We start from the raw sequence: 81,661 nt of genomic DNA, 5'->3' as shown, positions 1-81,661 counted from the left end.
CAGATGCAGCTGCCGTTCGTCCTGCAGTCGGCCGAGGTGATGAAGACGGCGGTCGCCTTCCTGGAACCGCACATGGAGAAGACGGACGCGGAGGGCAAGGGCACGATCGTCCTGGCGACCGTGCGTGGGGATGTTCACGACATCGGCAAGAACCTGGTCGACATCATCCTCACCAACAACGGCTACAACGTGGTGAACATCGGTATCAAGCAGCCGGTCTCCGCGATCCTGGAGGCCGCGCAGGAGCACAAGGCCGACGTCATCGGCATGTCGGGTCTCCTGGTCAAGTCGACCGTGATCATGAAGGAGAACCTGGAGGAGCTGAACCAGCGCAAGCTGGCGGCCGACTACCCGGTCATCCTCGGCGGTGCGGCCCTGACCCGCGCCTACGTGGAGCAGGATCTGCACGAGATCTACGAGGGCGAGGTCCGCTACGCGCGCGACGCGTTCGAGGGCCTGCGGCTGATGGACGCGCTCATCGCCGTCAAGCGCGGAGTCCCCGGCGCCACCCTGCCCGAGCTCAAGCAGCGCCGCGTCGCCAAGCGGGACACTCCGGTCCTCCAGGTGGAGGAGCCGGAGCAGCCGGGCGGCCGGTCCGACGTGTCCGTCGACAACCCGGTGCCCGCCCCGCCCTTCTGGGGGACCCGCGTGGTCAAGGGCATCCCGCTCAAGGACTACGCCTCCTGGCTGGACGAGGGCGCGCTGTTCAAGGGCCAGTGGGGCCTCAAGCAGGCCCGCGCCGGCGGGGCCACCTACGAGGAGCTCGTCGAGCACGAGGGCCGTCCGCGCCTGCGCGGCCTGCTGGAGAAGCTGCACACGGAGAACCTCCTGGAAGCCGCCGTGGTCTACGGCTACTTCCCCTGCGTCTCCAAGGGCGACGACCTGATCATCCTGGACGAGCAGGGCAACGAGCGGACCCGCTTCAGCTTCCCGCGCCAGCGCCGGGGCCGCCGTCTGTGCCTCGCGGACTTCTTCCGCCCGGAGGAGTCCGGCGAGACCGACGTCATCGGCCTCCAGGTGGTCACCGTCGGCTCGAAGATCGGCGAGGCCACGGCCAAGCTGTTCGAGTCCGACTCCTACCGCGACTACCTGGAGCTGCACGGCCTCTCCGTCCAGCTCGCCGAGGCCCTCGCCGAGTACTGGCACGCCCGCGTCCGCGCCGAGCTCGGCTTCGGCGGCGAGGACCCGGCCGCCATCGAGGACATGTTCGACCTGAAGTACCGGGGCGCCCGCTTCTCCCTGGGCTACGGGGCCTGCCCCGACCTGGAGGACCGGGCGAAGATCGCGAACCTCCTGGAGCCGGAGCGGATCGGGGTCCACCTCTCGGAGGAGTTCCAGCTCCACCCGGAGCAGTCCACCGACGCTCTGGTCATCCACCACCCCGAAGCGAAGTATTTCAACGCACGCTGACACGGACCGGCGTACACTGGTCGGTCCCAAACAGGCCGGTCACCTGTTCCCGAGGGGATGCCCCACGGGGTCACGAGGTGGCCGGCCTTGTCGTCCCCGGAGAGAGGCGTACGCATGACCAGCACCGTTCCCGCCCCCGTCGTCCGCACGGCCGACGGACACGCCCTGCAGGCGGTGCTGCTCGACATGGACGGCACCCTCGTCGACACCGAGGGGTTCTGGTGGGAGATCGAGGCCCAGATCTTCCTCGAACTGGGCCACCGCCTCGACGAGTCCTGGCGCGACGTGGTCGTCGGCGGACCCATGAGCCGCAGCGCCTCCTTCCTGATCGAGGCGACCGGCGCCGCCATCGGCCTCGCCGAACTGAGCGTCCTGCTCAACGAGCGGTTCGAGGCCCGCATCGCCGAGCAGGTCCCCCTGATGCCGGGCGCCGAGCGGCTGCTGAGCGAGCTGGCCCGGCACAACGTGCCCACCGCCCTCGTCTCGGCCTCCCACCGCCGGGTCATCGACCAGGTCCTGCTCACCCTCGGCCGCGACCGGTTCCACCTGACCGTCGCCGGCGACGAGGTCCCGCGCACCAAGCCCCACCCCGACCCCTACCTGTTCGCCGCGAGCAGCCTCGGCGCGCACCCCTCGCGGTGCGCCGTCATCGAGGACACGGCCACCGGGGTGGCGGCCGCCGAGGCCGCCGGCTGCCGGGTCGTGGCCGTGCCCTCCGTGGGCGTCATCGAGCCCGCGCCCGGGCGGACCGTCGTGCGCTCGCTGGAGGAAGTGGACCTGACCTTCCTGCGCTCCCTCATCACTCCGATGAACTGAGCGCACACCGTCAGTACCGAACGGAACGGGGGCCGGTCCCCGTTCCAGCGGAAGGATCTTCCGCCCCTGGCCCCGGAGGCCGAAATTCCATGCTGCCGATGAGGGCTGTAGCGGGTGACTTTGGTCACCCGCGCAGCCTTCGCCGGACCTGCCCCGAGCCTCCAGGGGCTTCCCTTGTGTCCGGATTGATCATCTCCTGACACCATCTGCGAAGACTCCGGCATGAGCGGTCAGTCCGCGCCCATCACAGTGCGATTACGCCCCAACTCCTGCTGGTTCCAGCCACCCCGTCCCGGGCCACTAATGTCGACGCGGGCACTCCGCACGCACCTCTGCCGTACCGGCCGCACACCCTTGCGCCGGCACGCGCGTGGACCGATCGTCAAACACCGGCCCGATCGTTCCGCCCTGAACGGGCGACCGCCGCGCAGTGCCCTCTACGCCGCTTAACAAGTGCCGGGTGAGGGAGTACTTCCAGCATGAACCGCAAGACCATGGTGCTGACGGCCGCGATCGGCCTGCTCACCCCCGCGCTGTCCGCATGCGGCAGCGCGAGTGGAACGGGAGCAGGGTCCGGGGCGATCGTCGTCGGCACCACCGACCGGTTCGAGGCAGCCGACTACGCCCCCGCCCCGTTCGACCCGGCGTACGCCTACGACGCCTCCTCCTGGAACGTCCTGCGCCAGACCGTCCAGACGCTGATGCACACCCCGCGCGGCGGCGGCCAGCCCGTCCCCGAGGCGGCGTCCGACTGCCGCTTCACCGACAACGACAACGAGAGCTACCGCTGCACCCTGCGGCCGGGCCTGAAGTTCGCGAACGGCGACCCGCTCACCGCCAAGGACGTCAAGTTCTCCATCGACCGGGTCCGCGCCATCAAGGACGAGAACGGTCCCTCCTCGCTGCTCTCCACCCTCGACACCGTCGAGGTCAAGGGCGCCGACACCGTCGTCTTCCACCTGAAGACCCCGGACGCGACCTTCCCGTACAAGCTCTCCACCCCCGCCGCCGGCATCGTCAGCGAGAAGAACTACGAGGCCAAGAAGCTCCGCACCGGCTTCGCCGTCGACGGCTCCGGCCCGTACACGATGAAGGCCGAGGTCAAGGACAACCACCTGGTCCGGGCCGTCTTCACCAAGAACCCGCACTACAAGGGCGACATCAAGCTGCAGAACGACAAGGTCGAACTGCGCACCTTCGCCGACTCGGCCGCCGCCACCAAGGCGCTGTCCGACGGCTCCGTCAGCATGGTGTCCCGCACCCTCTCCCCGGCCCAGATCACCGAGCTCTCGGCCAAGCCGCCCAAGGGAGTCAAGCTCGTCCCCATGCCGGGTCTGGAGATCCGCTACATCGGCTTCAACACCGACGCCCCGGCCGTCAAGGACAAGGCCGTGCGCCAGGCCCTCGCCGCCGCCGTCGACCGCAACAACGTCATCTCCAAGGTCTACGGCAAGTCCGCGCAGCCCCTGTACTCGCTGGTCCCCACCACGGTCACCGGCCACGTCAACTCCTTCTTCAACAAGTACGGCGAGGCCAACACCGCCAAGGCCGCCGACCTGCTGAAGGCCGCCGGCATCAAGACCCCCGTCAAGCTGACGCTGAACTACACCAGCGACCACTACGGCGACGGCACCGCGGCCGAGTTCGCGGCCCTCAAGGCCCAGCTGAACTCCACCCAGCTCTTCGACATCACCGTCCAGGGCAACGAATGGGGCGACTTCCGCCCCGCCCAGAAGAAGGGCGACTACGCCGCCTACGGGCTCGGCTGGTTCCCCGACTACCCGGACGCCGACAACTTCCTCGCCCCGTTCCTGGAGCAGGACAACTTCCTGGGCACGCCGTACGCCAACAACACGGTGCGCACCAAGCTCATCCCCGAGTCCCGCAAGGCCGCCGACCGCAACGTCGCCGTCCCCGCGATCACGGAGATGCAGGACATCGTCGCCGATGACGTGCCCGTCCTGCCCCTGTGGCAGGGCAAGCAGTACGTCGCCGCACGCGACGGGATCACCGGAGTGGAATGGTCGGTCAACGCCATCTCCGACCTCCAGCTGTGGGAGCTCGGCCGCGGGGTCAGCGGCTGAGACCGGCGGCAACCGGCGGCGGACGTCGCAGGCCGGCGCAACGACCAGACGAGAACTGTGAAGGACATCGCGTGAAGAGACGTAACCAGTGGCTGGTGGCCCCGCTCGGGGCGGCCACCGCCGCCGCGCTGCTCAGCGGCTGCGGCTCGCAGGACGGCTCGGCCGCCGGCGACGGCAAGGGCGTGGTCATGGGCATATCCGACAAGGTGAAGTCCACCGACCCGGCGTCCGGCTACGACCCGGGCTCCTGGCTGCTCTTCAACAACGTCTTCCAGTCGCTGCTGAGCTTCCCCAAGGGCGGCACCACGCCCGAGCCCGACGCCGCCCAGGCCTGCAACTTCGAGGGCGCCGACAGCAGGGTGTACAAGTGCACCCTGCGCTCCGGCCTGAAGTTCAGCAACGGCCACAGCCTCACCTCGAAGGACGTCAAGTTCTCCTTCGAACGCACGCTGAAGATCAACGACCCCAGCGGTCCCGCCGTCATGCTCGGCTCCATCGCGAGCATCGACGCCCCCGACGAGAAGACCGTCGTCTTCAAGCTGAAGACGCCCGACGCGACCTTCCCGAGCAAGATCGCATCGGGTGCGGGCGCCATCGTCGACCACAGCGAGTACCCGGCCGACAAGCTGCGCACCGACAACAAGGCGATCGGCTCCGGCGTCTACAAGCTGGACTCCTTCAGCGAGAAGAGCGCCAACTTCTCGGTCAACGACTCCTACAGCGGCAAGGCGAAGGCCAAGAACACCGGCGTCACGCTGAAGTTCTTCAACGGCGACCAGGCCGGCCTCAAGACCGTCCTGGAGAGCGGCGACGTCGACTTCGCCTTCCGCGGCCTCGCCGCCAAGGACATCGCCGGCCTCGCCGCGACCAAGACCGGCGACAACAAGGTCGACGTCGTCCAGGGCACCGGCGCCGAGGTCCAGCACATGGTCTTCAACGTCAGCGACCCGGTCGTCGGCAAGCTCCCCGTCCGCAAGGCCATCGCGTACCTCATCGACCGCGAGGCGCTCGTCAAGGACGTGTACTCCGGCACCGCCGTCCCGCTGTACTCGATCGTCCCGGCCGGCATCGCGGGCCACACCACCCCCTTCTTCGACCGCTACGGCGGCAGCCCCCAGCCGGAGAAGGCCAAGGCCGTCCTCAAGGCCGCCAACATCACCGGCAAGATCAAGCTGACGCTGTACTCGACGCCGACCCGCTACGGCCCCTCCACCGACCAGCAGTTCCAGGTCATCGCCAAGCAGCTCAACGAGAGCGGCCTGTTCGACGCGGACGTGAAGTCGGTCGAGTTCGAGCAGTACGAGAAGGACATCAAGGCCGGCAAGTACGGGGTCTACGTCAAGGGCTGGGTGCCCGACTACCCGGACGCCGACAACTTCACGCAGCCGTTCTTCGGGCCGGACAACGTCCTGATGAACAACTACGACAACAAGGAGATCAGCGGGACCATCATCCCGTCGACCTCCACCAAGTCCGACCGCACCGCGGCCAACCCGGACTACACCCGCCTCCAGGACATCGTCGCCGACGAGGTGCCGCTCCTCCCGCTCTGGCAGAGCAAGCAGTACGCCGTCGCCCGCCAGAACGTCACCGGTCTCCAGTGGTCCCTGGACGCCTCCACGGTCTTCCGCTTCTGGGAGATCAGCAAGGGCTGACACCCCCGCTGCGACGGCTCCGCCCCGGCACCCGAAAGGGTGCCGGGGCGGAGCCGTGTCCGGAGCAGGGGACGACTACTGCGCGCCCGGCCGCACCAGGCCGCTCTCGTACGCGTACACCGCCGCCTGCACCCGGTCGCGCAGGCCCAGCTTCGTCAGCACGTGGCCCACGTGGGTCTTGACCGTCGTCTCGCTCACGAACAGGTCCGCCGCGATCTCCGCGTTCGACAGCCCCCGCGCCACCAGCTTCAGCACCTCGACCTCACGCTCCGTCAGCGTCCCCAGCACGTCCGGGACGCTCTCCTCGCCCGACGGCAGATGACCGGCGTACTTGTCCAGCAGCCGGCGCGTGATGCTCGGCGCGAGCATCGCCTCGCCCGCCGCCACCACCCGGATCGCCTGCACCAGCTCATGAGCCGGCGCGTCCTTCAGCAGGAAGCCGCTCGCCCCCGCCCGCAGCGCCTCCACCACGTACTCGTCCAGATCGAACGTGGTCAGCACCAGCACCTTGGCCGGCCCGTTCCGCTCCGGACCCGTGATCTGCCGGGTCGCCTCCACCCCGTCCATCCGCGGCATCCGGATGTCCATCAGCACCACGTCCGGCTGCAGCGCCCGCACCTGCTCCAGCGCCTGCAGACCGTCCCCGGCCTCACCCACCACCACCAGTTCCTGCTCCGCCTCCAGGATCATCCGGAAGCCGGTGCGCAGCAGTGGCTGGTCGTCGACCAGCAGGATGCGGATCGCCACGGGAACTACCTCGTATTCGTCGGACGGCTTCGACGCCGCCCATTCTGCCCTGGCCGCCCGGTCAGGAATCCGTCGGGAGGGCGGGCCTCGGCACGATCGCCAGCGGGTACACCGGGGGAGTGCCGCCGAACTCCGGGCACACCGACTGGTGATCACACCAGCCGCACAGCTTCGTCGGCCGCGGCCGCCAGTCACCCGTCTCGGTGGCCTCCCGGATCGCGTCCCACAGCGCGTGCAGCTTGCGCTCCACCCGCTCCAGGTCCGCCACCACCGGGTCGTACGTCAGCACGTCCCCGCTCCCCAGGTACACCAGCTGGAGCCGCCGCGGCACCACGCCCTTCAGCCGCCACACCACCAGCGCGTAGAACTTCATCTGGAACAGCGCGCCCTCGGCGTACTGCGGCCGCGGCGCCTTGCCCGTCTTGTAGTCGACGATCCGCACCTCGCCCGTCGGCGCCACGTCCACCCGGTCGATGATCCCGCGCAGCCGCAGCCCCGACTCCAGCTCCGTCTCCACGAAGAACTCCCGCTCCACCGGCTCCAGCCGCGTCGGGTCCTCCAGCGTGAACCAGCGCTCCACCAGCGCCTCCGCCTCGGCCAGCCACCCCGCCAGCCCGGCGCCCCCGTCCCCTTCCGGGAACAGCTCCGCCAGCTCCGGCTTCGCCTCCAGCAGCCGCTCCCACTGCCCCGGCAGCAGCGCCTTCGCCCGCGGAGCCGTCCTCTCCTCTGCCGGGTGGTCGAAGAGACGTTCGAGCACGGCGTGCACCAGCGTCCCCCGCGTCGCCGCCGCACTCGGCTTCTCCGGCAGCCGGTCGATCACCCGGAACCGGTACAGCAGCGGGCACTGCATGAAATCGCCCGCCCGCGAAGGCGACAGCGAGGCGGGCCGGGCGGCACCCGGGGAAGCGTCGGCGGAACCGGCGCCGGGGATCGTCGTCATGCCTAAAACCCTACGACCCGGGACGGACAGCACGCGCATACCATCGACTCCGGGACCATCGCCCTGCATGATCGGAGCATCACACCGCGCGACAGCGCCCCCACGCCGCCCCACCCACGACGTGGACCACACTGGAAGCAAACGCACCGAACGAAGGAAAGCCGTGGCAGACACCGACGAAACCGGCGAGCGCTCCGCCAAGCGCTCCGACCCGGGCGGCGGCATCCTCATGGGCCGCCCCTTCGGCGTACCCGTCTACGTCTCGCCCAGCTGGTTCCTCGTCGCCGCCCTCATCACCTGGGTCTTCGGCGACCAGCTCGACCGGGTCCTGCCCGAGCTCGGCCCGGCCCGCTACCTCGTCTCCCTCTTCTTCGCCGTCGCCTTCTACGCCTCCGTCCTCGTCCACGAACTCGCGCACACGATCGCCGCACTCCGCTTCAGGCTCCCCGTGCGCCGCATCCAGCTCCAGTTCTTCGGCGGGGTCTCCGAGATCGAGAAGGAGTCCGAGACCCCCGGCCGCGAGTTCGTCCTCGCCTTCGTCGGCCCCCTGCTCTCCCTCGCCCTCGCCGGGATCTTCTACCTCGGCATGAAGGCCGTCGACCCCGCCACCGTCCCCGGCGTCCTCCTCGCCGGCCTGATGATCTCCAACCTCCTCGTCGCCGCCTTCAACCTGCTGCCCGGCCTGCCCCTCGACGGCGGCCGCATGCTCCGCGCCGTGATCTGGGGCATCACCGGCAAACCCATGGCCGGCACCGTCGCCGCCGCCTGGGTCGGCCGCGCCCTCGCCGTCACCGTCCTCATCGGCCTCCCCCTGGTCACCCAGACCGGAGTCCTCGGCACCCCCGCCCGGGACATCGGCGGCATGGACACCGTCATGGACGCCCTCCTCGCCGCCATCCTCGCCGCGATCATCTGGACCGGCGCCGGCAACAGCCTGCGCATGGCCCGCCTGCGCGAACACCTCCCCGAACTGCGCGCCCGCGCCCTCACCCGGCGCGCCGTCCCCGTCCAGAGCGCCACCCCCCTCTCCGAGGCCCTGCGCCGCGCCAACGAAGCCGGAGCCCGCGCCCTCGTCGTCGTCGACGGCCAGGGCGACCCCACCGCCATCGTCCGCGAGACCGCCATCGCCTCCGTCCCCGAACACCGCCGCCCCTGGGTCGCCGTCAGCACCCTCGCCCAGGACCTCACCGACGGCATGAAGGTTTCGGCGGAACTCACCGGGGAAGCCCTCCTCGACCACCTCCGCACCACCCCCGCCACCGAATACCTCGTCCTGGAGACCGGCGGCGAGATCTACGGCGTCCTGTCCGCCCTCGACGTCGAGAAGGCCTTCGTGAAGGCCATGGCGCGGCCCCAGTCCTGAAGCCAATACACTGGTCACATGTCCGAACCGACCGGTGCCGCCCGCCGACGCGGGCCCTTCGAGGTCGGGGACCAGGTACAGCTGACCGACCCCAAGGGCCGCCACTACACGTTCACGCTCGAAGCCGGGAAGAACTTCCACACCCACAAGGGTTCCTTCCCGCACGACGAGCTGATCGGCGCTCCCGAGGGCAGCGTTGTCCGCACCACCGGCAACGTCGCCTACCTCGCGCTGCGCCCCCTGCTCCCCGACTATGTCCTGTCCATGCCCCGCGGCGCCGCCGTGGTCTACCCCAAGGACGCGGGCCAGATCCTGGCCTTCGCCGACATCTTCCCCGGCGCCCGCGTCGTGGAGGCGGGAGTGGGCTCCGGCTCCCTGAGCAGCTTCCTGCTGCGCGCCATCGGCGACCAGGGCATGCTCCACAGCTACGAGCGCCGCGCGGACTTCGCCGAGATCGCCACGGCCAACGTCGAGCGCTACTTCGGCGGCCCCCACCCCGCGTGGAAGCTGACCGTGGGCGACCTCCAGGACAACCTGGACGAGACCGACGTCGACCGCGTCATCCTCGACATGCTCGCCCCCTGGGAGTGCCTGGAGGCGGTCAAGAAGGCCCTCGTCCCCGGCGGCATCCTCTGCTGCTACGTGGCCACCACCACCCAGCTGTCCAAGACCGTCGAGTCCATCCGCGAGATCGGCTGCTTCGCCGAGCCGCAGCCCTGGGAATCGATGATCCGCAACTGGCACGTGGAAGGCCTCGCCGTCCGCCCGGACCACCGCATGATCGGCCACACCGGCTTCCTCGTCACCGCCCGCCGCCTCGCGGACGGCGTCGAGCCCCCCATGCGCCGCCGCCGCCCCGCCAAGGGCGCCTACGGCGAGGACTACGACGGCCCCGGCAGCGACCGCTCCGCGTAGCAGCCGCCCCCCCGTCAACACGAAAGCGCTGTGGCGCAGTTCCCGGACCGATCCGGGAACTGCGCCACAGCGCCTTTTCGTTGCGCCCCCACGCACGCGGACCCGGCCGTTCCACCCCGGTGTGAGGTATGGCACGATGCTGGCTCACCGTCACCCTTCGTACAGGAGACACCCCGCGTGACGCACAGCCCCACCGACCCCGCCCCGTCGTTGGAAGACCTGTCGCCCGAGCACCTCGCCCACCGCAGGGCCAAGCCCGTCCACTGGGTCGCCACGGCCACCGCCATGGCCGCCGTCATAGCCGGCGTGGGCCTGCTCCAGCCCGGCCGGGCCACCGGGGCCACCCCCGCCCCCGGGGCCGCGAGCGGCCCGCCGGCCGCCGCACCCGACGCGCACGGCGTCGCGTACCCCCTCGACTGCAAGGGCGCCGGGCAGACCGTCACCGCCGCCGCCCAGGGCGACCTCGACGGCGACGGCCGCCCCGAGACCGTGGCGGCCGTACGCTGCGACGCCGGCTCCGGCACCCCGCCCCACGCGATCTACGTACTGGCCCAGGAGGCCGCCCCCGGGGCCCGGCCCCGCGTCGTCGCCACCCTGCTCGCCCCCGCCACGCGCCGCACGGCCACCGATCTGACCGTCCGCGACCGCACCGTCACCGCGAGCCTGCTCGGCTACTCCTCGCCCTCGGTGCCCCGCTACAGCCCCGACGTCAAGCAGCTCGCCAAGTGGCGCTGGACCGGCGGGAAATTCCGCCAGGAGCTTACGGACTCGACCGCCGGGCGTGTTTGAACCGTCACTCGGCGTCGGGGCCGTACACCTCTACCCTGTCCGAAACGCGCCTTACGTGAATGCAGTCACCCGGGCATTCCTTCGCCGAGTCGACCACGTCCCGCAGCAGCGGGAGGGGAACCGGAGTCGTCGCCCCGGGCTCCACGAGGAGCTCGTCCTCGGGGCTCTTCACGTACGCCAGACCGTCGATGTCCAGCTCGAACACCTCGGGGGCGTACTGGACGCAGATCCCGTCGCCGGTGCAGAGGTCCTGGTCGATCCAGACCTCCAGGGCCTCCGCGGCTCCGCCCGGACCGCCCGTCGGGGCCTCCTGCTGCACGGTCATATCTCCTGCCGTTCCCTGCGCTGATTGATCCGTACCGGAAGCGGCTCTCGGCAAGTCGCGCGGGCCCGGACGGGTGTTGAACACTTCGACCTTACAACCGGCTGCTTTCCGATGTTGAAGGGTGGGTATTTCCCTGGCGTGAGGGAGTACGCAAGGGTGAAGATCGGACACACCCCTACCGTCTTTGTGATCTAGGGGTTTCAATCACCACCAGCCCAGGTAGGGTCAGGAAGCGTCCAGCTCCCCTTGGAGGAGGTGAGGACCGTGGCAGCCCACGACGACGACATCAACCGCGGCATCCGGCCCGGGCGAGGGTCTGAGGACCCCGCTGGCCAGGTTGCCTATCTCGAGCAGGAAATCGCCGTCCTGCGACGCAAGCTCGCCGACTCTCCGCGTCACACGAGGATTCTCGAAGAGCGGATCGTCGAGCTCCAGACGAATCTGGCAGGCGTCTCCGCGCAGAACGAACGACTGGCGAATACCCTCCGTGAGGCCCGGGACCAGATCGTGGCCCTCAAGGAGGAAGTCGACCGGCTCGCGCAGCCGCCGGCCGGCTTCGGTGTCTTCCTTCAGGCGAACGAGGACGGCACCGTCGACATCTTCACCGGCGGCCGCAAGCTCCGTGTGAACGTCAGCCCCAGCGTCGACCCGGAAGACCTCCGGCGCGGCCAGGAGGTCATGCTCAACGAAGCGCTCAACGTGGTCGAGGCCATGGAATTCGAGCGCGCCGGGGACATCGTCACCCTCAAGGAGATCCTGGAGGACGGCGAGCGGGCCCTGGTGGTCGGGCACACCGACGAGGAGAGGGTGGTGAGGCTCGCCGAGCCGCTCCTGGACATCACCATCCGCCCCGGCGACGCCCTGCTGCTCGAACCGCGCTCCGGCTACGTGTACGAGGTGGTCCCGAAGAGCGAGGTCGAGGACCTCGTCCTCGAAGAGGTCCCGGACATCGACTACGAGAAGATCGGCGGCCTGGGCGACCAGATCGAGCTGATCCGCGACGCGGTCGAGCTCCCCTACCTCTACCCGGACCTCTTCAAGGAGCACGAACTGCGGCCCCCGAAGGGCATCCTGCTCTACGGTCCGCCCGGCTGCGGCAAGACGCTCATCGCCAAGGCCGTCGCCAACTCCCTTGCCAAGAAGGTCGCCGAGGTGACCGGACAGGCCGCGGGGAAGTCCTACTTCCTGAACATCAAGGGCCCCGAGCTCCTCAACAAGTACGTCGGCGAGACCGAGCGGCACATCCGCCTCGTCTTCCAGCGTGCGCGGGAGAAGGCCAGCGAGGGCACCCCCGTCATCGTCTTCTTCGACGAGATGGAGTCCCTCTTCCGCACCCGCGGATCCGGTGTCAGCTCGGACGTGGAGAACACCATCGTCCCCCAGCTGCTCGCCGAGATCGACGGTGTGGAGGGCCTGGAGAACGTCATCGTCATCGGCGCCTCCAACCGCGAGGACATGATCGACCCGGCGATCCTGCGGCCCGGCCGCCTCGACGTGAAGATCAAGATCGAGCGCCCGGACGCCGAGGCCGCGAAGGACATCTTCGCGAAGTACCTCAAGGCCTCGCTGCCGCTGCACACGGACGACCTGAGCGAACACTCGGGCTCGCCCCAGGTGGCCGTCCACAGCATGATCCAGACCGTCGTCGAGCAGATGTACGCGGAAACCGAGGAAAACCGCTTCCTCGAGGTCACGTACGCCAACGGCGACAAGGAAGTCCTGTACTTCAAGGACTTCAACTCCGGAGCGATGATCCAGAACATCGTCGACCGGGCGAAGAAGATGGCCATCAAGGCATTCCTCGAACACAACCAGAAGGGCCTCAGGGTCTCCCACCTCCTCCAGGCCTGCGTGGACGAGTTCAAGGAGAACGAGGACCTGCCGAACACCACCAACCCGGACGACTGGGCCCGTATCTCCGGAAAGAAGGGCGAGCGGATCGTATTCATCCGTACGCTCGTCACCGGAAAGCAGGGCGCGGACACCGGACGCTCCATCGACACGGTGGCGAATACCGGTCAGTACCTCTGACGGTGCGAGGCGGCTGCGGGTGCCTCTCACGGCACCCGCGGCCGTCTGCTTTACCTCCCGCCTTTTCCGGCCGTGACAAGGCGAAGTCAATGACTGAAATGATCTCCCCAGCAGCGCGGAGTGGTTCTAGGCTCTTCCGTACCGCCGCATCCGCAGTGCGGGACGGGCACCGCACATGACGCACCGGAGCAACAGCGGTACTTGAGCGCCGCCCCGAACGGGAGCGCCGCCGGGCAAGGAGGGCCGCATGACCGTACGGCGAGTAATGGGGATCGAGACGGAATACGGGATCTCCGTCCCGGGGCACCCGAACGCCAATGCCATGCTCACCTCGTCCCAGATCGTCAACGCCTACGCGGCGGCGATGCACCGGGCGCGCCGCGCCCGCTGGGACTTCGAGGAGGAGAACCCGCTGCGGGACGCCCGCGGCTTCGACCTCGCCCGCGAGGTGGCGGACAGCAGCCAGCTGACCGACGAGGACATCGGCCTCGCCAACGTCATCCTGACCAACGGGGCGCGGCTCTACGTCGACCACGCGCACCCCGAGTACAGCTCGCCGGAGATCACCAACCCCCTCGACGCGGTGCTCTGGGACAAGGCCGGCGAGCGGATCATGGCCGAGGCCGCCGAGCGGGCCGCCCAGCTCCCCGGTGCCCAGCCGATCCACCTCTACAAGAACAACACCGACAACAAGGGCGCCTCCTACGGGACGCACGAGAACTACCTGATGAAGCGGGAGACCCCCTTCTCGGACATCGTGCGCCACCTGACGCCCTTCTTCGTCTCCCGCCAGGTCGTCACCGGCGCCGGCCGGGTCGGCATCGGGCAGGACGGGCGCGAGCACGGCTTCCAGATCAGCCAGCGCGCGGACTACTTCGAGGTCGAGGTCGGGCTGGAGACCACCCTCAAGCGCCCCATCATCAACACCCGCGACGAGCCCCACTCGGACGCGGAGAAGTACCGCCGGCTCCACGTGATCATCGGGGACGCGAACCTCTCCGAGATCTCCACCTACCTCAAGCTGGGCACGACCGCCCTGGTCCTGTCCATGATCGAGGACGGGTTCATCAGCGTCGACCTGGCCGTGGACCAGCCGGTGCGCACCCTGCACCAGGTCTCCCACGACCCGGACCTCCAGCACCTGATCACGCTCCGCAGCGGGCGCACCCTGACCGCCGTACAACTCCAGATGGAGTACTTCGAGCTGGCCAGGAAGTACGTGGACGAACGGTTCGGCTCCGACGCCGACGAGCAGACCAAGGACGTCCTGAGCCGCTGGGAGGACGTGCTGGGCCGGCTGGAGACCGACCCGATGAGCCTGGCGGGGGAGCTGGACTGGATCGCCAAGCGGGAGATCCTGGAGGGCTACCGCAGGCGCGACGGACTCGGCTGGGACGCGGCGCGGCTGCACCTGGTGGACCTCCAGTACTCGGACGTACGGCCCGAGAAGGGGCTGTACAACCGGCTGGTGGCCCGGGGCAAGATCAAGCGGCTGCTGGAGGAACCGGCCGTGGAGCGGGCCGAGAGCAAGCCGCCGGAGGACACCCGGGCGTACTTCCGGGGGCGCTGTCTGGAGCAGTACGCGGACGACGTGGCGGCGGCCTCCTGGGACTCGGTGATCTTCGACCTCCCGGGCCGCGACTCCCTCCAGCGGGTCCCGACCCTGGAACCCCTCAGGGGGACCCGCAAGCACGTCAAGGAGCTCCTGGACCGCTGCCGTACGGCGGAGGACCTGGTGCGGGTGCTTTCGGGGCAGTGAGCGGGCCTGAAAGGGCGCCCGTCAGGGAATCATGAAGTCAGACGGACGTTGTGAAAGTACGGGGACGAATGTCGGACCCTCCTTGTAGGGTCCGGCGTAGGGTCTGATCTTGAGAGGTCCCGAATCCCGGGGTCTCTCCGTGTGAGCGCGCGAACCGAGCGGGGTGAGGTAGACATGGCGACCAAGGACACCGGCGGCGGACAGCAGAAGGCCACTCGCTCGACCGAGGAGGTCGAGGAGCAGGCCGCGGAAGCGCAGACCGACCTCAAGGAGCGGCAGGAGAAGCTCTCCGACGACGTCGACTCCGTGCTGGACGAGATCGACGACGTACTCGAGGAGAATGCCGAGGACTTCGTGCGGTCCTTCGTTCAAAAGGGTGGTCAGTAACACTCTTCGACCTTCGAATCGAAGGTCACTCGCTGGGGTGGGGGCATGTCCACGAGAACGGTCGGTCTTGTGCCGGCGTCGTGGGGGCGGCCGGGTTCCACCCCGAAGCGGGCCCCGGTCCGGATGGCGTGACCGCGTGGCGGCGTACGGCGGCGAGGACCGCCGGCGCCGCCGGGCGGAAGGGTTGGTCACGATCATCGGACGGGTAGGGTCCGGGGCGTAGTTCAAGATCGGCCGGACGTCACAGGGCGTGCAGCCGCTTACGTGGAAGGAAACCTGTGGAACCCAACACTCGTGGCACAGGGCGTCTACCGGCAGCCTTCCTGACGCCGGGGTCGTCGTCCTTCATGGACTTCCTGGGCGCGCACGCGCCCGAGATGCTGCCGGGGAACCGGAAGCTTCCCGAGGGCATCGTCGAGGCCCCGCACGGGACGACCATCGTCGCCGCCACCTTCCCCGGCGGGGTCGTCCTCGCCGGTGACCGGCGGGCGACGATGGGGAACATGATCGCGCAGCGGGACATCGAGAAGGTGTTCCCGGCGGACGAGTACTCCGCGGTGGGCATCGCGGGTACGGCCGGCCTCGCCGTGGAGATGGTCAAGCTGTTCCAGCTGGAGCTGGAGCACTTCGAGAAGGTCGAAGGGGCGACGCTGTCGCTCGAGGGCAAGGCGAACCGGCTCTCGACCATGATCCGGAGCAATCTGGGGATGGCCATGCAGGGCCTGGCCGTCGTGCCGCTGTTCGCGGGCTACGACGAGGCCAAGGAGAAGGGCCGGATCTTCTCCTACGACGTGACCGGCGGCCGCTCCGAGGAGCACGGCTACGCCGCCACCGGTTCCGGCTCCATCTTCGCCCGGGGCTCCATGAAGAAGCTCTACCGCCCCGATCTGACGGAGGACCAGGCCACCACGCTGGTCGTGCAGGCGCTGTACGACGCCGCCGACGACGACTCGGCGACCGGCGGACCGGACCTGTACCGCCACATCTACCCCATCGTCACCGTCATCACCGACGAGGGCTTCCGCAGGCTGGACGAGGACGAGTCGCAGGCGCTCGCCCGCAAGGTGACGGACCGCCGGCTCCAGGAGCCCGACGGCCCGCGCGCCGCCCTGCTCTGACCAGTCCTCTCGTCGCCCAGAAGAAAGGGACGGAAAGCCGGTGTCGACTCCGTTCTATGTGTCACCCCAGCAGGCCATGGCCGACCGGGCGGAATACGCCCGCAAGGGCATCGCCCGCGGCCGCAGCCTCGTCGTGCTGCAGTACGCCGACGGCATCGTGTTCGTCGGCGAGAACCCGTCCCGCGCGCTGCACAAGTTCAGCGAGATCTACGACCGGATCGGCTTCGCGGCCGCCGGCAAGTACAACGAGTACGAGAACCTGCGCATCGGCGGCGTCCGCTACGCCGACCTGCGCGGCTACACCTACGACCGTGACGACGTGACGGCGCGCGGTCTGGCCAACGTCTACGCGCAGACCCTCGGCACCATCTTCTCCTCGGCCGGCGAGAAGCCGTACGAGGTGGAGCTGGTGGTGGCGGAGGTCGGCGCGACGGCCGCCGGGGACCAGATCTACCGGCTCCCGCACGACGGCTCGATCGTGGACGAGCACGGCTCCGTCGCGGTCGGCGGCAACGCCGAGCAGATCAGCAACTACCTCGACCAGCGGCACCAGGACGGGATGACCCTGTCCGAGGCGCTGAAGCTGGCGGTGCAGGCGCTGTCCAGCCAGGCCAACGGGACGGACAAGGCCATCCCGGCCGAGCGGCTGGAGGTCGCGGTGCTGGACCGTACGCGGTCGCAGCAGCGCAAGTTCAAGCGGATCCGGGGCCGGCAGCTGTCGCGGCTCCTGGAGGCCGAGGTCCCGGCCGCGGCCCAGGCGGACGCCGTGTCGAACGACGAGGCGCCGGAGGACGACGCCGAGTAGTCCGGGTGTGCCGGCGGGCCCCGGTCCGTCCCTTCGGGGGCGGGCCGGGGCCCGCGTGCGTCAGGGGGCGGGGGTGGGGGCGGGGCCGGTGGAGTCGCGGACGACCAGTTCGACGGGGATGTCGGGGGCGGTCCAGGCGGTGCCCTCCAGGACGGCGAGGAGGGCGTTCATGCCCTGTTCGCCGACCTGCTCGGCGGGCAGCCGGACGGTGGTGAGCTCGGGTTCGACGGCGGTGGCCAGGCCCAGGTCGTCGATGCCGGTGACCGAGAGGTCCTCGGGGACGCGCAGGCCCAGGCGCCGGGCGGCCTTGCAGGCGCCGGCGGCCAGGACGTCGTCGTCGCAGAGGACGGCGGTGGGCCGGGACCCGGGGTCCGCGAGGGCGGCCTCGGCGGCCGTGCGGGCGGCGTCGACGGTGAGGGCGGCCCGTACGGTGCGCAGCTCGGCGGCGGGGGCGAGGAGCCCGGCGAGGGCGCGGGCGCGGATGTGGAAGGTCCAGGTGTCCACGTCGGCGGCGAGGTGGAGGAAGCGCCGGTGGCCTAGGTCCAGCAGGTGTTCGGCGGCCTGGCGGACCCCGTCGGCCATGGCGAGGTTGACGTGGGCGGCGGCGCGGCCGGCGGCGGGGTCGCTGTCGAGCATGACGAGGGGGAGGTCGTCGCCGCCGATGGCGTCGAGGGCGCCGGCGGCCATGGAGGAGGCGATGACCCCGTCGAGGGCGGCGCGGGCCGAGGCGAAGGGGTCGCGGGCGGGGCCGGTGCCGTCGGGGGAGGGGTAGAGGACGACGCCGAAGCCGTGGGCGGCGGCCACGCGGGCGGCGCCGGTGTAGACGCGGGCGAAGAACTCGTTGGTGAGGGCGGGGACGACGAGGAGGGCGGTGCGGGTGCTGCCGAGGCGCAGGTTGCGGGCGGCGAGGTTGGGGCGGTAGCCGAGGGCGGACGCGGCCTCGCGGACGAGGCCGGCGGTGCGTTCGGAGACGCGGCCGCGCCATTTGTCGCCGAGGACGAGGGAGACGGTGGCCTGGGAGACCCCGGCGGCGGTGGCGACGTCGCGGCTGGTGGGTCTCGTCACAGGAAACTCCTGAAGTGCCAGGTGGGACGGGTGGGTCTGGTCCGCAGAGTGGACCCCGGGTCTGCGGCCATGGTACGTATGACGCGTTAGGTTATACGTATTACCCCGGGGTGACTCCGGGCAGAAGGGGGCACTCATGGCCGCGGGATACGCGGAGCTGCTCAGGACGCGTTACGCCGCGAGGCTGCTGGCGGGCACGCTGCTGGGCCGGCTGCCGAACGGCACCGCCGCCATCGCGATCGTCCTCTTCATCCGCTCCGAGGGCGGCAGCTACAGCCTCGCGGGCGCGCTGGCGGCCGCCTACGGGCTGGCCAACGCCGTGGGGCAGCCGCTGCTGGGCCGGGCGGTGGACTTGTACGGGCAGCCCCGGGTGCAGCTCCCGTCGGCGCTGGTCTCGGCGCTGGGCATGGTGTGGCTGGCGCTCGCCGGTACGGAGTCGATGCCGGCCGCGTACGCGGCGGTGCTGGTCTCCGGCCTGTTCACGCCGCCGCTGGAGGGCGGCCTGCGCGCCCTGTGGCCGTCGGTGCTCGGCGGCCGCGAGGAGCGGGTGCACGCCGCGTACGCGATGGACGCCGTGGCCCAGGAGGTCATGTACACGGTCGGCCCGCTGCTGGTGACGCTGTGCGTCGCCCTGTGGTCCCCGGCCGCCGCGCTGCTGGTCCTCAACGGCGTCGGCCTGGTGGGCGTGCTGATGGTGGTGCTCTCCGAGCCCTCCCGCGCCTGGCGCTCGGAGCCGCGCGAGGCGCACTGGCTGGGCGCGCTGCGCTCGCGGGGGCTGCTGGCCCTGCTGGGCGCGTTCTTCTTCGTCGGCATGGCGCTGGGCTCGATCGCGGTGGCGGCGATGGCCTACGCCGACGGGCACGGCGGGCAGGCGGTGTACGGCTGGCTGATGGCGGCGCTGGGCCTGGGCGCGCTGGTCGGCGGCGTGGTCTACGGCGCCCGGCAGTGGGCCGGGTCCGCGGAGCGGCGGCTGCGGCTGCTGGTGGGCCTGCTGGCGGTGGGCTACCTGCCGCTGATGCTGAGCGTCGGCCCGGTGGCGATGACGGCGCTGGCCGCGCTGTCGGGCGTGTTCCTGGCGCCCTCGCTGGCCTGTGCGTTCATCGTGGTGGACCGGCACGCCCCGGCGGGCACGGTGACCGAGGCCTTCTCCTGGCTGGTGACCTTCTTCGGCGTGGGCGCGGCCATCGGCACGGCGGCGGCCGGCCCGGCCGTGGAGGCGGGCGGCGCGACGGCCGGTTTCGCGGTGGCGGGCGGCGCCGGCGTGGCGGCCCTGCTGGTGCTGACGGTCACTCAGACGGTCCTGTCCGGCGGCGGCCGCACCCGGTCCGTGACGGGCTCGGCGGGGGCCCCTTCGGAGCAGTTGATCAAAAACTGATCGGAACGCCGTTCTCGAACCCGGTTTCAGAAGAGGGCAGAAGGCGTAATGTTCAGTCATGGACCGCCGCATTTTCGGGCTGGAGAACGAGTACGGCGTCACGTGCACGTTCAGGGGACAGCGCCGACTGTCTCCTGACGAAGTGGCGCGCTACCTCTTCCGCCGTGTCGTGTCATGGGGCCGCAGCAGCAATGTCTTCCTGCGGAACGGCGCCCGCCTGTACCTCGACGTGGGTTCGCATCCGGAATATGCAACACCCGAATGCGACAACCTGACCGAACTGGTCACTCACGACAAGGCCGGCGAGCGCATTCTCGAAGGTCTGCTCGTCGACGCCGAACGCCGCCTGCACGAGGAGGGAATCGCGGGCGACGTCTACCTGTTCAAGAACAACACCGACTCGGCGGGCAATTCGTACGGCTGCCACGAGAACTACCTCGTGGCCCGGCACGGTGAATTCTCCCGTCTGGCGGACATCCTCATTCCCTTCCTCGTCACGCGCCAGCTCATCTGCGGCGCGGGCAAGGTGCTCCAGACCCCCCGGGGCGCGGTCTACTGCGTCAGCCAGCGGGCCGAGCACATCTGGGAGGGCGTCAGCTCCGCCACCACCCGGTCCCGGCCGATCATCAACACCCGCGACGAGCCGCACGCGGACGCGGAGCGCTACCGGCGCCTGCACGTGATCGTCGGGGACTCCAACATGTCCGAGACGACCATGCTCCTCAAGGTCGGCGCCACGGACCTCGTGCTGCGCATGATCGAGGCGGGCACGGTGATGCGGGACCTGACCCTGGAGAACCCGATCCGGGCCATCCGCGAGGTCAGCCACGACATCACCGGCCAGCGCAAGGTGCGCCTGGCCAGCGGCCGCGAGGCCTCCGCCCTGGAGATCCAGCGCGAGTACTACGAGAAGGCCCTGGACTTCGCCGAGCGGCGCGGGATCCGCACCGGGGTCGTGGAGCAGGTCCTGGAGCTGTGGGGCCGCACCCTGGAGGCCATCGAGGCCGAGGACCTCGACCGGATCGGCCGCGAGATCGACTGGGTCATGAAGTACCAGCTGATCGAGCGCTACCGGGCCAAGCACAACATGACGATGTCCAACCCGCGGGTCGCCCAGATAGACCTCGCGTACCACGACATCCACCGTCGGCGCGGCCTGTACTACCTGCTGGAGCGCAAGGGGCAGGCCGAGCGGATCTGCAACGACCTGAAGATCTTCGAGGGCAAGTCGGTGCCCCCGCAGACCACCAGGGCGAGGCTGCGCGGCGACTTCATCCGCCGGGCGCAGGAACAGCGGCGGGACTTCACCGTCGACTGGGTCCACCTCAAGCTCAACGACCAGGCGCAGCGCACCGTGCTGTGCAAGGACCCGTTCCGGTCGGTGGACGACCGGGTGGAGAAGCTCATCGCCGGTATGTGACCGGTCCGGCAGGGGGCCCCGTACGCGTCCGCGTGCGGGGTCCTCGCATGCCAGAGCCTTGTGGCGCAGGGGCCAGCCCGTAGAGTGGGCCGCTACGACGGACCATTCCACCGACCCTGAGGACCACTGTGCGACGCCGACTTGCTGCCGCGCTCATCGTGCCGGCTCTGATGCTCACCGCGGCCTGCGGAGGGGGCGACGACTCCGGCAAGAAGAAGGACGCCTCTCCGTCGGCCTCCGCCTCCAAGCCCGCCGAAGTGCCGAAGCCGGTGGCGTCCGCGGACCCGATGCCGACCGTGGCCGGTGAGGCGGGCAAGAAGGCCGAGATCACCGTCCCCAAGGGCGAGCCGAGCGGCAAGTTCGTGGTGAACGTCCTCAAGGAGGGCACCGGGCCGGAGATCAAGAAGGACGATCTCGTGGTCACCAAGTACACGGGCAAGATCTGGAAGAGCGGCAAGGAGCTCCAGGGCTCCTACGACAAGGACGGCCAGCCGCTGGTCGTGCCGGCCGGCTCGCAGCAGATCCTGCCGCTGTTCAGCGACTCGGTGCTCGGCAAGAAGGTCGGCAGCCGTCTGCTGGTCGTGGCCCCGCCGGCCGCCGCCTTCGGCGACCAGGGCCAGCCGCAGCTGGGCGTGGGCGCGAAGGACAACCTCGTCTTCGTGATCGACGTCGACCAGGTGATGCCGAAGAAGGCCGAGGGCACCCAGGCCCCCATCCCGTCGGACCTGCCGCAGGTCAAGGCCGACGAGGACAAGGAGGCCACGATCACGATCCCGAAGAACGACCCGCCGAAGGAGCTGGTCGACAAGGTCCTGATCGAGGGCAAGGGCGCCGAGGTCCAGAAGGGCCAGACCGTCTACATGCAGTACAGCGGCGCGGCCTGGGCCCCGAACCAGGGCAAGGACGCCGCCAAGCTCTTCGACACCTCCTGGAAGACCGGTCAGCCGTTCTCGACGAAGATCGGCGAGGGCCAGGTCATCGAGGGCTGGGACAAGGGCCTCGTGGGCAAGAAGGTCGGCAGCCGCGTCCTGCTGGTGATCCCGCCGGAGCAGGCGTACAAGGACCAGGCCAAGGGCGACGACCTGCCGGCCAACTCCACCCTCGTCTTCGTCGTGGACATCGTCGGAGCAATGTAAGACTGGTCGGGTTGCCCTTTTCCGCCTCCGTGGTGAGGGCCCGCCTTCGTACGCATGAGGAGCAGTTCCGTGAGCGACAAGCTCGAGAAGCCCGAGATCGACTTCCCCGACTTCGAGGTCCCGGCCGACCTGGTCATCGAGGACATCTGGGAGGGTGACGGCGCCGAGGCCAAGGCCGGCTCCGTGGTCTCCGTCCACTACGTGGGCGTGGCCTACTCCACCGGCGAGGAGTTCGACGCCTCCTGGAACCGCGGCTCCGCGCTGCAGTTCAAGCTGGGTGTCGGCCAGGTCATCACCGGCTGGGACAAGGGTGTCGAGGGCATGAAGGTCGGCGGCCGGCGCAAGCTGGTCATCCCGCCGCACCTCGGCTACGGCGACCGCGGCGCCGGCGGCGCCATCAAGCCGGGCGAGACGCTGATCTTCGTCTGCGACCTGATGGCCGCCTGATCCACGGGCAGTCACCGCGCAGGGCCCCCGCCGTGAGGCGGGGGCCCTCGCTTTTGTCCGGGACCGCCTTGGCGGTACGGTCAACGGTCACGAGTGTGTGTGTCGAGGAGCGGGGGAAGGGCGTCGATGGCGATCGCCAAGGCCGAGCGGCTGATGAATCTGGCGCTGTGTCTGCTGGGGACCCGACGTCCCCTCAGCAAGCGTGAGCTGCGCGGGTCGATCGAGGCGTACCTGGAGGCGGGCAACGACGACTCCTTCAACCGCATGTTCGAGCGGGACAAGGACGACCTCCGCGAACTCGGCCTGGTGATCGAGACGGTGGAGAACCTGGAGGGCGAGACCGGCTACCTGGCCCGCCGCGACAGCAACCGGCTGCCGCCCGTCTCCCTGGACGCCGAGGAGGCCGCCGCCCTCGGGCTGGCCGCCAAGGTCTGGCAGCAGGCCCGCCTCGCGGGCGCCGCCAGCGGGGCCCTGCAGAAGCTGCGCGCCGGCGGGATGCCGGAGACCGGCGACCCGTACGAGGGCCAGCACAGCGCGATCGAGCCGCGCATCCCCGTCCACGAGGCGGCCTTCGAGCCGCTCATGCTGGCCTGCCGCGACCGGCGGCCCGTGGTCTTCGACTACCGCAAGTCCAACGCCGCCCGGCCCGAGCCGCGCCAGGTCGAGCCGTGGGCCCTGGAGTGCTGGCGCGGCCACTGGTACCTCGCCGGCCACGACCGCGACCGCGGGGCGGAGCGGGTGTTCCGGCTCTCCCGGATCACCGGCAAGGTCCGCTCGCGGGCGGGCAAGTACACCGCCGAGGTCCCGGACGTGGTGACCGTACGGGAGACCGTGGCGGCCTGGGCCGGCGAGGGCGCCCAGCGCTCGGCGCTGATCCGGCTGCGCGCCGGGTCCGGCTACCCGCTGCGGTCCAAGGCCACCGGGGTCCGCGAGGGCGCCGACGGCTGGGACGAGCTGGAGATCCCCTACGGGCACGGGCTGGACGCCTGGCTCGTGGAGTTCGGCCCGGACGTCGTGGTGGTGGAACCCGCGGACCTGCGGGCCGACGTGGTGGACCGGCTGCGGGCCGTCGCCCGGGGCTGACCCGGACTTTCCTAGCAACGCCCTGAGGGGGAGACGTACCAGCATGGCCGCGAACGCCATCGACCAGACCCGCCGGATGCTGTCCTTGGTGACCTACCTGCGCGAGCGCCCCGGGGCGCACGTCGCGGACGTCGCCCGGGCCTTCGGGATCACCGAGGACGAGCTGATCTCGGACCTCGACGTCCTGCCCATGTGCGGCACCAGCTTCCGCGGCGGGGACCTGCTCGACATCGACACCGACGGCGACCGCATCTGGTGGCACAACGCCGACGCCTCGGGGGAGTCCACCGCCGAGCCGCTGCGCCTGGCCGCCGACGAGGCCACCTCCCTGCTCGTCGCCGCCCGCGCGGTGGCGACCCTGCCGGGGCTGCGCGAGAGCGACCGGGACGCGCTGCTGCGGGCCACCGCCAAGCTGGAGGCCGCCGCCGGCGAGGCCGCCGGGGCCAGCTCCCGGCTGTCGGTGACCTTCGAGTCCGAGGGCGGGGTCTTCGCCGACGTCGACCGGGCCATCTCCGAGCGGCGCCGGCTGTGGCTGCGCTACTACTCGCCCGCCCGCGACGAGCTCACCGAGCGCACCGTCGACCCGATCCGGCTCTTCGCGGTGGGGCACACCTACCTGGAGGGCTGGTGCCACCTCTCCGAGGCGCGGCGCACCTTCCGCCTCGACCGGGTCGCCGAGATCCGGCTCCTCGACGAGCGGGCCGAACCGCCCGCCATCGAACCCCGTGACCTGTCCGAGGGCCTGGTCCAGCCGGCCGCCGAGGACCCCGAGGTGGTCGTCGAGGTCGGCCCCGGCGGACGCTGGGTCGCCGAGTACTACCCGCACGACAGCGCCGAGGAGCTGCCCGGCGGGGGCCTGCGGATCGTCCTGCGCAGCCCCGACCCGGCCTCCCTGCGCCGGCTCGCCCTGCGCCTGGGCCGCGACGGGCGGATCGTCTCGCCGCCCGAGCTGGCGCACAGCGCGCGCAAGGCCGCCACAGAAGCGCTCGCGGGGTACGGGGAACAGGTCTAGAGGGAGCACGGAGAGATGTCGCCATCTTCCGGTGCGGAACCGGTCACCTTCAAGGCCGCCTGTCCCGAGTGCCGGGCGCGCTTCGAGCTCGCGGCGGGCGCCCTGCGGCTGGCGATCGGCGGCAGCCGGCGGGCCACCTTCTACTCCTTCACCTGCCCGGAGTGCGCCGCCCAGGTCCGCAAACCCGCCGGTGAGCGCATCGTGGAGCTGCTGACCGGCGGGGGAGTGAGCACCCTGCGCAGCCTCTGAGACGGGGGCGCTAGGCTCGTCCCATGCTGTGGCCGATGCTTGCGATTGCCCTGGGCTTCCTCGGGGTCGCCGTCCTGTCCGTGCTGGCCCTGCGGGTCTTCCTGGAGGTCCGGCGGCTGTCGGGGCAGGTGGCCCTGGCCAGCCGCCGGATCACCGAGGCCTCCGCGGACCTGGAGCGGGCCGCGACCGACCTGGCCGGGTCGGCCCGCCGCGAGGACGCGCTCCGGCCCTAGGCCGTCTCTTCCGCCCAGCCCGTCTCCCGCGGTGCGCAGGCGTTCACGTACCGGTTATGGAAACCGCGCGGCCGGACCCGTACCGTCGGAGCCGCAGGCAAGCGCTGACACCCCTGGGGATTGCCGGGCGTTCACCCCCGGGGGTTACGATCCATGTCAGAGAGGTACCGGACGAGGTCCGCCCGGTATCGCGAGGCCACCACAAACCAGCCGTTTCGGTGAGTAAGGAAGACACACATGATCGGCAATCTGAAGCCCCTCGAGATCCTTCTGATCATCGCTGTCATCGTGCTGCTGTTCGGTGCCAAGAAGCTCCCCGAGATGGCCCGCTCGCTCGGCAAGTCGGCCCGGATCCTCAAGAGCGAGGCCAAGGCCATGAAGAAGGACGGCGAGGCCGACGACGCGCCCGCCGCCGCCCCGGCCGCCGACACCCAGCAGCCCGTCGCCCCGCGCACCATCCAGGCCGCGCCCGGTGACGTCACCAGCTCCCGTCCGGTCGGCGAGCCGGGCCGTACCGCCCAGGGCTGACACCCGGGGGGCCCGCCCCCCAGCACGCCGGTCATTTGCAACGAGACAAGGGACGTGGGTTGCTCAAGTCTGCCCGCAAGCAGGGGAAACGAGATCGGGGTCCGAAGGACGCCGAAGGGCGGATGCCGCTCGTCGAGCACCTGCGTGAGCTGAGAAACCGCCTGCTGAAGTCGGTCCTGGCGATCGGTCTGATCACGATCGTCTGCGCCTACTTCTTCCGGCCGATCATCGACTTCCTGCTGGAGCCGATGCTCTCCTCCGTCGGCTGCGTGAACGGGGCCACCCACCAGCGCAACGGCGCGCCCTGCGCCGAGATGACGGCCAACGGTCTGACCGGGCCCTTCTCCATCGCCCTCAAGGTCGGCCTCTCCGCGGGCATGGTGCTGTCCGCCCCGGTCTGGCTGTACCAGCTGTGGGCGTTCGCCGCTCCCGGCCTGCACAAGAACGAGAAGCGGTACACGCTGAGCTTCGTGGCCGTCGGCGCCCCGCTGTTCCTGGCCGGCGCGGTCCTCGCGTACAAGATCCTCCCGCAGACCGCGGAGATCCTCCTCGGCTTCACCCCCGACCACGTCAAGAACCTGCTCCCGGTCGACGACTACCTCGACCTGGTCACGCGCATGGTCGTGGTCTTCGGCCTGGCCTTCGAGCTGCCGCTGATCCTGGTGCTGCTGAACTTCACCGGGATCCTCAGCGCCAAGCGGCTGGCCGGCTGGTGGCGCGGCATGGTCCTCGGCATCACGATCTTCTCGGCCTTCGCCACGCCCACCGGCGACCCGGTCACCATGCTGACCCTGGCCTCCCCGATCGTGGCCCTGTACTTCCTCGCCCTCGGCGTCTGCCTCCTCAACGACCGCCGCCGGCAGCGCGCCAACCCGGACGCCGACCTCGACGACGACGAGGCCTCGGACCTGGACCTGACCCCCGCCCCGATCGGCACGGCGGACTCGGCCCCGGCCCCCTCCGCCCTGCCCGAGCAGGCCGACGGCGGCCGACGCCAGATCAACGGTTACGACGACGCCACCTGAGATGTAGATTCCCCGGGATGAGCGCAGAGATCACCCTCTTCGTCAATCCCACCGCAGGACGCGGCCGGGGCGCGCACGCCGCGCAGCCGGCCGCTTCCGCGCTCCGGGACGCCGGTTTCTCGGTGCGGACCGTCGTCGGCACCGACGCCTCCGACGCCCTGGCCCGGCTGCGGGCCGCCGTCCGCGAGGGCACCGGCGCGGTGATCGCGGTCGGCGGCGACGGGATGGTCTCCCTGGCCCTCCAGGCCCTGGCCGGGACCCTGGTGCCGCTCGGCGTGGTCGCGGCCGGCACCGGCAACGACTTCGCGCGCTCCCTGGGACTGCCCGTACGCGAGCCGGCCCGGGCGGGACGGCTGGCCGCCGAGGCCCTCAAGGAGGGCCGGATCCGGGAGATCGACCTGGGCCGGGTCCGGGACACCTGGTACGGGACCGTGCTCTGCTCCGGCTTCGACTCGCGGGTCAACGACCGGGGCAACCGGATGCGGCTGCCGCCGGGCCGCTTCAAGTACGACCTGGCCATCCTCGCCGAGCTCGCCGCCTTCCGGCCCCGGCCCTACCGGATCACCCTCGACGACGGGCCCGTCATCGAGACCGAGGCCACGCTGGTGGCCGTCGGCAACGGCACCTCGTACGGCGGCGGGATGCGCATCTGCGCGGACGCCGAGCCCGACGACGGGCTCTTCGACGTCACCGTCGTCGGCGACTGCTCCCGCACCACCCTCCTGAAGGTGTTCCCGCAGGTCTACCGGGGGACGCACCTGACGCACCCGGCGGTCACCGTCCACCGGGCCGCGAAGGTGGTCCTGGAGGCGCCGGAGCTGACCGCCTACGCGGACGGGGAGCCGCTGGGCCCGCTCCCGGTGACCGCCGAGTGCGTTCCCGGCGCCCTCCGCCTGATCAGATAAATGGTCGAGACTGTTGTCAGAGGCGGCGGGTAGGCTCGATGACAAGATGACCGAAGAACTCTCACCCGCCGAGCGGTACGCCGCTGCCCGGATCCGCGCCGCCGAAGAGGCCTCCGCCCTGGCCCCCTTCCGCGAGATGTACGAATTCGACCTGGACCCGTACCAGGTCGAGGCCTGCAAGGCACTGGAGGCCGGCAAAGGCGTCCTGGTGGCCGCCCCGACCGGCTCGGGCAAGACCATCGTGGGCGAGTTCGCCGTGCACCTCGCCCTCCAGCAGGGCCGCAAGTGCTTCTACACGACGCCCATCAAGGCGCTGTCGAACCAGAAGTTCGCCGACCTCGTCAAGCGCTACGGCGCCGACAAGGTCGGTCTGCTGACCGGCGACAACAGCGTCAACGGCGACGCGCCCGTGGTCGTGATGACCACCGAGGTGCTCCGCAACATGCTCTACGCGGGCTCCCAGGCCCTCAGCGGCCTCGGCTACGTCGTGATGGACGAGGTGCACTACCTCTCCGACCGCTTCCGCGGCGCCGTCTGGGAGGAGGTGATCATCCACCTCCCCGAGTCGGTGACCCTGGTCTCCCTCTCCGCGACCGTCTCCAACGCCGAGGAGTTCGGCGACTGGCTCGACACCGTGCGCGGCGACACCGAGGTGATCGTCTCCGAGGAGCGGCCCGTACCGCTGTGGCAGCACGTCATGGCCGGACGGCGGATCTACGACCTCTTCGAGGAGGAGTCCGACCACGGAGGCCGCGGCTCCGCCCGCCGGGAGGTCAACCCCGACCTGCTGCGGATGGCCCGCGAGGAGAACACCCGCACCTACAGCCCCAAGGACCGGCGGCGCGGCAAGATGGTCCGCGAGGCCGACCGCGAGCGCGAGCGCCGCTCCCGCAGCCGGATCTGGACCCCCGGCCGCCCCGAGGTCATCGCCCGGCTCGACAACGACGACCTGCTGCCCGCGATCAACTTCATCTTCAGCCGGGCCGGCTGCGAGGCCGCCGTCCAGCAGTGCCTCTACGCGGGCCTGCGGCTCAACGACGACACCGCCCGCCTCAAGGTGCGCGAGCTCGTCGAGCAGCGCACCGCCTCCATCCCGGCCGAGGATCTGCACGTCCTGGGCTACTACGAGTGGCTCGAAGGCCTGGAGCGCGGCATCGCCGCCCACCACGCGGGCATGCTGCCCACCTTCAAGGAGGTCGTGGAGGAGCTGTTCGTCCGCGGTCTCGTCAAGGCCGTCTTCGCCACGGAGACCCTCGCCCTGGGCATCAACATGCCCGCGCGCACGGTCATCCTGGAGAAGCTCGTCAAGTGGAACGGCGAGCAGCACGCCGACATCACCCCCGGCGAGTACACCCAGCTCACCGGCCGGGCCGGCCGCCGCGGCATCGACGTCGAGGGCCACGCCGTGGTGCTCTGGCAGCGCGGCATGGACCCGGTGCAGCTCGCCGGGCTCGCCGGCACCCGCACCTATCCGCTGCGCTCCAGCTTCAAGCCCTCGTACAACATGGCCGTCAACCTGGTCCAGCAGTTCGGGCGGCACCGCTCCCGCGAGCTCCTGGAGACCTCCTTCGCGCAGTTCCAGGCCGACCGCTCGGTCGTCGGGATCTCCCGCCAGGTCCAGCGCAACGAGGAGGGCCTCGACGGCTACCGCGAGGGCATGACCTGCCACCTCGGCGACTTCGAGGAGTACGCGCGGCTGCGCCGCGACCTCAAGGACCGCGAGACCGACCTGGCCAAGCAGGGGGCGGCCCAGCGCCGCGCCCAGGCGGCCAGTTCGCTGGAGAAGCTCAAGCCGGGCGACGTCATCCACGTGCCGACGGGCAAGTTCGCCGGGCTCGCGCTGGTCCTGGACCCGGGCGTGCCGGGCGGCCGGAGCAACGGGCACCGCGGGTACGAGTACCAGGAGGGCCCGCGCCCGCTGGTGCTCACCGCCGAGCGGCAGGTCAAGCGGCTCGCCGCGATCGACTTCCCGGTCCCCGTCGAGGCCATCGACCGGATGCGGATCCCCAAGACCTTCAACCCCCGCTCCCCGCAGTCCCGCAGGGACCTGGCGACCGCCCTGCGCAACAAGGCCGGGAACATCAGGCCCGAGCGGCACCGCCCGGGCCGGGCCGCGGCGGCCGACGACCGCGAGATCGCCCGGCTGCGCGCCGAGCTGCGGGCGCACCCCTGCCACGGCTGCGACGAGCGCGAGGACCACGCCCGCTGGGCGGAGCGCTACCACCGGCTCAAGCGCGACACCCTCCAGCTGGAGCGCCGCATCGAGGGCCGGACGAACACCATCGCCCGCACCTTCGACCGCATCCACGCGCTCCTCACCGAGCTGGACTACCTGCGCGAGGACGAGGTCACCGTGCACGGCAGGCGGCTGGCCCGGCTCTACGGAGAGCTGGACCTGCTGGCCTCGGAGTGCCTGCGCGAGGGGGTCTGGGAGGGGCTGAACCCGGCCGAACTGGCCGCCTGCGTCTCAGCGCTGGTCTTCGAGGCCCGACAGTCCGACGACGCGGCCCCGCCGAAGGTGCCGAACGGCCCGGCGAAGGCGGCGCTCGGCGAGATGGTCCGCATCTGGGGCCGGCTCGACGCCCTGGAGGAGGAGCACCGCATCAACCAGGCGGAGGGCGTGGGCCAGCGCGAGCCGGACCTCGGCTTCGCGTGGGCGGCCTACCAGTGGGCCTCCGACAAGAGCCTGGACGAGGTGCTGCGCGAGGCCGAGATGCCGGCCGGTGACTTCGTGCGCTGGTGCAAGCAGGTCATCGACGTCCTCGGGCAGATCGCGGCGGCGGCCCCCGCCTCCACCGCCCCGGCGTCCTCGGCCGGCGGGAGCACGGTGGCGAAGAACGCCCGGAAGGCCGTCGACGCCCTGTTGCGGGGTGTCGTGGCCTACAGCTCGGTCGGGTAGCCCCTTTCGGTGCTTCCTCCGAGTCCGGGGACGGCCGGATCTCATCTCTTGCCATGATCGGTTCGCCGCGCCCTGTGCGACGATCGGACGTATGAGTGGGGGAACGGGTGAAGGGCCGAGACGGGTCGGTCGGCCGCGTGCCGATCAGCTGAGAACGCCGAGCGGCCGGCCGCCGCGCGAGGAACTCCTCTGCGCGGCGGCCGAGCTGTTCTCGGTCCGGGGATACGCGGCCACCACCACGCGGGCGGTGGCCGAACGGGCCGGGATGCGCCAGGCCACGATGTACCACTACTTCAGCGGCAAGGAGGAACTCCTCGCCGAACTCCTGGAGTCCACCGTCGCCCCCTCGCTGGCGCTCTCCCGCCGCCTGCTGGCCGAGACCGGCCGGCCCGCCGAGCGGCGGCTGTGGGAGCTGTGCCGCTCGGACGTGCTCCTGCTGTGCGGGGGACCCTACGACCTGGGCGCCCTCTACCTGTTGCCCGAGCTGGACCGGCCGAGGCTGGCGCGGTTCCGGCGGATGCGCGAGGAACTGCGCGACAACTACCGGGCGTTGCTCGACGCCACCCCCCTCGGGGCCCGGCTGGCCGGGGACGGGGCCGCGCTGGCCCTGCGCAACGACCTGGTGTTCGGGCTGATCGAGGGGGTCATGCTGATCCGCCGCTCCGACCCCGGCCGCCCGGTGGCGGCCTTCGCGGAGGCCGCCGCCGACGCGGCGCTGCGGATCGCGGGCCTGGCGGCCTAGCCGGCCTCGACGGCCGCCGGACCGGGCGGGGGGCCGGCCGCCCAGCCCTCGGGGTCGTCCCAGGCCTGGAGGGTCAGGCCCGTCTCCAGGCGGTGGGCGCGGCCCGTCACCGGGTCGGTGAAGGACAGGGTCCTGGCCAGCAGCTGGAGCGGACGCCGGTAGTCCGCCGGGTCCGCCGGCTCGGCCACCACCGGGTAGACCGGGTCGCCGAGGATGGGCAGGCCCAGGGCGTTCATGTGCACCCGCAGCTGGTGGGTGCGCCCGGTGTGCGGGGTCAGCCGGTAGCGGGCCAGGGGGCCCCGGGAGGCGATGAGTTCGACCAGGCTCTCGGCGTTGGGCTCGGCGTCCGGGAGTTCGACCGCCGCCATCACCCCGCGCACCTTCTCGATGTGGCTGCGCACGGTGCGGGGCAGCTCCACCCCGGGGTCGTGGGCGGCGAGCGCCTCGTACTCCTTGCGGACCCGCCGCTGCTGGAAGAGGAGCTGGTAGGCGCCCCGGTCCTCGGGGCGGATGCTGAACATCACCAGCCCGGCCGTCATCCGGTCCAGGCGGTGGGCCGGGCTGAGCGCGGGCAGGTCCAGCTCCCGGCGGAGCCGGGCCAGGGCGGTCTCGGTGACGTGGCTGCCGCGCGGGATGGTCGCCAGGAAGTGCGGCTTGTCCACCACCAGGAGGTGCCGGTCGCGGTGGACGACCCGGATCGGGAAGGGCACCGGCGGCTCGGCGGGCATGTCGCGGTGGAACCAGAGCCAGCCGCCGGGCTCGTACGGGTCCTGCGGCCGCAGCACCCGCCCGCCCTCGCCCAGCACCCGGCCGTCGGCGAGCAGCCGGGCCATCGACTCGGCGCCGCGCGTGCCGGCGTAGCGCTCGGTCAGGTAGTCGCCCAGGTGAGGCCAGTGCCCCTCGGGGTCGGGGGGAAGGCGCATCCGGACCGGGTCGATGCCGTCCCGCTGGGGGAGGGGCGGGGGCGGGATGTGGGATCTGCGGCTCATCGGGACCAGGGTAGGCGGCCCGCCTACTTCCGGGTGAAGGTGCCCAGGTGCTCCGCGTCCAGGTACTCGACGCGCACCTTGCCGTCGGAGAAGGTCACCCCGGTGCGGCCGACGGCGTTCTCGCCGGCGGTCTCGAAGCTGAACGTGTCACCGTCGTAGGGGCTGAGCGGGAAGCGGAGCGGCTTCGGGCCGAGGGCGAGGGTCAGGGCCCCCTTGGCGTCGGCGGTGACGGTGAGCGGGCCGTAGAAGGGGTTCTCGTAGGTCCCGGTGTAGGCGCTCGCCGCGCGGGCGGGCCTGGCGCCGGCGGGCGGGTGCGCGTAGTCGGTGGCGGAGCGGTGGCCCTCGTTGAGCTGCTGCGCGTACAGGGCGCCGGTCAGGGCCAGCCAGTCGGCGGTCGGCGCGCCGTGCTCGGCGGTGTCGAAGAAGTCCAGGGCGATCGCGTCGGCCTGGCCGACCGGGGCGGCGTTGGTCAGGACGACGATGCCGAGCTGTTCGAGGGGGAGCAGGGTGACGTTGGTGTTGGCGCCGAGTTCGAAGCCGCCCGAGTGGCCCAGGCGCAGCCGGCCGGCGTCGTCGTAGCTGACGTTCCAGCCGAGCCCGTAGAACTGCGGCACTCCCCGGAAGGTCTGGGCCTGGGAGACGATCTCGGGCAGGCGGGTGCGGTTCAGGGCGTCGGCGGGGATGATCCGCTTTCCGTCGAGGACCCCGTCGCCGAGCTGGAGGCGCAGCCAGCGGGACATGTCCCGGGCGGTGGAACTGGCTCCGCCGGCCGGGGACTGGGCGTCGGCGTCCCGCACGAAGCGCGGGCTCCACACGGCGGTTCCGTTCTTGCCGGTGCCGCTCTTCACATGGCCGTAGGCGCGGTCGGGGGCCTTGGCGAAGGCGGAGAACTCGGTGCTGGTGTGAGTCATCCCGGCGGGCTTGAACAGGGTTTCGTCGCTGAGCTTCTGCCAGGTGGTGCCGCGGGCGCGGGCGACGGCCTCGGCGCCGGCCGTGAGGCCGAAGTTGGTGTAGGCGTAGCTCGCGCGGAAGGGGGTGAGGGGCTCCTCGCGGAGGTGGCCGAGGATGTACGACTGGTCGTAGCCGAGGTCCTCCAGGAGGTCGCCGGCGTGGTCGGGCAGGCCGGTGCGGTGGGAGAACAGGTCGGCGGGGGTGACGTGGGAGGTCACCCAGGGGTCCTTGAGGGCGAAGCCGGGGAGGGAGGAGCCGAGGGGCTCGTCCCAGGCGCCGGGGTCCTTGAGGGCGGCGGCGACGACGGTGGAGGAGACCGGCTTCGAGACGGAGGCCAGCTGGAAGACGGTGTCCGGGTCGACCTTGGCGGACTCGCCGGTGCGGCGGAGGCCGAAGCCCTTGAGGTAGAGCACCTCGTCGTGGTGGACGACGGCCACGGCGACGCCGGGTATCCCGGTGCGGCGCATGACGTCCTCGACGGTGGCGTCGAGGCGGGTCACCGCCTTGGCGACGGCGGCGTCGCTGATGCGGGGCTCGGGGGGCGGGGGCGGAGTCGGCTCCGCCGCCGTGGCCGTCCCGGCGGTGAGCAGGATCGCCGCCCCGGCGAATGCGGCGGCGCGGTGCGTGCGCATGTCGCCATTGTGCCGTTCGGGTGGCTCCGGCGCGCGGCGTGGACCGCTGCGCGGGGCTCCTGGGGCTCCGCCCCAGACCCCGCGCCTCAAACGCCGGCGGGGCTGGGTTTCGCGGAGCCCCCGGGAAGTCAGGCGGCCGCTCGGGCCGGGAGGTCCTGTTCGGCTTCCACCGTGGCGTTCCAGTCCCGCTTGATCGCGCGCCAGCCCTCGTCCGTCTCGCCGTGGCGCCAGTAGCCGGAGATGGAGAGCCGCTCGCGCGAGACCCCCCGCTCCAGGCGCAGGTGGCGGCGGAGTTCCTTCACGAAGCCGGCCTCGCCGTGGACGAAGGCGTGGACGTCCGCCGAGGGGAAGTCCAGGGAGGTGACGGCCTCCAGCAGGGCCGCGCCCACCGGGCGGTCGCCGCGGTGGAGCCAGACGGGGGTGACGCCGTCCGGGGTGGCGACGTCCTGCTCGTCCTCGGGGCCGGCGATCTCCACGAAGGCGTACACCCGCGCCCCGCGCGGCATCCGCTCCATCGAGGCGGCGATCGCCGGCAGGGCGCTCTCGTCGCCCGCGAGGAGGTGCCATTCGGCGGCGGGGTCCGGGGCGTAGCAGCCGCCCGGGCCGAGGAAGTGGACCGTTTCGCCGGGCTGGACGCGGGCCGCCCACGGGCCCGCGAGGCCCTCGTCGCCGTGGACGACGAAGTCCAGGGTCAGCTCCAGCAGCTCCGGGTCCCAGGCGCGGACCGTGTACGCGCGCTGGCGGGGCCAGGCCTCGCGGCGGTGCGTCGCACGGATCACGTCGAGGTCCCAGGGCTCCGGGTAGCGCACGCCCTCCGGCTCGAAGAGGAGCTTGACGTAGTGGTCGGTGTACGCGCCCGCGCCGAATCCGGCCAGTCCGTCCCCGCCCAGCACGATCCGCACCATGTGCGGTGTCAGCCGTTCGGTGCGGACGACGACTGCGGTGCCGACGGTACGGGTGCGTCCTTCTGCCACGGTCTCTCCCCTGGTGCTTACGAAGCTTAGGATTACCTAAGTTAGCACCTCATGGGCGCAGCGCGCTGCTCAGGCGTGACATCGCTCCTCCCAGACCCCACCGATGGGCGAGCGCTTCGACCATTTCGGGCACGGCGGGGGCGTGGGGGAGGGTGGGGTCGAAGGGGGGCAGGGGGACGTCGGAGGCCACCTGGACCACCTTCGGGGCCACCGCCAGATAGGGGCGGGATTCGTCCAGGCGCTTGCGCTGGGTGGGGGTCAGCTTCGACTTCGGGTCGTCGACGGCCGCGATGATCCCGGCCAGGTCCCCGTACGCGTCCAGCAGCTTGGCGGCGGTCTTCTCGCCGATGCCGGGGACGCCCGGCAGGCCGTCGCTCGGGTCGCCGCGCAGCAGCGCCAGGTCCGCGTAGCCGGGCCCGTCCACCCCGTACTTCTCGCGCAGCCAGGCCTCGTCGGTGACCTGGAGGGTGCCCACGCCCTTGAGCGGGTACAGGACGCGGCGCGCCCGGGCGTCGTCCACCAGCTGGTAGAGGTCCCGGTCACCGGTGACGATGTCCACCGGGCCGGTGGCGCGGGCCGTCAGGGTGCCGATCACGTCGTCCGCCTCGTACCCGGCGACCCCCACCCGGGCGATGCCGAACGCGTCCAGGGCCGCCTCGATGATCGGGACCTGCGGGGCGAGGGTGTCCGGGGTCTCCTCCAGGTCCGGGCCCGTCTCCGTGAGCTCCGCGACCCGGTGCGCCTTGTACGAGGGGATCAGCTCCACCCGCCAGTGCGGCCGCCAGTCCGCGTCCATGCAGGCCACCAGCTCGTCGGGGCGGTGGTCCTGCACCAGCCGGCCGATGAAGTCGAGCAGTCCGCGCACGGCGTTGACCGGGGTCCCGTCCGGGGCCTTCACGGAGTCCGGGACGCCGAAGTAGGCCCGGTAGTAGAGGGACGCGGTGTCCAGGAGCATCAGCCGTCGTGTGGTCGTCGTCATGCAGGCGATGATGCCGTAACCCCGCCCGGCGGCGGGCCGTCACCCCTGGTGGGCGAATGATCACTCAAACAGTTGCTCCGGCGCGCGCCCCCGCCCTTCCTCCCCGAGGGTGTTGATCACAGGCGGGCCGCACGGCCGCGCCCGGTCCCCGCGCGAGGAGCTCCGTACGCCCCCGCCCGCACGCGCCGCCGGCGCGCGGCGCGGCCGGTGCGGCGCGGCCCCGCCCCAGCCTCCAGGAGCCCCGATGGATGCCGCCCAGTCCACCGCCCCCGCCCGCAGGACCGTGATCAGGGCCGGAGCGGTGGCCGCCGCCGCACTGACCGTGTGCCCCCGCACCGCGGCCGCGGCGGCGACGGCCCCACCGGTGGCGGCCGCCGCGCCCCCGCCGGCCGCCGCCGGTGCGGCGGACCTGCCCCTGCGCTCCGACCGCGGCAGCCAGGGCGACATCCTGGCCGGCTCCCGCAAGGACCACGCCTGCCTGCTGTTCCTGCGCTTCCGCGAGCCGGTCCTGGCCCGGCGCTGGCTGCGCCGGCTGCTGCCGGAGATCTCCACCACCGAGGAGATGGCCAGGTTCAACGCCGCCTTCAGCGCCGCCCGCGTCAAGGCGGGCGGAACCGACCCGGCCTCCCTGTCCGCCCAGTGGACCGGGCTCTCCCTCACCCACGCGGGCCTGGCCTTCCTCGCGGGCCGTGACCCCTTCCCCGCGCTGCCCGCCGGCAGCACCGCCGAGGCCTTCGCCCAGGGGCCCGCCGAGCGGGCCGAGGCGCTCGGGGACACCGGCGACAGCTCCCCCGACTCCTGGCTGTTCGGCGGCGAGGGACCGCACCGGGCCGTCCACGCGATCCTCAACCTCGCGGCGGACGATCCCAGGAAGCTCGCCCAGGCCGTCGACCGCCACCAGCAGGCCCTGGGGCCCGCCCAGGGCGTGCTGGTCTTCCGGCAGGACGCGGGCACCCTGGCCGGCGCCCTGCGCGGGCACGAGCACTTCGGCTTCACCGACGGCATCAGCCAGCCGGGCGTGCGCGGGTTCCACGCCCCCGACCCGGCGACCGGGAACACCGTCCTGGGCAAGCCCGGCGCCCGGCTGGTCCCGGCCGGGGAGTTCATCGTCGGACAGGAGAAGGCCGGGAACCGGCCTGCGGGGCTGCCCGCCTGGGCCACCGGGGGCTCCTTCCAGGTGGTCCGCCGGCTCGCCCAGGACGTACCCGGCTGGTGGGCCCAGGCCCGCGAGCGGCTGGCCGACCTCAAGCGGGCCGGGGCCGCGCCCGCCGACGCGACCGACACCTGGCTCGCCGCCCGGCTGGTGGGCCGCTGGCCGGGCGGCACCCCCGTCGCGGGCTGCCCGCTCGCCGAACAGCCCTGCCCCGCCGGCACCGGCCCGACCGCCGTCTCCTACCGCGACGACCCGCAGGGCTGGCACACCCCCCTCTTCGCGCACATCCGCAAGGGCAACCCGCGCGACGGCCTCGTCCCCGCCCTCGGCCGGCCCCCGCTGGACCCCGCCGTGACCGACGGCCACCGCATCATCCGGCGCGGCATCCCGTACGGGCCCGCCTACGACCCGGCCCAGGAGTCCGGCCGGGGCACGAACGGGGCCTCGCGCGGGCTGGTGTTCATCGGCTACCAGGCCGACCTGGTCCAGCAGTTCGAGTTCGTGGCCAAGCAGTGGATCAACGAGCCCGACTTCCCGGCCGGCCGCAACCCGCGCACCGGCGCCGACCCCGTCCTCGGCCCCGGCTCACCCGTCACCTTCGAGAGCGAGTCCGGGAGCGGCGGCCGCGCCACCACCCTGCGCTTCGGCCGGTTCATCCGCACCGAGGGCGCCCTCTACGCCTTCACCCCCTCGATCCCCGCCCTGCGGGAGCTGGCCGAGGGCAGGCTCGACGTCTCCGTGGAGGTCCACGCCGGCACGGTGCTGCGCGCCGGCGACGTCCTCGACGCGGGCGACGCCCGGCTGACCCTCGGGGCCGACGGGGACCTCGTCCTCCTCGACCCCTCCGGCGCCCACCGCTGGAGCGCGGGCACCGCGGGCAAGGGGAGCGAGGCCGCCTTCTCCCGCGACGGCGAGCTCACCGTGCGCGACGCCGACGGCAAGGCCGTCTGGAGCAGCGGCACCACCGGCCACCCCGGCGCCCGGCTGCTGGTCCGCCCCGGCGGGGACGTCGTGATCCTCGACGGCGACCGTGTGCTGTGGCGGGCCGGCGAAGGCCACGCAGGGTAACAGGACGGGTACGGGAATCGGCCGTGGAACGGCCCGGAGGTCCCTTGCGCGCGAATCCGGGGGCGGTTGCTGCGTAAGGTGCTTACAGCACACCGATGTGCGACCACGGGTAGGGGAGGGCAGCCCCGACATGAACGGCAAGGAAGACGGGAACATCGCGGACGCCACGGACGGCACGGAGTACGGCCTCGCCCGGGCGGGCGGCGGCCTCGACGTGAACGACAAGGAGAAGGACGCCAAGGAGCAGCCGCTGCGGGTGGGCGTCGCCGTGCGCAAGCGGCGCCGGGCGCTCCACCTGACGCTGGCCGCGGTGTCGGCGCGCAGCGGACTCTCCGTGCCCTTCCTGAGCCAGATAGAGAACGAGCGCGCCCGCCCCAGCATGCGCTCGCTGGAGCGGGTCGCCGACGCCCTGGAGACCACGGCGGTCGACCTGCTCGCCGCCTCCGACACGGCCCGCACGGTGGACCTGGTGCGGGCCGGGGACGACTCCGGGCTGGGACCGGTGGGCGGCGTGCGTCCCCTCGTACGCGGCCACCACCAGCTGCACGCGCTGGAGTTCAACGGCGACCAGGACGCCGGCCGCGAGTACCAGCACCGCAACGACGAGCTGATGTACGTGGTCGCCGGGGCCTGCCAGGTGGAGGCCGAGGGGCGGGCGTACCGGCTGGAGGAGGGGGACGCGCTGTTCCTGTCCGGCGGGGTGCGCCACCGCTGGAGGGCCACCAGCGAGGACACCAGGCTCCTCGTCGTGGCGGTCGGCGACCACATCCACGCCACCTCCGAGCCGCCGTCCCCGGGGCACTGAGCCGGTGCGCGTCGTCTCGCTCGTGCCCTCCCTGACCGAAGCGGTCGCGGTGAGCGCGCCGGGCCTGCTCGCCGGGGTGACCGACTGGTGCACGCATCCGGCGGACCTGCGGGACGCGGTGCGGATCGGGGGCACGAAGAACCCGGACGTACGGGCCGTCGTCGAGTTGCGCCCCGACCTGGTGATCGCCAACGAGGAGGAGAACCGGGCCCCCGACCTGGCGGAGCTGCGCGCGGCCGGCCTGGAGGTGCTGGTCACCGAGGTCCGCGACCTGCCGCAGGCCTTCTCCGAGCTGGACCGGCTGCTGGTGGGGGCGCTGGGGCTGGAGCGGCCCGAGTGGCTGGACCGGGCCGAGGAGGCCTGGGCGGCGGTGGAACCCGTCGGGGAGCTGACGGCCTTCGTGCCGATCTGGCGGCGGCCGTGGATGGTGCTGGGCCGGGACACCTTCGCGGGCGACCTCCTGGCCCGGCTGGGGGTACGCAACGCCTACGCCGGGCACCCCGAGCGGTATCCGAGGGTGCCGCTCGCCGAACTGTCGGCGAGCGGCTGTGACCTCGTGGTGCTCCCGGACGAGCCGTACGCCTTCACGGCCGGGGACGGCCCGGAGGCCTTCCCCGGCCTGCGGGCCGCCCTGGTCAGCGGCCGCCACCTCACCTGGTACGGGCCCTCGCTGGCCGAGGCCCCGGCGGTGCTGGCGGCGGCGCTCAGGCGGTCTTCGGCAGCAGCCGGCCGCTGAACAGCCCGCGCAGGGTGTGGACGGCGGCCAGCAGCCAGGCGGTGACCAGGCCCAGGAACAGGGCGGCGGCCAGCCAGGCGAAGGCGTCCAGCCCGGTGTGGCGGGCCAGCCCGGCGGCGCCGGTGACGCAGGTGCCGACGGGGAAGGTCAGCGCCCACCAGGTCATCGCGAAGCCCATGCCGCCCCGGGCGGCCCGGACCAGCATCGAGGCGGCCAGGGCCAGCCACAGCAGGGCGAAGCCCATGACGGGCACCCCGTAGACGACGGCGAAGGCGCCGAGGGCCTGGGCGTAGGGGGCGTCGATGGCGCCGGGGGCCACGTCGGCGAGCTGGTTCACGGCGGTGGTGGACTGCCCCAGGGGGCCCAGGACCAGGAAGAGGGCGGGGGTCAGCGCCAGGGGCAGGGGGCCGCTCACGATCAGCCGGCCGAAGACCAGGGGGAGCAGCAGCAGGGTGGCCATGAGGCTCACGCCGAACATGGCGTAGCAGGCCATCAGCAGGGCCTCGCGGGGCTGCCCGGCGGGCAGGTGGGGGACCAGCAGGGGGCCGACGGCGGCGGAGACCATGGGGGAGACCACGGGCAGCAGCCAGACGGGGCTGGCCTGCGAGGCCTCCACCTTGTGCCGGACCACCATCAGGTAGGGCACCACGACGGCCATGACCAGGCCGATCACGGTGCCGGCGGTGAACAGCACGGTGTCGACGGCGAGGGCGGCGGGGGTCCCGATCAGGTCCTTGCCGACGATGAGGGTGCCGCCGCCGACGGCCAGCAGGGCCATCGCCAGGCACCCGTAGAAGGGGGCCACGGCGGGGTCGAGGAGGTGGGCGCGGGCCTGGTCGCGGTGGTGCAGCCAGTGCCCGGCGCGGGCGGTCAGCAGGACGGCGAGGGCCACGGCGGACAGCGCCCAGACGAGCTGGCAGGCCACGCGCTGGCCCGGGAGCTGGTAGGGGAGGGTGGCCCCGGCGTTCGCGATGATCGCCGTACCCATGACGGAGGCGTACCAGTTGGGGCCGAGGTGGCGCAGCGCGGGGGCCTTGTGGGCCCGGGGCGCGATTTCTGTGACGGTGCGGGGTCGCACGAGGGTGGTGGCCATGGGTCCAGCGTCCCGTCGGGCAGGGCCGTACGGCAGAGGCCGCACGTCTATAAGGCCATAAACTGATGTTATGGGTAACGAGGAGACGGTTCCGCTCGCACACCGCGTGCCGGACCTGGGCGCGCTGGAGCTGCTGCTCGCGGTGGCCCGGGTCGGCAGCCTGAGCGGCGCGGCCCGCCGCCTGGGCATCACGCAGCCGGCGGCGAGCAGCCGGATCCGGGCCATGGAGAGCCGCCTCGGCGTCGCCCTGGTGGACCGCTCCCCGCGCGGCTCGACGCTGACGGCCGAGGGCGCGCTGGTCACGGACTGGGCCCGGCGGGTGGTGGAGGCGGCCGAGGCCTTCGACGCGGGCGCGCAGGCCCTGCGCGGGCGGCGGGACTCGCGGCTGCGGGTGGCGGCCAGCATGACCATCGCCGAGTACCTGCTGCCGGGCTGGCTGATCGCCCTGCGCGGGGAGCGGCCCGACACGGCGGTCTCCCTGCACGCCGGGAACTCCGCCGACGTGGCCCAGCGGGTGCTCGCGCACGAGGCCGACCTCGGCTTCGTGGAGGGCATGGGCGTCCCGGACGGGCTGGACTCGGCCGTCATCGCCCAGGACCGCCTGGTGGTGGCGGTGGCCCCGCACCACCCCTGGGCGCGGCGCTCGAAGGGGGTGGAACCGGCGGAGCTGGCCGGGGCGCCGCTGATCCTGCGCGAGCGGGGCTCGGGGACCCGGCAGGTGCTCGACGCCGCGCTGGCCCCGTCCGGCGGGCTGGCCCGGCCGCTGCTGGAGCTGGCCTCGACCACCGCCGTCAAGGCGGCGGCGCTCAGCGGGGCCGGGCCGTGCGTCCTGTCGGAGCTGGCCCTGGGCGAGGAGCTGGCGGCGCGCCGGCTGGTGGAGGTCCCGGTGCCGGGCGCCCCGCTCGGCCGTGCCCTGAGGGCGGTCTGGCCGGCGGGCGCCCGCCCGGCGGGGCCGGCGCGGGACCTGCTGTCGCTGACCCGGCGGTAGCGCCGTCGCCGAGGGCGGGGGCCGTTCCGCGCGGCGGGGCCGTTGGGGTGAGGGCGGATCGTTTCGGCGCGGGCCGTCACGTGACCGCGACGGCGGGCGTCGGAAAGGTGACTCCCGCAGCTTTCCGCTCTCCGATGGGATCCCCCGATGCGTCTTCGCCATGCCGCCCTCGCCGCTTTCGGCGCCTTCACGCTCCTGCTGACCGTTCCGACGTCCGCCTCGGCGGCGACCGGGGTGTTCGAGTACGCCTACCACGGCCCGAACGGCGGCACGCAGCATGCGGACCTGATCGACCCTGCGGGCGCGGAGTGCCACAACATCCCCGAGGCGGCCGACCCCAGCGCCAGCGAGCCCGCGCACTCGCCGCGCAACCGGACCACCGCGACCGCGACGGTGTTCACCGAACCGGACTGCGAGGGCGACTACTTCTCGCTGCGCCCGCTGACGGGCCGCGGCTCGGAACGGCTGAAGTTCCGGTCGGTGGTCTTCAGCAGCTGACCCGCAGGGCTCCCGCCGGACCCGGCCCGGGTCCGGCGGCGGCCGTTCAGGATCCTTCCGGTCCGCCGGCCGCGGCTTGGCCCTCGGACCGCCCGAGGGCCTTCGTCAGCAGTCCGCCCGCCACGATCAGGGCCACCCCCAGCCACCACACGTTCCCGTCGAACACCAGCACCGCGATCCCGATCGGCACCAGCAGCCCCGCCAGCGGCAGCAGCAGCGAGGCCCGCCCCGGTCCGGGCTCGCCCCGGGCGCGGGCCCGGACGACCCCCGGGTACCAGGCGGTGAAGCGCAGGGCGGCGACGATCGCCAGGATCTGGATGATCCAGCCGGTCCAGATGTTGTCGGGGTTGCGCAGGACCAGGTCCCCGAAGCCGCCCGCCAGGGCCGCCACCAGGAAGGCCAGCCCCCACACCCCGGTGATCACGTAGTTGGTGCGCAGGAAGGCGGGCGCGTGCCACAGCGAGGGGTCGGTCTGCTCGCGGGCGTACTGGAGGGTGAAGGGCATCCGGACGGCCATCGAGCCGAAGGCGATCGCCGTCAGGGCCAGGTTGGAGACCTCGCCCGCGTACGTCTCCAGCCAGCGCAGGGTGCCCTCGCCCGCCAGGGCGCCGATGACGGCCAGAGCGGCGAAGAACACCACGTCGGCCACCTCCAGCAGCTTCCACGAGCTGCCCCGGTGCACCATCCGGCCCGCCACGACCAGGACGACGATGATCGCCAGGGCGACGCCGACCGCGATCTCGAACCGTCCCGGGCCGACCAGCAGGGAGAAGACGATCCACGGCGCCATCCCGACGACCGGGTTCTCCAGGAACCCGGAGAGCCGGCCGGTGGCCGCTCCGTAGTCTTCCGTCCGCACCCTTCCAGGGTGCGCGCCGTCCGCCGGGAGGGCCATTCGTGCCCGCGGGCCACGCGCGGGGGCGCCCCGCGTGGCCCGCGCCGTGTCAGGAGACCGGTACCGCCCGCAGGGCGGCGGCCGCCTCGATGAAGGAGGCCATCACCCGGGTGTCCTTGTCCCGTTCGGGGTGCCACTGCACGCCCACGACCCACTTCGACCGGTCGGGGTCCTCGACGGCCTCGACGGTGCCGTCCTCGGCGTACGCCGAGACGACCAGCCCCCGGCCGACGCGGTCCACGGCCTGGTGGTGGTACGTCGGGACGTCCGCGACCTCCGGCACCAGCTCCGCGTACCGGGTGCCCGCCACGGGGGTGACGGGGTGCCAGGAGGTGACGCCCGGGGTGTGGACGTGGCCGTCGATGTGCTGGATGAGGGTGCCGCCGAGGGCCACGTTCAGGGCCTGCATGCCCCGGCAGATGCCCAGCAGCGGGATCCCGCCGTCCAGGGCGGCGCCGATCAGGGCCAGTTCCCACTCGTCGCGGACCGTGGCGGGTGCGCCCGTACGGGGGTCGCGCGCCGCCCCGTACCGGACGGGGTCCACGTCGGGGCCGCCGGAGACGATGAGCCCGTCCAGCCGTCCCAGCACCTCCGCCGCCCGTTCCGATTCGTCCGGGGGCAGCAGCACGGCCGCGCCGCCCGCCGCCTGGACCAGCTCGTAGTAGCCGGTCGGGACGAGGGAGGTGGGCAGGTCCCACGCCCCGTAGCGGGTGGATTCCTCCACGTAGGTCGTGATGCCGATGAGCGGCCTGGGCACGGTGTTACCTCCAGGGTGGTGCAGGACGGACGGCGGAGCGGGGGGTGCGGGGTCAGGATTTCAGTCGCGGGTCAACTCCGCCTCGGCTTCCGCCAGCGCGGCGAACTCTTCCTCGGGTGCCGAGGCCACGAGCCGGTGGCGGCTGTAGAAGGCGAAGTAGGCGAGGGCGACGGCGTACACCGCGAGGGCGATGAGGGCCGCGTCGATGTCGACCAGGAAGGTGGCGACCAGCGCCGAGAGGGCGAGGACGAAGGCGACGGACGAGGTCAGGACCCCTCCGGGGGTGCGGTACGGCCGCTCCAGGTCCGGCTCGCGGCGGCGCAGCACGATGTGGGAGAGGGCCATCAGGGCGTAGGAGATGGTCGCCCCGAACACCGCGACGTTCAGCATCCGCGCCCCGTTGCCGGTGGCCGCCGCGAGGGCGAAACCGATGGCGCCGGGGATCACCAGTCCGAGGTACGGGGCCTTGCGCTTCGAGGTCAGCGACAGGAAGCGGGGCAGGTATCCGGCGCGGGAGAGGGCGAAGAGCTGGCGGGAGCCGGCGTAGATGAGGGAGAAGAAGGAGGCGACCAGGCCCGCGAGGCCCGCGTAGTTGACGAAGCGGCTCAGCGCCGTCGGGCCGCCGTCCCCCTCCAGCGCCACCACCAGGGGGTTGCCGGCGGACTTCACGGCGTCGGCGCCCTGGGCCCCGGTGGCGGCGAGGAAGGTGATCAGGGCCAGGAGGGTGAGGATGCCCATGGAGATGGCGAGGGCCTTCGGCATGGAGCGGACCGGGTCCTTGGCCTCCTCCGCCGCGAGCGGCACTCCCTCGACGCCGAGGAAGAACCACATGCCGAAGGGGAAGGCGGCCCAGATGCCGAGGACGCCGAAGGGCAGCCAGGAGCTCGATCCGAACGCACCCGCGTCCACCGGGATGTTGTCCAGGGAGCCCGCGTCGAAGTCCGTGAGGGCGCCGAAGGCGAAGACCAGCAGGGCGGCGACGGCGATGGCCGTGACGACGAGGCTGAAGCGCAGGGCCTCGCCCACGCCCCACAGGTGGACCCCGATGAAGATCACGAAGCAGCCGAGGTAGACGGGCCAGCCGGAGGTCAGGCCGAACAGGCCCAGGGATTCGACGTAGTCGCCGATGAAGATGACGATGGCCGCCGGGGCGAGGACGTACTCGATCAGGATGGCGGTACCGGTGAGGAAGCCGCCCCAGGGGCCCAGCGCGCGGCGGGCGAAGCCGTAGCCGCCGCCCGCCGTGGGCAGGATGGTGGACAGTTCGGCGAGGGAGAAGACCAGGCAGGCGTACATGGCGCCCATGAGCACCGTGGCGACGGCCAGCCCGCCGAAGCCGCCCTTGGACAGGCCCACGTTCCAGCCGGAGTAGTCCCCGGAGACGACGTAGGCGACGCCGAGCCCGGTCAGCAGCAGCCAGCCGGCGCTGCCGCGGCGCAGGGTCCGGCGCTGGAGGTACTCCGCGTCGGCGTCCCCGACGGCGGGTGATGCGGGCGCGGTGGAAAGGTCTTCGGCCATGTGCGCTCCTGCCCAGGGGGAAAGGTTTCGCTGCGTACCTTTGCGTCAAGGACGTGGAGCGCGCAAGACCCCTGCGTAAAACGGAGGTAACGAGAACCTCACCCGTCACACTCAGGCGAGGAACCCGCGCAGCAGGGCCGCCGTACCGCAGCAGTGCTCGCGCATCACCGCCCGCGCCGCCTCCGCGTCCCGCTCCAGCACCGCCTCCACCAGGGCGCTGTGCTGCTGCTGGGAGTGCTCCAGGTTGCGCACCAGCAGCGGGATGCAGTCCAGCAGGTCGTTGACCCGGGCCCGGACGGCCGCGTACTGGGCCGTCAGGCTGGCCGAGCCGGCCAGTTCGCACAGGGTCAGGTGGAAGAGGGTGTCCTGGCGGCGGTACTCGGCGAGCGGGGCGTCGTGGGTGGCGGCGAGCGCGCCCAGCAGCCGCTCGGCGTCCTCCTCGCCGAGCCCCTGCGCGGCGCACAGCCCGGCCGCGCCCACCTCCAGGACCTCCCGGAAGCGCAGCACGTCCTCGATGTCCACCCCCGCCACGCGCCGGCGCAGCTCCTCCTCGGCGGCGCCGGCCGGGGTGTCGGGACGGGCCAGCACGAACGTGCCCCCGTACCGGCCGCGCCGGGCCTCGACCAGACCCTGGTCCTGGAGCACCTTCAGCACCTCGCGCAGGGTGACCCGGCTGATCCCCATCCGCTCGGCCAACTCCCGCTCGGGCGGCAGCCGTTCCCCGCCCGGCACCAGGCCGAGGCGGACCACCTGGAGGATCTGTTCGAGCGCCTCCTCGAAACCGTTGCCCGCCCGCACCTGCCGCAGCACGGGATTCAGCCGCGCGATCGAGCCCCCGTCGCCCGCCGTGTCGGTCATCTCCGCTCCTCCCCTTCCCAAGCAATGGTTCTGTTCAATACCTTAGGCCTCCTCGGCTCACCGAAGGAGAGATCCCCGTGGTAGACCGCAAGCCGCCGCTCGCCCCCGAGGAGCTCCGCGCCCTCGTAGCCAGCGGTGAGATCGACACAGTCGTCCTGGCCTTCCCCGACATGCAGGGACGCCTCCAGGGCAAGCGGTTCGCCGCACAGTTCTTCCTCGACGAGGTCCTCGCCCACGGCACCGAGGGCTGCAACTACCTCCTCGCCGTCGACACCGACATGAACACCGTCGACGGATACGAGATGTCCTCCTGGGACCGGGGCTACGGCGACTTCGCCATGCACCCCGACCTCGCCACCCTCCGCCGCATCCCCTGGAACCCCGGCAGCGCCTTCGTCCTCGCGGACCTCGCCTGGCACGACGGCACCCCCGTCGTCGCCGCTCCCCGCCAGATCCTGCGCCGGCAGCTCGACCGCCTCGCCGAACAGGGCTACACCGCCATGGTCGGCACCGAGCTGGAGTTCATGGTCTTCCAGGACACCTACGAACAGGCCTGGAACGCCGACTACCGCGCCCTGACCCCGGCCAACCAGTACAACATCGACTACTCCGTCCTCGGCACCGGCCGCATCGAACCCCTGCTGCGCCGCATCCGCAACGAGATGCAGACCGCCGGCCTGACCGTCGAGTCCGCCAAGGGCGAGTGCAACCTCGGCCAGCACGAGATCGCCTTCCGCTACGACGAGGCGCTCACCACCTGCGACCAGCACTCCGTCTACAAGACCGGGGCCAAGGAGATCGCCTCCCAGGAAGGCGTCTCGCTCACCTTCATGGCCAAGTTCGACGAGCGCGAGGGCAACTCCTGTCACATCCACCTCTCGCTCACCGACGCCGACGGACGCAACGCCATGGCCGGCGACGGACCAGGGGGCATGTCACCGCTGATGCGGCACTTCCTGGCCGGCCAGCTGGCGGCGCTGCGCGACTTCTCCCTTCTCTACGCCCCCAACATCAACTCGTACAAGCGTTTCCGGCCGGGATCCTTCGCCCCCACCGCCGTCGCCTGGGGCGTGGACAACCGGACCTGCGCCCTCCGAGTGGTCGGCCACGGCCGCTCCATGCGCTTCGAGAACCGCCTCCCCGGCGGCGACGTCAACCCCTACCTGGCCGTCGCCGGCCTGGTCGCGGCCGGTCTCTACGGCGTCGAGAACCGCCTCGAACTCCCCGAGGCCTGCGCCGGCAACGCCTACACCGCCGACTTCGCCCACGTCCCCGCCACCCTGCGCGAGGCCGCGGAACTCTGGGAGAACAGCGAGATCGCCAAGGCCGCCTTCGGCCCCGAGGTCGTCGCCCACTACCGCAACATGGCCCGCGTCGAACTCGACGCCTACGACTCCGCGGTCACCGACTGGGAGCGCCGCCGCTCCTTCGAACGCCTGTAACCCGCGCCGCGCCGCACCCACCGCACCCACCCCAGAAAGGCACCACGTGTCCGAAGCGCTGGACCCCTCCCACCTGAGGGTGCTCAACCCGGCCACCGAGGAACTCGTCGCCACCGTCCCGGCCGCCACACGGGACGAGGTCGACGCCGCCGTCGCACGCGCCACGGCCGCCCAGCGCGGCTGGGCCGCCGCCGCCCCCGCCGACCGGGCCCGGATCCTGCGCCGCTTCGCCGCGGTCGTCGACGGACACATCGAGGAACTGGCCCGCCTGGAGGTCCGCGAGGCCGGCCACACCCTGGGCAACGCCCGCTGGGAGGCCGGCAACGTCCGCGACCTGCTGGACTTCGCCGCCGGGGGAGTCGAACGCCTCTCCGGCCGCCAGATCCCCGTCGCGGGCGGCATCGACGTCACCTTCCTCGAACCCCTCGGCGTCATCGGCGTGATCGCCCCCTGGAACTTCCCCATGCCGATCGCCGCCTGGGGCCTGGCACCCGCCCTCGCCGCCGGCAACGCCGTCATCCTCAAGCCCGCCGAGACCACCCCCCTCACGGCCCTGCGCCTCGCCGAACTCGCCCTCGAAGCCGGGATCCCCGAACACCTCTTCCAGGTGCTCCCCGGCCACGGAGCGGTCACCGGCGACGCCCTCGTCGAACACCCCGGCATCGCGAAGATCGTCTTCACCGGCTCCACCCGGGTCGGCAAGCAGATCATGTCCAAGTGCGCCGACCGGGTGAAGCGGGTCACCCTCGAACTCGGCGGCAAGAGCCCCAACATCGTCTTCGCCGACGCCGACCTGGAGACGGCGGCGGCCGCCGCCCCCATGGCCTACCTCGACAACACCGGCCAGGACTGCTGCGCCCGCACCCGGATCCTCGTCCAGCGCTCCGTCTACGACCGCTTCCTCGACCTCGTCGTCCCCGCCGTCGAGTCCGTCGTCGTCGGCGACCCGCTCGACGAGAAGACCCAGATGGGCCCGCTCATCTCCGCCGCCCAGCTGGAACGCGTCCGCTCGTACGTCACCGACGACCTCACGGCCGTCCGCGGCAAGGCCCCCGAGGGCCCCGGCTTCTGGTACCCGCCGACCCTGGTCACGGACGTCGACCCCACCGCGCCCGTGGCCGCCGAGGAGGTCTTCGGGCCGGTCGCCGTCGTCCTGCCCTTCGAGGACGAGGAGGACGCCGTACGCCTCGCCAACGCCACCGAGTACGGACTCTCCGGCTCCCTGTGGACCCGCGACGTCGGCCGCGCCCTGCGCGTGTCCCGCGCCGTCCGGGCCGGCAACCTCTCCGTCAACTCCCACAGCAGCGTCCGCTACTGGACCCCCTTCGGCGGATACAAGCAGTCCGGACTCGGCCGCGAGCTCGGACCCGACGCCCTCACCGCATTCACCGAGACCAAGAACGTCTTCATCAGCACGGAGGCCTGACCAGCATGTCGAACGAAGAGATCATCTGCCGCCGCCTCGTCGGCCGCACCGCCGTCATCACCGGAGCCGGCAGCGGCATCGGCCTCGCCACCGCCCGCCGCCTGGCCTCCGAGGGCGCCAACGTCGTCTGCGCCGACGTCGACCCCGCCGCCGGCAAGGCCGCCGCCGAAGAGGTCGGCGGCCTGTTCGTCCAGGTCGACGTCACCGACAAGGAGCAGGTCGACGCCCTGTTCAAGACGGCCTTCGACACCTACGGCTCCGTCGACATCGCCTTCAACAACGCGGGCATCTCGCCCCCGGACGACGACTCCATCCTCACCACCGAGCTCGACGCCTGGCGCCGCGTCCAGGACGTCAACCTCACCTCCGTCTACCTCTGCTGCAAGGCCGCCCTCCCCTACATGCAGCGCCAGGGCCGCGGCTCCATCATCAACACCGCCTCCTTCGTGGCCATCATGGGCGCCGCCACCTCCCAGATCTCCTACACCGCCTCCAAGGGCGGCGTCCTCGCCATGTCCCGCGAACTCGGCGTCCAGTTCGCCCGCGAGGGCATCCGCGTCAACGCCCTGTGCCCGGGACCCGTCAACACCCCGCTGCTCCAGGAGCTGTTCGCCAAGGACCCCGAGCGGGCCGCCCGCCGCCTCGTGCACATCCCGCTCGGCCGCTTCGCCGAACCCACCGAGATCGCGGCCGCCGTCGCCTTCCTCGCCAGCGACGACTCCTCCTTCATCAACGCCACCGACTTCCTCGTCGACGGCGGCATCTCGGGCGCGTACGTCACCCCGCTGTAGCGGGCCCCGGCGACGGACCCCCGAGGGCCGGATCCGTCGTCACCCAACGTTCATCCCGACACCATCCCCACGACAGCCGGGCGTCGCACGACGCCCGGCTGTCGTGCTCTACCGTCCCCGACGATCTTGTAAGAGAACCAGGAGTGCCCACCCCCGTGACCCGACCCACCACCCGCCGCCGGCTCCAGGCGGCAGGCGCCGCCCTCGCGATAGCCGCCGGCGCCCTCACCGCCGCCGCCCCCGCCCAGGCCGCACACCACGCCTGCACCACCCCCGGGCTCGCCTCCGGCTGGTACGGGGACAACCAGGCCCGGCTCCAGCAGCTCATCGACCAGTACGGCAGCTGCAACCCCTACCGCCCCAGCCGCAACAAGCCCGTCGCCGTCTTCGACTGGGACAACACCGTCGTCAAGAACGACGTCGGCGACGCCACCATGTTCTGGCTCCTGCGCAACGGGAAGATCCGCCAGCCCGCCGACTGGAAGGGCACCAGCCGCTACCTCACCCCCGCCGCCGCCCAGGCCCTCACCACCGCCTGCGCCCCCCTCGCCCGCCCCGGCGCCCCCCTGCCCACCGGCACCCCCCAGGGCGCCGCCTGCGCCGACGAGATCAACTCCGTCTACGGCGGCTCCGCCACCCGCACCGGCGCCGCCGCCTTCGCCGGCTGGGACCACCGCACCACCGAGCCCGCCTACGCCTGGCTGCCGCAGCTCATGCAGGGCTGGACCCCGAGCCAGGTCCGCGGCTTCGCCGCCGCCGCCCGCACCGAGAACCTCGCCGCGCCCATCGGCACCAAGCAGCAGGTCGGAACCACCACCGCCACCGGCTGGGTCCGCTACTACGACCAGCAGCGCGACCTCATCAAGAACCTCCGGCGCGCCGGCTTCGACGTCTGGATCAGCTCCGCCTCCCCGCAGCCCGTCGTCGAGGTCTGGGCCCAGGGCGTCGGCGTCGCCCCCGACCACGTCATCGGCATCCGCAACACCACCCGCGACGGCAAGCTGACCACCCACCTCCAGGGCTGCGGAACCGTCCCCGACGGAGCCGACTCGATGATCACCTACGTCGACGGCAAGCGCTGCTGGATCAACAAGGAGGTCTTCGGCGTCCGCGGCGCGGCCGCCGAGAAGGTCCAGCCCGCCGCCCGCCGCCAGGTCTTCGCGGCCGGCGACTCCGACACCGACGTCACCTTCCTGCGCGACGCCACCGCCCTGCGCCTGGTCGTCAACCGCAACAAGAACGAACTCATGTGCCGCGCCTACGACAACAGCGACGGCAAGTGGATCGTGAACCCGATGTTCATCGAGCCGAAGAAGCAGAAGACCGGCCCCTACCCCTGCTCCACCACCGGCTACACCGACCACGACGGCACGCCGGCCCCCGTCCGCCGGGCCGACACCAGCATCGTCCCGGACCAGACGGACACCGTCTTCTGACCGTCCCCCAGAGGACCCCGCCCTACAGGACCGCCTCCTACAGGAACGTGAGCCCCTCGCCCCGGTAGGTCGGGACGGACGCGGTCACCCGGTCGCCCTCCACCAGGTGGAGGGTGTCGAACCGCTCGCACAGCTCCCCGGCCTTCGCGTGCCGGAACCAGACCCGGTCGCCGATCAGCAGGTCGTCGGCCGGGCCGCCCAGCAGCGGGGTCTGCACCTCGCCCGCCCCCTCCTGCGGGTCGTAGCGCAGCCCCGCGGGCAGGTACGGCACCGGGAGCCGGTCGGCCCCCGCCGCCCCCGACGCCGGATAGCCGCCGCCCAGCACGGTCACCACCCCCACCCCCGGCCGGCGCACCACCGGCTGCGCGAACAGCGCCGCCGGACGACCCCGGAACGACGTGTAGTTGTCGAACAGCCGCGGCACGTACAGCCCCGAACCCGCGGCGACCTCCGTCACCGCCTCCTCGGCCGCCGTCTCCGCCACGCTCCCCGTACCACCGCCGTTGACGAACTCCAGGTCCGGCACCACCGACCGCACGGCCCGCACCACCTCGCCCCGCCGCCCCGCCAGCTCCCGGCGGGCCGCGCCCTGCATCAGCCGGATCATCCGCGACCGCACCGGCCGCCCGGCCACCGCGTCCCCGACCCCGGCCACGTGCCCCTCGTACGCCATCAGCCCCACCACCCGGAACCCCGGCCGGGCCGCCACCGCCCGCGCCAGCTCCGCCAGCTGCCCGGGCTCCCGCAGCGGCGAACGCCGCGCCCCCACCCGCACCCGCCCGCCCAACAGCCGCAGGGAGGTGTCCAGTTCCAGGCAGACCCGGATCTCCTCCGCCCCGCCCGAACGCGAACGGTCGATCAGGTCCAGCTGCGCCGCGTCGTCGACCATCACGGTCACCGCCCCGGCGAGCTTCGCGTCACCCGCCAGCTCCCCGAACCCGGCCCGGTCCGCCGACGGATAGGCGAGCAGCACGTCCTCGAACCCGGACCGCGCCAGCCACAGCGACTCGGCGAGGGTGTACGACATGATCCCCGCGAACCCCGGCCGGGCCAGCACCCGTTCGAGGAGCGCCCGGCAGCGCACGGACTTGCTGGCGACCCGGACCGGCTTCCCGCCCGCCCTCCGCACCAGATCGTCGGCGTTCGCGTCGAAGGCGTCCAGGTCCACGATGGCCAGGGGCGCGTCGAGACGCGCGGTCGCCCGGTCGTACCGGGCCCGGTCCGAAGTCATGGGCGGCAGCTTGCCAGACGGCCGTACCGACGGGTAGGGGTCGGGCCGGCCCGGCCCCCCACCCGTCCCCGCCCGGGCCGGGGCGGCGGCCCCGTAGAGTACGGGCAGGCAGCCGTACGGAACGGGGGGCGGAGCCGCCGCATGACCACGACGACACCGCGGACCGAGGTCCTCGACGACCCCGGACCGCCGCCGCCCCCGGCCACGCGGCCCCGCCGCCACCCGGCCCGCGTCACCGCCGCCGTCCTCTGCGCCCTCCTCGGCTCCGCCCTCCTCGCCGGACGCGCCGCCACCACCTGGAGCCGCTACCGCGCCGACCACCACCCACTGCCCCCCGACGCCGCCTACCGCAAGGCCGCGTCGCTCTGGCACACGGCCCCCGTGGACGGACTCCTGCCCCCCGTACTGGAGGACCGCGAGGCCGGGCCCGGTGCCTCCAGCCGGACCTGGACCCGGATCGCCCTCGCCCCCGACGCCGACTGCGCCGTCCTGCCCGCCGACTGGCGCGCCGCGCTGGCCGCCGCCCGCTGCACCCGCGTGCTCCGCGCCACCTACACCGACTCCACCCGCAGCTCCCTGATCACCGTCGGCCTGGTCTTCACCCCCGCCGACGCCAAGGTGATGGACGGCCTGCGCGGCCGCCTCCCCGCCCCGCCCGCCTACGAGTACGCCGACTCCCGCCGGGCCGCCTGGACCGCCGGCGTCGTCGCCGAGGCCCCCGCCGTCGTCTACGCCGTCTCCGCCTTCGCCGACGGCCGCGCCATGGACGCCCCGGTCCCCGCCGAGGAGGCGGCCCGCCCGGGAGCCACCGGCACCGTCGCCGAAGCGGGCCTCGGCCACGAGGCCAAGGCCCTCGCGGTCCGCGTCGAACGCGCCCTCGGCGCCCTCGCCGCACCCCCCGGCACCGAGCCCACCGCGCGGGCCGCCGCCCCAGGGCAGCCCCGCCAGGAGACCCCCTGATGCCCCGCACCACCCCCCCGACCCCCGCGCGCGGGCCCGGGCTCCGGGCCGTCGGTGCCGCCGCGGTTCTCGCCGCCCTGCTGGTGGCCGCCGGGGCCCCGCCCGCGGTCGCCGACACCATCCGCGACCGCCAGTGGGGGCTGCAGGCCCTGCGGGCCGAGGAGGCCTGGGGCATCACCCAGGGCGACGGGATCACCGTCGCCGTCCTCGACACCGGCGTCGACTCCACCCACCCCGACCTCGACGGCCAGGTCCTCGACGGCACCGACCTCGTCGGCATGGGCGCCGGGCGCGGCGACCGCGCCTGGGCCCGCCACGGCACGGCGATGGCCAGCATCATCGCGGGCCACGGACACGGCCCCGACCGCTCCCAGGGCGTCCTCGGGATCGCGCCCCACGCCAGGATCCTCCCGGTCCGGGTGATCCTGGAGGAGGGCGACCCGGGCCGCGCCAAGGCCCGCGACAGCAAGTCCGGCGCCCTCGCCGAAGGCATCCGCTGGGCCGCCGACCACGGCGCCGACGTGATCAACATGTCGCTCGGCGACGACAGCGACTCCGCCCACCACGAATCCGCCGAGGACGAGGCCGTCCAGTACGCCCTCGGCAAGGGCGTGGTCGTCGTCGCCTCCGCCGGCAACGGCGGCGAACGCGGCGACCACACCTCCTACCCGGCCGCCTACCCCGGCGTCATCGCCGTCGCCGCCGTCGACCGGCAGGGCCGCAAGGCCCCCTTCTCCACCCGCCACTGGTACGCCACCGTCAGCGCCCCCGGCGTCGACGTGGTCATCGCCGACCCGGACCGCGCCTACTACGAGGGCTGGGGCACCAGCGCCGCCGCCGCCTTCGTCTCCGGCGCCGTGGCCCTCGTCAAGGCCGCCCACCCGGGCCTGTCCCCGGCACAGGTCAAGAGGGTGCTGGAGGACACCGCCACCGGCCGCCCGGCCGGCGGCCGCGACGACGCCCGGGGCCACGGCACGGTCGACCCCCTCGCCGCCCTCCAGGCCGCCGCCGCGCTGCGCCCCGAGGGCCCGGCCCCCGTGGCCGTCCCGGCCGGGCGGCGGTTCTTCGGACCCGGCCCCGACCCGGTCCGGGCGTCCGGGCAGGGCTCCCGCCGGGCCGCCCCGGCCGCCGCCGCCGGGGGAGCGGCGCTACTGGTGCTGGCCGCCGTACTGGCCCGGCGCCCGCGCGCCGGACGGCGGGACGCGGCGGGGGAGCCGTTCCCCCCGGCGGGATAGGGTCGGGTCATTGTGGCGACCAAGAACATCCCAGACCCCGGTTTCTCCGACGACGACGGCACCGCCGACCCCCGGCTGAGCGCGGCCCTGGCCGCCTGGGCCGAGGACCGCGCGAGCGAGCCGGAACTGCTCGCGGCCCTGAAGGACGCCCGGCTGCTGGTGCCGGTCGTGGCGATGCTGGGCGAGGTCGAGACCGACCCGGAGACCGGCCTCAAGCGCGAGAAGACCAGCGACATGGCCGTCCCCACCCTCACGGCCGGGAACCGCCGCGCGCTGCCCGCCTTCACCTCCATCGCCTCGCTGGCCCTGTGGGACCCGGCGGCCCGCCCGGTGGCGGTCCCGCTGCACCAGGCCCTGGCCGCCGCGGTGCACGAGAAGGCCGACACGATCGTCCTCGACCTGGCCGGCCCCGTCCCGTACCAGCTGACCGGCTCGGCGCTGCTCGCGCTGGCCGAGGGCCGCACCGACGCCGACCCGCTGGCCGACCCGGCCGTGCGCGGGGCGGTACGGGCCGCGGTGGCCGCCGAGCCGGCCGTGCTCCGCGCCCACCTGGGCCCCGGCGGGGCCACCGCCGACGGCACCCTCGCCATCGTGCTGTCCGAGGGGGCGCCCGTCGCCCCCGCCGCCCGCCGGGTGGCCGAGGCCCTCGCGGCGGACGAGACCCTGCGCGGGCGCCTCGTCCGGGGCCTGGACCTGGCCCTGCTCCCGGCCGACGCCCCGGTCCCGCCGGGCGAACCGCTCTTCACGCGCTGAGGACCCCGTACGCATGCCGAAGGGCCGCCCGCGACACCTCGCGGGCGGCCCTTCGGCGTGGAAACGGAATCCGGAGCGGCGGGGTCAGGCGTAGACGGGACCCGTGAACTTCTCGCCCGGGCCCTGGCCCGGCTCGTCCGGGACGAGCGAGGCCTCGCGGAAGGCCAGCTGGAGCGACTTCAGGCCGTCGCGCAGCGGGGCCGCGTGGAAGGAGCTGATCTCGGTGGCGCTGGCGGTGACCAGGCCCGCCAGGGCGGTGATCAGCTTGCGGGCCTCGTCGAGGTCCTTGTGCTCGGAGTCCGGCTTGTCCAGGCCCAGGTTGACCGCCGCGGCGCTCAGCAGGTGGACGGCCACCGTGGTGATGACCTCGACGGCCGGGACGTCCGCGATGTCGCGGGTCATCTCGTCGTAGTCGGGAGTGGTGGAATCGGAGGGCGTCGCGTCAGTCATGCGCTCCACGATAGGTCGTGCGGCGGCCTTGCCACGCGTGGGGTAGTATGTACATCGACCGGCCGGACACCTGTGTGCCCGGCCCACAAGTGGAGGCTCCGATCTCCCACCCGACCACCCTCAGGGGAGGCGGGTCATCCGGTCAGGCGGTATCCATCGTTCCGTACGGACGATGGAAGGCCGCCGAGTTGCGCCCCGCGGTTTGCACGCGGCGGTGCTCCGGTTGTTTTGGAGCCCCTGCCTGTGCCCGGCGGGGCATTTTTCGTTCTCCGCCGCGGTTGAGGTCTGACGACATATAGACGTCAGCGGTTGTCTGCCAGACAGCCGTGTGGTGCTACCGAGGAGGATCCATCAGCACCGAGCCCCGCATCAACGATCGGATTCGCGTCCCTGAGGTGCGACTCGTCGGTCCCAGCGGCGAACAGGTGGGCATTGTTCCGCTTGCGAAGGCGCTTGAGCTCGCGCAGGAGTACGACCTGGACCTGGTCGAGGTCGCGGCTTCCGCTCGCCCGCCGGTCTGCAAGCTCATGGACTACGGCAAGTTCAAGTACGAGTCGGCCATGAAGGCCCGTGAGGCGCGCAAGAACCAGGCGCACACGGTCATCAAGGAGATGAAGCTCCGGCCGAAGATCGACCCGCACGACTATGACACCAAGAAGGGTCACGTCGTTCGGTTCCTCAAGCAGGGCGACAAGGTCAAGATCACGATCATGTTCCGTGGTCGCGAGCAGTCCCGGCCGGAGCTCGGCTACCGACTGCTGCAGCGCCTCGCTTCGGACGTCGAGGACCTCGGCTTCATCGAGTCGAACCCGAAGCAGGACGGCCGGAACATGATCATGGTTCTCGGTCCGCACAAGAAGAAGACCGAGGCGATGGCCGAAGCCCGCGAGGCGCAGGCCGCCCGCAAGGCCGAGCGCCAGGGTGTCGCCGCCGCCGGCGAGGAGGCCCCCTCCGAGGAGGCCGCCCCGGTCGAGGCGGAGACCGCCGAGGTCGTCTCTGACGAGGCCGCCGAGGCCGAGGCCGAGGCGAACCCCGAGGCCTGATTCCGAGGCGAGCCCGTCTCGGATCACCCACACAACATGACGCTCCCGCCAGCCGGTCCGCGAGGACCGGTGGGGGCGCCACCGACGAGGAGATAACGGCGCTATGCCGAAGAACAAGACGCACAGCGGTTCCAAGAAGCGCTTCAAGATCACCGGCTCCGGCAAGGTGCTCCGTGAGCGCGCCGGCAAGCGCCACCTGCTCGAGCACAAGTCGTCCCGTGTCACCCGCCGCCTGACCGGCACCGCGGAGATGGCCCCCGGCGACGCCGCGAAGATCAAGAAGCTTCTCGGCAAGTGACGTCCCTCCGCTTCCCCTCCGGGGGAGCGGGACGTCAAGACCGGGACCCCATCGAATTCGGGCCGTGTGAAGACAACCACGGCCCCGCTACAAGGAGTTAAAAAGTGGCACGCGTCAAGCGGGCAGTAAACGCCCACAAGAAGCGCCGGGCGATCCTCGAGGCGGCCTCCGGCTACCGCGGTCAGCGTTCGCGCCTGTACCGCAAGGCCAAGGAGCAGGTCACCCACTCGCTGGTCTACAACTTCAACGACCGCAAGAAGCGCAAGGGCGACTTCCGTCAGCTGTGGATCCAGCGCATCAACGCCGCTGCCCGCCAGAACGGCATGACGTACAACCGCCTCATCCAGGGTCTGAAGGCCGCCAACATCGAGGTGGACCGCAAGATCCTGGCCGAGCTGGCCGTCAACGACGCCAACGCGTTCGCCGCGCTCGTCGAGGTCGCGCAGAAGGCCCTCCCGGCCGACGTCAACGCGCCGAAGGCCGCTGCGTAAGGCATAGCCGGCCCGCTCACTGAGGCCGGCACCCACGGACCCGCAGGCGTTCGCCTGCGGGTCCGTGTGCGTTCACCCCGCCCCGGACCACCCGAGAGAGAACCCTGAGACCATGCCCACCCCCGTTGAGCTGATCTCCCCCCGATCCCCGCGGGTGGCCGCCGCACGGCGGCTGGCGCGCCGGAACTTCCGCACCAAGGAGCGCAGGTTCCTCGCCGAGGGCCCCCAGGCCGTCCGCGAGGCGGTCGCGCACCGCGGGTCCCAGGGCGCGACCCTGATCGAGCTGTTCGCCACCGTCGAGGCCGCCGAGCGCTACGCCGACATCGTCGAGGCCGCGCTGCTGGGCGGGGCGCGCGTGCACTACGCCTCCGACGAGGTGCTCGCGGAGGTCTCGCAGACGGTCACCCCGCAGGGGCTCGTCGGCGTCTGCCACTTCCTGGACTCCCCCTTCGAGGAGATCCTCAAGTCCGGCCCGAAGCTCGTCGCCGTCCTCGCCCACGTCCGTGACCCCGGGAACGCCGGCACCGTGCTGCGCTGCGCCGACGCCGCGGGCGCGGACGCGGTCGTGCTGACCGACGCCTCCGTCGACCTCTACAACCCCAAGTCCGTCCGCGCCTCCGTGGGCTCCCTCTTCCACCTCCCGGTGGCCACCGGAGTCCCCGTCGAGCAGGCCGTGGCGGGGCTGCGGGCGGCGGGCGTACGGATCCTCGCGGCCGACGGGGCCGGCGAGGACGACCTCGACGCCGAACTGGACGCCGGAACCATGGGCGGTCCCTCGGCCTGGGTCTTCGGCAACGAGGCCTGGGGCCTGCCGGAGGAGACCCGGGCGCTCGCGGACGCCGTCGTACGGGTCCCGATCCACGGAAAAGCCGAGAGTCTGAACCTCGCCACGGCCGCCGCCGTGTGCCTCTACGCGTCCGCGCGTGCACAGCGGGCGTCCGGAGGGTGCCGCTCCGTGACCCCCAGCTAGTAATGTGGCCGTCCGGGGGCCCACTGAGCTACCCGGAGATGTGGGGTACGGGGACATGACCGTCGGCACGAACAGCTCGCCGGTGACCGCGGGAGCCGCGGGGCCGGCCGGGGAACGGCTCCCCGACACCCCCGGCGACCCCGACACCCCCGACGCCCTCTTCGCCGTCGACCCCGACGAGCTCCCCGACGGGCTCGTCGTCGCCGACCACGCGGGGCGCGTCGTCTGCTTCAACCGGGCCGCCTCCCGGATCACCGCCATCACGGCCGGCCGGGCCCTCGGCGCCCGCATCGAGAGCGCGCTCCCGCTGGAGGACCTCGAAGGCCGCCGCTGGTGGGCCCTGACCGACCACTACGGGGGTCTGGCCACCCGGCGCGGCCAGCCCGAGCGGAACCTGCTGCTGCCCGGCGGCCGCGAGGTGCTGGTGTCCGCCCGGTACGTGCGCACGCACCCCACCGGCCCGCTGAGCCGCCTCGTGGTCACCCTGCGCGGCACCGAGGCCCGCCGCCGCACCGAACGCAGCCACGCCGAGCTGATCGCCACCGTCGCGCACGAGCTGCGCTCCCCGCTGACCTCCGTCAAGGGCTTCACGGCGACCCTGCTCGCCAAGTGGGAGCGGTTCACCGACGACCAGAAGCGGCTGATGCTGGAGACCGTCGACGCCGACGCCAACCGCGTCACCCGGCTGATCGCGGAGCTCCTCGACATCTCCCGCATCGACTCCGGCCGGCTGGAGGTCCGCCGCCAGCCGGTCGACCTCGCCGCGGCCGTCGGCCGCCACGTCCAGGCGCTCACCGCGAACGGCCAGGCACCCGAGCGGTTCCTCGTACGGGTCAGCCGCCCGCTGCCCGACTGCTGGGCCGACCCGGACAAGATCGACCAGATCCTGGGCAACCTCCTCGAAAATGCGGTGCGCCACGGCGACGGAACGGTCACCATCGACGTAGCGCCGCATGAGAAGGGAACCGCCGTCACCGTGACCGACGAAGGCCCCGGGATCCCCGAGGAGTCGATGGGCCGCGTCTTCACCCGCTTCTGGCGGGGGAGCAAGCGCGGCGGCACCGGGCTGGGCCTGTACATCGTCAAGGGCATCGTGGAGGCCCACGGCGGCGGCATCACCGTCGGGCGCGGACCCGGCGGCGGCGCGGAGTTCCGATTTATGCTGCCCGTGAGCGCGCCGGCCTACCTCACCCAGTAACCCTGCGGAGAGTCTCGCCAGGCGGCCCACGGGCTTCCTCACCCCCGGCGGCCCTTAGACTCGTCCTTTGGCACCTTTGTGTCCTTGTGCCGATCACGTCGATCGAGTCGTGCGCGTCGTGCGGGGACCCACCAGCCAGCCATCGGAAGTACGGGAAGAGATGTCGGCACCGAACAAGTCGTACGACCCTGTCGAGGTCGAGGCACTGAAACCGGAAGAGATCGAGCGCATGCGGGACGAGGCGCTCGCCGCCTTCGCGTCCGCCGGCGACCTCGACGAGCTCCGCGAGGCGAAGACCGCGCACATGGGCGACCGCTCGCCCCTCGCGCTCGCCAACCGCGAGATCGGCGCCCTGCCGCCCCAGGCCAAGGCCGAGGCGGGCAAGCGCGTCGGACAGGCCCGCGGCGCCGTGAACAAGGCCTTCGGGGCCCGCACGGTCGCCCTGGAGGCCGAGCGCGACGAGCGGGTGCTGGTCGAGGAGGCGGTGGACGTCACGCTGCCCTACGACCGCGTGCCCGCCGGCGCCCGCCACCCGCTGACCACGCTGATGGACCGCATCGCGGACATCTTCGTCGGCATGGGCTACGAGGTCGCGGAAGGCCCCGAGGTCGAGGCGGAGTGGTTCAACTTCGACGCCCTCAACTTCACGCCCGACCACCCGGCCCGCCAGATGCAGGACACCTTCTTCGTCCAGGGCCCCCAGGGCACCCAGGGCGACGAGTCCGGCGTCGTGCTGCGCACCCACACCTCCCCGGTGCAGGCGCGCTCGCTGCTGGAGCGCAAGCCCCCCGTCTACATCGTCTGCCCGGGCCGCGTGTACCGCACCGACGAGCTCGACGCGACGCACACCCCCGTCTTCCACCAGGTCGAGCTGCTCGCCGTGGACGAGGGCCTGACCATGGCGGACCTCAAGGGCACCATGGACCACATGGTCCAGGAGCTCTTCGGCGAGGGCACCACCACCCGTCTGCGCCCGCACTTCTTCCCCTTCACCGAGCCGTCCGCCGAGATGGACATGCAGTGCTACGTCTGCCGCGGCGCCTCGGTGGGCAACCCCGACCGCCCCTGCCGTACCTGCTCCAGCGAGGGCTGGATCGAGCTCGGCGGCTGCGGCATGGTCAACCCGAAGGTGCTCGTCGCCTGCGGCGTGGACCCCGAGAAGTACAGCGGCTTCGCCTTCGGGTTCGGCATCGAGCGGATGCTGATGTTCCGCCACAACGTTGAAGACATGCGAGACATGGTCGAGGGTGACGTGCGCTTCACCCGGCCGTTCGGGAGTGAGATCTGATGCGCGTCCCGCTTTCCTGGCTGCGGGAGTACGTCGACCTCCCCGCGGGCGAGACCGGCCGCGACGTGGCCGCCAAGCTCGTCGACGCCGGTCTTGAGGTCGAGACCGTCGAGACGCTCGGCGCCGGCCTCAAGGGCCCCCTCGTCGTCGGCCGGGTGCTGACCATCGAGGAGCTCGAGGGCTTCCGCAAGCCCATCCGCTTCTGCACCGTCGACGTCGGCACCGCCAACGGCACCGGTGAACCGCAGGAGATCGTCTGCGGCGCCCGGAACTTCTCCGTCGGCGACAAGGTCGTCGTGGTCCTGCCCGGCGCCGTCCTGCCCGGCGACTTCGCGATCGCCTCGCGCAAGACGTACGGCCGGACCTCGCACGGCATGATCTGCTCCGGCGACGAGCTCGGCATGGGCGACGACGGCACGCACGGCATCATCGTGCTGCCGCCGGAGTACGAGCCCGGCACCGACGCGATCGAGCTGCTCCAGCTCGTCGACGAGGTCCTGGACATCGACATCACCCCGGACCGCGGCTACTGCATGTCGATGCGCGGTGTGGCCCGCGAGGCCGCCACCGCCTACGGCCTGCCGCTGCGCGACCCGGCGCTGCTCGACGTGCCCGCGCCGAACTCGTACGGCTACGCGGTGAAGATCTCCGACCCGCAGGGCTGCGACCGCTTCACCGCCCGCACGGTGACCGGCCTCGACCCCGAGGCGCGCTCCCCGATCTGGCTCACCCGCCGCCTCCAGAAGGCCGGCATGCGCCCGATCTCGCTCGCCGTCGACGTCACCAACTACGTGATGCTCGAACTGGGCCAGCCGCTGCACGCCTACGACCGCTCCCGCCTCGACGGCGAGATCGGCGTCCGCCGTGCCGAGCAGGGCGAGAAGTTCACCACCCTCGACGGGGTCAAGCGGACCCTCGACGCCGAGGACCTGGTGATCACCGACAACAGCGGCCCCATCGGGCTCGCCGGCGTCATGGGCGGTGCCAACACCGAGATCGCCGACTCCGTCACCGACCCCGAGACCGGCGTCGTCACCGGCACCACCGACGTGGTGATCGAGGCCGCGCACTTCGACTCCGTGTCGATCTCGCGCACCGCCCGCCGCCTCAAGCTGTCCTCCGAGGCCTCCAAGCGCTTCGAGCGCGGCGTCGACCCGCTCGCCGCCGCCGCGGCCGCGCAGCGCACCGTCGACCTCCTCGTGCTGCTCGCGGGCGGCACCGCCGAGGCCGGGGTCACCGAGCTCATCGCCCCGGGCGCCCCGCGCACCGTCGCGATGCGCGCCGACCACCCGGACCGGGTCGCCGGCATGGAGTACGGCCGCGAGACCGTCGTGCGCCGCCTCCAGGAGATCGGCTGCGACGTCTACGGCCAGGACGAGCTCGTCGTCACCGTCCCCTCGTGGCGGCCCGACCTCGCCGCGCCCAACGACCTCGCCGAGGAGGTCATCCGCCTGGAGGGCTACGGGAACCTCCCGTCCACCCTCCCGCAGGTGCCCTCCGGCCGCGGCCTGACCCCGCGCCAGCAGCTGCACCGCCGCGTCGGCCGCGCCCTGGCCGGCGCCGGCTACGTCGAGGCGCTGAGCTACCCGTTCATCGGCGAGGGCGTCCTCGACCAGCTCCAGCTGCCTGCGGACGACGCGGGCCGCCGGGTCGTCAAGCTGGTCAACCCGATCTCCGACGAGGAGCCGGCGCTGCGCACCACGCTGCTGCCGGGTCTGCTCGGCGCGCTGCGCCGCAACGACAGCCGGGGCAGCCACGACCTCGCGCTCTTCGAGACCGGTTCGGTCTTCCGGGCCGGCGACCGCCCGGGTGCCGCCGTACGGCTGCCCGTCGACCGCCGTCCCACGGACGAGGAGCTCGCCACCCTGGACGCGGCCCTGCCCGCACAGCCGCGGTACGCCGCGGTCGTGCTGGCCGGCGCCCGCGAGCAGGCCGGCTGGTGGGGCAAGGGCCGTCCGGCCGACTGGGCCGACGCGGTCCAGGCCGCCCGCGCGCTGGCCGTCGAGGCCGGCGCCGAGCTGGTCGTCCGCCAGGGCCAGTACGGTCCGTGGCACCCCGGCCGCTGCGCCGAGCTCGTCGTCACCCTCGACGGTGCCGAGAAGGTCATCGGCCACGCCGGTGAGCTGCACCCGCGCGTGGTCAAGGCCCTCGGCCTGCCGGCCCGCACCAGCGCCATGGAGCTCGACCTCGACCTCCTCGCGGCGGCCGGCGGCGAGGCCCTCCGGGCGCCGCGGATCTCCGGCTTCCCGGTGGCGACCCAGGACGTCGCGCTGATCGTCGACGCGGCCGTCCCGGCCGCGGGCGTCGAGGCCGCGCTGCGCCAGGGCGCCGGCGAACTGCTCGAATCGCTGCGGCTGTTCGACGTGTTCACCGGTGAGCAGGTCGGCGAGGGCAAGAAGTCCCTCGCCTACGCGCTGCGCTTCCGCGCGCCCGACCGCACCCTGACCGCCGAGGAGATCGCGGCCGCGCGCGACGCCGCCGTGGCCCTCGCCGGCGAGCGGACCGGGGCGGTGCTGCGCGGCGCCTGACCTGCCGTGAGCAGGAACCGCTGAAGGGCCCGTCCGGACCACCGGACGGGCCCTTCGTGCATAAGGGGCGATCCTCACTCATTCGGGTGAGAAGGACGGCGCGCCGTGTCCGGTACGTCAGGAGGTCGACACAATCGTTCCGGCCGACGAGGCGGAGGGGAGCGACCTACGGATGATCACGTGCCGCGATCCGCACCGGGCGCGCCTGGCGTGCGTCCTCGCCTGGGGCGGCGCCGCGGTGTCCTGGGAGCTGTCCACCCCGGGGCCGCTGGGGCCCAGCCTCGCGACCTGCGCCGCCTTCCTGGTCCTGGCCACGGGCAGCGCCCTGCACATCCGGCGGCGCCTCATCGCCGAGCTGCGGCGCTCGCGGGAGATCGCCCGGGCCACCCAGCGGGTGCTGCTGCGGCCGCTGCCCGGCCGGATCGACGGCCTGGCGCTGTGCGCCGCCCAGCTCTCCGCGAGCCGGGGCGCGGCGGTCGGCGGGGACCTGTACGAGGCGGTGCCGACGGCGTACGGGGTGCGGATGGTGATCGGGGACGTACGGGGGCACGGGCTGCCGGCCCTGGGCGCCGCCGCGGCGGTCCTCGGCTCCTTCCGCGAGGCCGCGTACGACGAGCCCTCGCTGGGCGGGGTGCTGCTGAGGATGGAACGGTCCCTGCGGCGGCACCTGCGCGCGGAGCCGGCCGCCTCCGGCGGGGAGGAGTTCGTGACGGTCCTGCTGCTCCAGATCGCCCCGGACAACACGGTCCTGGCCCTCAACTGCGGCCACCCGTGGCCGTACCTCCTGCGCCGCGCGGCCGTCCGGGAACCCTGCGGGGCGTTTCCCCCACCCACCCTTCCGCCGTTCCCGCCTCAATCGCCGGCGGGGCTGGGTTCGCGCAGCGAATTCCAGCCCGCGCGGCGTTTGAGCGCACCGGGCGCGGAGCGCACGGAACGGGGTCCGGGGCGGAGCCCCGGGGAACGGGGGAAGGGCGGGGCGGGGAGGGGCTCCGCGCAGCGGCACCACGAGGTGCGCGCACTGGACGGGGGCGAGACCTGGCCGCCGCTCGGGGTGCTGCCCGTCCCGCCGGGGGTCCGCGCGCAGGAGCTCGGCCAACTCCACCCCGGCGAAGCCCTCTTGCTGCACACCGACGGCGCCGAGGACGCCCGCGACCACCACGGGCGGTTCTTCCCGCTCACGAGCCACCTCGCGGAGCAGCAGACGCTCACGCCCGCGCGGCTGGTCGCGGGCGTGCACGCCGCCCTGCTGCGCCACACCGGCGGGCGGATCGCCGATGACGTCGCCCTGCTGGCGCTGCGCAACGACCGCCCCTGACCGGGGGCCGGACCGGCCCTGCACCGGCCCGGCCACGGCGGTGCCCCGTCCGGGGAGCGGATCCGTCCGGCCGGGGGGAGTGGAACGGCCCGGGCGGATCCGTGTCACCGGCGGAGCCGTTCCGCACCGGGCCGGTGGACGGGCCCGGTACGGAACCGGCCGGCCCGGCGGGGGCGCCCGGCGACCAACCGGGCGGCCCCCGCGGGCCGTGGTGCGCCGCCCGCCTGCCATGGAGTGTCGGGCAGACAGCAAGGCGGGCGGCGCGGTGCCGGGTCGTCGCACTGTACGAGGGGGAGCCGACGACCGGGCGGCCTCCTTGGCGAGGCCCCTAAGTGAAGCGCGGCCGGACCCCCTCGCGGCAGGGTGCGTATCGCATTTATGCGCGTTCTTGTTTCACACCCCGTGTGAATTGGACGCACCGCACCCCGCGGGCACCCCGCACCCACTAGCCTGAAGCCGACGAGCCCTTGGAGCGGCCCATGCAGCCCAACGCCCTGCTCGACGCCCTCCTCGCCGAGGCGGGAATGTCCCACGCCGGACTCGCCGCGCACGTCAACCAGGCGGGAAGGTCCCGCGGACTCGCGCTGCGCTACGAACACACCGCGGTCTCCCGCTGGTTGAAGGGGCAGCGCCCCCGGGGCCAGGTGCCCGACCTGATCTGCGAGGTGCTCGGCGGCCGGCTGCGGCGCCCCGTCGGCCTCGACGACATCGGGCTCGGCATCCCCGGCCGGCAGAACCCGCACGCCGACCGGCTCAGCGGGTTCGTGGACCGGGCCACCGCCCTGTGGCGCTCCGACGAGCTGGGCCGGCCCGCGCAGCTGACCGCGCAGGCCCTCACCGGCACCCCCGCCGTCATCCCGGTGTGGGAGTGGGAGAACCCGCCCGAGGACGCCGACGTCTCCCGCGCGGGCACCCACCGGATCGGCCCCGAGCACATCGAGATCCTGCGGGCCGCCCGGGCCCACTACGAGCTGATGTACCGCCGCGCCGGGGGCATGGCCACCCGGGCCCGGATCGTCCGCTTCCTCGGCAGCGAGACCGCCCCGATGCTGCGCGGCAGTTACCCCGACGACGTCGGGCGCCTGCTGCACCGCGCCACCGGGTCCCTGGTGGCGGTCGCGGGGATCTGCGCGTACGACTCCGACGCGCACGGCCTCGCCCAGCGCTACTTCCACCAGGCCCTGCGGCTCGCCAAGGCCAGCGGGGACCGGGGGCTGGGGGCGTACGTGATCGCCCTGCTGGTCAACCAGTCCCTGCACCTGCGGGACTTCCGCCAGGCCGTGGCCTTCGCCGAGGCCGCGCTGCGCGCCGCCGGCACCCGGACCACCCCGGCGCTGGCCGCCGACCTGTACGCGATGCAGGCCAAGGCCTACGCCCAGCTCGGCGACACCGCCGCCGCCCTGGCCTGCATCCGGCGCGCCGAGGCGGCCGCCGAGCGGATCCGGCCCGGCACCGAGCCCGCCGAGACGGGCTACGTCCAGCCCGGGCTGGTCAACGTGCAGGTGGCCGAGGCGCTCCTGAGCCTGGGAGACCTGGACGCCGCGCACGAGCAGGCGTCCGAGGCCGTCGGCACCCCGGCCCACGACCGGGGGCGGGTGCACCGGCTGGCCATGCTGTGCGAGATCCAGCTGCGCCAGGGGGAGGCGGACCGCGCGGTGGCCTCGGCGGCCGAAATGGCCGAGCGGGCCAAGGGGATGGAGTCGCTGCGGCTGCGGGACCGGCTGAAGACGGTCCGCGAAGCCCTGCTGAGCAGCGGCTGCGCCGGAGCGGAGGAGACCGCCGGCCTCATCGACGGGGCGCTGCGCGTTCCCTTGTGACGGCTTCAGCTGCTGCCATGTTGCCACCTACGAAGCGGAAGGCGGCAATACCGTGCAGTGGACGAACCTGAGTGAGCAGACCGTGTACAAGAACCGCTGGTTCGACGTGAACCTCGCGGACGTGGAACTGCCCGACGGCCGGCACCTGGACCACTTCGTCATCCGGCTGCGGCCGGTCGCAGTGGCCACCGCCGTCAACGAGGCGGACGAGGTGCTGCTGCTGTGGCGCCACCGGTTCATCACCGACAGCTGGGGCTGGGAACTGCCCGCCGGGGTGGTCGAGGACGGGGAGTCCGTCGAGGCGGCGGCGGCCCGGGAGATGGAGGAGGAGTCGGGCTGGCGGCCCGGCCCGCTCCACCACCTGATGACCGTCGAGCCCTCCAACGGGCTCACCGACGCCCGCCACCACCTCTACTGGGCGGAAGGGGCCACCCGCATCGGCGAACCGGAGGACGGCTTCGAGTCCTCGCGCCGCGAGTGGGTGCCGCTGAAGCTCGTCCCGGACATGATCGGGCGCGGGGAGATCCCGGCCGCCAACATGGCGGCCGGTCTGCTCCTGCTGCACCACCTCAGGCTGGGCTAGGGACGGCCTAGCCGTCCCCGCGCGCGGCGGCCGGCCGGCGCCGGGCCGCCGCCCGCTGGACCCGCCGGCCGAGGTTCTGCATCGGGATCTCGACCAGCCGGTACATCAGGTGGCTCACGAGCAGCAGCGCCGCGAGGAACAGCGCGGTCCAGGCGAGCCTGCCCAGCGGCGAGGACGGCAGCGGCGGCACCCCGACGAGGGGGCCGAGCACGTGTTTCAGCGGCAGGTGCACCAGGTACAGGGAGAAGCTGATCGCGCCGAGCCAGGTCAGGAACCGGGGGAAGCGGCGCTCCCGCAGCAGGAACCCGAGCCCGAACACGGCCCAGGCGGCCAGGTAGGCCGAGGACCAGGACGTCCAGCCCGTGGTCCAGGTGTGGTCCTCCAGGCCGTCGCGGTTGTACAGCCATCCGACCAGCACGCCCGAGACGATCACGAAGGCGCAGGCCAGCAGGGAGGGCAGGCGCCCGCGTTGGCCGTGCTGGGCCCGGTACACCGCCGTTCCGGCGAACATGGTGGCGAAGATCGTCCACGTCTCGTACCAGGGGGCCCGGCTGTTCAGGGTGATCAGCGTCAGGCCGAGCCCGCCGAGGAGCAGGGCGCCCGCGCCGGTCGCCCTGGGGCGGCCGCTGAGCACCCCGGCGAAACCGGCGAGCACGACGGGGACGACGACCAGCAGGAGGAGCCGCACCGAGTGGGGGTCGGGCGTCAGGAGCTTCTCGCCGACGGCCGTGCCGACCACCAGGGCGAGGGCGGCGCAGCCGGCCGCGATGGGCGCGCTGTGCCGGTGCAGACCGCGGGTGAACAGGGCGGTGACGAGGAAGTAGAAGACCATCTCGTAGCAGAGCGTCCACGTGACGTTCATGCCGTTGGTGACGCCCAGGACGTCTTGCAGCAGCAGGCTGTTGGCGAGCACCGAGGCGAGGTCGTCGCCGGTGCGCAGGACGCGGACGGCGTTGTCGCCGGCCGGCAGCACCAGGAGGGCGACGACCACCGTGACGACCAGTGCCGGGTGGATCCGGAAGAACCGCCCGATCCAGAACCCCCGGACGTCGCCGCGGCGTTCGAGCGAGGCCGGGATGATGTAGCCGCTGACTATGAAGAACAGCATGACCCCGAAGAGGCCGAGGTCGAAGTTCTCCGCCACGCCCGCCCCGCCCGGCACCATCCCCAGCACGCCGAAGTGGTGGAGTGCCACGACGAGGGCGGCGAAGCCGCGCAGGGCGTCGAGCCAGCCGAGCCGGGCCCCTCGGGAGGCGGCCGGGGCGGGGGAAGCGGAAGCGGGTGCGTCGGCGGCCGGGGGCCTCGCCGGTGAGGTCGTGGGGCTCTTCACCGGAAGGACCCTAGCCGCACCCCGGCCGCCGCGCGGGCGACCGAGGTCCTTCTCACACCGGCGCGGTAGGCCCGCCGTGTCGGATCAGCCGTACGGGTAGAAACCCGAACCCGTCTTGCGGCCCAGCCGGCCCGCGTCGACCATCCGCTGGAGCAGCGGGGGAGCGGCGTACAGCGGCTCCTTGTACTCCGTGTACATCGAGTCGGCGATCGACGCGATGGTGTCCAGGCCGATCAGGTCGGACAGCTTCAGCGGGCCCATGGGGTGGGCGCAGCCCAGCTCCATGCCGTTGTCGATGTCCTCGCGGCTGGCGATGCCGGACTCGAACATCCGGATCGCGGACAGCAGGTACGGGACCAGGAGGGCGTTGACGACGAAGCCGGACCGGTCCTGGGCGCGGACGGCGTGCTTGCCGAGGACCTCGCGCACGAGGGCCTCGGACCGCTTGACGGTCTCCTCGCTCGTGGTCAGCGCGGGGATCAGCTCCACCAGCCGCTGCACGGGCGCCGGGTTGAAGAAGTGGATGCCGATGACCTGGTCGGGCCGCGAGGTCGCGACGGCCAGCTTGACCAGCGGGATCGAGGAGGTGTTGGAGGCGAGGATCGCGTCCGGGCGGGTGATCACCTGGTCGAGGACCTGGAAGATCTCCGTCTTGACCTGCTCGTTCTCGACGACGGCCTCGATGACGAGGTCGCGGTCGGCGAACTCGCCGAGGTCGGTGGTGAAGGTGAGGCGGGCCAGGGTGGCGTCCCGCTCCTCCTCGCTGATCTTGCCGCGTTCGGCGGCCTTGGTCAGCGAGTTGTGCAGCCGGGTGCGCCCGATCTCCAGGGCCTCCCCGGTGGTCTCGGCGACCTTCACCTCAAGACCGCTGCGGGCGCACACCTCCGCGATGCCCGCGCCCATCTGGCCACAGCCCACCACGCCGACCCTGGTGATGTCGGTCGGGAGGGTAGAGAGGTCCGTCACATCGTGCCTTTCGCTGCTCATCCATCGCGGGTCCCCCGTAGTTCGGCAGTGGTAACTGCACCCCGGCGCCCGCCACGCCCCCCGACGTTACTCCCGTCCTTGCCGCCGGTGGCGGGGCGGGGCGGGCATGCTGGGCCTTCGCGAAACGTTGTCACGGAGTGGAACGGAGTCGTCACATGACGTACATCGGACGGCGGGGGCTGCTGGCGGGAGCGGCGGGAGCGCTGGCCGCGGCGGCGGGCACGGGCCCGGCCGGCGCGGCGGCCGGCGGCCCGGAGGCGGCCGGCCGGCCGGCGCGGGGGCCGGGGCGTGCCGCCGCGGGCGGGGGAGGGGGCCGGGCGGCGGCCCGGGAGTTCCGGGGGATGTGGATCGCGACCGTACAGAACGTGGACTGGCCCTCCGCGTCGGGCCTCGCCGCCCGGGAGCAGCGCGCGGAGCTGACGGCGCTCCTCGACACCGCCGTCCGGCGCCGGCTCAACGCGGTCGTCCTCCAGGTCCGCCCGGCCGCGGACTCCTTCTGGCCGTCGGCGCGCGAGCCCTGGTCGCAGTGGCTGACCGGGACCCAGGGCAAGGACCCGGGCTGGGACCCGCTGGGTACGGCCGTCACCGAGGCGCACGCGCGCGGGCTGGAGCTGCACGCCTGGTTCAACCCGTACCGGGTGGCCAACCACACCGACCCCTCCCGGCTCTCGGCCGCGCACCCGGCCCGCCGCAACCCCGACTGGGCGGTCCCGTACGGGGGCAAGCTCTACTACAACCCGGGGCTGCCGCAGGTGCGGACGTTCGTGCAGGAGGCGATGCTCGACGCCGTCTCCCGCTACCCGGTCGACGGGGTGCACTGGGACGACTACTTCTACCCGTACCCGGTGTCGGGGGAGTACTTCGACGACGACGACGCCTACGCCGAGTACGGGGCCTCCTTCAGCTCCCGCGCCGCCTGGCGCCGCCACAACACCGACACGCTGGTCTCCGAGATGAGCCGGCGGCTGCGCCAGGTCCGCCCGGCGGCGCGGTTCGGCGTCAGCCCCTTCGCGGTGTGGCGCAACCGGGACACGGACCCGCTCGGCTCGCCGACGCGGGCGGGCGTGCAGACGTACGACGACCTGTACGCGGACACCCGCAGGTGGGTCCGGGAGGGCTGGCTCGACTACATCGTGCCGCAGGCCTACTGGCAGATCGGCCACCCGCAGGCGGACTACGCGGCGATCGTGCCCTGGTGGGCGCGGACGGTCGCGGGCACCGGCGTGGACCTCTACGTGGGCGAGGCGCTGTACCGCTGCGACGCGCACAGCTCCACGCCCGCCTGGCGCGATCCGGCGGAGCTGTCCCGGCACCTGACCCTGGCCAAGAAGTACGCGGAGGTGCGCGGCCACGTCTACTTCTCGGCGAAGCAGGTGGCCGCGGACCCCAACGGCGCGATGGCGAGGGTCGTCGCCGACCACTACCAGGCGGTGGCGGCGCCCCGCTGATCGGATGTCAGATGGTTCAGCGCCAGGTGGCGGACCCGCCCTCGGGCCGGTCCGGGTGGCGTACCACGCAGTCGGGACCGGGGGACATCACGGCGTCGTGCCCGTCCGGGAAGTGCACCCGGTACGGGGGCGCGCCGTTCTCGCCCAGCACCTCGACGATCTCTCCCACCCTGTCGTGCTGGCCCACGATCCTGCCGTGCTGCACCAGCTGGTCGCCCTCGGTCGCTCGCATCTGCTGACCTCCCTCGGAACAGGTCCGGTCCGGTGCCAGTAGTTTAGGCCGATCCGGGGCTATTTGACCCGTTGGGTGACGGTGATGCAGACCAGGACCGCCCCGGCGGCCAGCGGGGTCGCCGGGGACAGGTGCTCGCCCAGCAGCGCCACCGACCAGACCAGGGTCAGCAGCGGCTGGGCGAGCTGGAGCTGACTGGCGCGCGGGGCGCCGATGGCGGCCATGCCCCGGTACCAGACGTAGAGCCCGAGGAAGGTCGAACCGGCCGCCGCCCACACCAGGCCGGCCGCTCCGTGCCAGGTCAGGTGGACCGGCTCGGCCGCGAGGCCGAGCGCGGAGCCGGCCAGTGCGAGCGGCAGGCACAGCACCAGGGCCCAGCCGATCACCTGCCAGCCCGGCATCAGCCGGGCCAGCCGCCCGCCCTCGGTGTAGCCGGCGGCGCAGACCAGGAGCGCCCCGAACAGGTAGGCGTCCCCCGCCGAGGGGGCGCCGCCGCTCTGCGCCAGGGTGAAGCCGAGGACCACCAGGGCCCCGGCGACGGCCGCCGCCCAGAAGGCCCGGGGCGGCCGGGTCCCGGTGCGCAGGGCCGACAGGGCGGCCCTGGTCAGCGGGAGCAGGCCGACCACGACGGCGGCGTGCGAGGTGGTGGAGGTCTGCAGGGCGAGCGTGGTCAGCAGCGGGAAGCCCACGACCACCCCGCCGGCGACGACGGCCAGCCCCGCCCAGTGCCTCCGGTCCGGCAGCGGCACCCGTCCGGCGAGCAGGAAGCCGGCGGCGATGACGGCGGCCAGGACGCTGCGCAGCGCCACGAAGGACCAGGGGCCGAAGCTCTCCAGCCCCCAGGCGGTGGCGGGGAAGGTCAGCGAGAAGGCGACCACCCCGAGGAGGGCGAGGGCGGTACCGCTCCGGGCGCCGCTGTGGCCCCCCACCTGGACTGCTATCGAGGTCGGGCGAGTAGCGCTATTCTGTGCTGTCATGTACGAGCGTAGCAGTGTGGCGGAACTGGCGGAATCCCTGCGGTCCGAGCTCGACCGCTACCCGGTGGGTGGAAAGCTCCCCTCAAGTCGGGCTCTGGTCGAGCGCTACCGCGTCAGCCCCGTCACCGTCTCCCGGGCCCTCGCCCAGCTCGCGGCCGAGGGGCTCGTGGTCACCCGGCCCGGCGCCGGCGTCTACCGCGCCCACCCCCGCACCGCCGAGCCCGCGCCCGGGGACACCTCCTGGCAGGAGGTCGCCCTGAGCGCCGAAGGGGCCGGGGAGGTGGTCCCGCGCTCCGTCGACGCCTCCGGGCTGCTGTCCACGCTGGCCGTGCCGCCGCCCGGGGTCATCGAGCTCAACACCGGCTACCTGCACCCCTCCCTCCAGCCCGAGCGGGCCATGGCCGCCGCCCTGGCCCGGGCCGGGCGCCGGCCCGGGGCCTGGGGTCGCCCGCCGATGGAGGGGCTGCTGGAGCTCCGCGACTGGTTCGCCCGGGAGATCGGCGGCGCGGTCGGGGCGCTGGGCGCCGCCGACGTGATGATCACCGCGGGCGGGCAGAGCGCCCTGACCACCGCCCTGCGGGCGCTGGCCCCGCCGGGCGCTCCCGTCCTGGTCGAGTCGCCCACCTACCCCGGGCTGCTGGCCATCGCCCGCGCCTCGGGCTGCCGGCCGGTGCCCGTCCCCGTCGACGCCGACGGGGTCCGCCCCGATCTGCTGGCCGCCGCCTTCGAGGCCACCGGGGCACGGGTCTTCGTCTGCCAGCCGCTGTTCCAGAACCCGACCGGGGCCGTCCTCTCCGCCGAGCGCAGGCCCGAGGTGCTGCGGATCGCCCGGGCCGCCGGGGCCTTCGTCGTCGAGGACGACTACGCCCGCAGCCTCGCCCACGAGGACGCCGGCCCGCTGCCCGCCACCCTGGCCGCCGAGGACGCGGACGGGATCGTCGTCCACGTCCGCTCCCTGACCAAGGTCACCTCGCCCAGCCTGCGCGTCGGCGCCCTCGCCGCCCGGGGCCCGGTGCTGGACCGGCTGCGCGCCATCCAGGTCGTCGACAGCTTCTTCGTGCCCCGCCCGCTCCAGGAGGCCGCCCTCGAACTGGTCGGCGCCCCCGCCTGGCCGCGCCACCTGAGGTCCGTCGCCGCCGAACTGCGCCACCGGCGCGACGTGCTCGCCGGGGCCCTGCGCCGGGAGCTGCCCGGGGCGGAGGTGCCCCACCTGCCGCGCGGCGGCTACCAGCTGTGGGTGCGCCCGGCCGGCGGCGGCAGCGACGCCGAGTTCGCGGCGGCCGCCCTGCGCGCCGGGGTCGCGGTCGCGCCCGGCCGGCCGTACTTCTGCGCCGAACCCCCGGCCGCGTACGTCCGGATGAGCTTCGCCGGTGTCTCGGGCCCGGGGGAGCTGGTGGAGGCCGTCCAGCGGCTGCGCGGCGGGCTGCGCTGGCCCTGACCTGCGGGCCCCGACCCGCCGGCCTTGAGCCGGGGCCCTGAGCCGCCGGCGGCCAAACCCCGTTGAGGCGGCGGGAGCCGCGCGTCTAGCCTGCGGCCCATGACCGAGATCGAGATCACCTCCCTGTCCCGCCGCCCCGAGCTGGCCTCGCGGCTGTGGGACATGGAGGACTCCTGGCCCGAGTTCGCCCAGCACGACGCCGTCGCCTGGCTGCTCTACCCGCGCCTGGTCGCGGAGTTCCCCGACCACGTGTTCATCGCCACCGACGGCGACGAGGTGGTGGCCCGGGCCTTCAGCGTGCCGTTCGCCCTGCACACCGCCGAACGCGGCGGGGCGCTGCCCGCGCAGGGCTGGGACCGGGTGCTGATGTGGGCCTTCTCCGACCAGCGGCGCGGGATCCGGCCCGACACGGTCAGCGCCCTGGAGATCTCCGTGGCCTCGGGCCGGCAGGGGGAGGGGCTCTCCGGCCGGATGCTGGCCGCGATGCGCGCGGGCGCCCGCGCCGCCGGGTTCACGGAGGTCGTGGCCCCCGTCCGGCCGAGCGGGAAGCCCGCGGAGCCCGAGACCCCGATGTCCGAGTACGCGTACCGCACCCGCGAGGACGGCCTCCCGTACGACCCGTGGCTGCGGGTCCACGTCAGGGCGGGGGCCGTCATCGACTCCGTGGCCCCGCTCTCGATGACCGTCACCGGCTCCCTCGCCGAGTGGCGCCGGTGGACCGGGCTGCCCTTCGACGAGGCCGGGCCGGTCCGCGTACCGGGCGCGCTGGGCCTCGTCCACTGCGAGCCGGAGCACGGCTACGCCGTCTACGTGGAACCCAACGTCTGGGTCCGCCACCCGCTCACGGAGCCCGTGGACTGAACACGGCGTTTGATTGGCGTCGCCGGGAAACGGGCGCGGTCAATCCGCGGCCCCCGCTACGTTGCGGCCATGATCGAGATTCGTGGGGCGGGCGCGGTCGACGGGGACGCGCTCGGGGAGATCCACGCAGCCGCCTGGGGGGCCGCGTACGGCCCCTTCTTCACCCCCGAGTTCGCCGCGGCGGCCACCGGCGTGGCCGCCGCCCTGATGACGGGCACGCTGGTGCGGCTGCGCGCCGACGGCTTCCTCGCGAGCGGCGCCCCGCGCCGCCGCGACTTCCGTGACGGCCACCCCCTTGAACAGGTCGAACACGAGCGGGACCGTTGAGGTGCCGGACCCCGGAACACCTTTGCATAACCCTGCAAAGGTACGTATAGTCATGCCATCGAAGAGGAGGGTCCGATGGTGGTACGTGTAGCGGTGGCCGGAGCGAGCGGATACGCGGGCGGTGAGGTCCTGCGCCTGCTGCTCTCCCACCCCGAGGTGGAGATCGGCGCGCTGACCGGACACTCCAACGCCGGACAGCTCCTCGGCGGCCTGCAGCCGCACCTGGTGCCGCTCGCCGGACGGACCCTGGAGCCGACCACGGCCGAGGTCCTCGCCGGACACGATGTCGTCTTCCTCGCCCTTCCGCACGGGCAGTCCGCCGCCGTCGCCGCCGAGCTCGGCGACGAGGTCCTCGTCGTCGACATGGGCGCCGACCACCGGCTGAAGGACTCCGCCGACTGGGACCGCTTCTACGGCGCCCCGCACGCCGGGACCTGGCCCTACGGCCTCCCCGAGCTCCCCGGAGCCCGGGCCGCCCTCGCCGGCTCCAAGCGGATCGCCGTGCCCGGCTGCTTCCCCACCGCCGTCTCGCTCGCGCTCTACCCCGCCTACCAGGCGCGGCTCGCCGAGCCCGAGGCCGTGGTCGTCGCCGCCACCGGCACCTCCGGCGCCGGCAAGGCCCTCAAGGCGCACCTGCTGGGCGCCGAGGTCATGGGCACCGTCAGCCCCTACGGCGTCGGCGGCGTCCACCGCCACACCCCCGAGATGGTGCAGAACCTCTCCCCCCTCGCCGGGGAGCGGGTCTCCGTCTCCTTCACCCCCAACCTCGTGCCCATGCCGCGCGGCATCCTCGCCACCTGCTCGGCCAAGGCCCGCCCCGGCACCACCGCGGAGTCGCTGCGCGCCGCCTACGAGAAGGCGTACGCGGACGAGACCTTCGTCCAGCTCCTCCCCGAGGGCGTCTGGCCCACCACGAAGTCGGTGTACGGCTCCAACTCCGTCCACCTCCAGGTCGCCTATGACGAGTCCGCCCAGCGGGTCATCGCCATCAGCGCGATCGACAACCTGACCAAGGGCACCGCCGGCGGCGCGGTGCAGAGCATGAACATCGCCCTCGGCCTCCCCGAGGCACTGGGTCTTTCCACGATCGGAGTCGCACCGTGAGCGTCACGGCAGCACAGGGATTCACGGCGGCGGGCATCGCCGCCGGGATCAAGGCGAACGGCAATCCCGACCTGGCCCTCGTGGTCAACAACGGGCCGCGACTGGCCGCCGCCGGCGTCTTCACCTCCAACCGCGTCAAGGCCGCCCCGGTCCGCTGGTCCGAGCAGGTCCTGCGCGGCGGTACGGTCAGCGCCGTCGTCCTCAACTCCGGCGGCGCCAACGCCTGCACCGGCCCCAAGGGCTTCCAGGACACCCACGCGACCGCCGAGAAGGTCGCCGCCACCCTCAATGAGAACGGTCTCGGCGGCGAGCACAACGCCGGCGAGATCGCCGTCGCCTCCACCGGCCTGATCGGCGTCCTCCTGCCCATGGACAGGCTGCTCCCCGGCATCGAGACGGCCGCCGGCGCCCTCTCCGCCGACGGCGGCGAGGCCGCGGCCATCGCCATCAAGACCACCGACACCGTGCACAAGACGGCCACGGCCGGCCAGGACGGCTGGACCGTCGGCGGCATGGCCAAGGGCGCGGGCATGCTCGCCCCGGGCCTGGCCACCATGCTCGTCGTCCTCACCACCGACGCCGACCTGGACGCCGCCACCCTCGACAAGGCGCTGCGCGACGCCACCCGCACCACCTTCGACCGGGTCGACTCCGACGGCTGCATGTCCACCAACGACACGGTGCTGCTGCTCGCCTCCGGCGCCTCCGGGCAGGCCCCGGCGTACGAGGACTTCGCCGCCGCCGTCCGCGCCGTCTGCGACGACCTCGCCCGCCAGCTCATCGGCGACGCCGAGGGCGCCAGCAAGGACATCCGCATCGAGGTGATCGGCGCGGTCAGCGAGGACGACGCGGTCGAGGTCGGCCGGTCCATCGCCCGCAACAACCTCCTCAAGTGCGCCATCCACGGCGAGGACCCCAACTGGGGCCGGGTGCTCTCCGCCATCGGCACCACCAAGGCCGCCTTCGACCCGGACCGCCTGAACGTCGCCATCAACGGCGTCTGGGTCTGCCGGAACGGCTCGGTCGGCGAGGACCGCGACCTGGTCTCCATGAAGGGCCGCGAGGTGCACATCACCGCGGACCTGGCCGGCGGCACCGAGTCGGCGGTCATCTGGGCCAACGACCTGACGGCCGAGTACGTCCACGAGAACAGCGCGTACTCCTCATGAGCGCCGCGAGGAAGCACACCGCGCTGCCCAAGGCACAGATCCTCATCGAGGCGCTGCCCTGGCTCACCCGCCACAACGGCAAGATCGTCGTCATCAAGTTCGGCGGCAACGCCATGGTCGACGAGGCCCTGAAGGCGGCCTTCGCCCAGGACGTGGTGTTCCTGCGCCAGGCCGGGCTCAAGCCCGTCGTGGTCCACGGCGGAGGCCCCCAGATCAAGGCCCAGCTCGCCAAGGAGGGCCTGGTCAGCGAGTTCAAGGCGGGCCTGCGCGTCACCACCCCCGAGGCGATGGACATCGTCCGGATGGTGCTGGCCGGGCAGGTCCAGCGCGAGCTGGTCGGACTGCTCAACCAGCACGGCCCGCTGGCCGTCGGCATGACCGGCGAGGACGCCCACACCATCACCGCCACCCAGCACAAGCCGGAGATCGAGGGCGAGCTCGTCGACATCGGCCGGGTCGGGGAGATCACCTCCATCGACACCGGGGCGATCGAGGCCCTCCTCGCCGACGGCCGGATCCCGGTCATCTCCTCCATCGCCCGCAGCGCCGACGACGGCCACGTCTACAACGTCAACGCCGACACCGCGGCCGCCGCCCTGGCCGCCGCCCTCGGCGCCGAGACGCTGATGGTCCTCACCGACGTCGAGGGCCTCTACGCGGACTGGCCCAACAGCGACGAGGTCATCAGCCGGCTCACCGTCAGCGAGCTGGAGAAGCTGCTGCCCGAGCTGTCCAGCGGCATGGTCCCCAAGATGGAGGGCTGCCTGCACGCCGTGCGCGGCGGGGTCCCCACGGCACGCGTCCTCGACGGCCGCGTCCCGCACTCGATCCTGCTGGAGATCTTCACCGACCAGGGCATCGGCACGATGGTCCTGCCCGACCCGAAGCCCGAGACACCGCAGCCCGGAACACCGCGAGGGGGAGCAGCACAGTGACGCACAACGAGGAGTACGCGGCCCGCTGGCAGGGCGCGCTCACCGACAACTACGGCACCCCGGCGGTGGCCCTCGTACGCGGCGAGGGCGCGCAGGTCTGGGACGCGGACGGCAGGCAGTACACCGACTTCGTCGGCGGCATCGCGGTCAACGCCCTCGGCCACGCCCACCCGGCGATCGTCGAGGCCGTCACCGCGCAGGTGAAGACCCTCGGCCACGTCTCCAACCTCTTCGCCTCCGAGCCGGTCCTCGCGCTCGGCGAGCGGCTGCTCCAGCTGTTCGGCCGCGAGGGGCGGGTCTTCTTCTGCAACTCGGGCACAGAGGCGGTCGAGGCCGTCTTCAAGATCGGTCGGCTCACCGGCCGGACGCACATGGTCGCCACCGACGGCGGCTTCCACGGCCGGACCATGGGCGCCCTCGCGCTCACCGGCCAGCCCAAGAAGCAGGAGCCCTTCCTCCCGCTGCCGGGCGAGGTCACGCACGTCCCCTACGGCGACGTCGAGGCCCTGCGGGCCGCCGTCACCGAGGAGACCGCGCTCGTCCTCATCGAGCCGGTCCAGGGCGAGAACGGCGTGGTCGTCCCGCCCGCCGGCTACCTGACGGCCGCCCGCGAGATCACCCGGGCCACCGGCACCCTGCTCGCCCTCGACGAGGTCCAGACCGGCATCGGCCGCTGCGGCACCTGGTTCGAGTACCAGCAGCACGAGGGCGTCGAACCCGACCTCGTCACCCTGGCCAAGGGCCTCGGCGGCGGCCTGCCCATCGGCGCCGTGGCCGCCTTCGGCCCGAGTGCCGGGCTGCTCCGGCCGGGCCAGCACGGCACCACCTTCGGCGGGAACCCGGTGGCCTGCGCCGCCGGCCTCGCGGTGATCGACACCATCGCCACCGAAGGACTGCTGGACCAGGTCAAGGCGCGGGGCGAGCGGCTGCGCTCCGGAATCGAGTCCTCCGGTCATGGGCTGGTCTCCCACGTCCGCGGCTCGGGCCTGTTGCTGGGTATCGTGCTGACGGAGCCCCTCGCACCGAAGGTGCAGCTGGCGGCTCAGCAGGCCGGATTCCTGGTCAACGCGCCCGCCCCCGACGTCGTACGGCTGATGCCCCCGTTCGTCATCACCGAGGCCGAGGTCGACGCGTTCGTCCGGGCACTTCCCGGCATCCTCGACGAAGCGGGACGATCCGGAGAATGAGACGACGATGAGCCAGGCGCAGGAACACGAGCAGAACGGCGGCCCCTCCGTTCCGCAGACCCGCACCGCCCGCCACCGCCGGATCGTGGACATCCTCAACCGGCAGCCGGTCCGCTCCCAGAGCCAGCTGGCCAAGCTCCTCGCCGACGACGGGCTGAGCGTCACCCAGGCGACGCTCTCCCGCGACCTCGACGAGCTGGGCGCGGTGAAGATCCGCAACACCGGAGGCGAGCTGATCTACGCGGTCCCCAGCGAGGGCGGCTTCCGCACCCCGCAGGCCCCGCTCGGCGAATCGGCGAAGGAGGAGCGCATGCGGCGCCTCTCCGGCGAACTGCTGATCTCGGCCGAGGCCTCCGCGAACCTCGTGGTCCTGCGCACCCCGCCGGGGGCGGCGCAGTTCCTCGCCTCGGCCATCGACCAGGCCGAACTCCACGCCGTCCTCGGCACCATCGCCGGCGACGACACCCTGATGCTCATCAGCCGCGACCCCTCCGGCGGCCAGGCCCTGGCCGACCACATGCTGCGCCTGGCGCAGAAGGAGGGCTAGCCCCCGGGCTAGTACCGGGTCACGGCCAGCGGGCCGTCCTCGGTGCCGACGGCGATGTGCGGGGCGCGGCGGGGGTTCGCCCAGCGCAGGAGCTCGCGCATCGCACCCTCCGGCACGGAGACGCAGCCGGCCGTGGCGCCCCTGCCGTTCACGTGCAGGAAGATGCCCGCGCCCCGGCCGCGGACCGGGTGCTCGTAGTTGAAGCCGATGACCAGGGCGTGCGCGTACTGCTCCCCGTACGCCGCCAGGTGCTCGGACTCGCCCGGCGCGCAGTCGGCGGGCAGCGGCTCCGTCCACCGGTTGTAGGCGGCGGAGGCGTTGTCCTGGCACCACCACGAACGGTCCGTCACCCGCCGGTAGGCGTACTGCGTCCCGGCCGGCGCGTGCGCGGTGCCGAAGGCGTAGGGGAGGTCGTACAGCCCGGCCGGGGTGGTGTTCGTGCCCTGGGTCCGGGCCGCCCCCTCGGTCAGGCCGTTCGCGCCGAACCGGGCGGGGGCGCGCCCGGCCTCGTACCAGTGGCCCGCACGCCGGTCCCACCAGGTCAGCAGGCCCGTGGTCGATCCGGGCGCGGGGGCGACGGCGGTGATCAGCTGGCTGCCGCCGCCGGTGTCGGCGAGGCGCTCGGGCAGCGGGTCGGGCCCGTGCGGCCACAGCCCGGCGAGGACCAGGGAACCGGCGATCAGAACGTTGCGCAGCACGGGTCAGACGGTACGGCCCGCACGGCCGGGGCCGGGGGCGGGCATGCCGCCACCACCCGATCGGCCGCCCCCGGCCCCCTCCGTACGCCACACCGCACCCGCCGCGTCGTCCGGGGCGGGGGTCCCGTGCCGTCAGGCCCAGGGGGAGCGGTACAGCCGCAGGTCCTGGCAGCCCAGTGCGCGCGCGGCCCGCGCCAGCAGGCCGCCCAGCTCCGTGCGTTCCGCCTCGCCCTCCTCCAGGGTGGACAGCCAGTTCCAGCCAGCCACCCGGTCCCGGGCGCGCCGCCGCGTCCCCGGGTCCGGGTCGTCCAACAGGGCCACCGACGCCCGGAGTTCGGCGCTCCCGCCCCGGCCCTCCAGCAGCCGGAAGCCGGCCCGCCGGGTGTGCGGGCGCGACTGCGGCCCGGTCAGGGCGGCCAGCGCCGCGGGGTCCAGCCGCAGGGCCCCCGGGAGCAGGTACAGCGCGGCCTCGCGGGCCGCCGAAGCAGAGGAGCCCTCCAGCAGGGCCAGCAGCACCGGGGTCTCCACGCGGGCCCCCAGCGTCCGCAGCCCCGCCAGGGCGGCGGCCCGCACCGGGCCCGCGGGGTGCTCCAGCAGGCCGCGCAGCAGCGGGACGTCCTCCCGCCCGGCCACCTCGGTGAAGCCGGTCACCGCGTACCCGCTCACCAGCGCCGGGTCGGCGAGGACCGTCCGGTAGTGCGCGTACGGGTCGCCGCCGGCCTGGCGCATCAGCCAGCGGGCGCAGGCCCGCACCGACCCCGCCCGGTCGGCGAGGAAGCGGTCGGCCTCCGCCGCCCGCCCGGCCCGCCGCAGGGCGGTCACCCCGGCCGCCCGGACCGCCGGGAAGCGCGAGCCGAGCAGGGCGTCGACCGCCCCCTCGTCCGGCCCGCCGGCGGCCAGCGCCGCCAGGGCGGCGTCCGTCCTCCTGATCCAGATCTTCCGGATCACGGAACCCGCCTCCACCGGCTCCTGCGAGCTGCTGCGGATGTCCTCCGAACGGCTGAGCGGC

76 protein-coding genes and 1 pseudogene are annotated in these 81,661 nt (G+C 72.8%); 56 read left to right on the top strand and 21 right to left on the bottom strand.

Annotated elements, in window-relative coordinates:
* The 4 genes from AB0O29_RS08730 to AB0O29_RS08715 form a co-directional block, all read left to right on the top strand.
* On the top strand, positions 1 to 1,410 hold a 1,410-nt coding region (locus AB0O29_RS08730; protein WP_365148216.1), incomplete at its 5' end, for a vitamin B12 dependent-methionine synthase activation domain-containing protein.
* Positions 1,411 to 1,524: 114 nt separating this feature from the next.
* Positions 1,525 to 2,226 carry an HAD family phosphatase gene (locus tag AB0O29_RS08725; RefSeq protein WP_365148213.1) on the top strand — a complete coding sequence of 234 codons (702 nt, stop codon included), beginning with the start codon at positions 1,525 to 1,527 and terminating at the stop codon, positions 2,224 to 2,226.
* 479 nt (positions 2,227 to 2,705) lie between these two features.
* The gene (locus tag AB0O29_RS08720; RefSeq protein WP_365148210.1) at positions 2,706 to 4,310 is read left to right on the top strand and encodes an ABC transporter substrate-binding protein; all 1,605 of its coding nucleotides are present in this window, start codon (positions 2,706 to 2,708) and stop codon (positions 4,308 to 4,310) included.
* Between the two features lie 71 nt (positions 4,311 to 4,381).
* A complete protein-coding gene (locus AB0O29_RS08715; protein ID WP_365148208.1) occupies positions 4,382 to 5,965 on the top strand; it encodes an ABC transporter substrate-binding protein in 1,584 nt (527 codons plus the stop codon).
* 75 nt (positions 5,966 to 6,040) lie between these two features.
* Here the strand turns inward: AB0O29_RS08715 and AB0O29_RS08710 are convergent, their stop codons facing one another.
* Positions 6,041 to 6,712 carry a response regulator transcription factor gene (locus tag AB0O29_RS08710; protein WP_365148205.1) on the bottom strand — a complete coding sequence of 224 codons (672 nt, stop codon included), beginning with the start codon at positions 6,710 to 6,712 and terminating at the stop codon, positions 6,041 to 6,043.
* A 61-nt stretch (positions 6,713 to 6,773) separates the two neighbouring features.
* Positions 6,774 to 7,652 carry a RecB family exonuclease gene (locus AB0O29_RS08705; protein ID WP_365148202.1) on the bottom strand — a complete coding sequence of 293 codons (879 nt, stop codon included), beginning with the start codon at positions 7,650 to 7,652 and terminating at the stop codon, positions 6,774 to 6,776.
* Between AB0O29_RS08705 and AB0O29_RS08700 the strand changes: the two genes are divergently transcribed.
* The 3 genes from AB0O29_RS08700 to AB0O29_RS08690 all read left to right on the top strand — a co-directional run bounded on the left by AB0O29_RS08700 (position 7,561) and on the right by AB0O29_RS08690 (position 10,719).
* The gene (locus AB0O29_RS08700; RefSeq protein ID WP_365148199.1) at positions 7,561 to 9,015 is read left to right on the top strand and encodes a site-2 protease family protein; all 1,455 of its coding nucleotides are present in this window, start codon (positions 7,561 to 7,563) and stop codon (positions 9,013 to 9,015) included. The two genes, AB0O29_RS08705 and AB0O29_RS08700, sit on opposite strands and share 92 nt — an antisense overlap.
* 18 nt (positions 9,016 to 9,033) lie before the next feature.
* The gene (locus AB0O29_RS08695) at positions 9,034 to 9,930 is read left to right on the top strand and encodes a tRNA (adenine-N1)-methyltransferase (protein WP_202202287.1); all 897 of its coding nucleotides are present in this window, start codon (positions 9,034 to 9,036) and stop codon (positions 9,928 to 9,930) included.
* Positions 9,931 to 10,215: 285 nt separating this feature from the next.
* A complete protein-coding gene (locus tag AB0O29_RS08690; RefSeq protein ID WP_365148228.1) occupies positions 10,216 to 10,719 on the top strand; it encodes a hypothetical protein in 504 nt (167 codons plus the stop codon).
* Between the two features lie 4 nt (positions 10,720 to 10,723).
* Here the strand turns inward: AB0O29_RS08690 and AB0O29_RS08685 are convergent, their stop codons facing one another.
* Positions 10,724 to 11,044: a ferredoxin gene (locus AB0O29_RS08685; protein ID WP_365148196.1), complete on the bottom strand. Its 321-nt coding sequence runs from the start codon at positions 11,042 to 11,044 to the stop codon at positions 10,724 to 10,726.
* A gap of 264 nt (positions 11,045 to 11,308) precedes the next feature.
* Here AB0O29_RS08685 and arc point away from each other — a divergent pair, with 264 nt between their 5' ends.
* From arc to prcA, 5 genes are all read left to right on the top strand, one after another.
* Positions 11,309 to 13,075: a proteasome ATPase gene (gene arc / locus AB0O29_RS08680; protein ID WP_365148193.1), complete on the top strand. Its 1,767-nt coding sequence runs from the start codon at positions 11,309 to 11,311 to the stop codon at positions 13,073 to 13,075.
* A 247-nt stretch (positions 13,076 to 13,322) separates the two neighbouring features.
* Entirely contained in the window at positions 13,323 to 14,834 is a 1,512-nt protein-coding gene (gene dop / locus AB0O29_RS08675) for a depupylase/deamidase Dop (protein WP_365148190.1), read from the top strand.
* Positions 14,835 to 15,008: 174 nt separating this feature from the next.
* A complete protein-coding gene (locus AB0O29_RS08670; RefSeq protein WP_365148187.1) occupies positions 15,009 to 15,221 on the top strand; it encodes a ubiquitin-like protein Pup in 213 nt (70 codons plus the stop codon).
* A 278-nt stretch (positions 15,222 to 15,499) separates the two neighbouring features.
* Positions 15,500 to 16,339: a proteasome subunit beta gene (prcB, locus tag AB0O29_RS08665; RefSeq protein WP_365148184.1), complete on the top strand. Its 840-nt coding sequence runs from the start codon at positions 15,500 to 15,502 to the stop codon at positions 16,337 to 16,339.
* Positions 16,340 to 16,379: 40 nt separating this feature from the next.
* Positions 16,380 to 17,144, top strand: a complete 765-nt coding sequence (gene prcA / locus AB0O29_RS08660; protein ID WP_365148181.1) for a proteasome subunit alpha — start codon at positions 16,380 to 16,382, stop codon at positions 17,142 to 17,144.
* Between the two features lie 60 nt (positions 17,145 to 17,204).
* Here prcA and AB0O29_RS08655 read toward each other — a convergent pair whose 3' ends face one another.
* On the bottom strand, positions 17,205 to 18,209 hold the full coding sequence (locus tag AB0O29_RS08655; RefSeq protein WP_365148178.1) for a LacI family DNA-binding transcriptional regulator: 1,005 nt from the start codon (positions 18,207 to 18,209) through the stop codon (positions 17,205 to 17,207).
* Positions 18,210 to 18,345: 136 nt separating this feature from the next.
* Here AB0O29_RS08655 and AB0O29_RS08650 point away from each other — a divergent pair, with 136 nt between their 5' ends.
* From AB0O29_RS08650 to AB0O29_RS08590, 13 genes are all read left to right on the top strand, one after another.
* Positions 18,346 to 19,584, top strand: coding sequence for an MFS transporter (locus AB0O29_RS08650; RefSeq protein WP_365148175.1), 1,239 nt, complete (start codon positions 18,346 to 18,348; stop codon positions 19,582 to 19,584).
* Positions 19,585 to 19,642: 58 nt separating this feature from the next.
* Complete coding sequence (pafA, locus tag AB0O29_RS08645) at positions 19,643 to 21,004, top strand: Pup--protein ligase (protein ID WP_365148172.1); 1,362 nt, start codon at positions 19,643 to 19,645, stop codon at positions 21,002 to 21,004.
* Positions 21,005 to 21,132: 128 nt separating this feature from the next.
* Complete coding sequence (locus AB0O29_RS08640; RefSeq protein WP_365148169.1) at positions 21,133 to 22,140, top strand: FKBP-type peptidyl-prolyl cis-trans isomerase; 1,008 nt, start codon at positions 21,133 to 21,135, stop codon at positions 22,138 to 22,140.
* Between the two features lie 54 nt (positions 22,141 to 22,194).
* The gene (locus AB0O29_RS08635; RefSeq protein WP_365148167.1) at positions 22,195 to 22,587 is read left to right on the top strand and encodes an FKBP-type peptidyl-prolyl cis-trans isomerase; all 393 of its coding nucleotides are present in this window, start codon (positions 22,195 to 22,197) and stop codon (positions 22,585 to 22,587) included.
* A 126-nt stretch (positions 22,588 to 22,713) separates the two neighbouring features.
* Complete coding sequence (locus AB0O29_RS08630) at positions 22,714 to 23,670, top strand: WYL domain-containing protein (protein WP_365148164.1); 957 nt, start codon at positions 22,714 to 22,716, stop codon at positions 23,668 to 23,670.
* 43 nt (positions 23,671 to 23,713) lie between these two features.
* Entirely contained in the window at positions 23,714 to 24,682 is a 969-nt protein-coding gene (locus tag AB0O29_RS08625) for a WYL domain-containing protein (RefSeq protein ID WP_365148161.1), read from the top strand.
* A gap of 15 nt (positions 24,683 to 24,697) precedes the next feature.
* A complete protein-coding gene (locus AB0O29_RS08620; protein ID WP_365148158.1) occupies positions 24,698 to 24,931 on the top strand; it encodes a hypothetical protein in 234 nt (77 codons plus the stop codon).
* Positions 24,932 to 24,954: 23 nt separating this feature from the next.
* Positions 24,955 to 25,164, top strand: coding sequence for a hypothetical protein (locus AB0O29_RS08615; protein WP_365148155.1), 210 nt, complete (start codon positions 24,955 to 24,957; stop codon positions 25,162 to 25,164).
* Between the two features lie 237 nt (positions 25,165 to 25,401).
* Positions 25,402 to 25,692: a Sec-independent protein translocase subunit TatA gene (gene tatA, locus AB0O29_RS08610; protein ID WP_042814548.1), complete on the top strand. Its 291-nt coding sequence runs from the start codon at positions 25,402 to 25,404 to the stop codon at positions 25,690 to 25,692.
* A gap of 59 nt (positions 25,693 to 25,751) precedes the next feature.
* Positions 25,752 to 26,717, top strand: coding sequence for a twin-arginine translocase subunit TatC (gene tatC / locus AB0O29_RS08605; RefSeq protein ID WP_365148152.1), 966 nt, complete (start codon positions 25,752 to 25,754; stop codon positions 26,715 to 26,717).
* A gap of 17 nt (positions 26,718 to 26,734) precedes the next feature.
* Positions 26,735 to 27,622, top strand: coding sequence for a diacylglycerol kinase (locus AB0O29_RS08600; RefSeq protein ID WP_365148149.1), 888 nt, complete (start codon positions 26,735 to 26,737; stop codon positions 27,620 to 27,622).
* A 46-nt stretch (positions 27,623 to 27,668) separates the two neighbouring features.
* Positions 27,669 to 30,521: a DEAD/DEAH box helicase gene (locus tag AB0O29_RS08595; RefSeq protein ID WP_365148146.1), complete on the top strand. Its 2,853-nt coding sequence runs from the start codon at positions 27,669 to 27,671 to the stop codon at positions 30,519 to 30,521.
* 91 nt (positions 30,522 to 30,612) lie between these two features.
* Entirely contained in the window at positions 30,613 to 31,263 is a 651-nt protein-coding gene (locus AB0O29_RS08590; protein WP_365148143.1) for a helix-turn-helix domain-containing protein, read from the top strand.
* Here AB0O29_RS08590 and AB0O29_RS08585 read toward each other — a convergent pair.
* The 4 genes from AB0O29_RS08585 to AB0O29_RS08570 form a co-directional block, all read right to left on the bottom strand.
* Positions 31,260 to 32,252, bottom strand: coding sequence for a pseudouridine synthase (locus AB0O29_RS08585; RefSeq protein ID WP_365148140.1), 993 nt, complete (start codon positions 32,250 to 32,252; stop codon positions 31,260 to 31,262). The two genes, AB0O29_RS08590 and AB0O29_RS08585, sit on opposite strands and share 4 nt — an antisense overlap.
* Before the next feature lie 23 nt (positions 32,253 to 32,275).
* The gene (locus AB0O29_RS08580; protein WP_365148137.1) at positions 32,276 to 33,835 is read right to left on the bottom strand and encodes a serine hydrolase; all 1,560 of its coding nucleotides are present in this window, start codon (positions 33,833 to 33,835) and stop codon (positions 32,276 to 32,278) included.
* A gap of 128 nt (positions 33,836 to 33,963) precedes the next feature.
* A complete protein-coding gene (locus tag AB0O29_RS08575) occupies positions 33,964 to 34,809 on the bottom strand; it encodes a siderophore-interacting protein (RefSeq protein ID WP_365148134.1) in 846 nt (281 codons plus the stop codon).
* Between the two features lie 49 nt (positions 34,810 to 34,858).
* Positions 34,859 to 35,764: a 5'-3' exonuclease gene (locus tag AB0O29_RS08570; protein ID WP_365148225.1), complete on the bottom strand. Its 906-nt coding sequence runs from the start codon at positions 35,762 to 35,764 to the stop codon at positions 34,859 to 34,861.
* 268 nt (positions 35,765 to 36,032) lie between these two features.
* On the opposite strand from AB0O29_RS08570, the gene AB0O29_RS08565 reads away from it, so the two are divergent.
* From AB0O29_RS08565 to AB0O29_RS08555, 3 genes are all read left to right on the top strand, one after another.
* A complete protein-coding gene (locus AB0O29_RS08565) occupies positions 36,033 to 38,009 on the top strand; it encodes a Dyp-type peroxidase (protein ID WP_365148131.1) in 1,977 nt (658 codons plus the stop codon).
* A gap of 256 nt (positions 38,010 to 38,265) precedes the next feature.
* Complete coding sequence (locus AB0O29_RS08560; RefSeq protein WP_365148222.1) at positions 38,266 to 38,814, top strand: XRE family transcriptional regulator; 549 nt, start codon at positions 38,266 to 38,268, stop codon at positions 38,812 to 38,814.
* 4 nt (positions 38,815 to 38,818) lie between these two features.
* Entirely contained in the window at positions 38,819 to 39,550 is a 732-nt protein-coding gene (locus tag AB0O29_RS08555; protein ID WP_365148128.1) for a helical backbone metal receptor, read from the top strand.
* Here the strand turns inward: AB0O29_RS08555 and AB0O29_RS08550 are convergent.
* Positions 39,519 to 40,643 carry a TDT family transporter gene (locus AB0O29_RS08550; RefSeq protein WP_365148125.1) on the bottom strand — a complete coding sequence of 375 codons (1,125 nt, stop codon included), beginning with the start codon at positions 40,641 to 40,643 and terminating at the stop codon, positions 39,519 to 39,521. The two genes, AB0O29_RS08555 and AB0O29_RS08550, sit on opposite strands and share 32 nt — an antisense overlap.
* Before the next feature lie 70 nt (positions 40,644 to 40,713).
* Between AB0O29_RS08550 and AB0O29_RS08545 the strand changes: the two genes are divergently transcribed.
* A complete protein-coding gene (locus tag AB0O29_RS08545) occupies positions 40,714 to 41,631 on the top strand; it encodes a LysR family transcriptional regulator (RefSeq protein WP_365148122.1) in 918 nt (305 codons plus the stop codon).
* Positions 41,632 to 41,778: 147 nt separating this feature from the next.
* Positions 41,779 to 42,129 carry a hypothetical protein gene (locus AB0O29_RS08540; RefSeq protein ID WP_365148119.1) on the top strand — a complete coding sequence of 117 codons (351 nt, stop codon included), beginning with the start codon at positions 41,779 to 41,781 and terminating at the stop codon, positions 42,127 to 42,129.
* Positions 42,130 to 42,175: 46 nt separating this feature from the next.
* On the opposite strand, the gene AB0O29_RS08535 is transcribed toward AB0O29_RS08540, so the two are convergent.
* The 4 genes from AB0O29_RS08535 to AB0O29_RS08520 all read right to left on the bottom strand — a co-directional run bounded on the left by AB0O29_RS08535 (position 42,176) and on the right by AB0O29_RS08520 (position 46,157).
* Complete coding sequence (locus tag AB0O29_RS08535; RefSeq protein WP_365148117.1) at positions 42,176 to 42,988, bottom strand: hypothetical protein; 813 nt, start codon at positions 42,986 to 42,988, stop codon at positions 42,176 to 42,178.
* 85 nt (positions 42,989 to 43,073) lie between these two features.
* Positions 43,074 to 43,781, bottom strand: coding sequence for a gamma-glutamyl-gamma-aminobutyrate hydrolase family protein (locus AB0O29_RS08530; RefSeq protein WP_365148114.1), 708 nt, complete (start codon positions 43,779 to 43,781; stop codon positions 43,074 to 43,076).
* Between the two features lie 60 nt (positions 43,782 to 43,841).
* Complete coding sequence (eat, locus tag AB0O29_RS08525; protein WP_365148111.1) at positions 43,842 to 45,299, bottom strand: ethanolamine permease; 1,458 nt, start codon at positions 45,297 to 45,299, stop codon at positions 43,842 to 43,844.
* 111 nt (positions 45,300 to 45,410) lie between these two features.
* Positions 45,411 to 46,157 carry an FCD domain-containing protein gene (locus tag AB0O29_RS08520; RefSeq protein WP_365148108.1) on the bottom strand — a complete coding sequence of 249 codons (747 nt, stop codon included), beginning with the start codon at positions 46,155 to 46,157 and terminating at the stop codon, positions 45,411 to 45,413.
* Between the two features lie 77 nt (positions 46,158 to 46,234).
* On the opposite strand from AB0O29_RS08520, the gene AB0O29_RS08515 reads away from it, so the two are divergent.
* The 4 genes from AB0O29_RS08515 to AB0O29_RS08500 all read left to right on the top strand — a co-directional run bounded on the left by AB0O29_RS08515 (position 46,235) and on the right by AB0O29_RS08500 (position 51,252).
* The gene (locus AB0O29_RS08515) at positions 46,235 to 47,599 is read left to right on the top strand and encodes a glutamine synthetase family protein (protein ID WP_365148105.1); all 1,365 of its coding nucleotides are present in this window, start codon (positions 46,235 to 46,237) and stop codon (positions 47,597 to 47,599) included.
* A gap of 46 nt (positions 47,600 to 47,645) precedes the next feature.
* Positions 47,646 to 49,025, top strand: a complete 1,380-nt coding sequence (locus AB0O29_RS08510) for an aldehyde dehydrogenase family protein (protein WP_365148102.1) — start codon at positions 47,646 to 47,648, stop codon at positions 49,023 to 49,025.
* A 5-nt stretch (positions 49,026 to 49,030) separates the two neighbouring features.
* Positions 49,031 to 49,816 carry a 3-oxoacyl-ACP reductase gene (locus AB0O29_RS08505; RefSeq protein WP_365148099.1) on the top strand — a complete coding sequence of 262 codons (786 nt, stop codon included), beginning with the start codon at positions 49,031 to 49,033 and terminating at the stop codon, positions 49,814 to 49,816.
* 155 nt (positions 49,817 to 49,971) lie between these two features.
* Positions 49,972 to 51,252: a haloacid dehalogenase-like hydrolase gene (locus tag AB0O29_RS08500; RefSeq protein ID WP_365148096.1), complete on the top strand. Its 1,281-nt coding sequence runs from the start codon at positions 49,972 to 49,974 to the stop codon at positions 51,250 to 51,252.
* 37 nt (positions 51,253 to 51,289) lie between these two features.
* On the opposite strand, the gene AB0O29_RS08495 is transcribed toward AB0O29_RS08500, so the two are convergent.
* Positions 51,290 to 52,483 (bottom strand): amino acid deaminase/aldolase, encoded by a 1,194-nt coding sequence (locus AB0O29_RS08495; protein ID WP_365148093.1) that lies wholly within the window; start codon positions 52,481 to 52,483, stop codon positions 51,290 to 51,292.
* Positions 52,484 to 52,624: 141 nt separating this feature from the next.
* Here AB0O29_RS08495 and AB0O29_RS08490 point away from each other — a divergent pair, with 141 nt between their 5' ends.
* From AB0O29_RS08490 to AB0O29_RS08480, 3 genes are read left to right on the top strand one after another with little or no spacing between them, the layout of a single operon-like run.
* Entirely contained in the window at positions 52,625 to 53,443 is an 819-nt protein-coding gene (locus AB0O29_RS08490) for a hypothetical protein (protein ID WP_365148090.1), read from the top strand.
* Positions 53,443 to 54,678, top strand: coding sequence for a type VII secretion-associated serine protease mycosin (gene mycP, locus AB0O29_RS08485; RefSeq protein ID WP_365148087.1), 1,236 nt, complete (start codon positions 53,443 to 53,445; stop codon positions 54,676 to 54,678). Before AB0O29_RS08490 ends, mycP begins: the two co-directional genes overlap by 1 nt.
* A 12-nt stretch (positions 54,679 to 54,690) precedes the next feature.
* Positions 54,691 to 55,431 carry an SseB family protein gene (locus AB0O29_RS08480; RefSeq protein ID WP_365148084.1) on the top strand — a complete coding sequence of 247 codons (741 nt, stop codon included), beginning with the start codon at positions 54,691 to 54,693 and terminating at the stop codon, positions 55,429 to 55,431.
* A gap of 84 nt (positions 55,432 to 55,515) precedes the next feature.
* Here AB0O29_RS08480 and AB0O29_RS08475 read toward each other — a convergent pair whose 3' ends face one another.
* Positions 55,516 to 55,881 (bottom strand): DUF1844 domain-containing protein, encoded by a 366-nt coding sequence (locus AB0O29_RS08475; protein WP_365148081.1) that lies wholly within the window; start codon positions 55,879 to 55,881, stop codon positions 55,516 to 55,518.
* A 326-nt stretch (positions 55,882 to 56,207) separates the two neighbouring features.
* Here AB0O29_RS08475 and infC point away from each other — a divergent pair, with 326 nt between their 5' ends.
* The 10 genes from infC to AB0O29_RS08425 all read left to right on the top strand — a co-directional run bounded on the left by infC (position 56,208) and on the right by AB0O29_RS08425 (position 67,412).
* Positions 56,208 to 56,924 (top strand): translation initiation factor IF-3, encoded by a 717-nt coding sequence (infC, locus tag AB0O29_RS08470; protein WP_365148078.1) that lies wholly within the window; start codon positions 56,208 to 56,210, stop codon positions 56,922 to 56,924.
* Positions 56,925 to 57,027: 103 nt separating this feature from the next.
* Positions 57,028 to 57,222 carry a 50S ribosomal protein L35 gene (rpmI, locus tag AB0O29_RS08465; protein ID WP_030387121.1) on the top strand — a complete coding sequence of 65 codons (195 nt, stop codon included), beginning with the start codon at positions 57,028 to 57,030 and terminating at the stop codon, positions 57,220 to 57,222.
* A 104-nt stretch (positions 57,223 to 57,326) separates the two neighbouring features.
* Positions 57,327 to 57,713, top strand: a complete 387-nt coding sequence (rplT, locus tag AB0O29_RS08460; protein ID WP_007263143.1) for a 50S ribosomal protein L20 — start codon at positions 57,327 to 57,329, stop codon at positions 57,711 to 57,713.
* Between the two features lie 112 nt (positions 57,714 to 57,825).
* On the top strand, positions 57,826 to 58,683 hold the full coding sequence (locus AB0O29_RS08455; RefSeq protein WP_365148075.1) for an RNA methyltransferase: 858 nt from the start codon (positions 57,826 to 57,828) through the stop codon (positions 58,681 to 58,683).
* Positions 58,684 to 58,738: 55 nt separating this feature from the next.
* Positions 58,739 to 59,881: a PAS domain-containing sensor histidine kinase gene (locus AB0O29_RS08450; protein ID WP_365148072.1), complete on the top strand. Its 1,143-nt coding sequence runs from the start codon at positions 58,739 to 58,741 to the stop codon at positions 59,879 to 59,881.
* A gap of 160 nt (positions 59,882 to 60,041) precedes the next feature.
* On the top strand, positions 60,042 to 61,169 hold the full coding sequence (gene pheS, locus AB0O29_RS08445) for a phenylalanine--tRNA ligase subunit alpha (RefSeq protein ID WP_365148069.1): 1,128 nt from the start codon (positions 60,042 to 60,044) through the stop codon (positions 61,167 to 61,169).
* A complete protein-coding gene (pheT, locus tag AB0O29_RS08440) occupies positions 61,169 to 63,697 on the top strand; it encodes a phenylalanine--tRNA ligase subunit beta (protein ID WP_365148066.1) in 2,529 nt (842 codons plus the stop codon). The genes pheS and pheT overlap by 1 nt, the downstream gene beginning before the upstream one ends.
* A 172-nt stretch (positions 63,698 to 63,869) precedes the next feature.
* On the top strand, positions 63,870 to 65,012 hold the full coding sequence (locus AB0O29_RS08435) for a PP2C family protein-serine/threonine phosphatase (protein WP_365148063.1): 1,143 nt from the start codon (positions 63,870 to 63,872) through the stop codon (positions 65,010 to 65,012).
* A gap of 479 nt (positions 65,013 to 65,491) precedes the next feature.
* Positions 65,492 to 66,829, top strand: coding sequence for a transcriptional regulator (locus AB0O29_RS08430; RefSeq protein WP_365148060.1), 1,338 nt, complete (start codon positions 65,492 to 65,494; stop codon positions 66,827 to 66,829).
* Positions 66,830 to 66,881: 52 nt separating this feature from the next.
* Positions 66,882 to 67,412, top strand: coding sequence for an NUDIX domain-containing protein (locus tag AB0O29_RS08425; protein ID WP_365148057.1), 531 nt, complete (start codon positions 66,882 to 66,884; stop codon positions 67,410 to 67,412).
* A 7-nt stretch (positions 67,413 to 67,419) separates the two neighbouring features.
* Here the strand turns inward: AB0O29_RS08425 and AB0O29_RS08420 are convergent, their stop codons facing one another.
* Positions 67,420 to 68,742 carry an acyltransferase gene (locus tag AB0O29_RS08420; protein ID WP_365148054.1) on the bottom strand — a complete coding sequence of 441 codons (1,323 nt, stop codon included), beginning with the start codon at positions 68,740 to 68,742 and terminating at the stop codon, positions 67,420 to 67,422.
* Positions 68,743 to 68,826: 84 nt separating this feature from the next.
* Entirely contained in the window at positions 68,827 to 69,729 is a 903-nt protein-coding gene (locus AB0O29_RS08415; protein ID WP_351885702.1) for a 3-hydroxybutyryl-CoA dehydrogenase, read from the bottom strand.
* A gap of 155 nt (positions 69,730 to 69,884) precedes the next feature.
* Here AB0O29_RS08415 and AB0O29_RS08410 point away from each other — a divergent pair, with 155 nt between their 5' ends.
* Positions 69,885 to 71,177, top strand: coding sequence for a family 10 glycosylhydrolase (locus AB0O29_RS08410; RefSeq protein ID WP_365148050.1), 1,293 nt, complete (start codon positions 69,885 to 69,887; stop codon positions 71,175 to 71,177).
* 16 nt (positions 71,178 to 71,193) lie between these two features.
* Here AB0O29_RS08410 and AB0O29_RS08405 read toward each other — a convergent pair whose 3' ends face one another.
* Positions 71,194 to 71,409 (bottom strand): DUF1918 domain-containing protein, encoded by a 216-nt coding sequence (locus tag AB0O29_RS08405; protein WP_365148047.1) that lies wholly within the window; start codon positions 71,407 to 71,409, stop codon positions 71,194 to 71,196.
* A gap of 59 nt (positions 71,410 to 71,468) precedes the next feature.
* Positions 71,469 to 72,386 carry a DMT family transporter gene (locus AB0O29_RS08400; protein WP_365148044.1) on the bottom strand — a complete coding sequence of 306 codons (918 nt, stop codon included), beginning with the start codon at positions 72,384 to 72,386 and terminating at the stop codon, positions 71,469 to 71,471.
* Between AB0O29_RS08400 and AB0O29_RS08395 the strand changes: the two genes are divergently transcribed.
* From AB0O29_RS08395 to AB0O29_RS08360, 8 genes are all read left to right on the top strand, one after another.
* Positions 72,385 to 73,824 carry a PLP-dependent aminotransferase family protein gene (locus AB0O29_RS08395; protein WP_365148041.1) on the top strand — a complete coding sequence of 480 codons (1,440 nt, stop codon included), beginning with the start codon at positions 72,385 to 72,387 and terminating at the stop codon, positions 73,822 to 73,824. The two genes, AB0O29_RS08400 and AB0O29_RS08395, sit on opposite strands and share 2 nt — an antisense overlap.
* A 99-nt stretch (positions 73,825 to 73,923) precedes the next feature.
* Positions 73,924 to 74,685: an N-acetyltransferase gene (locus tag AB0O29_RS08390; protein ID WP_365148038.1), complete on the top strand. Its 762-nt coding sequence runs from the start codon at positions 73,924 to 73,926 to the stop codon at positions 74,683 to 74,685.
* 69 nt (positions 74,686 to 74,754) lie between these two features.
* Positions 74,755 to 75,012: a hypothetical protein gene (locus tag AB0O29_RS08385; protein WP_365148035.1), complete on the top strand. Its 258-nt coding sequence runs from the start codon at positions 74,755 to 74,757 to the stop codon at positions 75,010 to 75,012.
* 75 nt (positions 75,013 to 75,087) lie between these two features.
* A complete protein-coding gene (gene argC / locus AB0O29_RS08380) occupies positions 75,088 to 76,116 on the top strand; it encodes an N-acetyl-gamma-glutamyl-phosphate reductase (protein ID WP_365148032.1) in 1,029 nt (342 codons plus the stop codon).
* Complete coding sequence (gene argJ, locus AB0O29_RS08375) at positions 76,113 to 77,285, top strand: bifunctional glutamate N-acetyltransferase/amino-acid acetyltransferase ArgJ (protein WP_365148029.1); 1,173 nt, start codon at positions 76,113 to 76,115, stop codon at positions 77,283 to 77,285. Before argC ends, argJ begins: the two co-directional genes overlap by 4 nt.
* Positions 77,282 to 78,220, top strand: coding sequence for an acetylglutamate kinase (argB, locus tag AB0O29_RS08370; RefSeq protein WP_365148026.1), 939 nt, complete (start codon positions 77,282 to 77,284; stop codon positions 78,218 to 78,220). Before argJ ends, argB begins: the two co-directional genes overlap by 4 nt.
* Positions 78,217 to 79,407, top strand: a complete 1,191-nt coding sequence (locus AB0O29_RS08365) for an acetylornithine transaminase (protein ID WP_365148023.1) — start codon at positions 78,217 to 78,219, stop codon at positions 79,405 to 79,407. The genes argB and AB0O29_RS08365 overlap by 4 nt, the downstream gene beginning before the upstream one ends.
* 7 nt (positions 79,408 to 79,414) lie before the next feature.
* Entirely contained in the window at positions 79,415 to 79,954 is a 540-nt protein-coding gene (locus AB0O29_RS08360; RefSeq protein ID WP_079425174.1) for an arginine repressor, read from the top strand.
* Positions 79,955 to 79,962: 8 nt separating this feature from the next.
* On the opposite strand, the gene AB0O29_RS08355 is transcribed toward AB0O29_RS08360, so the two are convergent.
* The gene (locus tag AB0O29_RS08355; RefSeq protein WP_365148219.1) at positions 79,963 to 80,637 is read right to left on the bottom strand and encodes a L,D-transpeptidase family protein; all 675 of its coding nucleotides are present in this window, start codon (positions 80,635 to 80,637) and stop codon (positions 79,963 to 79,965) included.
* Between the two features lie 147 nt (positions 80,638 to 80,784).
* Positions 80,785 to 81,661 (bottom strand): annotated as a pseudogene (locus AB0O29_RS08350) (hypothetical protein); the annotation flags it as partial.

The organism is Streptomyces sp. NPDC089915, from assembly GCF_040684675.1.
Taxonomy (GTDB): Bacteria; Actinomycetota; Actinomycetes; order Streptomycetales; family Streptomycetaceae; genus Streptomyces.
Note: the sequence above shows the minus strand (reverse complement) of the source record. Positions and strands in the feature narration are given on the sequence as shown.

Coding starts and splice junctions, on each gene's coding strand:
- AB0O29_RS08580 (WP_365148137.1), bottom strand. CDS start 33,835: ATGCGCACGCACCGCGCCGCCGCATTCGCCGGGGCGGCGATCCTGCTC.
- AB0O29_RS08540 (WP_365148119.1), top strand. CDS start 41,779: ATGCGTCTTCGCCATGCCGCCCTCGCCGCTTTCGGCGCCTTCACGCTC.
- AB0O29_RS08600 (WP_365148149.1), top strand. CDS start 26,735: ATGAGCGCAGAGATCACCCTCTTCGTCAATCCCACCGCAGGACGCGGC.
- AB0O29_RS08670 (WP_365148187.1), top strand. CDS start 15,009: ATGGCGACCAAGGACACCGGCGGCGGACAGCAGAAGGCCACTCGCTCG.
- argB (WP_365148026.1), top strand. CDS start 77,282: ATGAGCGCCGCGAGGAAGCACACCGCGCTGCCCAAGGCACAGATCCTC.
- AB0O29_RS08495 (WP_365148093.1), bottom strand. CDS start 52,483: ATGACTTCGGACCGGGCCCGGTACGACCGGGCGACCGCGCGTCTCGAC.
- pheS (WP_365148069.1), top strand. CDS start 60,042: ATGTCGGCACCGAACAAGTCGTACGACCCTGTCGAGGTCGAGGCACTG.
- AB0O29_RS08390 (WP_365148038.1), top strand. CDS start 73,924: ATGACCGAGATCGAGATCACCTCCCTGTCCCGCCGCCCCGAGCTGGCC.
- AB0O29_RS08455 (WP_365148075.1), top strand. CDS start 57,826: ATGCCCACCCCCGTTGAGCTGATCTCCCCCCGATCCCCGCGGGTGGCC.
- AB0O29_RS08450 (WP_365148072.1), top strand. CDS start 58,739: ATGACCGTCGGCACGAACAGCTCGCCGGTGACCGCGGGAGCCGCGGGG.
- AB0O29_RS08520 (WP_365148108.1), bottom strand. CDS start 46,157: ATGACCGACACGGCGGGCGACGGGGGCTCGATCGCGCGGCTGAATCCC.
- AB0O29_RS08505 (WP_365148099.1), top strand. CDS start 49,031: ATGTCGAACGAAGAGATCATCTGCCGCCGCCTCGTCGGCCGCACCGCC.
- AB0O29_RS08545 (WP_365148122.1), top strand. CDS start 40,714: ATGGGTAACGAGGAGACGGTTCCGCTCGCACACCGCGTGCCGGACCTG.
- AB0O29_RS08360 (WP_079425174.1), top strand. CDS start 79,415: ATGAGCCAGGCGCAGGAACACGAGCAGAACGGCGGCCCCTCCGTTCCG.
- AB0O29_RS08585 (WP_365148140.1), bottom strand. CDS start 32,252: ATGAGCCGCAGATCCCACATCCCGCCCCCGCCCCTCCCCCAGCGGGAC.
- AB0O29_RS08635 (WP_365148167.1), top strand. CDS start 22,195: ATGAGGAGCAGTTCCGTGAGCGACAAGCTCGAGAAGCCCGAGATCGAC.
- AB0O29_RS08490 (WP_365148090.1), top strand. CDS start 52,625: ATGACCACGACGACACCGCGGACCGAGGTCCTCGACGACCCCGGACCG.
- AB0O29_RS08565 (WP_365148131.1), top strand. CDS start 36,033: ATGGATGCCGCCCAGTCCACCGCCCCCGCCCGCAGGACCGTGATCAGG.
- AB0O29_RS08690 (WP_365148228.1), top strand. CDS start 10,216: ATGGCCGCCGTCATAGCCGGCGTGGGCCTGCTCCAGCCCGGCCGGGCC.
- AB0O29_RS08625 (WP_365148161.1), top strand. CDS start 23,714: ATGGCCGCGAACGCCATCGACCAGACCCGCCGGATGCTGTCCTTGGTG.
- AB0O29_RS08395 (WP_365148041.1), top strand. CDS start 72,385: ATGTACGAGCGTAGCAGTGTGGCGGAACTGGCGGAATCCCTGCGGTCC.
- rpmI (WP_030387121.1), top strand. CDS start 57,028: ATGCCGAAGAACAAGACGCACAGCGGTTCCAAGAAGCGCTTCAAGATC.
- eat (WP_365148111.1), bottom strand. CDS start 45,299: ATGGCCGAAGACCTTTCCACCGCGCCCGCATCACCCGCCGTCGGGGAC.
- AB0O29_RS08700 (WP_365148199.1), top strand. CDS start 7,561: ATGAAATCGCCCGCCCGCGAAGGCGACAGCGAGGCGGGCCGGGCGGCA.
- AB0O29_RS08630 (WP_365148164.1), top strand. CDS start 22,714: ATGGCGATCGCCAAGGCCGAGCGGCTGATGAATCTGGCGCTGTGTCTG.
- AB0O29_RS08430 (WP_365148060.1), top strand. CDS start 65,492: ATGCAGCCCAACGCCCTGCTCGACGCCCTCCTCGCCGAGGCGGGAATG.
- AB0O29_RS08475 (WP_365148081.1), bottom strand. CDS start 55,881: ATGACTGACGCGACGCCCTCCGATTCCACCACTCCCGACTACGACGAG.
- AB0O29_RS08725 (WP_365148213.1), top strand. CDS start 1,525: ATGACCAGCACCGTTCCCGCCCCCGTCGTCCGCACGGCCGACGGACAC.
- dop (WP_365148190.1), top strand. CDS start 13,323: ATGACCGTACGGCGAGTAATGGGGATCGAGACGGAATACGGGATCTCC.
- AB0O29_RS08705 (WP_365148202.1), bottom strand. CDS start 7,652: ATGACGACGATCCCCGGCGCCGGTTCCGCCGACGCTTCCCCGGGTGCC.
- argC (WP_365148032.1), top strand. CDS start 75,088: ATGGTGGTACGTGTAGCGGTGGCCGGAGCGAGCGGATACGCGGGCGGT.
- AB0O29_RS08570 (WP_365148225.1), bottom strand. CDS start 35,764: ATGCTCCTGGACACCGCGTCCCTCTACTACCGGGCCTACTTCGGCGTC.
- AB0O29_RS08650 (WP_365148175.1), top strand. CDS start 18,346: ATGGCCGCGGGATACGCGGAGCTGCTCAGGACGCGTTACGCCGCGAGG.
- AB0O29_RS08400 (WP_365148044.1), bottom strand. CDS start 72,386: ATGACAGCACAGAATAGCGCTACTCGCCCGACCTCGATAGCAGTCCAG.
- AB0O29_RS08685 (WP_365148196.1), bottom strand. CDS start 11,044: ATGACCGTGCAGCAGGAGGCCCCGACGGGCGGTCCGGGCGGAGCCGCG.
- pheT (WP_365148066.1), top strand. CDS start 61,169: ATGCGCGTCCCGCTTTCCTGGCTGCGGGAGTACGTCGACCTCCCCGCG.
- AB0O29_RS08720 (WP_365148210.1), top strand. CDS start 2,706: ATGAACCGCAAGACCATGGTGCTGACGGCCGCGATCGGCCTGCTCACC.
- AB0O29_RS08405 (WP_365148047.1), bottom strand. CDS start 71,409: ATGCGAGCGACCGAGGGCGACCAGCTGGTGCAGCACGGCAGGATCGTG.
- AB0O29_RS08435 (WP_365148063.1), top strand. CDS start 63,870: ATGATCACGTGCCGCGATCCGCACCGGGCGCGCCTGGCGTGCGTCCTC.
- AB0O29_RS08415 (WP_351885702.1), bottom strand. CDS start 69,729: ATGAGCAGCGAAAGGCACGATGTGACGGACCTCTCTACCCTCCCGACC.
- AB0O29_RS08595 (WP_365148146.1), top strand. CDS start 27,669: ATGACCGAAGAACTCTCACCCGCCGAGCGGTACGCCGCTGCCCGGATC.
- AB0O29_RS08615 (WP_365148155.1), top strand. CDS start 24,955: ATGCTGTGGCCGATGCTTGCGATTGCCCTGGGCTTCCTCGGGGTCGCC.
- AB0O29_RS08410 (WP_365148050.1), top strand. CDS start 69,885: ATGACGTACATCGGACGGCGGGGGCTGCTGGCGGGAGCGGCGGGAGCG.
- AB0O29_RS08385 (WP_365148035.1), top strand. CDS start 74,755: ATGATCGAGATTCGTGGGGCGGGCGCGGTCGACGGGGACGCGCTCGGG.
- AB0O29_RS08695 (WP_202202287.1), top strand. CDS start 9,034: ATGTCCGAACCGACCGGTGCCGCCCGCCGACGCGGGCCCTTCGAGGTC.
- tatA (WP_042814548.1), top strand. CDS start 25,402: ATGATCGGCAATCTGAAGCCCCTCGAGATCCTTCTGATCATCGCTGTC.
- AB0O29_RS08590 (WP_365148143.1), top strand. CDS start 30,613: ATGAGTGGGGGAACGGGTGAAGGGCCGAGACGGGTCGGTCGGCCGCGT.
- AB0O29_RS08550 (WP_365148125.1), bottom strand. CDS start 40,643: ATGGCCACCACCCTCGTGCGACCCCGCACCGTCACAGAAATCGCGCCC.
- mycP (WP_365148087.1), top strand. CDS start 53,443: ATGCCCCGCACCACCCCCCCGACCCCCGCGCGCGGGCCCGGGCTCCGG.
- AB0O29_RS08620 (WP_365148158.1), top strand. CDS start 24,698: ATGTCGCCATCTTCCGGTGCGGAACCGGTCACCTTCAAGGCCGCCTGT.
- pafA (WP_365148172.1), top strand. CDS start 19,643: ATGGACCGCCGCATTTTCGGGCTGGAGAACGAGTACGGCGTCACGTGC.